The sequence below is a fragment of the Moraxella tarda genome (assembly GCF_035181405.1).
Classification (GTDB): domain Bacteria; phylum Pseudomonadota; class Gammaproteobacteria; order Pseudomonadales; family Moraxellaceae; genus Moraxella.
In genome coordinates this window covers 173015-288357 of the sequence record NZ_JAYGGV010000002.1, presented here as the reverse complement: position 1 = coordinate 288357, position 115343 = coordinate 173015, and the positions used below count along the sequence as shown (strand labels likewise).

At 40.6% G+C, this 115343-nt stretch carries 106 protein-coding genes and 2 pseudogenes (2 of these 108 running past the window's edge); 31 read left to right on the top strand and 77 right to left on the bottom strand.

From position 1 onward, the window contains the following. From secD to accC, 6 genes are all read left to right on the top strand, one after another. Positions 1–739 carry the 3' end of a protein translocase subunit SecD gene (gene secD / locus U9670_RS03870; protein WP_323841483.1) on the top strand. Its footprint begins 1136 nt before the window's first position, so the window shows 739 of its 1875 coding nt (coding positions 1137–1875); the start codon falls outside the window, past its left edge; the stop codon is at positions 737–739. Between the two features lie 9 nt (positions 740–748). Further along, positions 749–1885, top strand: a complete 1137-nt coding sequence (secF, locus tag U9670_RS03865; protein ID WP_323841482.1) for a protein translocase subunit SecF — start codon at positions 749–751, stop codon at positions 1883–1885. Between the two features lie 119 nt (positions 1886–2004). Continuing rightward, positions 2005–2925, top strand: a complete 921-nt coding sequence (locus U9670_RS03860; RefSeq protein WP_323841481.1) for a DMT family transporter — start codon at positions 2005–2007, stop codon at positions 2923–2925. Between the two features lie 51 nt (positions 2926–2976). Beyond that, positions 2977–3615 (top strand): LOG family protein, encoded by a 639-nt coding sequence (locus U9670_RS03855; RefSeq protein WP_323841480.1) that lies wholly within the window; start codon positions 2977–2979, stop codon positions 3613–3615. 252 nt (positions 3616–3867) lie between these two features. Then, positions 3868–4293: an acetyl-CoA carboxylase biotin carboxyl carrier protein gene (gene accB / locus U9670_RS03850; protein ID WP_323841479.1), complete on the top strand. Its 426-nt coding sequence runs from the start codon at positions 3868–3870 to the stop codon at positions 4291–4293. Positions 4294–4300: 7 nt separating this feature from the next. Continuing rightward, positions 4301–5641: an acetyl-CoA carboxylase biotin carboxylase subunit gene (accC, locus tag U9670_RS03845; RefSeq protein WP_323841478.1), complete on the top strand. Its 1341-nt coding sequence runs from the start codon at positions 4301–4303 to the stop codon at positions 5639–5641. A gap of 330 nt (positions 5642–5971) precedes the next feature. Here the strand turns inward: accC and U9670_RS03840 are convergent, their stop codons facing one another. From U9670_RS03840 to hrpA, 8 genes are all read right to left on the bottom strand, one after another. Continuing rightward, positions 5972–6844 carry a LysR family transcriptional regulator gene (locus tag U9670_RS03840; protein WP_323841477.1) on the bottom strand — a complete coding sequence of 291 codons (873 nt, stop codon included), beginning with the start codon at positions 6842–6844 and terminating at the stop codon, positions 5972–5974. Between the two features lie 89 nt (positions 6845–6933). Continuing rightward, positions 6934–8949, bottom strand: a complete 2016-nt coding sequence (dnaX, locus tag U9670_RS03835; protein WP_416381478.1) for a DNA polymerase III subunit gamma/tau — start codon at positions 8947–8949, stop codon at positions 6934–6936. A gap of 61 nt (positions 8950–9010) precedes the next feature. After that, a complete protein-coding gene (locus U9670_RS03830) occupies positions 9011–10498 on the bottom strand; it encodes a cation:proton antiporter (protein WP_416381474.1) in 1488 nt (495 codons plus the stop codon). Between the two features lie 257 nt (positions 10499–10755). Next, complete coding sequence (gene lysS / locus U9670_RS03825; RefSeq protein ID WP_323841475.1) at positions 10756–12270, bottom strand: lysine--tRNA ligase; 1515 nt, start codon at positions 12268–12270, stop codon at positions 10756–10758. 269 nt (positions 12271–12539) lie between these two features. Further along, positions 12540–13613, bottom strand: a complete 1074-nt coding sequence (gene prfA / locus U9670_RS03820) for a peptide chain release factor 1 (RefSeq protein WP_323841474.1) — start codon at positions 13611–13613, stop codon at positions 12540–12542. Between the two features lie 78 nt (positions 13614–13691). Then, positions 13692–14834, bottom strand: a complete 1143-nt coding sequence (trmA, locus tag U9670_RS03815) for a tRNA (uridine(54)-C5)-methyltransferase TrmA (protein WP_323841472.1) — start codon at positions 14832–14834, stop codon at positions 13692–13694. A 338-nt stretch (positions 14835–15172) separates the two neighbouring features. Next, positions 15173–16318, bottom strand: coding sequence for a beta-ketoacyl-ACP synthase III (locus U9670_RS03810; RefSeq protein ID WP_323841471.1), 1146 nt, complete (start codon positions 16316–16318; stop codon positions 15173–15175). A gap of 179 nt (positions 16319–16497) precedes the next feature. Beyond that, positions 16498–20691, bottom strand: coding sequence for an ATP-dependent RNA helicase HrpA (hrpA, locus tag U9670_RS03805; protein ID WP_323841470.1), 4194 nt, complete (start codon positions 20689–20691; stop codon positions 16498–16500). 202 nt (positions 20692–20893) lie between these two features. Between hrpA and U9670_RS03800 the strand changes: the two genes are divergently transcribed. Then, positions 20894–21706: a hypothetical protein gene (locus U9670_RS03800; protein ID WP_323841469.1), complete on the top strand. Its 813-nt coding sequence runs from the start codon at positions 20894–20896 to the stop codon at positions 21704–21706. A 73-nt stretch (positions 21707–21779) separates the two neighbouring features. Continuing rightward, a complete protein-coding gene (locus tag U9670_RS03795; protein WP_323841468.1) occupies positions 21780–22043 on the top strand; it encodes a hypothetical protein in 264 nt (87 codons plus the stop codon). 91 nt (positions 22044–22134) lie between these two features. Here U9670_RS03795 and U9670_RS03790 read toward each other — a convergent pair whose 3' ends face one another. Beyond that, positions 22135–22992 (bottom strand): purine nucleoside phosphorylase YfiH/LACC1 family protein, encoded by an 858-nt coding sequence (locus tag U9670_RS03790; protein WP_323841467.1) that lies wholly within the window; start codon positions 22990–22992, stop codon positions 22135–22137. An 18-nt stretch (positions 22993–23010) separates the two neighbouring features. Next, on the bottom strand, positions 23011–24075 hold the full coding sequence (locus U9670_RS03785; protein WP_323841466.1) for an RluA family pseudouridine synthase: 1065 nt from the start codon (positions 24073–24075) through the stop codon (positions 23011–23013). A gap of 203 nt (positions 24076–24278) precedes the next feature. Here U9670_RS03785 and U9670_RS03780 point away from each other — a divergent pair, with 203 nt between their 5' ends. Both U9670_RS03780 and U9670_RS03775 read left to right on the top strand, forming a co-directional pair. Next, entirely contained in the window at positions 24279–25253 is a 975-nt protein-coding gene (locus U9670_RS03780) for an outer membrane protein assembly factor BamD (RefSeq protein ID WP_323841465.1), read from the top strand. 163 nt (positions 25254–25416) lie between these two features. Then, positions 25417–27486 carry a DNA primase gene (locus U9670_RS03775; RefSeq protein ID WP_323841464.1) on the top strand — a complete coding sequence of 690 codons (2070 nt, stop codon included), beginning with the start codon at positions 25417–25419 and terminating at the stop codon, positions 27484–27486. A gap of 150 nt (positions 27487–27636) precedes the next feature. Here U9670_RS03775 and U9670_RS03770 read toward each other — a convergent pair whose 3' ends face one another. The 5 genes from U9670_RS03770 to U9670_RS03750 all read right to left on the bottom strand — a co-directional run bounded on the left by U9670_RS03770 (position 27637) and on the right by U9670_RS03750 (position 34208). Then, positions 27637–28131 carry a flavin reductase gene (locus tag U9670_RS03770; RefSeq protein WP_323841463.1) on the bottom strand — a complete coding sequence of 165 codons (495 nt, stop codon included), beginning with the start codon at positions 28129–28131 and terminating at the stop codon, positions 27637–27639. A 99-nt stretch (positions 28132–28230) separates the two neighbouring features. Further along, on the bottom strand, positions 28231–29262 hold the full coding sequence (locus U9670_RS03765; RefSeq protein WP_323841462.1) for a methionine synthase: 1032 nt from the start codon (positions 29260–29262) through the stop codon (positions 28231–28233). 93 nt (positions 29263–29355) lie between these two features. Then, complete coding sequence (locus tag U9670_RS03760; protein ID WP_323841460.1) at positions 29356–30333, bottom strand: DUF1852 domain-containing protein; 978 nt, start codon at positions 30331–30333, stop codon at positions 29356–29358. A gap of 304 nt (positions 30334–30637) precedes the next feature. After that, positions 30638–33343 carry a DNA gyrase subunit A gene (gyrA, locus tag U9670_RS03755; RefSeq protein ID WP_323841459.1) on the bottom strand — a complete coding sequence of 902 codons (2706 nt, stop codon included), beginning with the start codon at positions 33341–33343 and terminating at the stop codon, positions 30638–30640. 157 nt (positions 33344–33500) lie between these two features. Then, positions 33501–34208 (bottom strand): NAD(P)H-binding protein, encoded by a 708-nt coding sequence (locus U9670_RS03750; RefSeq protein ID WP_323841458.1) that lies wholly within the window; start codon positions 34206–34208, stop codon positions 33501–33503. Between the two features lie 354 nt (positions 34209–34562). Here U9670_RS03750 and rpsT point away from each other — a divergent pair, with 354 nt between their 5' ends. After that, positions 34563–34832, top strand: coding sequence for a 30S ribosomal protein S20 (rpsT, locus tag U9670_RS03745; RefSeq protein WP_323841457.1), 270 nt, complete (start codon positions 34563–34565; stop codon positions 34830–34832). Between the two features lie 82 nt (positions 34833–34914). Here the strand turns inward: rpsT and U9670_RS03740 are convergent, their stop codons facing one another. From U9670_RS03740 to U9670_RS03710, 7 genes are all read right to left on the bottom strand, one after another. Beyond that, positions 34915–35778: a symmetrical bis(5'-nucleosyl)-tetraphosphatase gene (locus tag U9670_RS03740; RefSeq protein ID WP_323841456.1), complete on the bottom strand. Its 864-nt coding sequence runs from the start codon at positions 35776–35778 to the stop codon at positions 34915–34917. 6 nt (positions 35779–35784) lie between these two features. Further along, entirely contained in the window at positions 35785–36648 is an 864-nt protein-coding gene (rsmA, locus tag U9670_RS03735) for a 16S rRNA (adenine(1518)-N(6)/adenine(1519)-N(6))-dimethyltransferase RsmA (RefSeq protein WP_323841455.1), read from the bottom strand. Between the two features lie 125 nt (positions 36649–36773). Continuing rightward, positions 36774–37352 carry a manganese efflux pump MntP gene (locus tag U9670_RS03730; RefSeq protein WP_323841454.1) on the bottom strand — a complete coding sequence of 193 codons (579 nt, stop codon included), beginning with the start codon at positions 37350–37352 and terminating at the stop codon, positions 36774–36776. A 49-nt stretch (positions 37353–37401) separates the two neighbouring features. After that, a complete protein-coding gene (gene gloB / locus U9670_RS03725) occupies positions 37402–38178 on the bottom strand; it encodes a hydroxyacylglutathione hydrolase (RefSeq protein ID WP_323841453.1) in 777 nt (258 codons plus the stop codon). Between the two features lie 68 nt (positions 38179–38246). Then, the gene (gene serC / locus U9670_RS03720; RefSeq protein ID WP_323841452.1) at positions 38247–39329 is read right to left on the bottom strand and encodes a 3-phosphoserine/phosphohydroxythreonine transaminase; all 1083 of its coding nucleotides are present in this window, start codon (positions 39327–39329) and stop codon (positions 38247–38249) included. 128 nt (positions 39330–39457) lie between these two features. Further along, positions 39458–40684 carry a TIGR03862 family flavoprotein gene (locus tag U9670_RS03715; RefSeq protein ID WP_323841451.1) on the bottom strand — a complete coding sequence of 409 codons (1227 nt, stop codon included), beginning with the start codon at positions 40682–40684 and terminating at the stop codon, positions 39458–39460. Continuing rightward, positions 40681–41364, bottom strand: a complete 684-nt coding sequence (locus U9670_RS03710; protein WP_323841450.1) for a class I SAM-dependent methyltransferase — start codon at positions 41362–41364, stop codon at positions 40681–40683. The genes U9670_RS03715 and U9670_RS03710 overlap by 4 nt, the downstream gene beginning before the upstream one ends. A gap of 200 nt (positions 41365–41564) precedes the next feature. Here U9670_RS03710 and dnaQ point away from each other — a divergent pair, with 200 nt between their 5' ends. Genes dnaQ through U9670_RS03695 form a run of 3 tightly spaced genes read left to right on the top strand, consistent with a single transcriptional unit; the run spans position 41565 to position 44609 of the window. Continuing rightward, positions 41565–42890: a DNA polymerase III subunit epsilon gene (dnaQ, locus tag U9670_RS03705; protein ID WP_323841449.1), complete on the top strand. Its 1326-nt coding sequence runs from the start codon at positions 41565–41567 to the stop codon at positions 42888–42890. Further along, positions 42887–43726 (top strand): NAD(+) diphosphatase, encoded by an 840-nt coding sequence (gene nudC / locus U9670_RS03700; protein WP_323841448.1) that lies wholly within the window; start codon positions 42887–42889, stop codon positions 43724–43726. The genes dnaQ and nudC overlap by 4 nt, the downstream gene beginning before the upstream one ends. Positions 43727–43775: 49 nt before the next feature. After that, positions 43776–44609, top strand: coding sequence for an RnfABCDGE type electron transport complex subunit B (locus U9670_RS03695; RefSeq protein ID WP_323841447.1), 834 nt, complete (start codon positions 43776–43778; stop codon positions 44607–44609). 48 nt (positions 44610–44657) lie between these two features. On the opposite strand, the gene U9670_RS03690 is transcribed toward U9670_RS03695, so the two are convergent. From U9670_RS03690 to leuC, 13 genes are all read right to left on the bottom strand, one after another. Continuing rightward, positions 44658–45059: an ExbD/TolR family protein gene (locus U9670_RS03690; protein WP_323841446.1), complete on the bottom strand. Its 402-nt coding sequence runs from the start codon at positions 45057–45059 to the stop codon at positions 44658–44660. 16 nt (positions 45060–45075) lie between these two features. Next, positions 45076–45630: a MotA/TolQ/ExbB proton channel family protein gene (locus U9670_RS03685; protein ID WP_323841445.1), complete on the bottom strand. Its 555-nt coding sequence runs from the start codon at positions 45628–45630 to the stop codon at positions 45076–45078. A 45-nt stretch (positions 45631–45675) separates the two neighbouring features. Then, on the bottom strand, positions 45676–46581 hold the full coding sequence (locus tag U9670_RS03680) for an energy transducer TonB (protein ID WP_323841444.1): 906 nt from the start codon (positions 46579–46581) through the stop codon (positions 45676–45678). A gap of 248 nt (positions 46582–46829) precedes the next feature. Next, entirely contained in the window at positions 46830–47897 is a 1068-nt protein-coding gene (gene leuB, locus U9670_RS03675; protein ID WP_323841443.1) for a 3-isopropylmalate dehydrogenase, read from the bottom strand. Positions 47898–47916: 19 nt separating this feature from the next. Then, positions 47917–48207, bottom strand: coding sequence for a hypothetical protein (locus U9670_RS03670; protein WP_323841442.1), 291 nt, complete (start codon positions 48205–48207; stop codon positions 47917–47919). Between the two features lies 1 nt (position 48208). Beyond that, entirely contained in the window at positions 48209–48859 is a 651-nt protein-coding gene (gene leuD / locus U9670_RS03665) for a 3-isopropylmalate dehydratase small subunit (RefSeq protein WP_323841441.1), read from the bottom strand. Positions 48860–48872: 13 nt separating this feature from the next. After that, the gene (locus U9670_RS03660; protein ID WP_323841440.1) at positions 48873–49289 is read right to left on the bottom strand and encodes a PIN domain-containing protein; all 417 of its coding nucleotides are present in this window, start codon (positions 49287–49289) and stop codon (positions 48873–48875) included. Positions 49290–49292: 3 nt separating this feature from the next. Further along, the gene (locus U9670_RS03655) at positions 49293–49676 is read right to left on the bottom strand and encodes a hypothetical protein (RefSeq protein WP_323841439.1); all 384 of its coding nucleotides are present in this window, start codon (positions 49674–49676) and stop codon (positions 49293–49295) included. Positions 49677–49689: 13 nt separating this feature from the next. Continuing rightward, the gene (locus tag U9670_RS03650; protein WP_323841438.1) at positions 49690–50223 is read right to left on the bottom strand and encodes a YbhB/YbcL family Raf kinase inhibitor-like protein; all 534 of its coding nucleotides are present in this window, start codon (positions 50221–50223) and stop codon (positions 49690–49692) included. 122 nt (positions 50224–50345) lie between these two features. Next, positions 50346–50651, bottom strand: a complete 306-nt coding sequence (locus tag U9670_RS03645) for a hypothetical protein (RefSeq protein ID WP_323841437.1) — start codon at positions 50649–50651, stop codon at positions 50346–50348. 38 nt (positions 50652–50689) lie between these two features. After that, a complete protein-coding gene (locus tag U9670_RS03640; RefSeq protein WP_323841436.1) occupies positions 50690–51211 on the bottom strand; it encodes a hypothetical protein in 522 nt (173 codons plus the stop codon). Between the two features lie 84 nt (positions 51212–51295). Next, a complete protein-coding gene (locus tag U9670_RS03635; protein ID WP_323841435.1) occupies positions 51296–51553 on the bottom strand; it encodes a hypothetical protein in 258 nt (85 codons plus the stop codon). Positions 51554–51555: 2 nt separating this feature from the next. Continuing rightward, entirely contained in the window at positions 51556–52977 is a 1422-nt protein-coding gene (gene leuC, locus U9670_RS03630; protein ID WP_323841434.1) for a 3-isopropylmalate dehydratase large subunit, read from the bottom strand. Positions 52978–53206: 229 nt separating this feature from the next. Here leuC and U9670_RS03625 point away from each other — a divergent pair, with 229 nt between their 5' ends. Then, entirely contained in the window at positions 53207–54079 is an 873-nt protein-coding gene (locus U9670_RS03625) for a LysR family transcriptional regulator (protein ID WP_323841433.1), read from the top strand. A gap of 99 nt (positions 54080–54178) precedes the next feature. Here U9670_RS03625 and ruvA read toward each other — a convergent pair whose 3' ends face one another. The 4 genes from ruvA to U9670_RS03605 all read right to left on the bottom strand — a co-directional run bounded on the left by ruvA (position 54179) and on the right by U9670_RS03605 (position 57937). Next, complete coding sequence (gene ruvA / locus U9670_RS03620) at positions 54179–54808, bottom strand: Holliday junction branch migration protein RuvA (RefSeq protein ID WP_323841432.1); 630 nt, start codon at positions 54806–54808, stop codon at positions 54179–54181. Between the two features lie 115 nt (positions 54809–54923). Next, complete coding sequence (fba, locus tag U9670_RS03615; RefSeq protein WP_323841431.1) at positions 54924–55961, bottom strand: class II fructose-bisphosphate aldolase; 1038 nt, start codon at positions 55959–55961, stop codon at positions 54924–54926. 221 nt (positions 55962–56182) lie between these two features. Beyond that, positions 56183–56488 (bottom strand): entericidin, encoded by a 306-nt coding sequence (locus tag U9670_RS03610; protein ID WP_323841430.1) that lies wholly within the window; start codon positions 56486–56488, stop codon positions 56183–56185. 243 nt (positions 56489–56731) lie between these two features. Continuing rightward, positions 56732–57937, bottom strand: coding sequence for a phosphoglycerate kinase (locus U9670_RS03605; RefSeq protein WP_323841429.1), 1206 nt, complete (start codon positions 57935–57937; stop codon positions 56732–56734). Positions 57938–58299: 362 nt separating this feature from the next. Between U9670_RS03605 and U9670_RS03600 the strand changes: the two genes are divergently transcribed. Further along, positions 58300–58683 (top strand): septal ring lytic transglycosylase RlpA family protein, encoded by a 384-nt coding sequence (locus U9670_RS03600; protein ID WP_323841428.1) that lies wholly within the window; start codon positions 58300–58302, stop codon positions 58681–58683. 523 nt (positions 58684–59206) lie between these two features. On the opposite strand, the gene U9670_RS03595 is transcribed toward U9670_RS03600, so the two are convergent. The 4 genes from U9670_RS03595 to U9670_RS03580 form a co-directional block, all read right to left on the bottom strand. Beyond that, a complete protein-coding gene (locus tag U9670_RS03595; RefSeq protein ID WP_323841427.1) occupies positions 59207–59644 on the bottom strand; it encodes an HIT domain-containing protein in 438 nt (145 codons plus the stop codon). Between the two features lie 96 nt (positions 59645–59740). Continuing rightward, complete coding sequence (mfd, locus tag U9670_RS03590; RefSeq protein ID WP_323841426.1) at positions 59741–63325, bottom strand: transcription-repair coupling factor; 3585 nt, start codon at positions 63323–63325, stop codon at positions 59741–59743. Positions 63326–63404: 79 nt separating this feature from the next. Then, positions 63405–64055, bottom strand: coding sequence for a thiamine phosphate synthase (locus tag U9670_RS03585; RefSeq protein WP_323841425.1), 651 nt, complete (start codon positions 64053–64055; stop codon positions 63405–63407). A gap of 130 nt (positions 64056–64185) precedes the next feature. After that, positions 64186–65205: a D-alanyl-D-alanine carboxypeptidase family protein gene (locus tag U9670_RS03580; RefSeq protein WP_323841594.1), complete on the bottom strand. Its 1020-nt coding sequence runs from the start codon at positions 65203–65205 to the stop codon at positions 64186–64188. Positions 65206–65643: 438 nt separating this feature from the next. Between U9670_RS03580 and U9670_RS03575 the strand changes: the two genes are divergently transcribed. Continuing rightward, positions 65644–66285 carry a response regulator gene (locus U9670_RS03575; protein ID WP_323841424.1) on the top strand — a complete coding sequence of 214 codons (642 nt, stop codon included), beginning with the start codon at positions 65644–65646 and terminating at the stop codon, positions 66283–66285. Between the two features lie 146 nt (positions 66286–66431). On the opposite strand, the gene U9670_RS03570 is transcribed toward U9670_RS03575, so the two are convergent. The 6 genes from U9670_RS03570 to U9670_RS03545 all read right to left on the bottom strand — a co-directional run bounded on the left by U9670_RS03570 (position 66432) and on the right by U9670_RS03545 (position 70586). After that, a complete protein-coding gene (locus U9670_RS03570; protein ID WP_323841423.1) occupies positions 66432–67121 on the bottom strand; it encodes a hypothetical protein in 690 nt (229 codons plus the stop codon). A gap of 69 nt (positions 67122–67190) precedes the next feature. Beyond that, positions 67191–67502, bottom strand: coding sequence for a hypothetical protein (locus tag U9670_RS03565; RefSeq protein WP_323841422.1), 312 nt, complete (start codon positions 67500–67502; stop codon positions 67191–67193). Further along, positions 67502–67837 carry a hypothetical protein gene (locus U9670_RS03560; RefSeq protein WP_323841421.1) on the bottom strand — a complete coding sequence of 112 codons (336 nt, stop codon included), beginning with the start codon at positions 67835–67837 and terminating at the stop codon, positions 67502–67504. The genes U9670_RS03565 and U9670_RS03560 overlap by 1 nt, the downstream gene beginning before the upstream one ends. Next, a complete protein-coding gene (gene rpe / locus U9670_RS03555) occupies positions 67838–68536 on the bottom strand; it encodes a ribulose-phosphate 3-epimerase (protein ID WP_323841420.1) in 699 nt (232 codons plus the stop codon). Between the two features lie 186 nt (positions 68537–68722). Beyond that, the gene (locus U9670_RS03550; protein WP_323841419.1) at positions 68723–70114 is read right to left on the bottom strand and encodes a hypothetical protein; all 1392 of its coding nucleotides are present in this window, start codon (positions 70112–70114) and stop codon (positions 68723–68725) included. Positions 70115–70367: 253 nt separating this feature from the next. Next, a complete protein-coding gene (locus U9670_RS03545) occupies positions 70368–70586 on the bottom strand; it encodes a SlyX family protein (RefSeq protein WP_323841418.1) in 219 nt (72 codons plus the stop codon). A gap of 74 nt (positions 70587–70660) precedes the next feature. On the opposite strand from U9670_RS03545, the gene U9670_RS03540 reads away from it, so the two are divergent. Next, positions 70661–72619 (top strand): ATP-binding cassette domain-containing protein, encoded by a 1959-nt coding sequence (locus U9670_RS03540; RefSeq protein WP_323841417.1) that lies wholly within the window; start codon positions 70661–70663, stop codon positions 72617–72619. Between the two features lie 182 nt (positions 72620–72801). On the opposite strand, the gene U9670_RS03535 is transcribed toward U9670_RS03540, so the two are convergent. The 14 genes and pseudogenes from U9670_RS03535 to U9670_RS03470 form a co-directional block, all read right to left on the bottom strand. Then, positions 72802–73239, bottom strand: a complete 438-nt coding sequence (locus U9670_RS03535; RefSeq protein WP_323841416.1) for a 2-amino-4-hydroxy-6-hydroxymethyldihydropteridine diphosphokinase — start codon at positions 73237–73239, stop codon at positions 72802–72804. Positions 73240–73258: 19 nt separating this feature from the next. Then, the gene (gene folB, locus U9670_RS03530) at positions 73259–73612 is read right to left on the bottom strand and encodes a dihydroneopterin aldolase (protein WP_323841415.1); all 354 of its coding nucleotides are present in this window, start codon (positions 73610–73612) and stop codon (positions 73259–73261) included. A gap of 21 nt (positions 73613–73633) precedes the next feature. After that, the gene (gene rarD / locus U9670_RS03525; protein WP_323841414.1) at positions 73634–74509 is read right to left on the bottom strand and encodes an EamA family transporter RarD; all 876 of its coding nucleotides are present in this window, start codon (positions 74507–74509) and stop codon (positions 73634–73636) included. A 53-nt stretch (positions 74510–74562) separates the two neighbouring features. Next, a pseudogene (aroA, locus tag U9670_RS03520) lies at positions 74563–75867 on the bottom strand (3-phosphoshikimate 1-carboxyvinyltransferase); the annotation flags it as partial. 67 nt (positions 75868–75934) lie between these two features. After that, on the bottom strand, positions 75935–76273 hold the full coding sequence (locus U9670_RS03515) for a hypothetical protein (protein WP_323841413.1): 339 nt from the start codon (positions 76271–76273) through the stop codon (positions 75935–75937). Between the two features lie 418 nt (positions 76274–76691). Beyond that, positions 76692–77612 (bottom strand): prephenate dehydrogenase/arogenate dehydrogenase family protein, encoded by a 921-nt coding sequence (locus U9670_RS03510; RefSeq protein WP_323843765.1) that lies wholly within the window; start codon positions 77610–77612, stop codon positions 76692–76694. Further along, positions 77609–78718 (bottom strand): prephenate dehydratase, encoded by a 1110-nt coding sequence (gene pheA, locus U9670_RS03505; RefSeq protein WP_323841411.1) that lies wholly within the window; start codon positions 78716–78718, stop codon positions 77609–77611. Before pheA ends, U9670_RS03510 begins: the two co-directional genes overlap by 4 nt. A gap of 260 nt (positions 78719–78978) precedes the next feature. Then, a complete protein-coding gene (locus tag U9670_RS03500; protein ID WP_323841410.1) occupies positions 78979–80334 on the bottom strand; it encodes a lytic murein transglycosylase in 1356 nt (451 codons plus the stop codon). A gap of 194 nt (positions 80335–80528) precedes the next feature. Next, the gene (gene purF / locus U9670_RS03495) at positions 80529–82049 is read right to left on the bottom strand and encodes an amidophosphoribosyltransferase (protein WP_323841409.1); all 1521 of its coding nucleotides are present in this window, start codon (positions 82047–82049) and stop codon (positions 80529–80531) included. 24 nt (positions 82050–82073) lie between these two features. Next, complete coding sequence (locus U9670_RS03490) at positions 82074–82592, bottom strand: CvpA family protein (RefSeq protein ID WP_323841408.1); 519 nt, start codon at positions 82590–82592, stop codon at positions 82074–82076. Positions 82593–82598: 6 nt separating this feature from the next. Further along, the gene (locus U9670_RS03485) at positions 82599–83627 is read right to left on the bottom strand and encodes a quinone-dependent dihydroorotate dehydrogenase (RefSeq protein WP_323841407.1); all 1029 of its coding nucleotides are present in this window, start codon (positions 83625–83627) and stop codon (positions 82599–82601) included. Between the two features lie 169 nt (positions 83628–83796). Next, positions 83797–84303, bottom strand: a complete 507-nt coding sequence (locus tag U9670_RS03480; RefSeq protein WP_323841406.1) for a methylated-DNA--[protein]-cysteine S-methyltransferase — start codon at positions 84301–84303, stop codon at positions 83797–83799. Between the two features lie 180 nt (positions 84304–84483). Further along, positions 84484–85419, bottom strand: a complete 936-nt coding sequence (gene ftsY / locus U9670_RS03475; RefSeq protein ID WP_323841405.1) for a signal recognition particle-docking protein FtsY — start codon at positions 85417–85419, stop codon at positions 84484–84486. A 103-nt stretch (positions 85420–85522) separates the two neighbouring features. Continuing rightward, positions 85523–85753: a hypothetical protein gene (locus tag U9670_RS03470; protein WP_323841404.1), complete on the bottom strand. Its 231-nt coding sequence runs from the start codon at positions 85751–85753 to the stop codon at positions 85523–85525. 501 nt (positions 85754–86254) lie between these two features. Here U9670_RS03470 and U9670_RS03465 point away from each other — a divergent pair. Continuing rightward, on the top strand, positions 86255–86458 hold the full coding sequence (locus tag U9670_RS03465) for a YgaP family membrane protein (RefSeq protein ID WP_323841403.1): 204 nt from the start codon (positions 86255–86257) through the stop codon (positions 86456–86458). Positions 86459–86713: 255 nt separating this feature from the next. Here the strand turns inward: U9670_RS03465 and U9670_RS03460 are convergent, their stop codons facing one another. Next, entirely contained in the window at positions 86714–87172 is a 459-nt protein-coding gene (locus tag U9670_RS03460) for an FKBP-type peptidyl-prolyl cis-trans isomerase (RefSeq protein ID WP_323841402.1), read from the bottom strand. A gap of 143 nt (positions 87173–87315) precedes the next feature. Beyond that, on the bottom strand, positions 87316–88839 hold the full coding sequence (locus U9670_RS03455; RefSeq protein WP_323841401.1) for a SulP family inorganic anion transporter: 1524 nt from the start codon (positions 88837–88839) through the stop codon (positions 87316–87318). Positions 88840–89359: 520 nt separating this feature from the next. On the opposite strand from U9670_RS03455, the gene U9670_RS03450 reads away from it, so the two are divergent. Next, positions 89360–90133, top strand: coding sequence for an isocitrate lyase/PEP mutase family protein (locus U9670_RS03450; RefSeq protein ID WP_323841400.1), 774 nt, complete (start codon positions 89360–89362; stop codon positions 90131–90133). Positions 90134–90164: 31 nt separating this feature from the next. Beyond that, positions 90165–90893, top strand: coding sequence for a methylated-DNA--[protein]-cysteine S-methyltransferase (locus U9670_RS03445; protein ID WP_323841399.1), 729 nt, complete (start codon positions 90165–90167; stop codon positions 90891–90893). 102 nt (positions 90894–90995) lie between these two features. Here U9670_RS03445 and U9670_RS03440 read toward each other — a convergent pair whose 3' ends face one another. Further along, entirely contained in the window at positions 90996–92126 is a 1131-nt protein-coding gene (locus U9670_RS03440; RefSeq protein WP_323841398.1) for an NAD(P)H-dependent flavin oxidoreductase, read from the bottom strand. An 11-nt stretch (positions 92127–92137) separates the two neighbouring features. Between U9670_RS03440 and U9670_RS03435 the strand changes: the two genes are divergently transcribed. The 9 genes and pseudogenes from U9670_RS03435 to U9670_RS03395 all read left to right on the top strand — a co-directional run bounded on the left by U9670_RS03435 (position 92138) and on the right by U9670_RS03395 (position 101309). Then, complete coding sequence (locus U9670_RS03435; protein ID WP_323841397.1) at positions 92138–92296, top strand: hypothetical protein; 159 nt, start codon at positions 92138–92140, stop codon at positions 92294–92296. Between the two features lie 27 nt (positions 92297–92323). After that, positions 92324–93967 (top strand): annotated as a pseudogene (locus U9670_RS03430) (class I SAM-dependent DNA methyltransferase); the annotation flags it as partial. Beyond that, positions 93965–94558: a restriction endonuclease subunit S gene (locus tag U9670_RS03425; protein ID WP_323841593.1), complete on the top strand. Its 594-nt coding sequence runs from the start codon at positions 93965–93967 to the stop codon at positions 94556–94558. The pseudogene U9670_RS03430 and the gene U9670_RS03425, both read left to right, overlap by 3 nt. Then, on the top strand, positions 94555–95487 hold the full coding sequence (locus U9670_RS03420) for an FRG domain-containing protein (RefSeq protein WP_323841396.1): 933 nt from the start codon (positions 94555–94557) through the stop codon (positions 95485–95487). The genes U9670_RS03425 and U9670_RS03420 overlap by 4 nt, the downstream gene beginning before the upstream one ends. A 151-nt stretch (positions 95488–95638) precedes the next feature. Further along, complete coding sequence (locus U9670_RS03415) at positions 95639–96577, top strand: Abi family protein (RefSeq protein WP_323841395.1); 939 nt, start codon at positions 95639–95641, stop codon at positions 96575–96577. Between the two features lie 103 nt (positions 96578–96680). Then, a complete protein-coding gene (locus U9670_RS03410) occupies positions 96681–99839 on the top strand; it encodes a type I restriction endonuclease subunit R (protein WP_416381477.1) in 3159 nt (1052 codons plus the stop codon). Between the two features lie 128 nt (positions 99840–99967). Then, entirely contained in the window at positions 99968–100837 is an 870-nt protein-coding gene (locus U9670_RS03405; RefSeq protein ID WP_323841393.1) for a LysR family transcriptional regulator, read from the top strand. Positions 100838–100880: 43 nt separating this feature from the next. Then, entirely contained in the window at positions 100881–101030 is a 150-nt protein-coding gene (locus tag U9670_RS03400; RefSeq protein WP_323841392.1) for a hypothetical protein, read from the top strand. 30 nt (positions 101031–101060) lie between these two features. Next, positions 101061–101309 carry a helix-turn-helix domain-containing protein gene (locus U9670_RS03395; protein ID WP_323841391.1) on the top strand — a complete coding sequence of 83 codons (249 nt, stop codon included), beginning with the start codon at positions 101061–101063 and terminating at the stop codon, positions 101307–101309. Between the two features lie 266 nt (positions 101310–101575). Here the strand turns inward: U9670_RS03395 and U9670_RS03390 are convergent, their stop codons facing one another. Further along, on the bottom strand, positions 101576–102898 hold the full coding sequence (locus tag U9670_RS03390; protein ID WP_323841390.1) for a Na+/H+ antiporter family protein: 1323 nt from the start codon (positions 102896–102898) through the stop codon (positions 101576–101578). A 102-nt stretch (positions 102899–103000) separates the two neighbouring features. Further along, positions 103001–103159: a hypothetical protein gene (locus tag U9670_RS03385; RefSeq protein WP_323841389.1), complete on the bottom strand. Its 159-nt coding sequence runs from the start codon at positions 103157–103159 to the stop codon at positions 103001–103003. Positions 103160–103229: 70 nt separating this feature from the next. Between U9670_RS03385 and lon the strand changes: the two genes are divergently transcribed. Then, positions 103230–105653, top strand: a complete 2424-nt coding sequence (lon, locus tag U9670_RS03380; protein WP_323841388.1) for an endopeptidase La — start codon at positions 103230–103232, stop codon at positions 105651–105653. Positions 105654–105723: 70 nt separating this feature from the next. Here the strand turns inward: lon and U9670_RS03375 are convergent, their stop codons facing one another. The 9 genes from U9670_RS03375 to U9670_RS03335 all read right to left on the bottom strand — a co-directional run. Further along, positions 105724–105849, bottom strand: a complete 126-nt coding sequence (locus U9670_RS03375) for a methionine/alanine import family NSS transporter small subunit (RefSeq protein ID WP_323841387.1) — start codon at positions 105847–105849, stop codon at positions 105724–105726. Next, on the bottom strand, positions 105842–107350 hold the full coding sequence (locus U9670_RS03370) for a sodium-dependent transporter (RefSeq protein ID WP_323841386.1): 1509 nt from the start codon (positions 107348–107350) through the stop codon (positions 105842–105844). Before U9670_RS03370 ends, U9670_RS03375 begins: the two co-directional genes overlap by 8 nt. A gap of 216 nt (positions 107351–107566) precedes the next feature. Then, complete coding sequence (lpxA, locus tag U9670_RS03365) at positions 107567–108340, bottom strand: acyl-ACP--UDP-N-acetylglucosamine O-acyltransferase (protein ID WP_323841385.1); 774 nt, start codon at positions 108338–108340, stop codon at positions 107567–107569. 92 nt (positions 108341–108432) lie between these two features. Next, positions 108433–108957: a 3-hydroxyacyl-ACP dehydratase FabZ gene (gene fabZ / locus U9670_RS03360; RefSeq protein ID WP_323841384.1), complete on the bottom strand. Its 525-nt coding sequence runs from the start codon at positions 108955–108957 to the stop codon at positions 108433–108435. A 41-nt stretch (positions 108958–108998) separates the two neighbouring features. Next, on the bottom strand, positions 108999–110015 hold the full coding sequence (gene lpxD / locus U9670_RS03355; RefSeq protein ID WP_323841383.1) for a UDP-3-O-(3-hydroxymyristoyl)glucosamine N-acyltransferase: 1017 nt from the start codon (positions 110013–110015) through the stop codon (positions 108999–109001). Beyond that, on the bottom strand, positions 110015–112435 hold the full coding sequence (bamA, locus tag U9670_RS03350) for an outer membrane protein assembly factor BamA (protein WP_323841382.1): 2421 nt from the start codon (positions 112433–112435) through the stop codon (positions 110015–110017). Before bamA ends, lpxD begins: the two co-directional genes overlap by 1 nt. 213 nt (positions 112436–112648) lie before the next feature. Then, a complete protein-coding gene (gene rseP / locus U9670_RS03345; RefSeq protein WP_323841381.1) occupies positions 112649–114013 on the bottom strand; it encodes an RIP metalloprotease RseP in 1365 nt (454 codons plus the stop codon). Beyond that, positions 114010–115290: a 1-deoxy-D-xylulose-5-phosphate reductoisomerase gene (gene dxr / locus U9670_RS03340; RefSeq protein ID WP_323841592.1), complete on the bottom strand. Its 1281-nt coding sequence runs from the start codon at positions 115288–115290 to the stop codon at positions 114010–114012. Before dxr ends, rseP begins: the two co-directional genes overlap by 4 nt. Positions 115291–115318: 28 nt before the next feature. Beyond that, positions 115319–115343, bottom strand: partial view of a phosphatidate cytidylyltransferase gene (locus U9670_RS03335; protein WP_323841380.1) — the 3' end only. Its footprint extends 830 nt past the window's final position; the window shows 25 of its 855 coding nt (coding positions 831–855); the start codon falls outside the window, past its right edge; its stop codon occupies positions 115319–115321.

The following is a 115343-nucleotide window of genomic DNA, read 5'->3' as shown; positions in this document are numbered from 1 at the left end:
TGAAGCAGATGTTGTTACAGGCGAAATTAAAGAAGTGCGAACGCCTTATACAGAAACACGGGTCATTAATCGTGCCACCATCAACGCTGTACTTGGTTCATCATTTGTAATCACGGGCTTAGATTCAACAGCAGAAGCTGATGAGCTTGCCTTGCTTTTGCGTTCTGGAGCACTGGCGGCACCCATGTATTTTGTTGAAGAGCGTACCATTGGTCCATCACTTGGTCAAGATAACATCAATAAAGGCCTACTTGCTTCACAAATTGGCTATTTGCTTGTATTTTTATGGATGATTGTTTTCTACCGTGCTTGTGGTGTGATTGCTAATATCGCCCTTGCTTTTAATATCATCATGCTGGCTGCCATCATGTCAATTTTAGGTTCATCTTTGACCCTGCCAGGGATTGCAGGTATTGTGCTGACTATGGGCATGGCGGTTGACGCTAATGTGCTTATCTTTGAGCGTATTCGAGAAGAGCTGGACGCTGGCGTACGGCCAAAATCTGCGATTACAGCAGGATTTGATCGTGCATTTAGTTCAATTTTTGATGGTCAGATCACCACCTTGATTGTGGCAGTTATTTTATTTATCATCGGTACAGGTCCGATTAAAGGCTTTGCGATCACGCTTGCTATTGGTATCGTTACCTCGTTGTTCACTGCGATTACTGTGACACGAGCACTCATGCAGCTTTGGTATGGCTATCGCAAAAACTTAGCAAAAATCAGCATCGGTTAGGAGACTATGATGACTTATGAAAATAATCCAATCGAGCAACCATCGCCAAACGCTAAAGAAATGCGTCGCCGAGGTCCACGCCGTGATGGCAGAGGTAGCAACGCACAAGCGAATGAAGAGGCACTTGCCAATCAAGACATTGTCACTGTTGATGAGGCTACCAAAAAGGCAGGTGGTGCAAAATTGATTGGCAATCGTCGTATCCTGCCTTTTATGAAAATAGAAGTCCCAATGATGGTTTTTTCAATCATTTTGGTGGTTGCTAGCATCATTGCTATTGTGGTTAAGGGTCTCAATTTTGGACTTGACTTTACAGGTGGTGTATCGGCAAATGTTCGCTATGACCAACCTGTTGAACAGACCGAAGTCGTCTCTGCATTAGCAATCAAAGGTTTTGATGATGTGGTGGTGCAATATCTTGGTAATCGTAGCGAACTACTTGTACGCCTACCACCCCAAGATGGCAAAAACTCAGAAGGACTTAGCCAAGAGCTAACCGACTCACTAAACCTACCATCTAATCCTGCTACTGTTGATAACATTAGCATTATTGGTAGCCAAGTTGGTAATGAAATTTATATTGATGCAGTACTTGCATTGAGCCTTGCCTTGGCACTCATGATGATCTATGTGTCCATACGCTTTCAATTCAAATTGGCGTTAGGTGCTGTACTTGCCTTATTTCATGATGTGATTGTGGTCTGTGGTCTGTTTGCTATTTTTGGCTGGCCGTTTGACTTAACCGTACTTGCCTCAGTACTTGCCCTAATTGGGTATTCAGTAAACGATACTATTGTTGTTTATGACCGAATTCGTGAAAATTTCCGTCGTGTGCGAGGTCTTACACCCTACCAAGTGGTCAACCTTTCTTTGACAGAGACTTTACGACGCACCATCATGACGGCAGGAACTGTATTTGTCGTTGTTGTGGCATTGCTGTTTTTGGGTGGCGAAAGTCTGTTTTGGTTTGCCTTGGCACAGTTTATTGGTACAATTGCAGGGACTTACTCGTCTGTCTATATCGCAAGCTCCATACCACTGCGTCTAGGTCTTTCCCGAGAAGATTTTGTGGTACAAATTAAGCCTGAATTTGAAGAAGAGGTGGTCGTCTTTGCCGACCCAGAACTTCAAAATGCCAAAGACTGACTCATGGTATCAGCAGTCCTCAAATGATAATTTGGGGACTTATTTTTGAGCAAATTTTGCTATCATGCCACTCTTGCTATGTGAGGCATTGAAATATTTAAATGGTTAAGGTGTTTTTTATGGTGGCAATTTGCCAATTTTTTCGGCACTTTTTTGAGCGACTGTCTCCAAAAACACAAGGTTATTTACTTGTGCTGTTTACCATGTTTGTATGGGGTAGTTTTAGTCTATTATCTCGTGTAACGGTGCGTTGGCAAGTGGCGGTTTGGGACATCATCGCCATGCGTTTTACATTGGCGGCAATCATTTTGATGCCAATTTTGCTAATCAAGCAAGAGTGGCGGTTTTTGTTTCGTTGGCACGCTGTGATACTGGCGATAATAGGCGGTGTGGGTTATAGCTGTTTGGTTTACACAGGCTTTTCGCTGGCACCTGTCGTGCATGGAGCGGTATTTTTAAATGGCATGATTCCTGTGGCGACAACCTTATTACTTTGGTTGATTTTTAAGGTTAGACCTGATACCGATACAAAACTTGCTCTAATCATCATTATCGCAACATTGATTGTAATGAGTGGCATGATTGCTATGGGTGCATATCATTTTAATGTCGGTGATGTCATTTTTTTGGCGTGTGCTTTTTGCTGGGCAGGGTTTAGTATCCTACTAAAAGAATGGCAATTTACGCCATGGCAGTCAATGTGCAGCACGGTGGTGTGGTCAGCGCTCATTTATTTGCCAATTTATGCGTTATTCATTGGTTTTTCATCACCAAATGCCAGTATTCACCACCTTGTTGTTCAGGGGGTTTTTCATAGCATATTGGTCATGATTGTCGCTACGGTAACCTATGCAATGGCAGTTTCTCGCCTTGGTGCGTTCATGGCAGGCGGATTGTCCTCACTTGCACCATTCATATCAGCCATCATAGCGGTGCCATTGCTTGGTGAGCCTTTGAATATGGTCATGGTTTTGGGCTTAATTGGCATGGGTTTGGGCACGGTACAACCTTGGCGTTGGATAAAATATGGCAAATATTGACATATTTTTGTTTTATTTTTAGGTATTGGTAAACAAAATAAGCGAGCAAATATGAAAACATTAAATAAGATTGCCGTGTACTGCGGATCAAATTTTGGTAGCACCCCAGATTATTATGAAGCCGCCAAGCTCATGGGGCAAACTTTGGCCAAACAAAATATTGAACTGGTCTATGGCGGTGGCAATGTTGGCCTGATGGGTACGATTGCTGACAGCATACTTAATAATGGCGGTGTGGTAACAGGCGTCATACCAACTTTTTTAAAGAGAAAAGAAGTCGCCCATAAGGGTCTTACTAAGCTCATCGAAACCCCAGACATGGCAACACGAAAATATAAAATGATTGAGCTTGCCGATGGATTCATTGCGATGGCAGGTGGTATTGGCACACTAGAAGAGCTGTATGAAGTGCTGTCATTGCTACAACTTCGCCAGCACGCCAAGCCCATAGGTATTTTAAATACCAATGGCTTTTTTGACCCATTTTTATCAACCCTAAAAAAATGCACTGATGAAGGCTTCATGCCAAAGGAAAATTTAAGTCTTGTCTGTATTGCAACCAACCCTGATGATTTGCTTGAACAGATGCGTCATTTTGAATTTATTGATGTGCAAAAATGGGTAAACCCTGCTTGGCTAGATGAAGCTAACACACTCAATAACAACAACCACTTACTTTACCAAAAATAATTGCTTTTAAGCCAATTTTTTATACAAGCCAGTACAATTTTAGAAAATTGTAAGAAAATAATACAAAAAAATGCTTGCAATAAAATAAAACGAATGTACACTATATCCATCTAAAATCGTGTTCATTGCCATATTTTTTTGGAATTTTTCACAAGGCGATACCTTACCCAAGTTTATTTGGGTATTTTTTGAAAAAATTTGTTACAATGAACAGGTGTTATTATTTGTTATTTGATTTAAGAGGTGGTGACTATGGACATCAAAAAAATTCGTGCACTGATTGACTTAATGGAAGAGAAAGACTTGGTTAATTTAGAATGTGGTCATGACAATGACTATATTAATCTGACGCGTAATGTTGCCGTGCAAAGCATTGCTGCTGCACCCGTTATCGCATCATCAGCTGTAGCTACCTCTACCCCCCCACCAAAAACCCCCAGCGGTAAGGTTGAAACTTCACCAATGGTGGGTGTTTTTTACTCAGCACCAAGCCCAAATGATCCACCGTTTGTCAAGGTTGGTCAAAAAGTACAAGCTGGCGATCAACTTGGCATCATTGAAGCGATGAAAATCATGAATCCACTTGAAGCCACTCAAAGCGGGATTATTGAAGAAATTTTGGTAAATAATGCCGATGTGGTGCAATTTGGTCAGCCAGTCATTCGCTACAAAGCGTAGGTGAGCCATGATTAAAAAGTTATTGATTGCAAACCGTGGTGAAATTGCCTTGCGTATCGTGCGAGCCTGTAAACAGCTTGGCATACAAACTGTTGGTGTCTATTCAACAGCCGATAAAGATTTAATGCACTTGCGTTTTGTAGATGAAGCGGTATGTATCGGTCAAGCACCATCATCACAAAGCTACCTAAATATGAATGCCTTACTATCGGCCGCTGAAATTACAGGTGCCGATGCCATTCATCCAGGTTATGGTTTTTTGTCTGAAAATGCTGAGTTTGCTGAAAAAGTTGAAGAAGCAGGGCTGACTTTTGTGGGGCCGCACGCTGATCACATTCGTCTGATGGGCAACAAAGTATCTGCCATTCACGCCATGAAAAAAGCTGGCGTACCCACGGTTCCCGGCTCTGTTGGTGCCATCACTTTGCATAATGCCGAAGAGCAGGCCAAGCAAATCGGTTTTCCACTCATCGTAAAAGCTGCCGCTGGCGGTGGTGGTCGTGGTATGCGTGTGGTGGAGCGTTTTGAAGAGCTGATAAACCAAGTACAAGCCGCTAAAGCTGAAGCTGAGAGTGCCTTTGGTGATGATACAGTGTACATGGAAAGATTCTTGAAAAACCCACGCCATGTTGAGGTGCAAGTCTTGGGTGATGGCGATGGCAATGCCATACACCTATTTGACCGTGATTGTTCATTACAGCGTCGCCATCAAAAAGTTTTGGAAGAAGCCCCTGCCCCAGGCATTCCCGATGACATCAGACAGCCAATTTTGGACGCCTGTGTGCGTGCGTGCAAGCAAATTCAATATCGTGGTGCGGGTACTTTTGAATTCTTGTACGAAGATGGACAATTCTTTTTTATTGAAATGAATACACGAGTACAAGTTGAGCACCCTGTTACTGAGATGATTACAGGCATTGATGTTATTGTGGAGCAATTAAAAATCGCTGCAGGCTATGGCTTATCTTACCATCAAGATGAAATCACCATTCGTGGACACGCCATCGAATGTCGTATCAACGCTGAAGACGCAAAGACTTTCATGCCTTGTCCTGGCAAGATTAACAACCTATTTACGCCAAGCGGTTCAGGTGTGCGTTTTGATTCACATCTATATCAAGGTTATGATATTCCAAGTTATTATGATTCAATGATTGGCAAGCTCATCTGTCATGCACAGACGCGTCGCCAAGCAGTCTCCAAAATGTTGCACGCTCTTGATGAACTGGTCATTGAAGGCATTAAGACAAATATCCCTTTGCACCGTGATGTTATTTTACAAGATGATAATTTTGTGAATGAGGCACAAAACATCCACTACTTAGAAAATCATCTATTAAAATCATAAAAACCAACATTGATGCTTTGTGATTGATCAATAAAATCAATCTAAAAAAACAATAAAAGGTATCCTAGATGCCTTTTATTGTTATTGCTTATCATTATTAGGTATTTGCTTCATTTTCTCAGATTGCCTTTGTTGTTTTAAGTAAACAAACGCCCATAAGCGTTTTTGCTTAGCAATGACATATTTTCGGTAAATGGTGCGTCTTACCAAGTGTCTGGCACCAATTTTAGTAGGGCGTCGTGTGTTTGGCTTCATCGGGCTGTTTGATACCTTATTTATCCATCATTAACTTGACCACCATAATAAAAAAGTACAAACACACCCATCAAATCATTGGTTGAAATGCTCAGTAAGTATTGTCAGGCATTTTTTGGCCTTGGTTGGCAATTGATCTTTAGCTACTGTAAGAGCGTTTAATGTCAATGCTGGCAAGGCATAATCGGCAAGCACAGGCACAAGCTTTTTGGATTCAATGAATGATTTAGCATTTAACTCACTTGCCTTGACAATGCCATAGCCCGATGCCGCAAGCTCTAATGCAATCAACTGACTGTTGGTAACAAGGCGTGATGACATACGAATACTAAATTTATCATTACTTCTTTGAAATTCCAAATTTTCACTTGAGCGTTCACCTTGTGTGATAAAAGCATGATTTGTTAAATCTTTTGGCACGCTAATAGCATCGTACTTGGCAAGATAGTTAGGCGATGCCAGTAGCAATTGCTTGACTTTGGTCAGACTGACACCTTGTGGGTTTTCCTCCAAAAGTAATGCCAAATCAATGCGATCCTCAATGACATCAAGGTCATCGCCACGAGAGATGATATTAAGCGACAAATTCTCATGTTCGCCCAGCCATTTGCTCAGTGCAGGAATAAGATAGCTACTAACAATCTCAGGCGATGTAGCAATTCTCAGACTACCTGCAATCTCGTCTTTTAATTGATTGACACTGTCTCGCCCTTGTTCGGCAGACTTTACCATCTGCACAGCAGCATGGTAAAGGCTTTCACCTGCCTCGCTTAGGCTCAGTTTGCGTGTTGAACGATGCAATAAAGCAACGCCCAAGTCTGCTTCAAGTGAGCGGATTTGCTGGCTAACTGCACTTGTTGTGATGCCCAATTCTTTAGCCGCTCCGCTAAAAGACCCAAGACGCACGACACTGGCAAATACTGCCATGCTTCGTAAGTTATCCAACATCAGACATCCTCTTACTATCCAAATAATTAAAATTTTCTTATTTTATACACATCATTTCATTTAAATGACCTTGGACTTAAATGGTCTTTTTATGAGCCTAAGGTTAATTTCGTTCCTGATAAAATGACTTCTTTATCAATAACAAACCCTTGTTGCCAAAGCATTTGTGCAACAGGACTTTGAATGATTTGATTTTGAGCAGAGATCAAAACCTCAGCATTGCGTTGCTGCTGCAATACATACGGAATGGCACGCTTATCATCATCGGTTAAAAGCATCAGTTCATCACCAAGCACCATCTGCGGTAGGCGTTCACAAATTTTGGCTTTGGCGGATATAAAGCTGGCACTGACTTGTGCATTATGATTTTCCACATACAATATGGCATCGCCATCAATCCTACCCATCATTTGGCTGTGGTTTAATAATGCCAATTCATCGTTATCAAAAACACCGTCGCAACGAGCCAAAGATAACCAATAATCCCACTTATACGCATTCCACTTACCAGTCAAATCAACAGGTGGTGCAAGCAGTTTTTCTTGTAAAGCGGTTTTTGTATCGCTTGGCACATCAGTACCAATCAAATCAGGCGGTTCGACAGATTTTGGCTGTGTTTTTGCCATTTGTACAGGTACGACCTCACTGTCTTTAAACTGCTTTGCTTGTACCGCTTTGGTATTTTGTGTATCATCCTGACTGACAGCAAGGCTTGGTTCAGCATTAAAGTCGTCTAAGGCTTGGGTGTTTTCTTCTAAGTTTTTGTTTGATTGACCAGATTGTATTGGGTCTTGGTCGTCATGCAGGTCGGCATATGCTTGATGGTCGGTATTTTGTTGATCGCTTTTAATGTCCTCATCATCAATATGGCGATTGTTATCACCAGCACCAGCTGATGACATGGCGGTCATGTCATTTGTATTATTTTTATCTATGTTGTTTTTATCTATGTTATGTTCATCTGTTTTTTTGGTATGTTGTTCTATGCTTGGTATGCCAACCATTTCATTATCCAATAAAGGACGAAAGGCAAGTAATCTTAAAATACCCATTTCCAACGCCTGCATTGGCGTACTGGCCAAACGCACGCCATCACGAGTCTTGATAGCAATTTCATAATACAACTGTATGACATCGGCAGAAATTTTCTTTGACAATTCAATGAAGGCTTGCTTTTGTTCATGATTTTTATCCATTGGCAACGGCAAATACTGTATCATAGCAAGCTCGTGCAAGGTATCAACAAGCCTATCTAACACCGCCACAGCATCTACCATCTGCTGTCTTAGGCGTGTGATATGGTCAGCAACTCCCCTTGCATTATTCATATAGATATCATCAATCAGATTAAGTACATCAAGGCCATTGACCAATCCAAGCATACCATTGACACTCTCATCGCTAATCATGCCACCACCAAAAGCAATGGCCTGATCAGTCAAAGACAACGCATCACGCACAGAGCCTTTGGCGGATTCGGCAAGCTGCCAAATGGCATTATCAGTAAAAGCAATGCCTTCTTGGGCAAGAACTTTGCTTAAATGCTCGTGTAGCTGCACCTGAGACATTGGCCGCAAAACAAACTGCAAACAGCGTGATATGATGGTGATTGGTAGCTTTTGTGGATCAGTAGTTGCTAAGATGAACTTGACATGCTCTGGCGGTTCTTCTAAGGTTTTTAATAACGCATTAAAAGAATGTGTAGAAAGCATATGCACTTCATCAATCAAATACACCTTGTAACGACCTTGTGTAGGCGAATAAGGTACATTTTCTAGTAAATCTCTGGTGTCCTCAACCTTTGTACGGCTGGCCGCATCAATTTCAATCAAGTCAATAAACCGCCCAGTATCAATACTCATACAAGTATCACATACACCGCATGGTGTGCTTGTAATGCCTGTTTCGCAGTTTAGGCATTTGGCTAAAATACGCGCAATGGTTGTTTTGCCCACGCCACGAGTGCCAGTGAACAAATAAGCGTGGTGCAATCTTTTTGTATCAATGGCATTGGCAAGGGCCTGCCAAACATGACTTTGCCCTAGTAGCTGGCTAAAATCTTTTGGGCGGTATTTTCTGGCTAGTACTTGATATTCACTCATGATGACTTCACTTGTTATGATGGGTTAATTTTACATGAAAATACGACACTTTAAAAGTCAGCCACTAAAAACGGTCTGGATTATTTAGACTCAAATGTGTTTCATGCTTGGTGTCATCAAAATCTGGCAACTCCTCCAATTCTTCAGGCGTTGGTTCATAAAGACTGATTGTCTGATTACCGTACTGGTCTTCTTTTAGTAAATACAGCCTGTCAGAACGGTTCATGATTTTATGCATGAGACGCTGATACCAACCATAAAAACCTGTGGTTGGCTCATTGGGATTGTAATAAAAGGCATTGATGACCGCAGGCAGACCAAGCCCACACACCACGCCAGACAGCAACACCACAATAAAAGTATAACCAATTAAAACATTGGTGTACTGAGCCAATTGAGGTACATTTGCCACCGCCAAAATAAGCGCCAATGAAATGCCACCACGCACCCCACCCCAAGATAAAATCTCAAGACTGCCTTTGTAGGCATTTTTACGCACACTAGGAAATAGTGCAAAGGAGGCAAAATTGGCAATAAAACGAGCCAAATGCAAGATGACAAACGCCACCACGCCACCAATGACAATTTCTGCATTCAAATCCAAAATAAATAGTTCAAGACCAATCAGTGTAAATAAGAACGAATTGATGATACCCTCAATGGTGTGCCAAAAATGATTGATTTCTTCAACATCTTTTTGAGCCAAAATCTCTTGCCAGCGATTACCAACGATTAAACCTGCCATCACACAGGCAATCGGTGCAGAAGCATGGGCATAAAGTGCGACCAAATAAGAGCCAGCCGCCAATACTGCTGTGGTCAAAATCAGCGACTCCATCTCATTTTTCCCCTTTAAAAGGTATAACGCCATTTTGCCAAATACCAAACCGATGATGACCGCCACAATAATCTCAAACGCCAAATGCTCAATGACATGCAAGACATTAAATGCACCTCCTTGAATCACCTTTAAAATCGTCATAAAAATGGCAATACACATGGCGTCATTAAATAAAGATTCGCCTTCAAGCTTAATCATCAGATGTTCGGGTGCTTTAATAGAACTTAGTACGCCCTTGATGCCAATTGGGTCGGTTGCCCCAAGTGCTGAACCCAAAAGCAACAAGATAATCAGTGGCACATGATGACCTGTAACAAATTGATAACCAAAAAGAAGCATACCAAAAACAAGTGCACACAACAACAGTGCCAGACTTGCCAAAATACCAATCGGTCTCCAATAAGTCTTTAAATCATTGACTTTAAATTTTAATGCCGATGCCGTCAAAATAAAACAAATCACACCATTGATTAAAAAATCATAAAAATTAATGTGGCGTACTGTCGCTTCAATGGCATGAATATTGATACTGACAAACTGGTTACTGGCCAACAGTGTCGCCGACCATTGTAGTAAGAATACCAATAATGCTGAGACGATAGGAACGCCTATCGCCTGTGGTAGACCCAAAATCCGTTTATTAAACAATGTTGTGGTAATGGATACTAAACACACCACAACAAAAATTTCAAGAAAGATAAAACTGCCCATATTCAAGTCCAAAATTGATTAAAAGTATTTGTCATTTTCTTAGGGATTATTATAGCAAAAAAAGTTAAAACCCCCTCTTAAATTTGTTCAAGGCAAGGTTTATTTGCCATTTTTCTTAAATTGCCACTAAAAATCATCATACCAAAAATCAATCTTGGCATACGATTGCCATTAAATAAACTTTGATGGCATAACAAAAAACAGCACACATGGGTGTGCTGTTTTTAGATTTTTTAAACAATAAAATTAAATACCAATCAGTCTGTCTTATGACGCATATGTGGAAATAAAAGCACATCACGAATGCTTGGTGCGTTGGCAAATAGCATGACCAGACGGTCAATGCCAATGCCTTGCCCTGCTGTTGGCGGTAACCCATATTCTAAGGCCTCAATAAAGTCTGCATCATAATGCATTGCCTCATCATCGCCTGCATCTTTTTCCGCCACCTGCTGACGGAAGCGTTCAGCTTGGTCGATCGGGTCGTTTAACTCGCTAAAACCATTTGCCAGCTCTCGTCCACCAATAAAAAATTCAAAACGATCGGTAATGTGTGGATTATCATCATTGCGTCTTGCCAATGGTGATGTTTCAGCAGGATATTCGGTAATAAAGGTCGGTTGGCGTAATTGCGTTTCCACCGTTTCTTCAAAGACGATGGTTTGTAATTTTCCCAGTCCAAAAGAAGGTTTAACCTCTTGTTTTAAGGTATTTTTAACAAAATCAGCTAAAAATTCTCGGTCATTGATGTTATCAAGCGTAAGATTTGGGTTGTATTTTAATATCGCTTCACTCATTGGAATTTTATCAAATGGTGCTTTAAAACTAAATACCTCATCACCATAAGGAATATTGGTTGTGCCCAATATGTCCATTGCCAGTTTTTCAAGCATATTTTCTGTAAGTGCCATCAAATCCTTATAATCAGCATAGGCTTGATAAAACTCAATCATCGTGAATTCAGGGTTGTGGCGAGTAGAAACGCCCTCATTTCTAAAATTACGGTTGATTTCAAATACTCGTTCAAAACCACCCACAACCAATCTTTTTAAATAAAGTTCAGGGGCTATTCTTAAAAATAACTCCATGTCCAAGGCATTGTGATGCGTGACAAATGGCTTAGCAGATGCACCGCCTGGAATCATGTGCATCATTGGCGTCTCCACCTCCATAAAGCGTTCATTGGTGAGGTATTCTCGAATGCCTGCAATCACCTTAGAGCGAATTTCAAAAGTCTTGCGTGTCTCTTCATTGACCATCAAATCCAAATAGCGTTTACGATACTTCACCTCGGTGTCAGTAAGACCGTGAAATTTATCAGGCAGTGGGCGTAAGGATTTGGTAAGCAGTTCAAATTGCTCCAAATGTACATACAAATCACCCTTACCAGAACGCCCAATATGACCACTGCCTGCTACGATATCACCCAAATCAAGGGATTTAATCAGTTCTAATGTCTGCTCATCTAGCCCTTTTCTATCGACATAAAGCTGGATACGCCCTGTCATGTCTTGGATAACGATGAACGAGCCACGGTTAAGCATAACCCGCCCTGCAACTTTGGCATAAACCTTGTCACCGCTTTCAATGGCCTGCTTGTCAACACCCTCAAATTGTGCTTGCAAATCAGCAGCATAATCTTCACGCTTAAAAGTATTTGGATAAGCGGTTTTACCATGGGTTTTTGCTTTTTGCTCTAAGTCTTGTAGTTTGGCATGGCGTTGGGCAATCAGCTCATTTTCTAAAAGTTGTGTTTGCTGTGTATTTGACATAAATAAAACCTTGGATTGGATATAGATTAAACATAAAATAGATCATGACGATCACTTTTTAATCGCCCGCTCTACTAATTTTAGGACGACTGATCGCAAAGTCATTGCACAAAATAAAAGGCACGAATAAAAACAATAAAAAAGTAATCATATATGCACGAAGTAGTCTTGATGAAAAGCCATCATCAAAATTTGCGTTCAAACATACTTAAGACATTTTAGGGTAATTAACCAGCATTTTATTACCCTAAACACTTAATAATTCATCATTATCCCACACTTGCCATCAAATCTGCCTGATGCTCACGCAATAAACTGTCTAGTAATTCACTCAAATCCCCCTCCATGATGGCATCTAGCTTATATAGGGTGAGATTGATTCGATGATCTGTAGTTCGCCCTTGTGGAAAATTATAGGTACGAATGCGTTCAGAGCGGTCGCCAGAACCGACCAAATTTCGTCTCATGTCGCTGGTAGCATCTAGCTGAGCTTGAACTTTGGCTTGTTGGATTTTGGCAACCAGCATTTTCATTGCCTTATCTTTGTTGGCGTGCTGAGAACGCTCTTGCTGACATTCTGCCACCATACCTGTGGGAATGTGTGTAATACGCACGGCTGAATCAGTGGTATTAACATGCTGACCGCCTGCACCGCTAGAGCGATAGGTGTCAATGCGTAAATCAGCAGGGTTAATCTCTACACTATCATCAATCTCAACTTCTGGCATGATGGCAACTGTGCAAGCAGATGTATGCACACGCCCTTGGCTTTCAGTGGCTGGTACACGCTGGACTCGATGTACTCCGCTTTCAAACTTCAATCGCCCATACACACCCACGCCTGAAACTCGAGTAATGATTTCCTTATAACCACCATGCTCTCCGTCATTAGCGGACAGCACCTCTACTTGCCAACCTTGTGATTGAGCGTATTTTTGGTACATACGAAACAAATCACCAGAAAAAATGGCTGCCTCATCACCGCCTGTGCCTGCTCTAATTTCAAGAAAAGCGGTCGCCTTATCGTTTGGATCTTTTGGCAACATCAATACATTGAGCACCTCGGTTAATCGCTCAATTTCACTCTTTGCGATATCAGCCTCTTCCTCCGCCATCTCTTTCATGTCAGGATCAGACAGCATTTCGGTGGCGGTCGCCAAATCTTCTTCGGCTTGACAAAATCTTGCCCAAGCATCTACCAATTCGCCAAGCTCGTTATGTTCCACTGACAATTCACGGAATTTTTTGCTGTCAGCAATGGTATCTGGGTCGGACAACAAAGCAGTAACTTCTTCAAATCTGTCCGCCATTTGATCAAGGCGGTGGCGTAAACTTTCTTTCATGATGGCTGTTGCACTTTTGTTATCTTGCTAAAATTAGCTTGCTATTTTGCCATAAATTGATCATTTTTACCAATCTTTTTACCATCGCTTACTTAGCCAAACACCACTTTCAATATGATGAGTATAAGGAAATTGGTCAAACATGGCAAAACGCTTTATTTCATGCGTACGATTTAAAAATTGCAAGTTATCAAACAAGGTGTCAGGGTTGCAAGAAATATAGATAATATGATCAAAGCTCATCAAAATTTTTAAAGTTTCATCATCGATGCCTGCACGAGGCGGATCTACAAAAACTGTATTAAAATCATAGCTTTGTATATCAATATCTGCCTCTATCAGGCGTCTAAACTGACGCTCTGCGTTATAGGCCTGACTAAACTCTTCTGCCGATAAGCGTGCGATGGCGATGTTTTGAATGTTGTTTTTGTCAATTGCCCATTTTGCAGAATTCACAGAGGATTTAGCAAGTTCTGTTGCCAGCACTTGTCTAAAATAACAAGACAAAGGCAGAGTAAAATTGCCATTACCGCAATACAATTCCAACAAATCTTGTTGTTGGTTTTGATTATTTTGATTGCTACTGATGGCATCTGCGACATCACAGGCAAAGTTTAACATGGATTGGCACACAATCGCATTAGGCTGGCTAAATCCACTTTCAACCTGCTGATACAAAAACTGCGTTTGCTCGCCTTTGATATTGACGACCATCTGCTCAGTAACAAAATCTTCAGACAAAACGATTTTTTGCCCACGACTGCGACCAATGATTATGATGCCTAATTTATCCGACAGATTTTTTGCCAGACCTTGCCAAATATTGTCTAGTTTTTTATGATAAATCAGACTGACAAGCATCTCACCTTTTAAGGTATTTAAAAAATGAATCTCAAAAATTCGTTCAGACAGTGCTTTGCTTGCTTTTAATTCAGCAAGCAAAATGGGCATCAACTCATTAATCTGCAAGCTGGCAGTAGCAAAATCATCAATGCGTATGACAGTTTTTTTACCACTTTCATTGCGTTCGAACATCGCATAAAACATATCATCATCAGTATGCCAAATGCGAAATTCAGCACGCATACGAAAATGACTTGTGGGTGAAGGATATACTTCCAATGCAGGTGGGTTAAATGGTGCAAATTGGGCAGTAATGCGATTGATTTTATGATTTAATTGGTCTTGATAGGTCTGCTCATTCATGAGTGGCGTGGTCATTTAACAAATTTTCCGCTGATGGACATAAATCCAAAGTAAAAGAAGCGTCATTATAGCAAATCACACGCCCTACGACAAATAAACTAGGTACATAAATTAAATATCTTAATTATATATTCTTTTAAAGTTTAAAAGGTCTTGACTATCTGCTTATTGTGTTGATTTTTTTAATGCTAAGATTTTTATTAAATATTTTTTCTCATGTTATTATATGGATTATGTTAAATAAATTTTATCTATTTAAAAAAAAGCACTTTTATTACTAAAAGTGCTTTTTAATTTTAATTTATTTAAATGACTTGGTTGTTTTGGTCATCATGAGCCATCTTGGTTTGGCATCAGACTTTCTTAACAATGACCGAGCCAATAGAATAGCCTGCACCAAACGAACAAATCACCCCCAAATCACCTGCCTGCACTCCATCTTGATATTCATGAAATGCAATCACTGGGCTGGCCGAGCTGGTATTACCATACTCAGTAATAGCAATTGGTGCGATGGCTTTATCTGCGTCTTTACCCATGACACTACGCAAAATTAAATCAATCATATTGATATTGGCTTGGTGCAACCACATTCTTTTGATTTTATCCGTACCAATGTCATTTTCTTTTAGGTGCGTACTGATGATTTCGGATACTTTTGGGCAAACCTCACGAAAAACCTTACGCCCTTCTTGCAAAAACAACTTATCTGCAACTGGCTCTTTAATATCACAGTGCATTTCTCGCCCAGCCGCCAAATACTCGCTTCTGTCCATAAAGCCATATTCGTTCTTGATATTGGTTGAAAACTGTGTAAATAATTTACAGTCTAGAATTTCATAGCCCTTTGGCGTGTCCAGCTCTTCAATAATGGTCGCTGCTGCAATATCACCAAAAATAAAATGGCTGTCTCGGTTACGCCAGTTTAGGTGTGCTGAGGTAATCTCCACATTAACCACCGCCACACGCTTGCCAAGCCCCGCCTTAATCATACCGATTGCCTGTGCGATACCAAAAGTCGCCGCACTACACGCCACATTGGTATCAAAGGCAAAACCGCCTACCATACCTACCGCATTTTGAATCTCAATGGCGATGGCAGGATATACACGCTGAAAATTTGAACAAGCACAGATGATACCGTCCAAATCTTCACCCTTTAAACCTGCATTATCAAGTGCTTGATTTAGTGCATCAACACCCATCTCCGCCATGATAGAAAGCTCTTCGCCCAACTTGCGAGCAGGAAATATCGGTGCCATAATATCTGGATCTAAAATGCCTTTTTTATCAATCACATGGCGAGATTTGATGCCAGATGCTTTTTCGATAAACTCAGCCGATGAGTGTTGCAAGGCGACCTTTTCGCCATTTGTGATGGCATCAGCATTTTGAGCGTTATAATTATCCACATAAGCGTTAAATGCCGATACCAGCTCTTCATTGGTGATCTTATCTTTTGGTTTATGCAGCCCTGTGGCAGTCAGATAAATTGACATATTTTTTCCTTATGCTTTGATGTCAGTCAAAAAGATGTAATTAGTTTATCATAAAAAAGTGTAAGCATTTGTAAAAAAATACAGCTGTTTACAAAAAAAATCCTCAAATTTTAAGCATTTGATGGCAAGTCATCACAACAAAGAACTTTTGCCAAGGCGTAATTGAGCATACGCCTTGCCTATCGGCTAGTCAGAGTTGCCCAAATTTTTTCCAGTCTTTTTTCGGAAATCGCAAATTTGGTTTTCATTGGTTGGGCAAACAAATTAATGCGATACTCTTCTACTGCCCAGCGATATTGAGCGATTTTTGGGTCATGCACCCGATTGGCAAGGCGTTCCATGTGTGTGTCTAACAGATATACGCCATCAAGATCGGCGTCCACATTATGTGTTAGTCGATCAAGGCGAACATTGAGTGCCTGTAAATAACGCGGATACTCTCGCCAGTGCATCACATCAGTGCGATAAATAAAATCAGATAAACTCAAATCGTCTAGCTGGTCTTCAATATCTTCAATGCTTTCACCAAAGATTTCATTATCCAGCATTAAAAGTTTGCCACGGGCAGTTTGCCAGCTTGTATATATGTCTTTGAGCGTCCGTAAAACAGCCTGTCCTGTTAAGAGAAATTCCGCCAAAACTTTATCGCTTGTCTGGGCAAATTCATGCTCATCAAATGGCAAATGTTCGCTAAGCCAAGCTGTTTCATCATCAATCAGACCACCAATATAAACTCGTGCATTTTCACTGGTGCTGTTAATCAAGCGTGGTGCATGGTCGTATAGACACGCCTGCAAGGTTGCATCAACCACAATGTTTTTTAGTTTTTCAAGGTCTCCAAGTGGGGCAAAGGCCAGCTTAAAGGCTTTATCAACTTGCGAAGTAAGCTGTTTTTGTCTTGCCCCCAGTTTGGCCTTAATCAGAGCAAGCACACCATTTTTGTGCGTATTTAGGGCAGACCTTAATTCGGTAAACTGAGCAATTGATACTGCCGCACCTGTTTTATCCGCCTTTAATGCCGAAAACTCCTGCATGACCACGCCTGCACTGTGCTTATTTCTCACAAAATTAAAATGGCTTGGAAAATTGTGATGAAGCCCCTCTTCTATCACAACTTCTTGGCGAATGGCGGTCGTATGCCGAGCTTTTAAGCGTGCCAAATCTCGGCTTTTTTCAATGACATGATTTTTCTCATCAACGACACAAATCAGTGGACGCAAATAATTATCCACCTTAGACGGCTCAAAATCATTAGGCGAGACACGCACGCCAAGCCTTAATAAATTTTGGCTGATTTGATCAAGCAAACCCGCCCCATTTAAGACATTAAGCTTATCAAAAATCTTATTTGTCGTATCAGGAATGGGGACAATTTGACGGCGTAATTCTTTTGGCAAGGTTTTTAATAATTGCAACACCAATTCATAACGCCACCCTGCAACCCCCCAAAGCAGTGCTACTGCATCAATCTGCGACAACGCTTTAACGGGTACACGAACAGTAACGCCATCATCATCAGAGCTGGGGTCAAACACATAAGACAGTGGTAATTTTAGACCGCCCATCTGCCAAACTTCTGGAAATTCATGATTGGCTTCAACATTTTCATTCAAGACATCATCATCATTGAAAAATAAAAAAGTAGGGTCTTGATTGAATTTTTCGTGATAAAATTCCTCAAAAGATTTACGGTTGGCTATGTGACTTGGTATTTTATCATGGTAAAATTGATACAATCTTTCTTCATCAACAAGCAAATCTTTGCGACGAAGCTTATCTTCAATACGCTCCACATTTTTAATCTTGGCGGTGTTATGTTCAAGGAATTTGGCAGCAAATCCATAGTTATTACCCACAAGTGCATCTCGGATAAAAATCTCTCTGGCGTGTTCTGTATTGATAGGCTCATAATTAGTCAGCTCTTTGGCAACCACTACCAATCCAAACAGACTGATCTGCACATAGGCACGCACTCGCCCAGTTTTCTTTGACCAATGCGGTTCAAAGTAGTGATATTTTAATAGATTGCCCGCCGCTGACACAATCCACTCAGGCTCAATCTTTGCATTACAACGCATATAGACCCGAGAAGTCTCCACCACCTCAAAAGCCATCAACCAATCCACGCCTTTTTTATGCAAAGTACTGGCAGGAAATATTCGTGCCTTTTGGCTACGAGCCATCATATATTCGCCCAAAACATCTGTCTTATGTGCCACAAATGACAAAAGTGCCGTGAGTATCGCCCTATGAATATTGACATATTGCACCGCCGTTTTATCCATCACACCATGACTGATGGATTTTAGGGCAGACAGACCAAGACTATTTTTGGTTTTTTTATTGGTCTTATCTTTATTTAATGATAAGCGTACGCCTTTTTTGGTATCAACTTTGGTATTTTTGATGACATCTTGACTCTGACCATCTTGAAAATCCACCCCCAACATCTCTTCAGTTTTCTTAATCACAAAACCCAATTCTGTCATCATGGCAGATAACTGTTCATGTGTTTTTTGCCACTCACGAATGCGAGTAAAGCTAAGATAGTGTTTTTTGGCAAAATTACGGCGAGCATTCACACTTAATATCTGATTGTTATTAAGCTCATGCTTACCAAACAAGGCTTGATACAGCTCTAAATAAAACAAAAAGTCCGAATCATCACGGCGGAATAAAGCGTGCTTTTGGTCGGCTTGTGCTTGCTTGTTCACTGGTCTTTCACGCACATCTTGCACCGCCAAAGCTGAAACAATGATGAGTATGTCTGACAAGCAGTCAAAATAATCACCTGCCACAAGCATACGAGCAAGGCGTGGATCAATGGGCATTTTTGCCATTATTTGGCCGATTTTGGTCAAGGCAATCGGCAGGGATTTGCGTTTTTTGATGGCGGTTTTGGTTGGTGCGTCTGTGATTGCCCCAAGCTCTAAAAGCAACTTTTTGCCATCGTTAATCAGACGAAAATCTGGCGGTGTAATGAAGTCAAATTCTGCCACATCACCAAGATTTAGCCGAGTCATCTGCAAAATGACACTCGCCAAATTTGTCCGTAAAATCTCAGGTTCGGTAAACTTAGGACGAGCATTAAAATCGTCCTCAGAATACAAACGAATACACACGCCATCACCAATACGCCCACAACGACCTTTACGCTGATTGGCAGCAGCTTGGCTGATGGCTTCAATCGGTAAACGCTGTATGCGTGAGCGATAATTATAACGACTGATACGAGCAAAACCCAAATCAATCACATAGCGAATGTTTGGTACGGTCAAAGCAGTTTCAGCAACATTGGTGGCAATGATGATGCGTCGCCCCCTGCCTGATGGCTGAAAAATACGCTGCTGCTCAGCAAATGACTGCCGAGCAAACAAAGGTAATATCTCGGTATGAGCTGGGGTGTGCGTGGTCAAAATCTCTTGTAATTCACGAATCTCTGCCTCTGTACTGGCAAAAATCAGAATGTCTGCTTGGTGCGGGTGTCCTTTTTTTGCAGCATCATCAAAGCACTCAGCAATGGCCGCTGTCAATGCTCGTGGCAGATTGTCCTCCGCTTCACCAAAGGCATCGTCATCATGGCTTGTGATGATCTGATCAGTCAAAGGACGATAACGCACCTCCACAGGATAGCTACGCCCTTCTACGCTAAAGACAGGTGCAGGTATCCCATCTTTGGCAAAATAACCAGCAAACCGCTCGGTATCTAGCGTGGCAGATGTAATGATGATTTTAAGATCTGTTCGTTTTGGTAGCAAGCCTTTTAAATAACCCAAAATAAAATCAATATTCAAACTGCGTTCATGTGCCTCATCAATAATGATGGTGTCATAGCGGGTTAAAAATTTATCCGTACCAAGCTCAGCAAGCAAAATACCATCTGTCATGAGCTTGACAATACTATCCCTCCCGCCTTCTTCGGTGAATCGCACCTTAAAGCTGACCGTCTTTCCTAGCGGTTCGCCAAGCTCTTGTGCGATACGGCTGGCCACAGAACGAGCGGCCAGACGGCGTGGTTGTGTATGTCCTATCTGCCCTGTTACCCCCCTGCCTGCAAGCATGGCAAGTTTTGGCAACTGAGTTGTTTTGCCCGAACCTGTCTCGCCTGCCACGATGATGACTTGATGATCTTCAATCGCCTTTATGAGCATCTGTGCCTCTTTGGTAACGGGCAAATCATGATTTAAAAGTTCTGGCAAATGAGATGGCATGGCATTTTGTCGTGCAATGACCGCCTGATTTGAAAGATTGATAACTTCATTAAATTTGGCTTGTTTTTTGGCTTTATCATCACCTTGTGCGTGTTTAATTTCTTGGCGTAGGCGATGCAGATAATGGCGATCTTTGGCTAAAATAGGTAATTTTTTCATCATTTATAATTCATTCATCATCAATTATTTAAAAGTCTTAATATACTTTTTTGGGCATAATTTGGTAAATTTTATCATACTTAGATTGATACGCTTAGATTGATGCGTATTGTAATGCACTTTGGCAAGGTGTGCAATCCATGCCAAATCCGTGCTAAAATAGCATAACAACCAAAATATCATCATTAAAATCCTAACACACCTCATGAAGCAAGCCACAATACATCAGATTGTTACTGACATCAAGCCCAGTCCAGTGGTGGTATTTATTATTTTTATGGTGATTTTAGCTCATGCTTTTGTCATCTATCTTGCCGTATCAGCAAAAGCCCAAGGTCAATCTGTCGCCAACACCTTGCCAATACAAATCACCTTGATCAACGCCACACAGCAGACACAAAGCCCTGTAAGCACAACAACACATAAAAAGACAATACGCCACACTCAGCATCATGTTCGTACCCACCACAAAGACAGCAATCATCATTTTAAAACCACGCAATCAAAGCAAACCGCACCCATCATGATTAAAAATGAAAATGAAGAAGAGATGGCAGATTTTCAACACACAACCAATCAAACGCTCGGCCAAAAAGAACATAAAACATCAGATTTTATCAGTCAGACACACTCAGACAAGCCACTTGCACCAACAGACAAGCCAGACATCATACCAGTACATAGACCCGCCCCCAGCATTGCACTAAAAAAGGCCGCTCAAATTGCCACCATTCGCATCATCGAAGCATGGGAAAATAAGATACAGGAAAATGATGGCAATCCCTATCAAAATTATGATACTATCTCTGGCTCTGGCTCTGGCTCTGGCTCTGGCAAAAAACTGATGGTAACCATACAGCTTGATGACACAGGTGGCGTGATGGGCATAGACATTGGCAAGGGCAATCAAGAACTTGCTGATGATATAAAAGCCGCCATTAATGACAGTGCTCCTTTTGGCGAAGTGGCAGGCATGGCCAGCAAACTCACCATTGAATTTAACAGCGCACCAAAATGATTTTTAAAACAACAAGTTAAAACTCCATAAGCACCACAAAAGACAGTAAAGGCATCATATTGGCATGAAAAAGATGGAAAAAACAACAAATATAGCACTGGCATTACTGGTCGCTTTGAGTTTAGTGGGTTGTCAGCACATTCAAACAGCAAGAAATCCCATGCCCATAACACTCACCCCGAGCAATCACCAAAAGTTGGCAATCAGTAACACGCAAAATACTCATATTCACCACCCAATCATCTTAACACCAACCAACCTACCCACCAAAAATAAGTCTGATGCCAAAAAAGCGTTGAGCAGGACAGAATTTTATTTGTTAGAAAGCTGGTTTTAATCGCTTTAGCTCACCACTAAACACAAACACCAAGAGATATGAAATATAAAGTAATACAAAACTGGTAGTCCAACCAATCATCTCATCACAATCACAATCTCACGACAACCAACGCCATGCGTCCTGTGGCAGGTTTTTTTGCATGAGTTTGTGCACGATAAGAGTAAAAACGCGTGTCATTATAGGTACAAGGAGTATCATCATTAAGCACACTCACCCCCAATTTTTCAAGCTCAAACCTGGCCAATTTATCCAAATCAATCAAACACTTATCGCAAGACTTACCATCTTTAATGATGGCATGATATAAATCCAGCTCATCAAAATGGGTCAATTGTTTTACACAGACTTGCCCCACAATATCATCAGCCAACTTGCGTGTGATTTCATAAGAGTCTTGGCTGATACAAGCACCAATGATGGCATGAAGTTTGGTTTTTGGGTGAGTTTGGCGTATGGTTGCAATGGTTTTGGCAATAACACCATTGCTTAGGCCCTGCCAGCCTGCATGAATACAAGCGATTGGTGCATCTTGATCGTCATCATCAGCAAAAACAGCCACAGGCACACAATCTGCCGTCATGATGGCAAGCCCATGCCCAACCTTGTGCGTCATCAGTGCGTCAGCCGTTAATGCTTTAATGCCAACACTTTCATCGATATTGACCACAATATCACTATGAATTTGATTAAGCCAATGTAGGCAATCAACCCGATATTGTTGATTAAGCTCATCAAGCAGTTCTGCTCGATGAACCAGCACATCACTTGGTATATCATCAACATGAAGCCCTAGGTTAAACTGCCCATAGACATCATTGTTGCCAAATTTATCAAACATACCTGCGGTTGTCTGCACCACCAAAATGGTTGGTGTACGATGCAAAACGATCAGAGAATTCGCCCAGTTTTTTGTTAAATCGCCCGACACGCCCATCAAATTACTCATCATACTTCCTAATGTTTTCTAGCCTTCTTGTAATGCGTTAATTAAATATGACATATCATTAGGCAACGGCACAAGAAATCGTTTGGATTCACCCGTTTTTGGGTGAATAAATCCCAGTTGATGGGCGTGTAAAGCCTGACGCAAAAAATTCTGTACAGCTTGATGGCACTCAGCAGACAGTCCAGATTTGATAGGCCTACCATATACAGGGTCGCCCACAAGCGAAAAACCCAAATGTGATAAATGCACACGAATTTGATGAGTTCGCCCTGTTTCCAAACGCACATCAAGCAGACTATATCGCTCATGCACGCTTGTCGCTTTTAAAATATGCGTGATTGCCACACGCCCACCGTCTCGCACCGCCATCTTGGTGCGTTGTGTAGGGTGGCGTGCGATTGGCATATCAATCCTAGCATGGCGTAAAATATCACTTGGCGTACCCTGACAAATACATTGATAATGGCGATAGACGCTCTTGTCTTTTAATTGCTCAATCAAATTCATCTGGGCTGATTTGGTGCGTGCCACCACCAGCAACCCAGTTGTATCCTTGTCAATGCGATGCACAAGCCCTGCTCTTGGCAGGTGGGCATTATCTGGATAATGATAAAGCAGTGCATTAACAAGTGTCCCTGTGCGATTACCTGCCCCTGGGTGCACTACCATGCCAGCGGCCTTATTGATCACAATCACCTCATCATCTTCATAAATAACATCAAGAGCAATATTTTGTGGCAAATCCTCTGAATGACTCTCTAATATGACTTCTAGGGATAAAATATCGCCCAATCTAACCCGATATTTTGGTTTTTGGCTGGTGTGATTGACAAGCAATTTGCCATCATCAATAAATCCTTGCAACTGCACACGAGAAAAATCACCAAAAACCATCGCCGACAGCTTATCTAGACGCACGCCCTCATGATCATGGCCAACAACATGGCTCAAAGATACACTGTTTGGGGCGTGATTTTCTTCAAAATCAAATTCGCCATCAACATTATTAGTATCGTTATTGGCATCGCTTGGCAAAATTTCAGGCGTTAAATTTGCTAAAATATCAATGTTATCAGTTCTCATTTTTCTTAAAAATCATATAAAAATAACTGAACACTTTAACACATTTGTGCTTTTTTTTCTTATAAATTTCTAATAAAAAATGCAAGAAATCTCACAAGAAAATCATATAAAAACACATATTTGTTGATATTTTTTGCCAAATTTATGTTAAACTAATCAGCATTAAAATTGATTTAAAACAAATTTGCATTCACGGAGACCTCATGAAGTCATCACTACAATTAAAACTCATCACAGCATTCATCGTAAGCAGCATGGCTTTAACAGGTTGCACCACTTTAAAAGGTGCATTTGGCAAAAAAAGCGAAGTTGTTGCCACCGCTGAAAAATCCGATGCCAACTACTATCAAGATGCACAAAACGCCCTTGAAAAGGGTCGAAATCATGAGGCGATTACTGCCTTAACAAACATCCGCACTTTTTACCCAACAGGTCAATACGCCGAACAAGCTTTGCTTGATTTGATTTATGCACAATATCAAGCAAAAAATTTTGAAGCAGTCATTCAAAGTACTGCCGAATTCATACAATCATACCCAAGCAGTCGCTACATTGACTATGTCATTTATGTACAAGGCATAACCAATATGGGCGGTTCACCAAAGGCTTCACGCCTATTTAAAATGGATCAGTCCCAACGTGATATTTCTTGGTTACAATTGGCATTCAATACTTTTCAAGTCTTGGTAAATAATTTTCCAAATAGTCAATACGCACCTGACGCTGCCCAGCGAATGATTGCGATTTATAATGACTTTGCTGAACACGAATTGGTTGCTGCTCGTTGGTATCTTAAGCGAGATGCCTATCTTGCCGCCGCCAATCGTGCCAAATGGGTATTTCAATACTATCCGCAATCTGAAGCCATACCTGAGTCAATCGCCATTTTGGCATACAGCTATGACAAACTGGGCATGACCGACACCGCCAAACAATACAAAACTTTATTACAAATCAACTATCCTCAATATTTAACCAATGATGGCGAGGTTCGCCTGCCAAATCAAGGTGCTTCATCATGGACCAAGCGTACACTGTCTATGATTAGTTTTGGTAAATTGGGTCGTAGCAAAGATAATTTTGAACCCACCGCCGACTCTTATGAAGGAGCAACAAATACACAGGTGATTCATCAGGCGATGAATTTAACCCTATCAAATAATAATGGCAACCGATAAGAGTTTGGTTTATTTGCCCAAAAAACCACAACAGGGCATACAATAAAGCTTCTCTTTTCATTTGTTTTTGCTACATTTTTTATCTTTGACATCACAATCCCTTAAAATAGCTTTATGGGATTGGTTGTCTTTTAAGCTTTATAAAAATCATTTTAGGTAAGGTATGCGAGTTTCTGAATCTGTCATTGAACAGCTCAACAGTCAAGCCGACCTTGTGGGCATGATTCGCCGCCACACCGTACTAAAACCCGCTGGACGAGAGTTTAAGGGGTGCTGTCCTTTTCATGGTGAAAAAACACCATCATTTTATGTCAATCCAGAGACCAATCTATACTATTGCTTTGGCTGCGGTGCAAAAGGCAATCCTGTTACTTTCTTAAAAGAATTTGAGCGCATGAGCTTTATGGAGGCACTCAACGCTTTATCTGAACAAACAGGCATTGATTTGCCCAAAGATGATGCCTTTGACAAATCCATTAAATACAAAAAAAGTAGCAAATCACAAGTTCCACCAAATCAGACAAACACACCAATTCAGAACCATCTCACGCAAGATGGCCCAGCTCATCAGCATTTAGACTTAGATGACACCCACCATCAACCTGATGAGTTTAATATTTATAGTAACAACCATCAACACACAAGCTTTGATTATAATGGCAATATTGCTGATGCAATCCAATATGATGAGCAAGGTGATTTATACAGTTTACTCAGCAATATTTGCCAGTATTATCAATATCAGTTGCACAATAATCAAGCAGCGATGGCATATTTTGCCTCTCGCGGCCTGACCAAACAGACAATAGATACTTTTAATCTAGGATATGCACCATCTGGTTGGCAACATTTAGAGGAGGCCTTTCCTCAAGACATTGAAGGCTTAAAACTATTGGGCTTGGTACGCACCTCTCAAAAGGGTCGAGATTTTGATCTATTGCGAGACCGTGTCATATTTCCCATCAAAGACCGACAAGGTCGTGTGGTTGGTTTTGCGGGTCGGTCATTGGGTGATGAAATGCCAAAATATATCAACTCATCAGAATCCCCCGTCTTTCAAAAACAGTTCATTTTATATGGGCTGTACGAGGCACGCCAAGCCAAGGCGAATAATTACATGATGGTTGAGGGCTACATGGATGTCATAGCCCTTCATCAAGCTGGGATTTATGGGGCGGTCGCACCGATGGGAACAGCAGCAAATGAAGGACAAATCGCCAATTTATTAAAATACAATGACAGTCTAACCCTGTGTTTTGATGGTGATGAGGCAGGACAGCGTGCAGCTTGGCGTACCCTAGAGATTGCTGCACCTATATTATCAGATGGCAAACAGCTAAAATTTCTTACCTTACCAGACAGCCACGATCCAGACACCTACATCAAGATGTATGGTGTAGATTCAATGCAAAGACAAATTGAGTCTGCTGTCAGTACATCAGATTATATTTTTGAAGTACTAAGCAGTCGTTATGATATTAGCCTTCCAGAGAATAAAGCAACTGCAATGGCAAGGCTTAAAGAGCTGACCGCCAAGTTCCCCAAAGGTTCTAGTTTTAAATATTGGCTCAATAACGATATTTATCAAAAATTAAGTACAAAAGATACACGCAAAGAACGCTATCATATTGACAAAGCCAATTATGAAGCAAGCATCAATCGCAATATTTTACTTTATCTTTGTTTGCTATACGCCCCCCACATTTTGGCCTGTGATCCGCTTAGCAACATCTTAACCCAATCTGGTGTGATTGATGTTCATGTTGATTTTATTGACCGCCTTGAAAAGCATGAATTACGCTTACCAGAATTACCCACTTGGCGAAGCATTGGTGATGACGCATTAATGGAGCTGACTTGTACCATCATGCAATTAAACGAACTTGCCAAACAAGGTCTGATTGATTCATTTTTACCAACCAATGATTTACAGATCATCGATGAGCAGGCACATTTTATCATGGCAAATTTACCCAATGAAGCACTAAAAGATGTACTGGCAGAATCTTGGCGTGAATTTTTTGGGCAAATGGTTGGGCAAAAATTTGAGAATATTGGTTTGTTTTTTAATGAGTTGTTAAGTCAAGTCCTGGCTGAAACTTTCAAAAAACAACACGAGCAAAGCAAGAACATCATTTTGTCTGAAATACACAAGCGACGCTTGCTTGCCTTACAACAATGGGATAAAGCACAAAAAAATAAGCTAGCAACAACCCTTGACACCGAATCTTAATACAAAAAAATCAATCAAACACTTAATATTTGATTGATTTTTTAACACTTAAAGCCATACACAGTTTGCCATAGTGCCTTTGCTTGACAACAAACTTTTGACGACCAATTATTTTATGAGCAAGACAACCAATGACGAGCAAACAAAGATTTAGAACAAAGCTGTCTGTGCATCAGTCTTGTGATAATTGCGATTAAAATAAGTTAAGGCCTCATCGCCATCGCCCTGCTTGATTGCCACAATCTCACAAATCAAAATGCCATGCGTACCAACCTGCTTTATCTCACTAATCTTACAATCAAAGCTAATTAAGGCCTCATTAAGCATGGGCGAACCTGTTAATAGCAGCTCCCATTCAGCACTAGCAAAACGGTCTTCAGAGCTTAACGGAGATGCAAAAATATTAGACAAATGCGATTGCTTGGCTGTCAGAGTATTGACCATCAGTACACGATTTTCAACAAAATACTCATAGGAGCGCGCATTGCCATTCATACATACAAGCAAAGTTGGGGGCGAGTCAGTAACACTGCATACCGCTGATGCAGTAAAGCCATGCCTACCTGCTGTACCGTCTGTTGTTACCACATGCACAGCTGTGGTTAGTTTTGCCATTGCGTCTTTAAAATCTGCTACATCTACCATTTTAATTTCTTAATTCTTCTTATCATTAAATATCAAGCAAAAAGTCAAAATGGAACACAAGTCATGCCCCATTTTGTCTTTCTTAATCAACCTATCAAATCAACCTGCCAATTCAGCACGAATGATTTTCGCACCTTCACTCAAAGCGTTAAGTTTACCACGGGCAATAGTACGAGACAAAGGTGCCATGCCGCAGTTGGTACTTGGAAATAGCTTATCAGCATCAACAAATTGCAATGCTTTACGCAAAGTATCTGCCACCTGCTCTGGAGTTTCAACAGTATTGCTTGCCACATCAATCGCACCAACCATCACCGTTTTACCACGAATCAGTTCAATCAAATCCATTGGCACACGAGAATTTTGGCATTCAAGAGAAATGATATCAATCTTAGACTGTTGTAGTTTTGGAAAACTTTCTTCGTATTGTCGCCATTCACCCCCAAGCGTTTGCTTCCAATCTGTATTGGCCTTAATGCCATAGCCATAACAGATATGCACAGCCGTTTGACATTTTAAACCTTCAACCGCTCTTTCTAATGCCGCCACGCCCCAGTCATTAAGCTCATCAAAAAATACATTAAAGGCAGGCTCATCAAACTGAATGATATCCACACCCGCCGCTTCCAACTCTTTGGCTTCTTCATTCAAGATTTTAGCAAACTCCCAAGCCAATTTCTCACGACTTTTATAGTGGCCGTCATACAGCGTATCAATCATTGTCATTGGACCAGGCAATGCCCATTTAATCAATTTATCGGTGTGTTGGCGTAAAAATTTGGCATCATCTACAAATACCGATTTTGGGCGAGAGACTGCCCCAACCACACTTGGCACACTGGCATCATAACGATTGCGAATTCTGACGGTTTCTCGCTTATTAAAATCCACACCATCTAAATGCTCAATAAAAGTCGTTACAAAATGCTGACGAGTCTGCTCGCCATCACTAACAATATCAATGCCTGCTGCTGTTTGCTCAGCAAGCGATACAAGCAGAGCATCTTTTTTGGCCTGCAATAACTCTTCACCTTCAAATTTCCAAGGCGACCAAAGTTTTTCAGGCTCAGCAAGCCAAGACGGTTTTGGCAAACTGCCAGCGGTAGAGGTGGGAAGAAGAATATTACTCATTATTTTTTCCTAAAATGGTTGAACCGTGCAATTATATCAAAAAAATTAAATCAGTCGACTAAAATTGCATCGACTGATTTAAATTAAACTCAATTATGACTCTTTTAGCCAAGCATCTAAAATTTCTTTATAAGGCTTGATGAACTGCTCTTCTGCAAGTTTACCCTGCCTAATTGCCAGATCAGTACGCTCTACACGGTCATAATCTACTTTTGGCACTGAATAATCTTGATAAGTTAAGCTACCTTTATATACCTGCCCTGCAACAGAATTGGCACTATAAATCTCTGGACGATAAATTCTTTGAAATGCTTCCATGGTCGCAATCGTGCTGATCAACTCTAAATTCGTATAATCATTAAGCAAGTCTGCATTTTCATCAAAATAAAACGCATACGGTGCAACCGATTTTGGTGGCATAAAATAACGAACTTTTAAGCCCATTTTGGCAAAATATTCATCAGTCAAAGAATACTCATTTTGCACATACTCTACGCCCAAAATTGGGTGAATATTTGTTGTTCTGTGGTAAGTTCTTGTTGTTGCAACACTCAAGCACAGTACGGGAGGTTTTTTGAATTGAGCTTTATATTCTGGTGAATTCAGCATGAACTTGAACAGCTTTCCATGCAAGTCGCCATAACCTTCTGGTACACTAAATTCTGGCTTATCTTGATTATAATCACGCAACAATACGCTAAAATCATAATCACGAACAAAAGATGAAAAACTATTGCCAACAATACCATCAATGGTTTTGCCTGTTTGATGATCAATCACCGAAGTTTTTAGCCATTCAAGCCCTGAAAAAAACTCACCCTTGCCCACCACATCAATGTCAATTGAAACAATATCCAATTTAACCGAATAACGGTCATTGGTAGGGTTGTCCCAATTTGCCAAATCATTAAAGCGGTTATCAATCATCGCAATGGCATTTTGTAAATTTTGCTTGCGGTTTTCGCCACGAGCCAAGTTAGCAAAGTTAGTTGTCAAACGAGTACTACTCGCTGGCTCATAGTTTTCATCAAATCGCTGGGTATGTACCTTGCATTGAAATTGTGTGGTCATTTTAACACCTTTTTGGGTTGCTTATGGAATGTGTGTATTAAACCATATTTTCTTGATGAAAAAAAGTGATATATTTTTAAAAAATATTGAAAATTTTTCAAGTTATTTGGTTGATGAAATTTAATTTTAAGTCATTTAAGCTTAGTTGATACAACAAAAATCAACATTTGATGACAATATGGCTAACAGTTTTGATGATTTTTGAGGTAAAAACATCACAATGATGAACAATAGAGCACTTGTTTACAAAATTTTGTCAAAAAAATAGGGGTAGATACCCCTATTTCATACTTTTTTTATACTTCTATATTTCGCTTTCATCAGGTGGGTTTGTCAAATTTTTGGCGTCAAAAACTTCTATTTCCTCAACCTCCTCATGTTCTACACATGCCACACCAACCAATGTTTCACCCTCACCGATGCGGATTAAGCGAACGCCCTGTGCATTTCGTCCTGCGGTAGCGATTTGGGCAACGGGTGTACGCACAAGCGTGCCCTTATCTGAAATAAGAATCACATCTTCATCGTCTGTTACCGCCACCGCCTTAACAAGCTGGCCATTACGCTCACTTGTCTTAATTGCAATCACACCTTGACCGCCACGCCCCTTAGTCGGGTATTCGGCGATTGGTGTACGCTTACCATAGCCCTGCTCGCAGGCACACAGTATCTCACCTTCGTTTGGTACAACAACAAGCGATACCACACGACTAAGCAATGCCATGCCATCGTCTGAGACAACATTATCGGCATCATCTAAATCGTCATCAGCAGGTTCATCATCGTCCAAGCCAAGATTTGCCAGTAGATTCACACGAATGCCTCGCACACCTTTGGCAGTACGACCCATCACACGAATGGCAGATTCTTTAAATCGAATTGCCTTACCCTCGCTTGAAAACAGCATAATTTCTTGTTCGCCGTCTGTTATTGCCACACCGACAAGGCTGTCGCCATCTACCAGATCAATGGCTCTTAATCCATTGGCTCGCAGATTGGCAAACTGTGATAAAGCCACTCGTTTTACCGTCCCGCTCGCAGTGGCAAAAAATACAAATTTATCATCTGCTTTTAAATCATCGACAGGCAAAATGGCGGTTACACTTTCATCTGCCTCCATATTGATCAGATTGACAAGTGGTCTTCCTTTTGAGCCACGAGAGGCAATTGGCACCTCAAAACCACGCAGACCAAAAACTTTTCCTGTATTGGTAAAGCATAAAATATGAGCATGCGTACTGGTAACAAGCAAGTGTTCTATCACATCATCTTCTTTCATAGTAGTGGCTGATTTGCCTCTGCCACCTCGTTTTTGAGCCTGATAATCACCAATTGGCTGTGTCTTGGCATAGCCTGTGCGTGATACAGTCATGACCACTGTTTGCTCAGGGATCAAATCTTCACGACTAAAATCAGCGCGTGAATCAACAATGTCCGTCTTACGCTCATCGCCAAAATCATCACGGATTTGCACCAATTCGGTCTTAATTAAATTCATCAAAATGTCAAAATCTGCCAAAATAAGCTGCAATCTGGCAATCTCACCCAAAATTTCTCGATACTCCGCCGATAGCTTATCTTGCTCCAACCCTGTCAAACGATGGAGTTGCATATCTAAAATAGCATTGATTTGGTCAGGTGATAAACGGTACTCTTTATCATCATTAATCAAGCCAAATGGGGCGTTTAAATCCTCACCCTCAATAATTTCAGGACGCACAGAACTGGCTCCTGCATTTTTGAGCATGGCAACCACATCACCAGATTGCCAAATACGAGATGCTAAGTTTTCACGAGCCTGTGCACGGTTGGCAGATCGCTTGATGGTCTCGATAACCTCATCAATATTAGCAAGAGCAATGGTTAAGCCTTCAAGTAAATGCCCACGAGCCTTAGCTTTGTTTAATTCAAAAATAGTACGGCGTGTAACCACTTCTTGACGGTGGCGGATAAATGCTGAAATCAAACCATGTAAGGTCATTAATTTTGGCTGGCCATTATCAAGGGCAACCATATTAATGCTAAAACTAGATTCCAAAGGTGTTTGTAAAAATAAATTATTGACCACCACCTCGCTATTTTCGCCTCGTTTCAAATCAATAGCGATTCGCATTCCTTCCTTGTCCGACTCATCACGAATGGCAGAGATACCATCAATTTTTTTGTCATTAACAAGTTGGGCAATTTGCTCAATGAGCTTGGCTTTATTAACTTGGTAGGGAATCTCAGTAAAAATAATACGCTCACGCTCACGATTCACCCCTTCCATATTTTCAATGGTGTAGCGACCACGAATATGTAAACGCCCTTTGCCTGTCATATAAGCATCACGAATACCACTACGACCATGGATAATACCCCCTGTCGGAAAATCAGGACCGCTGATATAATCAGCAAGCTCATCAGCGGTAATCTGTGGGTTATTGGCATAGGCAAGACAAGCATTCACCACTTCAACCAGATTATGGGGTGCCATATTAGTGGCCATGCCCACCGCAATTCCTGTCGCCCCATTAATTAAAAGATTTGGCACACGGGCAGGTAGCACGGACGGCATTTTTTCTGAACCATCGTAATTATCCTCCCAATCTACCGTGTCTTTATCAAGGTCTCCAAGCATCTGATGAGTCAGTTTTTGCATACGCACTTCGGTATAACGCATGGCGGCAGGTGGGTCGCCATCAACTGAGCCAAAGTTTCCTTGACCATCAATCATCATGTATCGCATAGAAAACGGCTGAGCAAGACGAACGATGGCGTCATAAACAGCAGTATCACCATGCGGATGGTATTTACCGATAACATCCCCTACAACACGAGCAGACTTTTTATAAGCCTTATTGTAGTCATTAGACAGCTCATGCATGGCATACATCACACGACGATGAACGGGTTTTAACCCATCTCTGACATCAGGCAAAGCACGAGAGACGATCACACTCATCGCATAGTCAAGATACGACTGCTTCAACTCATCAACAATCCCAACAGGAGTTACGCTATCGGTCATAAACCAACCTTTTTTATTTTAAAATCAAGCGTCTATTATAGCATAAACGCAAAAAAATTACACAAAAACAATCGCCCATGAACAGCGACAATCACCTTCAACCATGAATACCAACGACATAAAATAAGAAATAGTCCATGGAATAAATTAAGTATCATCAATGCCCATCTACTGCGGTCATGGCACACATTTCATCATGACTGATGACAAGGCAGTTTTTCCCATGCGTTTGATATTTATTACGCAGATTTAACTGATAGGCAGTCAGTGCCATGGCAGCAGCAACTCGTTTTGGTGTCAGTCGTTCTTTTTTATCAAAAGAAATCATTGTGTTTAGGGTTGTTTTGGCAAAATACATCCCAAATCTTGCCAGCGATTTGATAGAAAGCTTTTCTTTGGCAGGTGTCAGTTTATGCAAGCGAAAAAACACCACATCACCAAAATTTAGCGAACTCAAATAACGCTCAACATCAGATTTGGCAACCAGCTCAACATCTCCTTTGGCTTTATCCGCACCCATTTTTGATAAATAAAAAAATCGCTTGACACCTTTATCATGGCACGCTTTTGCAAAGGCCAAGTTAAACGACACATTAACTTGATGAAATTCATCACTGCTGGTAGCGTCCTTTTTGGCAATACTTAAACAGCTAAATACATCTGTATCCAAACCAATTGGCATACTGGCAATCGTATCAGATAGCACATCAAAATTTTGCACATGATAGATGTGTGTATTTTCGCTGATGGTACTTGGCTGTGTGCGTGTGATGATGATAAGCGTATCATAAAGTGCAGCAAGCTCTTGGGTAAGTGCCTTGCCCACTCGCCCAGACGCACCAATCAAGACAGCCTTTCTTTTCATAAATAAAATAAGTAACAACTATAAAATACCCCATTTTAACATAAAAGTGGCAAAAATTGATATTAATCACAGACAAAACCTTGCCAAAGCACCCAAAAATACCGTAGAATATGTCAGCCCCTAGATAAGTGCCGATTTTTATTGAAAATTTTAAAATTTTTTGATAAAATGGCGTTTTATTTTATAATGTTAGGCATCGTGTCTATTTTTAAGCATGGTCTTAGTTTAGAAATTTTGGTAAATTTTTTAATCATTACAGCCATTTCTTAAAAAAATGATGATCTGGTGGCTGCCCAAATCATCAAGCTTAACATTTTAACTTTAACATTAACAACTTTTATCCAAGGATAAACCATGGCAAACTCAGCACAAGCTCGTAAACGCGCTCGTCAAAATACTAAGCGTCGCCAACATCTAGCATCACAACGCTCAATGGTGCGTACTTTCATCAAGCGTGTCAACGCAGCCATCGAAGCAAAAGCATATGAATTAGCTACTGAAGCTTACAATAAAGCCGTACCAGTCATTGACCGTATGGCTGACAAAGGTGTGATTCATAAAAATAAAGCTGCTCGCCATAAGAGCCGTTTGAACGCCTCAATCAAAGCACTTAAAGACGCTTAATCTATCGTTGATGATATCTACAACATAGATAAAAAAAGACCTTATTTTAAGGTCTTTTTTTATTCTTTCATAATAAAAAGAGTCATAAAAGCTCATCAACAGAAATACGACCCTCTACCGTAAAAATCCGCTCATCACTTAATCTATACGCCACCAAACGACCACCCCATACACAACCACCATCTAGCGAGCGTACATCAGGGCTGGCAACTTTGGCTTGCAGAGCTGCCCAATGTCCAAATAAAATTCGGCGCTCCCTTGGGGTATCCCACAAAAACCAAGGGCGAAAGCCTATCGGCATTTTATCCAATAGACCCTCTTTAAAACTAAACTCCAGCTGACCTTCTTTATCACAAAGACGCATACGAGTCAAATAATTAGCAATCAAACGCAAGCGTTTGGCACCACCAATGTCATCATGCCATATGTTTGTTTTTTTAGCGTACAATTTTGGCAACAACCTATCAAGACTGGTCAAATCTGCACTCAAAGCAGCTTGCAACTCTTTGGCATATCTATTTGCCTCATCAATTGACCAATTTGGTGGAATGCCAGCATGAGTCAGCACCGTCTTATCATCAGGAAAAACAAGTAACGGCTGAGTACGCAACCAATTAAGTAACTCATCGCAGTCAGACGCACTAAAAATTGGTAAAGTTTTATCCTTGTGTTTGGGTGGCATGACACCACGCCACACAGCAATCAATGTAATGTCATGATTGCCAAGTACGGTGGTCAATGCTCCCTTATCAGACAATCGCTTAACCGTCCTTAGAGTCTGCAAAGAGTTCTCACCCCTTGCCACAATATCACCAGCAAGCCAAATTTTATCCTGATGCTCATCAAAATCAAGTACATCAAGCAGGCGTTCAAACGCCCCAAAACAACCTTGCAAATCACCGATCACATATTCATGACGATGGACTTTTTTTGTATTGTGAGTCATATTTACTTAATCATTTAAATGGTTTGCTTGCTGTTTTTGATTTACCAGATCTGATAAACGCACAAAATCTGCCACCGATAACGACTCTGGGCGAGCTTGCGAAGCAATGCCAATGCTGTCAAAATCACTCTCATTTAAAGTGGGTAGCAAGTTCACCATTTTAAAAATTGCTCGCAAAGTTTTGCGTCTATGATTGAAAGTCTCACGCACGATGGTGGCAAACAATGCCTCATTTTGAGCAGTGATTGGCTTATGCTGATAAGGCATCAGACGAAATACCGCCGAGGTTACTTTTGGTGGTGGGTTGAACGCACCTTTTGGCACAGTCAAAAGATACTCCGCCATACAATAATATTGCATAATGACAGACAAGCGACCATATTCCTTGCTGTTTGGCTCGGCAGTAATTCTATCAACCACTTCTTTTTGTAGCATGAAGTGCATATCGGTAATGACATCACCAAATTCAAGCAAACGAAACAAAATGGGCGTAGAAATATTATAAGGCAAATTGCCCACCACACGAAATGCACCCTTACCCACTGTTTCAGCAAGCTTGCGATAATCAATATGCATGGCATTATCATTAATGATGGTAAAATCAAGATGGCTATTGACACCAATATTGATTTTTAATTGACTTGCCAGATCACGGTCAAGCTCAATCACGGTCATGCCGTCTACTTCTGCCAAAAGTGGCTCGGTCAATGCACCAAGCCCTGGACCAATTTCTAGTAAATTATCCGTACGGGATAAACGAATAGAATCAACAATCTGCCGAATCACGCTCGTGTCGTGCAAAAAATTTTGACCAAAGCGTTTTTTGGGCGTATGACGGACTTCTTGGGGAGTTTTTGGAATATGTCGCATTAGATTTTAAATTTTAGTAAAATGATTTTAAGAAAAATCACTAATCATAGCATGATTTTGATGATTTTTCCATGTGTTTGACGCTTAGGATAATCAGCAAATCATTCATAAGTAAGATTGGTTAATCAATGGGTTAGATGGCTATATAAAATACTTGCACCAATCACAAATAGCACCAGACCACCGATAAACATGGCAATTTTGCCAAATCTAAGACCCAAACGATTGCCCAAATATAGCCCCAAAGTTGCCATGATGGTTGTAGCAACGCCAATTAATAGCGATGCCATATAAATATTAACTGCCAAAAATGCAAGAGATACACCCACCACCAAAGAATCAATACTTGTGGCAACAGCGGTGAGTATCATTAAAGCAAAATTATCTTTTGGATTCGTCTGATGCCCAACCTCATCATTTTGACTGTCTTGATTAACCATCGCCTCACGAATAAAGCGAATTGCCAAAAATAACAACAATACAAATGCAATCCAGTGGTCAATCTGCGATAACCAGCCTCGAGCTACCCCACCAAAAAACCAACCAATGATTGGTGCAATACCTTCAATAACCCCAAAGACAATGCCTGCCCTAAAAGCCTGAAAAAAACTTGTCTGTCTTTGTGTCGCCCCTTTGGCAATGGCACTGGCAAAGGCGTCCATGGACATACCAAAAGATAAGGCAAGTAAAGAAAATATAGTCATAATGTCATCAATTGAACATTTTTTGGTGGCGATTAAAAACAGATTGATATTAAAAATTATCTTTAAGCTGACGCAAAGTAGCAAATACCGATAATGGCGAGCTGTCTTTGATGGTACATTGTTTTTGAATGTTGTCAATCATACCTTGATGGTCAACCTGCAAAAAAACATTGATATTTCGTTCCTTATCAAGCGTAGTTGGTAAGGAAATCTGCCCCATGTCCAGTTTTTTTTGAGTTTGCTTAATGGCAAGCTGTATGCCATCTTTAACCGCATCAGCACAGATGGATAAACCAAATTTTAGATTATTCAGTGTGTATTCGTGTGCAGGATAAAACAGCGTATCGCTTGGCAACTGATTAAATCTTGATATACTCTCAAACAGCTCAGCAATTGTTCCTGTGAACACACGACCGCAACCGCCACTAAACAACGTATCACCACAAAATACATGACAAACCCCGCCGATATCGCACAAATAAGACAAATGCGTGTCGGTATGCCCTGGCGTGTGCCACACCTTAAAATCAAGCCCAAGCAAAGTAAACTCATCACCTTCTTTGACAAAAAAGCTAGTATCCACTCCATGCTCATGGTGAGCAAAAATTTGCATATTAGGATAAGCAGATTTTACAGCCGCCACACCGCCCACATGGTCATTGTGATGGTGCGTGATGAGCATGGCAATGGGCGTTAATTGATTGGTTTGTAGATAATCTAGCACAGGCCTGTCATCGCCTGCATCAACAATGATGGCCTGACCATCTTGGCTGATAATCCAAATATAGTTATCCTTAAAAACTTTAATCGCACAAATGGTTGGCATGGTTTGTCCCTTTGGTATCTTTATCATGGTGGACTGTTCATTAATGATGTATCCAATCTCAGTCAAAATTAGCCGTATCTTTGCTCGAATTCTTTCATAAAGACAACAAGTGATTGCACCTGTTCAAGTGTCACGGCATTATAGATACTGGCACGCATACCGCCTACTACACGATGGCCTTTAAGATTAAGCAGGCCTGCTTTTTTGCTTTCTTCTAAGAAAAGCTTGTCAAGATTTGTATCAGCAAGTTGAAATGGCACATTCATGATGGAGCGGTGCTTTGGATTCACTTTATTGCTATAAAAATCACTTTCATCAATCGCACGGTATAGCATATCCGCCTTGGCATGATTCAGCTTAGCAATGGCTTCTACACCACCATTTTCCAGTAGCCACTCAAACACAAGACCAGACAGATACCACGCATAAGTTGAGGGCGTGTTTAGCATACTGTCATTTTCAAACTGACTTTTATAGTTCATGATACTTGGACACCAAGCAGATGCTTGTTCTAGTAAGTCTTTACGCACGATAACCAAAGTCAGACCAGCAGGTCCGATATTTTTTTGAGCACCTGCATAAATCAAAGCAAAATCATCAACATTAATCGGCTCAGATAAAATACATGATGACAAATCTGCCACAATCGCAGAATCCACCTTTGGTGTGTCAAAAATTTGTACGCCATGAATGGTTTCATTTGGACAATAATGAAAATAAGACGCTTTATCTGACAACTGCCAAGTATCAACATTTGGCACATCGGTACCATCACCTTGGGCGACTAAGTTAATTTTACCCAAGCCCAATGTTTCATATCGCTTAGCCTCTTTGTAGGCTTTTTGCGACCATGTACCTGTGATTAGGTAGTCTGCCACACCGCCGTTTAGTAAGTTTAAAGGAATGGCAGAAAATTGCAATGCCGCCCCACCTTGCAAAAATAAAACCGCATAATCATCACTGATATTCATCAGCTTGCGTAAGTCCTGCTCGGCTTTGGTGGCAAGTTCAGTATAATCAGCACTACGATGGCTGATTTCCATCACAGATGCACCAGTACCACGCCAGTTTAATATTTCATCTTGTGCTTTTTGTAAAACAGCAGTCGGCATAGATGCAGGACCTGCACAAAAATTGGCTAAACGATTCATGATTACTTCCAGTTAATAGTTATGAGTCATCAAAATAAAAAGGCGGTGTCATTGTAGCAGATTTTTAATAAAATGGCGGAAAATCTGACAAAATTATCACAAATTTACAATTTGTACTCATGATATTTTTAGACTGTTTTGGTCATGTCATTTAAAAAATTCATCACGCTATTGCCCACAACATGCCCCATTGCAAGACACGCTGTCAAAAGATAACCGCCAGTCGGTGCTTCCCAATCAAGCATCTCGCCTGCAACAAAAACATGGGGATTGTTCTTAAATTGCAAACCATCACTCAAAGCAGATAGCTTGATCCCACCACCTGTGCTAATCGCTTCATCTATTGGTCGAAAACCATCAAATTTAATGGGCAATCTTTTAATAAAGCTCAGCATTTTATTTAAATCCGACCAGTCGGATTTTTGTGTACATTCTCTCATTAAAGCAATTTTTACAGGGTCCAGCCCTGCTTTTCTAAGAGCGTTATTTAAAGACTGCTTTTTGGTGCGATGACCAACCCTAGCAATCTCATTAAATGATTTATGAGGCAACAAGTCCAGCGTCAGGCTGATTTTACCGCACCGTATAATTTGATCTTGCATCGCACGATTAAGCTGATAAATCACTCCGCTTTCCATGCCATAATGACTGATGATAATATCGCCATATACAGACTCACCACCCACGCTCGCTTTTACTCTTTTTAATGGCTGTCCAAAGATGTGCTGTATGAAAGGCGACCAAGTGCGAATGATACCAACATTGCTGGCATAAAGCGGGGTCAATGCTTCGGCACAAAACCAATTTTGCCACAATCCATCTGAACCCAAACGAGCATACGAACCACCACCACACGCCAAGATGACGGCATCAAACTTTTGGGAAAATTCATCAATCACTTTGCCATACTTATCCAATCGCTCAAAACTCACCACATCATCGGCCACGCCCACACAGCGATGACGATAATAAAAGCTCACACCCTGCTTGGTCAAACGACTTAGCCACGCTCTTAAAAATTTAGAGGCTTTCATCTCTACAGGAAAAATTCGGCCACTAGAACCAACATAACTGTCAATACCAAGACAAGACAGCCACGCACAAATGTCCTTAGCATTGAAAGTGCGAACAAAATCACCTATGGCATGGGGTTGATAGCGAGTGATGAATAAGTCCAATGGTTCGCTATGAGAGATATTAAGACCAGTTTTTCCAGCCATGAGAATTTTTCGCCCTGCGGTAGGCATTTGCTCATAAACATAGACGGACACACCCTGCGTAGATAAAGTCTCTGCCGCCATCAATCCTGAGGCACCAGCCCCAATGATGGCAACACTTTTTTGGTGAGTTTTCATTGGTCAATACTTGATGCATCAAAACGAGTTTGGTAATAATTTGGTTTTAAAATAACCAACTCTTGACAAAGCTCGCCACGAGTCAAATACTTGATTTCAAAATGCGTGCGAGCCGATGCCTTATCAATCTCAAAACACTCATAAGGCAACAACCATACTTGATCAAGCAGCTGTTTTACTTCATCAATATACTCACCAATATTACTAGCAATTGTAATGGTCGCTCCCGCTTTCATGCGAGAAATGAGAAATTCAAAAAAAGGCATATTTAGCCAACGCTGATTTTTGTTGGCAGGCTCTGGATTTGGATAAAGAATAAAAACACCATCAAGTGAATTTGGGGCAATGTGATGAGCGGTGTAGGCAATTGCATCAGCATGAATGGCGGTTAGGTTGGTCAAGTTTTCGCTGGTGGCAAGTTTATGAAAAGCTTCAAATTTTTCACTTGTGCGTTCAATGGCAATCAAATGCTTATCAGCATTTGCCTTGGCAAACAATACGGCGTGCTTGCCTTTGCCTGCACCAATCTCCAAAAATAATGGAAGGTTGGTACTAACAGTTGGTACATTTTTTGGGGCAAATACCGCTTCTTTACGAAACTTACGCCCAAAATAATGCGACAACTCCTGCGATGGCAAATTCTCTTGTGCTTGTAAATGAACTTGGGATAAATCGGTCATGACGGCTCTTTTTGGTGAATGACATTTAGCGAATGATGGATGCCATTATAACAAATTCTTGACAAAATTTTTTAGTAAAATCACAACATTTGCTTTCTTAAAAATGACAAAAACCGCATGATGATTTATAATACTTTATCCATTTTAATATTTAGTTAATATTTAGCAATCATACAACAATCACTAAAAGACCAACAATCATGACTGACTTTATCATCGCTTACACCGATGGCGCCTGCAAAGGCAATGGCAAAGAAGGTGCTTGTGCTGGCGGATTTGGCACACACATCACCTACCCCAATGGCGATATTTTAAACATTTGGGGCGGAGAACCTGATACCACCAACAATCGCATGGAGCTGATGGGGGCAATCACCGCCCTAAAACGCACCCCCACCAATATGCCAATCCAAATTTGGACAGACTCAGGCTATGTCAAAGACGGCATCACCAAATGGATACACAGCTGGAAAAAAAACGGTTGGCGTAAAGCGGATAAAAAAGCTGTCTTAAATGTTGAATTGTGGCAACAGCTAGATACACTCACACAAAACCGATCGATTGATTGGCAATGGGTTAAAGGACACGCAGGACACGCAGGCAACGAAATGGCGGATAACCTTGCCAATCAAGGCGTATTAGGCTTTGGTGAGGAATTGATTAAAAACGAAAATAACAGCCCAGACAGTCGTGCAGATGACAATGATGATGCACCCAAATCAGCTTTGGCAGCATCTATGACAACAAATTTTACCATCAGCCCTGACAACAACCAAAATCCAAACTACGATGGCAACACTCGTCGTGCCAATCCTGATTTTTGGGCGATATTACCAGAGCCTGTTAATCGTGGCACAAAAAACCGCCAACTCATCATGGATACAGAAACTACAGGTTTTGATGACCAAGGTGGCGACCGCATCGTAGAGGTGGGTATCATTGAGATGGTGGGGCGACGCTTTACAGGCAATAAATTACATGTATATATCAATCCTGATAAAATCATGGATGATGAAGTTATCCGAGTGCATGGCATTTCAAATGAGTTTTTGACTGATAAGCCAAAATTTGCTGATGTTGCACAAGCAATCTATGATTTTATGATTGGTAGTGAAATTATCGCTCATAATGCGTCATTTGATATGCGTTTTTTGAATATGGAATTTAGCAAGGTGGGTTTGGGTGATTTTACCGAAAAGGTGCAGGTGACTGACTCACTTGCTATTGCCAAAGAACTCTACCCAGGTCAAAAAAACTCTTTGGACGCATTAGTTCGCCGTCTTAATGTTGGCAAACAAGATCGTACATTCCACGGAGCCTTGCTTGACTCTGAGATTTTGGCTGAAGTATATTTGGCCATGACAGGTGGTCAAATCGCCATGCACATGGAATATTCTGATGACCAGACTGGTGATACAGCCAGCGAAGCCAGCTTTGGCAATCTTTCAGATTTGGCAAATCTACTCAAAGCATCAGCAAGCGATGCAGATGCAGATCATGCTTGGCGTACACAGGTGCTATCATGAGCGTGTCATATTATGTGATTGATAAAGATGGCGTACTGTGCGATGAACATGGCACCCCTGCTGTCTTAACGGGCGAATTAAACGAGCATGGCATATCTCTTGAATTTAGTGAAATTCATGATGGTATTTTGGCAACATCTGCCTTTAGGCCAATTTTTGCCATTCATAAAGATTATGCCATTAGCATGGGGCTTATCCACTGCTATGGCGATAAATTTGACAGCACACAATTTACATCTTTGTCATTTTTAGCATATCGTCATGTGGTCAATTATTTAGACATAGACACAGCTCATGCCATCAGTCGTGCCATTTTACTCATACTTTGGCAAGCTGACCATCAGTTTTGTTCTCGTTGTGGCTCTCCCACCAAATCACATTATTCTGAACACGCCATGATGTGTGGTCGTTGCCATCATCGTGCCTACCCACGAATACAGCCCTGCGTGATCACTGCCATCACACGCATCAACCCTGACAATCAAAAACGCCAAATCCTACTCGCCTTACACCAACGCCATAAAGACATCGGCATGTATGGCTTGATAGCTGGCTTTGTTGAAGCGGGCGAATCCTTAGAACAATGCGTGCATCGTGAAGTTGCAGAGGAAGTCGGTTTAAAAATAGACAATATACGCTACATAAGCTCTCAACCTTGGCCTTACCCAAGTAATCTTATGATTGGCTTTATTGCTGATTATCAAAGCGGCGATGTGGTTTTGCAAGAAAGTGAATTGGCAGAGGCACGGTTTTTTGACACAGACAAACTGCCAATCATACCAAAAGTTGGCACCATTGCTCACGCACTCATTCAAAAAGTCGTCCAACTTGCATAATATTGCTTACATTTAATATAACAATAATAACCGCTAACATTTACCAGCCATGACCATCACCATCCGATTAGAAAACCTGCCTGTTTTATTCAGCCCTTTAAAGATAGATGCTCTGCCAGAGAATAAACGCATTGCCATCGCCAAAATTGATAAAATCCTACCACAAACTCAGTGCGGATTGTGCGGTCATCATGATGGTTGCCTGCCCTATGCGTATGGCGTTGTCATTAATGACGAAGCACCGAATTTGTGTGTACCAGGTGGTCAGGCTGTTACCGATCAAATCACAAGTATTTTAAATGCCACCCCAATGACTGCCACGCCTAGCAAATGGCATACCAATGATATCACCTCACGCCCTATTGAAGTCCGAGCGGTCATCAACGAAAGTGATTGTATTGGTTGCACCAAATGCATTCCTGCCTGCCCTGTTGATGCTATTATTGGTACTGCCAAACACATGCACAGCATCATCACCGAACTATGTACAGGTTGCGAACTGTGTCTAACCCCCTGCCCTGTGGACTGCATTGATTTGGTAGAATACCCAAGAATTTTAAGTGATGAGGAAAGAACCGATGAGCAAAACCACCTAAGAAAACGCTACCATCATCACCTAAATCGTGTTGAAACAAACATCAAACATGGCACCAAACCTGTTGTAAGCACAGTAGAATCTGCCATGGCAAATGTCATTACTACCAACGAGACCACTGTGATGAGCATTGATAAAAACACCGCCAAAAACACCATCGCCAATGCCAAACTTCGCACACAAATCAAAAAACTCAACAAACAATTATCCATTCGTGATAATGATGATTTACGCAAACAATTAGCACAATTGACCCAAAAGTTGCAAATTTTAGAATCAGACTCATAAAAAAACCTTACAATTTGTAAGGTTTTTTCACTAAAGCCGATGCAAAAATCATTCATTCACAAAAGCAATCTTTGACAACCCTGTGGTGCTGGCGACGGCAAGCACTTGTGCAACCATGTCATATTTACTTTCACGGTCAGCACGCAAATGCACTTGTGGATCAGCACCTTTGGCAACTTCATCAGCAAAGCGTTTTTCCAATTCCATCAAATCAATTTTTTCGCTGTCCCAATAGACATCACCTTTGTCATCGATACTAATTTGCAGTACTTCTGGTGGCTGCTCGTTGATGCTTGCGGTAGTTTTTGGCAAATCAAGTGGCACCGTTGGGTTTAGTACCGTTGCCGTTACCAAAAAAATAATCATCAATACCAACATGATATCAATAAGCGGAATGAGATTCATCTCATTCATACCACCATCTTCATTGTTACCCAATTCAAAAGCCATGATACCCCCTTCTTATTTATCGTGCGGTTTCAGCTAGGATTTGGTGGGCTGTATCATTAGCAACATGAATTGCACGCTTATTGGTACGAGTTGCGATATTATAAAACACCACCGCAGGAATCGCCACCGCCAAACCCAAGCCCGTCATGATCAGTGCTTCACCCACAGGGCCTGCGACCTGAGCAAGACCTGCTTGACCACTTTTGGCAATGCCATGTAAGGCATGAAAAATACCCCAGACCGTACCAAACAAGCCAATAAAAGGTGCGATAGAAGCTGTCGTACCCAAAACAGGCAGACCTTTCTCCATCTCATAGCGATAGCGTGCAATATTTTGCAATAATTTTTGCTCTACAACCATTTTCTTTTGACCAAAGTCCAAGCCATCAAGTTCTGTTGATGCACTCAATACAGACTGTCTTAGGTCATCGCCAATGCCACCTGCCAATTTGCACGACTGCACCACACGAATAATACCAACTACCCAAGAAACGACAGACAAAGCAAACAAAATAAAGAATAAGGTTTTGCTAACAGCGTCAGTATGACTCCAATAAAATGCAAAGTCCATAAAACTTCCTCACAAAAAATAAAAACTTTTAATAAGACAACTTAATTAATTAACTGTAAAACTCATTGGCAAACTTGCTCTACCACGGATAGGATTTCCTTGCTCATCTTTAAATGGATGAAATGATGCTCTTTTTAAAGCCAATTCAATTTGTCTATCCACAGCACGACCAAGTTTCGTAGATACACCCGTTGCACTGATGATACGCCCTTTTTCATCAATCACCAATTGCACCGTAAACTCAACAGTTTTTACTCGATCAGAGCCTGCATCAATATTTGAAAAATTCGGTTTTTTCTTCCAACTGGCATTCGCTTTGGTGGCACTGATGGTCATTTCGCCCACAGCATTAGTAGTGCTGCGATCCTCACTGCTTTTTTTGTTACTGTTGTTTGCAGCAGCTTGCGCCTCTGCTTGCGCCTTTGCAATGGCATCAGCCTGTGCTTTGGCTCGTGCTTCTGCCTCTGCCTTTAGACGCATCGCCTCAGCATGAGCCCTCTCACGCTCCTGTCTTTGTGCTTCAGCCTGTTGTTGCGCCTCCCATTTTGCTTGAGCCTCATCATGTTGCTTGGCAGCCAATATCTCATCTGGGCGATTGATATTTTTCTCAGGTACTTTTGGTGGTTCCTTTTTGGGCTCAACCTTAGGCTTGGGTTCAACTTTGGGTTCAATTTTAGGCACAACCTTGGGTTCTGCTTGTTTTTGCTTGATAGGCTCTGGAGGTGGTTCGGGTTTTTTTTCGACTTTTGGCTCTTCTTTAAGCTCGGTAGCTTCTGACGAAGCAACGCTCTCGATGATATCCACTTTGATGGGCGATGTGATTTTAAGCGGTTTTAACTTTGGCGTCTGCATATTTGCCAAACCAAAATACACCAACCCATGCAACACCATCGCCACACCAACGGCTATGGCTTTTACACCATTATTTGAAGTAAAATTCATATTATTCATGGTTATAATTGCCTGTACACATATACTACTGCGTGATAATCCATAATACAAACGATAATAATTATTAATGTCATATTATCTTAGATTTTACAGAAAATATCAAGCTAATTTTTCAATAATTTTACATATAGCAACGAACCATTATAACATAATGGTAATAGTTTATAAATTTAAGCTCATCATAAAAAAATAGGATTTAGCATGTACCAAATCCTATTTTTAATCACATCAATTTTACTTGCATCATCTTATAACGCACTCACCACCAACTCCCCCATTTGCTCACACCCCACAAGCGTTGTGCCGTCTTCATAAATATCTTTGGTGCGATAGCCGTCCGCCAATACCGCTTGCACGGCGTTTTCCACTTGCTTGGCACGCATTTCATCATTTAAGCTATACCGAAGCATCATCGCAAGCGATAAAATGGTCGCCAGTGGATTGGCTTTGTCTGCCCCTGCAATGTCAGGTGCAGAGCCGTGGCTTGGCTCATAAAGCCCTTTGCCATTTTCATCAAGGCTTGCCGATGGGAGCATACCAATAGAGCCTGTTAGTATAGACGCTTGGTCGGACAAAATATCACCAAAGATATTGCCTGTGGCGATAACATCAAACTGCTTGGGGTTTTTGATAAGTTGCATCGCACAATTATCCACATACATATGCGACAACGCCACATCTGGATACTCTTTGGCAACTTCATTAAAAATCTGTTTCCATAATTCGGTCGTTTCTAACACATTGGCTTTATCCACACTACACAGTTTTTTGTTTCGCTTTTGGGCAGATTCAAAGGCAACTTTGGCAATACGGCGAATTTCGTTCTCGCTATATCGCATCGTATTAAAGCCCTCTCGCTCGCCATTATCAAGGGTAACAATGCCTCGTGGCTCGCCAAAATAAATATCGCCTGTCAGCTCTCGCACAATCAACATATCAAGCCCTGCGACCACTTCGCTTTTTAAAGTAGAAGCGTTCGCCAATTCTTCGTATAAAATGGCAGGGCGTAAATTGGCAAATAAATTTAAGTCTTTACGAATTGCCAAAAGCCCCCGTTCTGGGCGTAATGCTCTCTCCAAATTATCATATTGTGGCGAACCGACTGCTCCCAACAGCACGGCATCGGCTTTTTGCACGATTTTTTGGGTCTCATTGGGATAAGGAGAGCCATAAGCGTCATAGGCTTCTCCGCCCAATTTGGCATATTCATAACTTGCCTGTAAACCATTTTGAATAAGTTTATCCAATACTTTAACGGCTTGGGCAACAATTTCAGGGCCGATACCGTCGCCTTTTAGGATTGCGATGTGTTTCATAAAGATTTCCTTAATCAATTCAACCAAAAGTTATTGCGTATTGCAAATTAGGATTTTCTCTTTTAAATTGCTCAAAGGCTGTCCGATACCATTTTGGGTCATTGGCAGGTAAATCGTAATCTTCATAAACTGCCACACCAAAAAATTCACCATCTAGCCAAGGCTCAATTCCCCAAATGTTAATATTTTTCTGTTCTGCACGATTGAGTACGATTTCAAAATCAGTTTGGCAGACATAAAAAATATCTGGGGCATCAAACCCTATATTTAAATTGGTTAAGCCATTAAATAAATAGTTTGCAATACTCATATCAAGCATTCAATTCTTTAAACACCCAAGGTCTATCCACTTTGGCTTTTTCTTCAAAGGCTTTAATGTCATCGCTATTTTGCAAAGTTAGTCCAATATCATCAAGTCCATTTAACAAACAATGCTTACGAAATGCATCCACTTCAAAGGCGTATTCTTTGCCAGTTGGGCTAATCACTTTTTGATTTGCCAAATCTACGGTTAATTGATAACCGACAGTATCAAAACATTCTTTAAAAAGTTCATCAACTTCACTTTCAGACAAAATCACAGGAAGCATACCGTTTTTAAAGCAGTTGTTATAAAAAATATCGGCAAAACTTGGGGCGATAATCGTGCGAAAGCCAAATTCATTCAATGCCCAAGGGGCGTGTTCACGGCTAGAACCACAGCCAAAATTGGTGCGTGCCAAAAGAATGCTTGCACCAATATAACGCGCTTGATTTAGCACAAAATCAGGATTTTTGGGGCGTGCATTGATGTCTTGCCCCAAATAGCCTTCGTCCAAATATCGCAGTTCATCAAACAAATTATCGCCAAAGCCTGTGCGTTTGATGGATTTTAAAAACTGCTTGGGAATAATCAAATCGGTGTCCACATTGGCACGGTCTAGTGGGGCAACAATGCCAATTTCGGTGGTGTATTTTTTCATAATTTTTGCCTTATTAGAGTTCAAAAGGGTTTAATATGCGAATGCCTTGAATGATTTGCCCGTGCGTTAAATCCTCAGAATACATTATTTTGCAATCGGCTCTATATCCAGCGACAATCATTAAAGCGTCCCACAATCTTAATTTATGATGAATGCTTACCTTAATACCTTGTTCAATGAGCGAAACATCGGTCAATACAATGGGCAATTTACTCAAATTAGCAACCGTATTTTGCATTTGGACTGGGTCTAATTTAAGTTTATAGGTGGTAACATTATAAAACTCTTGCAAAACTTGGGTAGAAATCACAAGATTTTGATTGATTTGCAAATTTGTGATTAAATCCAAAGCCATTTGGCGTTTTTCTGGAAACCGCCCATCAACCGTATAAACCAAAATGTTGGTATCAATAAAGGCTTTATCGCTCATACTTTATCGCTCATAGATATCATCTCGTGTCCAACCACGCTCATTTTGTGGTAAATGCGTGGCAATATTTTGCGATGCCTTTTCGGTCATTGCCAAAAAATTGGTAATCCAATTTTTATCGGTTTTATCTTCACTCACCGCCAAATAATCCAAAGACGAATATTCATCAATATCTTTTTGTAATATCACATCATTGGAAAAACTTTGAATGTCTTGGGAATTTTTTTTATCTTCCAAAGAACCCAATAAACCGTCTTGATTATTTGCATTTAATGGCTGTAATGGATTATTAACCGAATGAATGATTTTTTCAACCAATACCATTTTATCGGCATTGTTTAAATGCTGTATCATTTGATAATAATGCTCCACAATTTCAATAGGCATTTTATGCTCCCATTTACCAACTATAATAAGCCGTCAAACTTGCTGTTGCCAATACTTTGCCATTTAAATTAAATCCCAAAACCGCAGGGCTAATGTTATTGCCCAAATCCAATTTTTGATTTAGGGCATACAGCGTAAAAATATAGCGGTGCGGTTTATCGCCTTTTGGGGGAAATGCCCCAATAAAACCGTCCAGTCCTGCATCATTTTTTAGCTCAATAATACCATTGCCAAAATCATTGGATTTGTTTTTGGGCATTTCATTAAAATGACTAGGAATATTCAACACATTCCAATGCCAAAAGCCCGAGCCTGTTGGGGCGTCTGGGTCATACATCGTAATCACAAAACTTTGGGTGTCTTTTGGGGCGTTTTGCCATTTCAGATTGGGGCTGATATTACCCCCAGTATAACCCCAAATATTGGCGACATAGTCATTGGACAGCGTGCTACCTTCGTTAATATCATCACAAGTTAGCACCATATCGCCTTGTGGCTGGGTGGGATTGCGTACATCTAGGTAGGTGTTTTGGGTTAAGTCGGTCATCGTATTTTCCTTTAAACAATCAATAAAAAATCAACCAAATTTATCGCTCATACACTTTAACACATAATTTTGATAATCATCAAGCGTGTTAAATAAAATTTTGACAAGTTCACTATAAGTCATCATTTGTATTCGGTGCATTCAATGTCTTTGACTTCACAAAACATGGCATCGTTTTTGGCAAGGCATTGTTTTTGGGTATCCAAAATCGCTTTGCCACGGCTTGTGTTTTCGGCTTTAAAAGTATCTATAAACGGCTTAATTTGACACACATAAATCGGTGCATTCTCTTTAATACGACCGTCAATAATCACCGCTTGGGAGCTTGGTGTTTGTATGACAATCGGTACAGCCTTGCCAGTGGTATCTGTAACAACACAAGCACTCAAAAGACTTAACATCGGTAGTACTAATAATAATTTTTTCATAAAAGCTCCAAATGTTAAATTAGATTATTATTTAGTCATCATTCTACAATAACTGGAATATTAAACTTATCAAAAGCGTCAATCAAATTTTGAATTTTCTGTTCGTCATTATGAACCAATAAAAAATAAGCATTATCTTGCAAACCCAATTCCACAAAACGCAAATTGTGCGGTGCTAATTTCTTACTAAAGTAATTCAAGACATATTGACGATTTGAATCATAATTGTCATAAAAATCCATTTCATCAAATTCATCTTCATCGCCAACAGCTTCTTCATAATCATCAAACATATCGTCGGTATCAATGGTTAATTGATGTTTTTTAATAATAAAAAACTTATCAAAATCTATATAAGGCTCTGTCCATTCCATATATTCCATAAATTGACCATCAGCAAAACGTGCATAGCCATTATCCGCATCCCACCCCAAAAGTGGAAATAATACATCATAAAGCAATGAACTATCATTGCTATTATATTGAATTTTATCCAACAGGCTATCTGGTACTTCTGCACATTCTGCTAAAGTATTTTTTAAAATGTCTAAATTTTTCATAAAAGCTCCAAATTTAATTTAAGCATAAGTTTTTTGTTAAGATTTCATTTTCTATTTCCAAATAAGTTTTAACTTTGCCATTTTTTAAATAATTACTTGCAAAATATTCCCAGTCGTGTAAATAAACCACTCGTTTTTGTCGCTACCAATACCGATTGTTGAACCGTAAAACCATTGATTAAATTCGTCAGCACAGGGCAAATTTTGTGTGTCATCATACAATACGCCAATTAAATCATTTTCGTATTCTACAATATTTAAATCAAAATAAGTTTTTTTACCTGTTTTCATTATTTTATAAATAAGACAACCCATCTTACCACAGATTGCCTTATTTTTCACGCTTACACCACCGACCGCACATCCACAAAATGCCCCGCTATCGCTGCCGCTGCCGCCATTGCAGGGCTTACAAGGTGCGTGCGACCGCCATTGCCTTGACGACCTTCAAAATTGCGGTTTGATGTACTGGCACAATGCTCGCCTGCTTGCAGTTTGTCGGCGTTCATTGCAAGGCACATAGAACAGCCCGGCTGCCGCCACTCAAACCCTGCGTCCACAAAAATCTTGTCCAAGCCCTCTTTTTCGGCTTGTTTTTTGACAAGACCCGAACCTGCCACAATCATCGCTTGCTTGATGGTGGGTGCGACTTTTTTGCCCTTGACAATTTTGGCAACTTCTTGCAAATCTTCAATGCGTGAATTGGTACACGAGCCAATAAACACACGGTCAAGGCGAATGTCCGACAGCGACTGACCTGCCGTCAAGCCCATATATTGATACGCTCGCTCATAGGCATTTTTTTGCACTTCGTCTGTCGCATCATCAAGCGTTGGCACGGTTTTGGAGACTGGCACGACCATTTCAGGCGATGTTCCCCACGAGATTTGCGGTTCAATCTCATCGCCATTTAGCACCACAATTTCATCAAAATACGCATCATCATCTGAATGCAAAGTATTCCAATAATTGACCGCCTTGTCCCAAGTCTCGCCTGTTGGGGCGTAAGGGCGACCTTTGACATAGTCTATGGTCTTGTCGTCCACCGCCACAAGCCCCACCCTTGCCCCTGCTTCAATTGCCATATTGCACACGGTCATACGCCCCTCTACCGACATATCACGAAACACTTGTCCACCAAATTCAATAGCATAACCTGTTCCGCCTGCCGTGCCAATTTTGCCAATAATCGCCAAAATCACATCTTTTGGGGTAACGCCAGCCCCCAATTTACCGTCCACACGAATGAGCATATTTTTCATTTTTTTGGCAATCAAGCATTGGGTGGCAAGCACGTGTTCCACTTCACTGGTGCCAATGCCGTGTGCCAAACAGCCCAAAGCACCGTGGGTGGCGGTATGACTGTCGCCACACACCACCGTCATACCAGGCAAGGTCAGCCCCTGTTCTGGCCCGACCACGTGGACGATGCCTTGGCGTTCGTCATTGATGCCAAATTGCACAATATCAAAGGCATTGCAATTATCATCAAGCGTTTTGACTTGAATGCGTGAAGTGTCATCCACAATCCCTGCGATGCCCTGTTCACGCTCAAAGGTAGAAGTGGGCACATTGTGGTCAGGCGTTGCGATGTTGGCGGAGTGTCGCCAAGGCGTGCGATTTGCCAAAGCCAAGCCCTCAAAGGCTTGTGGACTGGTAACTTCGTGCAACAATTGGCGGTCAATATAAATGAGTGCCGAGCCGTCATCACGCTGTTTGACCAAATGGTCGTCCCAAAGTTTGTCGTATAAGGTTTTGCCTGCCATTATTGTCTCCAAAAATGTGTGGGTATTTGTAAGTTTAAATAATTATAGCACATTTCAAAAATAAATCTAATTTATGATTTTTATAATTTTGATAACTTTTTGGAAAGTTTAAAATATCTTGCACCATAATGACTTGAATAAAGCGAGTAAAAAAAATATAAAAATTTTTATTTATTTACAAACTTTTTTTTATTAAAATAGATGGCAATCTGACCCATGGAAAATCATCATGAATACCGTCAATTTAACTACTTTTGCCACTGTGATGCAAACAGGAAGTATTTCTAGTGCCGCTGAGAAACTATTCATCACACAGCCTGCGGTAAGCAAACGCATTAAAAACTTAGAGAGCGAATTTGGCGTAACCCTCTTTGATACAATAGGTCGTGGTATCATTGCCACGCCTGCGGCACACGAACTTTTACCTTATGCCAAAAAATGGCTTGATGATTATGAATTATGTCGCAGCAGCTTGCAACACTCCAAAGAAACCGCAAGTGGCAAACTTGTGATTGGCACAAGCCACCACATCGGCCTGCACCATCTTGCCCCTGTATTAAAACGCTTCATTCAGACCTATCCTGCTGTACAATTAGAAGTGCAATTTATGGACTCTGAAGAAGCTCACAAAGCAGTGCTTGATGGCGAGGTTAGTGTGGCATTTCTAACATTACCACCCAACTTTGATTTAAGATTGAATTATCATACATTATGGTCAGACCCCTTGTATTTTGTTACAGGCACGCTCAGCCCTCTTGCACAAAAAAGCGGGGTTACTTTATTTCAACTGGCTCATCACCCTGCTATTTTACCTGCAGCCAATACCTTTACCAGCCAGATTACCTTGGCGGAGTTCAATCGTCATAATCTACGCCCTTATGCCACCATGACCACCAATCCACTTGAATCCATTCGTATGCTCGTTTCTATCGGGCTTGGCTGGTCGGTGCTACCCGAAACACTCATCAATCAGGACTTGGTGAAAGTAGACATGGTAGAAAATTTTGAACTACAACGACATTTAGGCGTGGTCATCAATCCAAATTTAACTCGTTCAGCCAGCACACAAGCTCTAATGGAAATGCTTTCCATCGCCAAATAGCATCAATTTAAGATGATTTTTTAGGATTATTTTAGGTTTTTATTTTGCGAAATTTTTTCGTTAGCATTTGGCATAATGATAATTAAGCCATTTTTTATATTAAAATCCAGATAATTGTCTTAATGATGCCTTTAATAAACTTGAAGTATCCATATTATCCAAGTCAAGTTTTGCCTGCTTGATGGCATTTTGTGCTTCTTTTTCTTTATAACCCAGACCAATCAAGGCACTTTCCACCTCGGCGATGATGTGCATTTGATTGGTCTGATGCACATTTTCATCAAAAAATTCACCTTGACCAGTAAAATTATTTGTTACACCCTCAAAATCCAACAGTCTGCCTTTTAGCTCAATAATCAGTCTTTGGGCGGTTTTTTTACCAATCCCCGGAATACGCACAAGTGCTGAGTCATCTCCTTGCTCAACCGTATGTTTTAGCTCGGCCGCAGACAAAGATGATAATATGGCAAGTGCCATTTTAGCCCCCACACCATTGATTTTTATGAGCTTTCTAAATAAATCTCTTTCTTGTTTATCAATAAAACCATACAAAAGCTGTGCATCTTCTCGAACCAATAAATGTGTATAAACACCAACCTCGCCCCCAAGCGTCAACTGACAAAACGATGGAACTGGTAATTCAATCTCATAACCAATGCCATTTGGTGTCATGATGCACGCCAATGGTGCATTCAAATAGTGAACCAAACCTTTAATAAACCCTATCATAATTACCCCACACCATCAATTTGCAATATCTTTAGATATAACATCTGTCAAATTTTAACTTCTATAAAAAAAGGCGTAATCAATTTTACGCCTTCATGCCTCAATACACCATAAATTATTGGTAGTATTCTACCATTTTTTCTAGCGAAATTGGACGAATCTTGCTGGCGTTACCTGCCGCACCAAAAGCCTCATAACGAGCTTCGCAAATCTCTTGCATGGCTTGAATGCTTGCCTGCAAATATTTGCGAGGATCAAATTCGGCTGGATGGTCGTTTAAGAATTTACGAATAGCACCCGTACTTGCCAAACGCAGGTCGGTGTCAATATTGATTTTACGCACACCGTGTTTGATTGCATCAACAAGCTGTTCTACTGGCACGCCGTAAGTTTCGCCAATACTACCGCCATTATCATTGATGATTTGTAGCCATTCTTGTGGCACGCTTGATGAGCCGTGCATGACAAGGTGCGTATTTGGCAGAGCTTCGTGAATTTCTTTGATACGGTCAATTGCCAGAATGTCACCTGTCGGTGGACGGGTGAATTTGTACGCTCCGTGGCTTGTACCCACAGCGATTGCCAGTGCGTCCACGCCTGTGTCAGCGACAAATTGACGAGCTTCATCAACCGAAGTTAGAAGCTGTGAATGGTCAAGCACACCTGTTGCACCCACACCATCTTCTTCACCTGCCATACCAGTTTCTAAACTGCCCAAACAGCCAATTTCACCCTCCACAGACACGCCACAAGCGTGTGCCAACTTCACAACCTCACGAGTAACCGCCACATTATAATCATAATCGGCAGGGGTTTTGCCGTCTTGTTTTAAAGAGCCGTCCATCATCACTGAGCTAAATCCAAGTTGGATAGAACGCTGACATACCGCAGGGCTTGTACCGTGGTCTTGGTGCATCACCACAGGAATGTGCGGCCACTCTTCAATCGCCGATAAAATCAAATGACGCAAAAAAGGTGCACCCGCATACTTACGAGCACCTGCCGATGCTTGCACAATGACGGGAGAATCTGTCCTATCAGCCGCCATCATGATGGCACGCATTTGCTCTAAGTTATTGACATTAAACGCAGGTAAACCGTAAGCGTGCTCGCCTGCATGGTCTAGTAATTGGCGTAAGGATACAAGTGCCATTGTCGCTCCTAAAAATCAGTGGTGGAATGGTAGTATTTTTGCCATTATAGCAAAAATACTAAAATTTATCAGCAAGTTTCATAAAATTCTTACACAAAGTTCTGCAAAAAAAAAATCGTGGACATAAAATATCCATCAAAAAAAGCCCAACCATCGCAGTTGGACTTTTTTGTATTTTTATCATTGAAGTGAAGTTGGGTCAAGGGGCAAAAAAATAAAAATTAATACTTTTGCTCTTCTGGTACTTTATCTTCTGCACCATTTGGATTGACCACAGCATCTGCTCTTGCACCCACTTCTTTGACAACCTCAGAGGTCTTATCAGCTGCCAGCTGTACACCATTTTTAGTAGCCTCAGTAGCATTTTGGGCAGCAAGCTCGGCTTCTTTAGCAACCTCAGCAGTACCGACGGCAACATCTGTTTTAGCAGTTTCCACGGCCTCACTGGTTTTTTCTTTGGTTTGCTGACTACACGCTGTTAGAACAACAAGACCTAAAGCAACGGTAGCGATAAATAGCTTTTTCATAATTCATTTCTCAGCTGTCTTAATTTATATTTTACCTAATACACAATCAGCGTGGACAATCAGCACCAACAATAAGTGAATTATTTTGATGGATGACGCTAACCTACTTCAATCCGCCAAACAAACTGACCAACCGATTAAAGTGTACTCATGTTCATTTTGGCATTAGTTTAGCCTTGTCAATAAAAATTTACAAGTCCCACTTTAAAAAATACAACAAAATTTAACAAAAAATCCAACCCATCAACCATTTGATTCCTCAAGTGCTTTAATGGCTGGCAAAGCCTTGCCTTCAACAAATTCCAAAAATGCCCCACCACCTGTTGATAGATAGCTGACATTATCTGCCACACCATATTTATCAATGGCTGCCAAAGTATCTCCGCCACCTGCAATACTAAACCCCTCACTATCTTTGACTGCAAGTGATAAGATTTTTGTACCCTCACCAAACTTATCCACCTCAAACACGCCAACAGGACCGTTCCAAAGAATGGTTTTGGCACTCTTGATGGCATTGGCAATTTCATGAGCACTACTTGGGGCGATATCTAAAATCATTTCATCATCAGCAATGGTACCGACTGACTTGATAATAGGATCAGCAATTTCAAGCGAACCTAAAAAATCATCAAAATTAATTTGTGATTTCTTGGCAACAACAACCTCGCTAGGCAATAAAATTTTTGTTTTTTGCATGATTGTTTTGGCAGTGTCCACCAGATTGCTCTCATACAATGAAGCCCCTACATTCACGCCAGTTGCTGCAAGGAATGTATTGGCAATGCCACCACCAACAACGATGCTGTCGCAAATATCAGCAAGGCTTAACAATACATCAAGTTTTGTTGAGACCTTTGAACCACCCACGATAGCAATTACAGGTGCTTTTGGATTGTCAAGTGCACGAGATAAGGCAGACAGTTCATCAGCAAGTAAATTACCTGCACACACAGGTTTGCCCTCAATGGCAGCTGCACGAATCACACCTTCGGTTGATGCTTGGGCACGGTGAGCTGTGCCAAATGCGTCCATTACAAACACATCGCATAATTGAGCGTACAGCTTGGACAACTCTTCGCTATTCTTTTTTTCTCCAACATTAAACCGTACATTTTCAAGCAAAGTAATCTCGCTAATCTTGGCGTTCACCCCATTTTTAAGATAATCTTTTGAAAAATTAACAGGGCATTGCAATGCCTTTGCCAAATAATCTGCCACGGGTGCAAGTGAATATTTGTCTTCTGGCTCACCCTCAACTGGACGACCCAAATGCGAGCAGACAATCACTGCTGCACCTTGTCCTAGGGCATCTTTTAGTGTCGGCAAAGCGGCTTGCAAACGCGCATCACTAATCACCACCCCATCTTTAATAGGTACATTCAAATCTTCTCGAATTAAGACACGCTTACCCGATAAATCCACATCTTTCATTGTTAAAATTGTCATGTTTACCCCTGCTAGGTTTAATTGAAATCAGAAAAAATCAGAAATAAGGTTTAAAAGTGACATTTATTATAAACAAAATGGCATCGTTAGGCAATAACACGCATCAATTGTTCAAAATTAGCCAGAATTGCCCAGACGGCCTAGACCATCAAGCGTCAAAATTAAGTAAAAAGATTTTTGTTTATTAAACATAAACTTCATTTTAGTTAGGCTGGTTAGCCAAAATTATCTTAATTAATCCATCTCAGTCGTTATTTTTTGTAAACATACAGAGTAAATACATTGTCTTACCATACCCCATGATGGCAATTTTTTTATAAATATATTATACTAAGCGTCCATTTTTAATTAATAGGTGCTTAATGCGAAATTATATCGGTGCTTTTTTATTGACGATGATTGCACTACAAACCGCCCAAGCAAACACCACGACCGCATCCTTTTATGCAGATAAGTTTAATGGTCGTAAAACAGCAAGTGGCGAGGTTTTTAGCAATCAAGGCATGACTTGTGCATCTAATAACTACGCCCTAAACACTCATGTTGAAGTGACCAACATCAAGACAGGTGAATCCATTATCTGCAAGGTTAATGATAGAATTGGCAAAGCAGGTCGTATTGATTTGAGCAAAAAAGCATTTTCTCAACTCGCCCCTCTTTCACAAGGCTTGGCAAAAGTAAGCATTCAACCTGTTGGCAAAAACGCCATAGAAGAAAAAATCAGCCTAGCTTATAACGAGCAATAATCTATTTATTTTGCATTTTACTTAACATATAAAAAAAGCTCCAACTTAATATATTTTGGAGCTTTTTTGGTTTTTTGTTAGTCATTGTGGGTTTTGTATTTTATTTAAAAGTAAGGACTTTGGACATTAAAAGCACCAGAGATTAAACCATCATCACTCAATCTTTGATTGATGTTATCAGTGTATTCAACCATTAAGCCCATTTTTTTAGCTATATCATCAACATTTGCCCTATGTTTTGGGCTGTCGTAACCGTCAAATATAATCTCAAAACTACTACGGCAATTGAAATAATGTGATTTATTTTATGACATCAAAAAAGCACTTTTTCTCAAACCGATTAAAATTGACAGTCCCAGTAAATGAAAAATGTCTGAAATACAAAAGCGGAGAGAAGCTACCGTAGTTAAAAAAAGCAACCTCAAAAATTTTCAAGGTTGTCTTTTTTTGGTAGTACACTTAGTAATATATTTAATTTGATAGGTATCAGATAAATTATCTAATAAAATCAATAAATTAATCCTTACACACTCATCTTCCAGTCAAAGGGCATTTCATGATGACCACGCAATACCATCATCAAAGTTTGCTGCATATGTTGTAGCACCTCGGCGGTATAAGGAATGGCAGGCGTACCCCATACAGGATTGGGCCATTTTGAATCATTTTGGTAGCGGACAATATGATGAAAATGAAGCTGTGATACTTGGTTACCTAGTGCAGCAACATTCATTTTATCTGCACCAAAGATTTTTGCCATCTGGCTAGAAACCCAACTAGACTCTCTTAAAAATTGTACTTGATCAGCGGGGCTTAGTTCATAAATTTCCTTGATACCCGATACTCGTGGCACAAGAATAAGCCAAGGAAACTGACAATCATTCATCAAACGCACGGTAGATAATGGAAAATCACCCACTAAAAAAGTATCTTTTGCCAAAACTGGATGTAATTGAAACATTGCTATTCTCTTTTTGATATTATTAAAATGTGATTATTTGGTCTTAATAAAAATGCTTTTATTGTAGCATAAAATCCATGAGTTGTTGAACATTTCTCATGCTTTTGGCGATAAATCCACCGTTGAATTTTGAACAAGGCTCTGCTCAAAATATTTGAGCAACTCAAATACCGCATCCACTCGTTCTGCAACTTCTTTTTCACTCTTAAAAGTGTATTTTAGCTCAGTTGCTCCATTCATGCGATACCCCTCTTGGCTTTGCAATAGCTTGATAATCGCCAAACCATCAATGGGCGTATCGGCTTTAAAGTCTAGACTCAACGAACTGGCACTAACATCAATCCTGCCGATACCAAGTAGCATGCTTTGCACTCTCACTTTATGCACAAGAAAAAGATTGGCAAGTGCAACAGGCATACTACCAAAGCGGTCTATCATTTCACTTTTTAGGTCATTTAATTCATCCATACTCTCACAATTTGCAATGCGTTTATAAAATAACAACCGTTCATGAACATCTGCCAAATAATCACTTGGAATAAGAGCACTTGCATGAATGTTGATATCACTGACCAAATCAAGGGGCGTTTCCAAACTTGGTGTTTTTCCCTGTTTTATTGCCTTAGTTGCGCGTTCAAGCATATCCATATACAACCCAAAACCAATGGTTTGCATATTACCCGACTGCTCTTTACCCAAAATCTCACCTGCACCACGAATTTCTAAATCCTCACTTGCAAGCATGAATCCTGCACCCAAGGTGTTGGCTCTACTGATGGCATCAAGGCGTTTTTTGGCATCGGTTGTTAGCCCTTTGATGGATGGAACAAATAGGTAACAGTAAGCCTGATGGTGCGAACGCCCCACCCGACCACGCAACTGATGCAGTTGAGCCAGACCAAATTTATCGGCACGATCAATGATGATCGTATTGGCGTTTGGCACATCAATGCCTGTTTCAATGATGGTACTTGCTACCAAGACATTGGTTTTTTTGTGATAAAAGTCATTCATCACAGCATACAGCTCTTTTTCATTCATTTGCCCATGTGCTACACCCACACGCACCTCGGCAATAAGTTCCGATATTTTTTGAGCAACCGAATTGATGCTTGCGACATCATTATGCAGATAATACACCTGTCCACCACGCAAAATTTCTCTTAAAATCGCATCTTTGGTTGTTTGCTCACTCTTTTGAGCAACAAAAGTCTTGATGGCAAGGCGGCGAGCAGGTGGCGTAGCAATGACAGAAATGTCCTGCATTCCAGAAAGTGCCATGTTCAGTGTGCGTGGAATGGGCGTAGCCGTCATGGTGAGTGTGTCAACATCAGCTTGCATGGCTTTGATTTTTTCTTTATGACGCACCCCAAAACGATGCTCCTCATCAATAATCATTAGACCCAGCTTTTTAAATTTCACATCATTTTGTAGCAGTCTGTGCGTACCAATGATGATGTCCACTTTACCATCTGCCAAATCAGCCAATATCTCATCTTGTGCTTTTTTGCCAACAAATCTAGACAAGCTTTCAATGCTAATTGGCCAATCGGCAAATCTGTCCTTAAAGCTGTCTTCGTGCTGTCCTGCCAGCAATGTTGTTGGTACAAGTACCGCCACCTGATAGCCTGCCTGAACAGCAATGAAAGCAGCTCGCATGGCAACTTCGGTTTTACCAAAACCAACATCACCGCATATAAGCCTATCCATAGGCTTAGACTGCTTCATGTCAAACATCACCGCATCAATGGCGGCTTTTTGGTCGAGCGTCTCTTCATAGTCAAAACCACTGGCAAACAGTTCATATGCCGCCACATCAATATCAAAACCAATACCCTCTTTGGCATTGCGTCTTGCCTGCACATTCAGTAGTTCTGCCGCCACATCATAAATGTCAGTCAAAGTTTTTTGACGGGCTCTATCCCATTTTCCAGAGCCAATTTTTGATAATTGTACCGCTTCTGAGTCTGTACCGCTATATCGCCCAATCAAAGCAAGATTGGTAATTGGCACATAGACATTAGCATCATCAGCATATTTAATATGAATAAATTCTTGCTCACCATCACCCACATCTAACACCACCAACCCCACATAACGCCCTATGCCATAGGACAAATGCACCACAAGCGAGCCTTCGGTCATCTCGCTGACAGATTTGACCAAAAAGGCTTGGGATAAGGCATTTTGACGCTTTTTTCGGCTTTGAATGGGCTGTCTGCCAAAGATTTGTGCCTCGCTAATCACACAAAATCCACCCTCACCCATCAGCCATAATCCACGCTCAATCGGTGCTACCGTCAAGGCGATTTTGTCAGTTTTATCAGCAAAATCAGACAAGTTATCCACAAATTCAGCAAAATCTGCCACTTGCTGACAAACCAATTTGCCTTTTAACAACTCCAAGATAATCTCACGACGACCCGCACTTTCACAAGCAAGCAACACAGATTCATGACAATTTGCCACAAAATCCAAAAAATCGCTTAAAGGCTCGTGTTTTTGGTGGTGAATTGGCAAACTGGGTACAGGCTTTGGTGCAAATTGAGCAAAAATAGGCAAAGCATCAATAGATAAAGCGTTAGGTTCATCTTGCACAAATACCATTTTTGGATATGCTTTTAGTTTTCCAAAAAACTCGTTGCTTGGTAGATACAGTAGCTCTGGTGGCACGATGGGCACATCTTTATCAAAAGCACGAGAGTGATAACGAGCGGTTACCTGATTCCAAAATTCTTCATGGCAAGCTGCCAACTGCTTATCATGAATAATGAGCGTATCATTCGGCAAATATTCAAACAACGAGCCAGCGTTACGCCATTCATCTAGCTCAAAAAACAGCGGTGCATAATATTCCACACCCGATGGGCTAATGCCTGCCATCACATCATTATACAAACCAAACTTACGGGCCGATGCATCAGGAAAAAGACTGGCAAAATTTTGGCGAAAAGCCTCTTTATTATCCAAGTCAAATTCACAAGCAGGCAGTAGACGAAATTGACTCACCTTTGGCGATGTCGGTATCAGTTTGGCATCAAAACGACCCTCTTGTTGTAGATTGAGTAAGTCATTTTGACTGACGGTACGCTGTGTATCTGGATTAAAAAATTTGATGGTTTCTATTTCATCATCAAACAACTCCAACCTAAATGGCAGTGCCTGACCCACCACAAAAATATCAACAATGCTACCACGCACCGCAAATTCGCCCACTGCATAGACATTATCAACCATTTCATAACCTGCTCGGGTCAGGCGTTCTCGTTCTTGACTTAGATCAAAAGTATCGCCAACACTCAGGTCAAAAAATCTTCCCAAAAGATGACTTGGCGGTGCGATACGCTGCATGAGTGTTTGCACCGCTACAAGCAAAACGCCCGCCTTTGGGATATGTGTCAGTAGGTTAATACGCTCGGAGATGATGTCTTGTTGCACCGACAAGTTCTCATAGACCAGTGTTTCATAGTCGCTAAAACCATGCGTCTTAATGCCAAAAAAATCCAACTCACTTTCTAAATTATGCAATTGAGCTTGGTTATCACAAATCACCAAAATCAAATGTGAATGCGTTTTGGCATAAGTGGCCAGCCAAAGAGCAAAACCAGCATCATCAGTACCATGGAAATAGGTGGTAAAATCAGGCTTTAATTTTGGATAATTAATACTAATATTTGTCATAAAAATTGTTAATCTTAGAAAAATAAAATCAATGGCATGGCATAGTAAAATCAGGCTTTAATCAAGCAATCTTACCAACTTACCAGTTCTGCAATTTTAATTGCCATGCACGGCATTTGGCGGCGATGGTGCTACTGCTGTGTGCCATGATATCGGCAGTTACGGCAATGTACTGCAACGGCACATCGCCCAGTTCATCTCGCAATTGGTAAAGATTATCAGCTGTGATGCCACCAATCACACATAAAGGCAAATCAACTTTGGCGGTTTTTTGCAAGATTGGCATTGACACAAGACCAGCTTTTGGCTTGGTTAAGGATGAAAATATCGCCCCCATCGCACCATAGCTTGCACCTTCTTTTTTGGCTTGTTTAAACAAAGCAACATCTGCATGGCAGGTTCGCCCAATAATCACATCATCGCCCAAAATTTCTCTTGCTAATGCCAAATTACCATCTCTTTGCCCCAAATGCACGCCTGTGCAAAAGTGAGATGCCAGCTCCAAATCATCGTTCATCACAACATCAACATCATATTTATCCGCAAGGCTTACCAGCAGTTCTGCCTCTCGATAAACAGTCGCAAGGTCATATTGTTTTAGTGTGGCTTTACGACGAATTTGTAATAATGACACAACCCCTGTATCCAAGGCATGTTCTAATTTATCAATCAGCGTGGTGATTTCATCATCATTGGTCAGCAAATAAAGTTGTGGGCTGGTATTGGTCATAAGGTCAGCAAGGCAAAACAAAAAATAAACAAGTCATTATAACCCATCACCCCATTCAAAACAACGCACAAAAAAGCCCAGAGTATGTCTGAGCTTTTGATTGGCAAGATAAAGTTTATCAACTCACCAACTAACGGCGATATGCCAATTCTGTTAAGATATTTCTTGCATCATTCCAGCGAGTTTGTGATGCCCCAGCACCCAGTAGGACGATGACCACAGGCTTGTTATTAACATGAGTCTCCATGACGACACAATAACCTGCTTCACGAATAAAACCAGTCTTTGAGACACCAATTGGGTGCTCTCCAGAACGCACAAGCGTGCTGGTGTTGTTGGCCTTATAAGTGCGATCGCCCATGCTGGCATTAGCAATATAAAAATCATAATTAGGAGCCGTTGAAAAAGTGCGAATCAACTGATAGCGTGGATCACTGCTGACAGCTTTCATCATCTTAACCAAGTCATTGGCAGACGAGACATTACGAGGGTCAAGTCCTGATGAATCAGAAAAACGAGTCTGGTACATACCCAAACTGGCCGCTTTTGCGTTCATCGCTGCAATGAAAGCCTCATAGCCACCAGGGTAGGTGCGAGCCAAAGCTTTTGCTGCTGGATTTTCAGACTTCATGAGCATCATCAGCGTAAATTCAGAACGACTCAAACGATCGTCAGTGCGTAGTTTTGTCGTGGCTTGCTTTGCACCTACCAAATCTGATGGAATGATGGTAATCATTTCACGCATATCAAGACCTGCATCCACAATCACCATGGCGGTCATCACTTTACTGATTGATGCAATGGAGCGAGTGGTATCAATATTTTTTGAATAAATCAAATTACCCGATTGCAAATCCATTACCGCCACCGCTGATGAGTTGGTAGATACTGCCAACTCATCAAAAATGGGTTTGTGATATTGATTTGCTAAATTTGCATCATCAATACCATGATAATCAATATTTTGTACAGGTGCAGATGAGTACTCAGCTACAATCGGCTTAGTAATTATGACCTTGGCGGGTACTGATGGGACTGGCGTGATGGTTGTTGTTATCGCAGGAATTTTTTTGGTTGCAGTGATGGTGCTTTGGTTGCTATTATCAATGGTAAAAGCGTGTGCTGATACACTCAGCATGAATGCAGTCATGCTAAAGGCAAAAGTACCGACACGCTTGATTGGTTTGGCATAATTCATATAAAATCCTCAAAATATACGACCACGGCGACCACTCGCCCATTTTTTTCATGTATTCGCCATCCAACTTGCGATCAATTCACAAGCAAGTAAACACACATCAATCATTACAAAATGCAACGCAAAAAAACCTTAGGCAATAAATAAAAAAAGAAAATATCTTTACAAATTACCTTCTAACAACATACATCTTTTATCTTATGTTCTGATTCATATTTTAGCATACTAAAAGAAATTGTGCGTACAAAACGGTCATTTTTTGTCAAAAAACTTAGAATATTTTCCACCAGATGAGTTGTATTCAAAAAAAATTATGCTACACTTAATGGACAACACTCTATTATTGCAAGGTTATTGCAAGCAATCAAAATAAGCACAATAAGGAGATGCATGGCGATCAAGGTTTTGGTGGTTGATGACCACGATTTGGTGCGTATGGGCATTATGCATATGCTAAACAATACTGATGACATTGAAGTCATTGGTGAGGCAGACAATGGAGATATGGCGGTACGGCTAGCTCGTCAGTATCGCCCTGATGTCGTTCTGCTTGATGTAAATATGCCCAATATTGGTGGTGTTGAGGCAACGCGTCGAATCAAACAAATTGATAATGCAATCAAAGTGCTTGCCGTATCTAGCCTATCAACACAGCCGTATCCATCTATGCTATTAAAAGCTGGTGTTAATGGTTATATTACCAAAGGCACACCACTTGATGAAATGATTCGTGCCATCAAAAAACTACATGGTGGTGGCAAATATTTTAGCCATGATGTTGCAGATGCACTTGCCGAGTCGGTACTGGGCAATCAGGACAAATCGCCTTTTGATGCTCTGTCTGAGCGTGAAAAACAAGTCGCTATGATGGTGGTAAATTGCCAAAGCGTTCAAGAAATTGCCAACCAGCTGTTTGTCAGCGTTAAAACTGTGAATACCTATCGTTACCGTATTTTTGAGAAACTGGGAATAAATAGCGATGTTAAACTGACCCACCTTGCCATTCGTTATGGGCTTGTCAATGCAGATTAAACCACAAACTCTCAAAGTCAATTATCCCAAAGATAGCGAAGAAAAACACCCACACAACCAAAACATTTCATCATCAATAACCATCATCAACAAAAAAAATTTTCCGTCAAAATCAATTTGACGGAAAATTTTTATAGTGATATCAATCAACTATATCGCTTTGGAGTTTCGTCATAAACATGGGCGTGCCATGCATTCATTTGACGCTGCATGACAGTCGTGATGGCAGCATGAATCATATTTTGACCAACATTTTGAAGTTCGTCCGCACCAATCATCTCTTTGGCCTGCTGGGAAAAAGCAATCGTTACCATCGGCTCATTTTCCCTACCCACCTCTTGCAAGGTCAAAACACCGTCTTCTCGCTCAACAAATTCCAAAATAGCCTCTTTAATCACCGTACCATCTTCTGCTGATTCTTTGGTCAGGCTTTTGGCAAAAGGTTTTTTGTGTTTTACCTGAGTATCACTCATCGTATCATTCGTCAAAACACCATCATCACCCAATAAGTCTTGTGCCACTTTGCTTGATTTTGGCGGTCTTCCACGGCGTTTTTTAGGTGATACCGTTGTCGTGCTTTCTTGCATATCACTCTTGGTACAAGCTTGGTCATCAGCGTCCAAAGTATCCAAACGATCATTTTGATTGTGAATTTGGTTTTGAATTTGATTGTATAAGTCCAAGCCAACCAAATCTTCTAGGGCTTTTAAGCCTTCTAAATTTTCAAAATCAACACCCAGCTCATGAGCCAGTTTTTTTTGTAATTCTTCTTTAATAATGGTTTCAGCTTCCTTAATAAGACGCTCAATCAATTCATCATCTGCCTTATCAAACATGGACCACTCCAAAAAAAATAATAATGATAATAACTGGGGATATCAGCTCTGTTTTTCAAGTTTGCCAGCTCATCGCCAATAGCGCAGTTTTGCCATCATAAACAAAAAAGATACAAACATACCCAAATAATATGCCATTTTTACATCAAACTCTGGGTCACGGTATTTTATCGGCATTGCTACAAGTGCTGTCAATGCAGGAATGATGACAAGGCAAATCAGCCAATTTTCTAAGACATGCAACCAACCTTGTATTTTATCACCATCGCCAAGCCGAAAACCCGACAGACCAACCAGCATCACAGCGATGATCAGCATCGCAATCAATGCCTTAGGCACACCTTTTGGGACAATACCAGTAGGAATCATGCGATTGAACATCAGCTATACACCCCCATAATGCAAAGCATGGCAACAGTGGATAATAGCCAACCCAATGTCCAAGCATTACGAGGGTGAATATCCGCCTTGCCTGTTTTATTCAGCCAAAGACTACTAAGCCAAATGAGGGCGGGAACGACAAAGACAAAAAATGGCACAACTTTAGCAGCATGGCTAATGACTGCACCAGTATCATCACCCATCATCAAGCGAAATCCATAACCCATCAGGCTCAACACAAGCGACGACATGAATAGTGCGATTGTCAAACCAAGAGGAATCACACTTTTTGGCATTTCGCTTTCATTGTTTTGCTTCATGTTTATTTTGGTCATTTAGACCACCTTAGTACTTACCAAAGCAAGCTCATCACGCATTGTGTCAATCACTGCTTTATAATCATCTTTACCAAAAATTGCCGAGCCTGCCACAAACATATCCGCCCCCGCCTTAGCAATCTGTCCTATGTTGTCAGGATTAACACCACCGTCCACCTGCAAGCGAATATCAAGTCCACGCTCATCAATCATTTGGCGAACTTGACGCACTTTTGCAAGCGTATGATCAATAAACTTTTGACCACCAAACCCTGGATTGACACTCATGATCAAAATTTGGTCAAGTTTATCTATCGTATAATCCAAATACGACAAAGGCGTAGCAGGATTGAACACCAATCCGCATTTTGCTCCACCGTCTTTGATAAGCTGTAAACTTCTGTCTATATGTTCGCTGGCCTCTGGGTGAAAAGTGATGATATCCGCCCCTGCTTTTAAAAAGGCTTCTATCATCGTATCCACAGGTTTTACCATTAAATGCACATCAATGGGGGCGGTTATGCTATAGTCTTTGAGTGCTTGACAAATCATCGCCCCAAAGGTTAGATTTGGCACATAATGGTTGTCCATGACATCAAAATGCACGACATCTGCCCCTGCGTCCAAGACATTTTGCACATCTTGCCCTAGGCGAGCAAAATCCGCTGACAAGATAGACGGTGCGATTAGATATTGTTGATTTGGTAAAATTTTCATAAGATTTTTGTAAAAAAAATAAATTTTGGTTTGCTATGATAACAGATTTTTTATATGTTTTAAAATACTTTGAGTTTAAAAATCAAACTTTGAGTTTCAAACCATAAAAATAGTTAATAAAAAACCAATACAACTGTATTGGTTTTTGGGTTATTAAATATGTAAACTATATAAAAATTACTTAACTTATTTGGCGTGATAAGCCAGTTTTACACCAGCGATAAAACCATCATTATCCTTAAATTCGCCAACCTTAGCACCTGTTGGTAGCTGTGCGGTAGCATTGCCAAATTTAAGATACTTACCACCCAAAGATACTGATACTTGTGGTGTAACATTGTATTTAACACCGCCACCAACACTATAATAACCTTTGATTGGACCAAGCGATGTTGTAGGATTACCTGCACCACTGTCCCAACCAATATTACCTGCAATGGATAATTTATCATTTATTTGTTTACCTAAACCAAGCTCTACGCCCCATTGGTCCTTAGGATAGCTGACGATTGGCAGTGCTTTGCCTGCGACAGCTTCTGTTACCTTACCATAGGCTGGTGGGCGCACATCAAACTGAGACCAAGGCACATAACGCACTTTGGCAGTACCTAACAGACGATGTTTGGCGCTTAGTCCTGTTTGAAAATCAAAATTCCAAGACTTAGGCGTGGTTACCTTAAATTTTTGGACATTTTCAGTTGCCGAGCCACGGAAACCTAACACAGGAATCATTTCATTGATGTTGGTCTCATGCTTGATCGCAGAGCGATAAGTCAAAGCAGCTTTTAGGGCAATCTCTGGCTTAGAATAAGACGCACCAGCCAACCAGCCTACGGCATGATCAGGGCTGATTTTGGCATCATAGCCGTTTAGACCACTATATGCTGTACCACGCAGATGCACCTCACCTGCCAAACGCTGTGCCACAGGACCGCCATAGATTTGAAGTCCTGCAACTTTGGCACCAAACAGCAGACTGATGTTATTGGTGCGGATATCAACATTGGTGCCTTGACCATGCGTGCTTTCGCCGATATCAGCAGCGCGGTTTAGTACTTCGCCAATTTTATCAAACGGCGGTGTACCAAAATCCTTGGCTCGCTCTCGAATTTTTTCAATATTAGGTTTGGTAAATGCGATCCCTTTCAACATTGTGCCAGCAAGCTTTTCTTGATACTTTGCATCAGGACCTGTCATTCTTTCCACAACAGTATCCAGCATTGACTGTGCGGTTTTGTCTTGATCTGATACAAAATCATTTGTGCCAGTATATTTGACCGCCGCCCCAAAAGGCTCATCATATAGAACGCCGATGCTGACAACATCATTGACATCTGCTTTTGCGCCATAGCGAACAAAGTTATAAGGTGCTGAGATGTCTTTGACTTCATTACCAGATTGGTCTTTGCCAGAAATGTTGGCATCAATGTAAGTATATACTGCTTCGGCATAAGTACCGTCTTGCAAAAACGCACTAATATCTTGACCAGAACGGTCAAGCCCTGCAGCGTGTGCTGTACCAACAGCACCAACAGAAGCGATGGCAACCGCCAAAACTTTATGATTAAAAAAACGCATAGTTTATTCTCCAATTTTTTCCTTAAAAGCCCTTAGCATCCAAGCAAGAAAGCCAAAAGCCATCAATCCGCAAGGTACTATCCTACTGTATGTTATCTATAACAACTTGCGTGGTTATTATATTAAAACAAATTGAACAGCAACACAAGAAATAAATTTAAGTAATTTTCTTACACAGTCATTTTCATGACATCATATTTTCAACATTTTGCCAATCACTTGGCTCATAAATATTTTTTTAATCAATTTTTAATCAATAATGTGGCGGTCTATCTACCAACAAATCAAATGGGGCAATGCCGTCATCGTCATGATTATTTTGCAGATCCTTATAAATGATTTTAAGCTGGTCTTGTAAGTTTTTTAACTGACGGTCTTGGGTGGCAATCACATCATTTAAAGTATCTACTGTGTTTTCAAGATAGGTGATTTTGATTTGTAAATCAATCAGCTGAGTATGCATATCGGTCATTTATTTTTCCAAAATTTAAAATTATATAGAAAATTTGCTATAATGGCTCTTATTTTATCATTGAACCGACGATTATGGCACTCATTCATCTTAAAAATTTATCGCTCGCCTTTGGCACTGCTCCTATTTTAGACCATGTCAATTTTAGTGTTGATGCAGGCGAGAGAGTATGTCTGATTGGGCGAAACGGTGAGGGCAAATCTACCCTGTTCAAACTCATCAATGGCACACAATCCCCTGATGATGGCGAGGTGATCATTCAAGATGGCTTAAAAGTTGCCATGCTCGCTCAAGATGTGCCCAACGATGATGGCACACTCCTTGATGTGGTGATGGGTGGTGATGATAAAACTGCAACTCTTTTAAAAACCTACCAAGCATTGTCCGACAGATGCGGTATGGGCGACATGAATGCCTGCGAACAAATGACCGATGTACAGCACGAAATTGATGCACTGCATGGCTGGGATTTACAGCGTCATGCTCGCACTTTGCTAGATAATATGGGGCTAAACCCTGACGATCGCCTGATCAATCTTTCAGGTGGTCGCAAAAGACGGGTTCTACTTGCCCGTGCATTGGTCATCAAGCCTGATATTTTATTGCTTGATGAGCCAACCAACCACCTTGATGTTGAAAGCATTGCTTGGCTAGAAAACTATCTTTTGGGGCAAAATTTGACCGTACTTTTCATCACGCATGACCGTAAATTTGTGGATAATTTGGCCACTCGCATCGTGGAGTTGGATAGAGGGAAATTAAGAAGTTATGATGTAACGCAAGGGGTGGGTGGATATGCTCGATACCAAGAGCTAAAAGAATTGGAGCTAGAAAGCGAGCAAAAATCTTTTGAAGAATTTGATAAAAAACTTGCCCAAGAAGAAGTATGGATTCGTCAAGGCATTAAGGCACGCAGAACTCGTAACGAAGGACGAGTGCGAGCCTTAAAGGCCTTGCGAGAAGAGCGAAAGCAAAGACGAGATGTGGTTGGCAATGTTTCATTGACACAAAATAGCAGTGAAAAAAGCGGAAAAATCATCTGTGAAGTCAAAAATTTGACGCTAGAATATGATGATAAAATCCTTGCCAAAAATTTCTCTTGCGTCTTGATGCGTGGCGACAAAGTAGGCATCATCGGACAAAATGGTGTAGGCAAAACCACTTTGATTCGCACGATTTTAGGGCTTGATGAAAATGCAAAAACTGGCGGTACTATCAAGCTAGGGACCAATCTTCTTGTGTCATTTTTTGACCAGCTCAAAGGACAGCTTGATGGTGAAAAATCGGTCGCAGAAAATGTTGCACAAGGTAGCGATTATATTGAGATCAATGGTCGCAAAACACACATATTGGGTTATTTACAGGATTTTTTATTCACCCCCAACCGAGCCAGAACACCAGTAAAGGCTCTATCAGGAGGAGAAAAAGCCCGAGTTTTACTCGCCAAAAACTTATTAAAACCTGCCAATGTCTTAGTACTAGACGAGCCAACCAATGATTTGGATATGGCAACACTAGAACTTTTGGAAGAATATGTTGCAGGCTTTGAAGGGACAATCTTACTCATTAGTCATGACCGTACTTTTATGGACAATGTAGTTACACAAACTTGGGTATTTGACACAGACAAAGATGGCGATGGGGTTATTACAGAATATGTGGGTGGCTATCAAGATTATCTGATTCAAAAACAAAGGAGTGAAAAAGATAAACCAAAAGCCAACACCGAAAAGGTGGAAAAAACGGAAAAACCCAAAAATGAATTTAAGGCCAATGCACCACAATCAGATGCCACTACCATTCAAAAACGCAAACTGTCTTATAAAGAACAAAGAGAACTAGAAAGCCTACCAAATGAAATTGCCGAGCTTGAAGCCGAGCAGAGCAACTTAAATGACAAACTTTCAGATGGCTCGTTATTCGTCTCTGATTTGGCACTGGCTACTAAATATAGTGAAAGATTGGGGCAAATTGACGAGCTACTTTTAAAGAAGCTGGAACGATGGGATGAATTGGAGAGCTTGGGACGATAATTTTTTTAAGGTGATGGCCAAACCATTTTTATTATGGCAACCATTGCTATCACCCGCCCCAGCCTCAACAACAAAAACCTTAAAATCAGAAAAACCTTAAAATCAGAAAAACCTTAAAATCAGTATGGCACATCGATCTTAAAAAGCAAATCATGACAATCGTTGGTTGTGATTAGGCTTTATCAATCATCAAGCAAAAAATGTGCCACTTGCAACAGCCCTGATTTTTCGTGCGTTTTAAAAGGCAGTCTTGTTTTGCTGATTTGCCAAATGCAATCATCAAATACCGCCAAAATGTCCAAATCCATCGACACAGCTTGGCCAATTGACTCTCGCCCACACAGAACTTCAATACATTTTAATTGCTCAGATAAATAAGCAAAAGACATTGGCAAGTCTAACTGAACCATTGCACAGGCATTATGATAAACCAGCTTGGTTTTGCCTGTAAAATCAAGCCCAGTAGTCCAAGAGGACATCTGCAAATCACCCAATCGCAACAGCTCTCTTAAAGCAATATCAAATGCACGATGAGTATCAACATTGCTACCCATTGCCACCACAAATGCACTGACATTTAATTTACTTAGAACAGACAAATCACTGACGATGATTTTCATGGGTTGCTCTGCATATCGCTCATTTACTGCGTGTGATATTCACACCAACGCTTTGGGCTTGCCTGATGGCATTGGGTTTATGAATGGTAAGAGCAATTGCATCACACGGATAGTGATTTAAAATATATTGACAAATGTTTTCCGCCAAAGATTCCAATAATTTTGCCTTCATCTCATGGCAAATTTTCTCAATATCTTCGCAAACCGTTTTATAATTCACCGCATGAATCACATCGTCAGTTTTGGAGGCGTCTTGAATATTGCAATAAATTTTAGCATCAATAATCAAACTTTGCTTAATTGCTCGCTCCCAGTCATATACACCAATAACTGTGTCGATTTTTAATCCTTTTACAAAAACCATGTCGTTCATTTGCATTTTCATAAACACCTTTTAAGATTTTCTGTGCTTTATCATATCCACACTAAAAAGCATCAACGCAAGCCAAATCAAAGCAAATACCGCCAATCTATTCATGTCAATAAATTCATGATAATAAAAGACTGCAATGACAAATACCGAAGTGGGCGTGATATATTGCATGAAGCTTAGCGTGTTAAAACTCACCAATTTGGTGGATTGATTGTACAGCAATAGCGGTATCAAAGTTACAGGGCCTGCAAGCATCAGCAGCCAAATATCATCAGACAACCAAAAAGATGGTTGGCTACTTGCCACATCATGTGTCATAAACCAAAGTACACAAAATGGCACAAGCATGGCGGTTTCTAAAAATAATGCCGAAATGCTGTCTAATGGTGTGCGTTTTTGCATGATACCATAAAAAGCAAATGACAATGCCAACAATAACGATACCATCGGCAAAAAACCAAGTAGAACAACCTGAATCGCTACCGCCACACTTGCCAAAATAATGGCGATCATTTGCAAAAGCCTGAGCCGTTCTTTTAATAAAAAGAACGACAATGCCACACCCATCAGAGGACTGATGAAATAACCAAGACTGGCATCAATGATTTTGTCATGACTCACCGCCCATACATAAGTCAACCAATTGGTTGCAATAAGTAGGCCTGATACAAATGTCCAAATGATGAGCTTGGGGTTTTGTTTAATTAAATCAATCGCCTGCCAATGTTTTTTGATGATTAAAAATATCAACAAAATCACAAAAGTCCAAATCAACCTATGACCAATGACCTCTACCGCATCATAAGCACTTAATTGCTTAAAATAAAAAGGAAATAAGCTCCATATTACATAAGCGGTTAAGCCCAAGATAATGCCTTTGTTTTGGTTGGAGTGCATCTGTAGCCTACGAATAATCCATGCGTTGTATGATTTATAATACCTTGATAATATTAATCATCAACCACTTCCAATCCAAGCCCCGCCTGTTGCACAAGCTCGGCAAAATTAGGAAAACTGGTTGCCACCGTCTCCACGCCATTTATTACGATTTTATCAGACGCTCTAAGACTTGCCACCGCAAAACTCATCGCAATGCGATGGTCGTGGTGTGAGAAAATTTCACCGCCACCAAACACAAACTCATTTTCACCACGCCCAACAATCTCAATACCGTCATCAAGCACCGTGCAATCAATGCCAAGTGTGGCAAGACCGTCTGCCATTACCTGTATGCGGTCGGATTCTTTAACTCTTAGCTCTTCTGCACCACGCAAAATCGTCTTGCCAGTCGCACAAGCGGCCGCCACAAAAATCACAGGAAATTCATCAATAGCAAGGGGGACTAGGTGTAGCGGTATCTCAATGCCGTGCAATTTGCTTGATTTGACACAAATGTCCGCCACAGGCTCGCCACCGATAAGCGTTTGATTGGTCAGCGTAATATCCGCCCCCATTAGTCGCAAAATATCAATCACGCCTGTGCGAGTGGGGTTGATACCGACTTTGGGTAGTACCACATCGCCAGTTTTGGCAATCGCCGCCGCCACCATAAAAAACGCCGCCGCCGAAATGTCCGCAGGCACTTCAATGTCGCACGCTGTAAGCTGTCCACCGCCTGTCAAGCGGATTTCATTGCCATTGTCCAATTTTTTTACTTTGACATCATAGCCAAAGGCAGTCAGCATTAGCTCGGTGTGGTCTCGGGTCGTTTCAGGCTCAAAAATTACGGTTTCGCCTTTTGCCCAAAGCCCTGCCAGTAGCAGGCAGGATTTGACTTGGGCGGACGCCATTGGCATATCATAACGGATAGCGTGCAAATTTTGACCGCCTGTCATGTGAATGGGCGGTGTGCCACGCTCGCCTGTTGTAGCGATTACCGCCCCCATTTGCCGTAAAGGCTTTGCCACTCGCTCCATTGGGCGTTTTGATAGGCTTTCATCGCCAATCATCGTGCTATCAAAGTTTTGGGCGGACAAAATCCCTGCCAAAAGTCGCATACTCGTACCAGAATTACCCATATCAAGGGGTTTTTTTGGGGCAGCCAGCCCATTGATACCCACGCCATAAATGGTTACTTTATCACCGTCTCGCTCAATCTTAACGCCCATATCGGCAAAGGCTTGTAAGGTGGATAACGCATCTTCGCCTTGCAAAAAGTTGCTAACTTTTGTTACGCCATTTGCCAAGCTACCGAACATAATCGCACGGTGCGAAATGGATTTGTCAGGGGCGACAGCGTGTATGCCTGTAAATGTCGTGCTGGGGGTGAGTTTGTATTTCATAGGGTTTTCCTAATTTGGGTAAAATATGATTGATAAAATTTTAAAAAAATCCGAGTGTAACTGCAAGAAATGTGAAAAAAGTAATCGCCCTAATTTTGGAGACATATCGTCCAACTTTATTCGCTTTTTTTAATTGCTCGTGAGAAAATTGCTTTTTGATAAGGTAATTTTTCAACAAATCATCAGAAATAAAAGTCATCAAAAGAATGATTAACATCATTCCACAAAGTGAAATCCAAAATAAACTTTCATCAAAAGCGATAAATCCTTTTTTAAAGGCAATGCAAATCAAAAAAGTAATTAACGCAGGTAAATTATATGGCAAATTAAATAAATGCACATATTCTTTTTTAAAATCTGTATTTAGATGATTATTCATTGTGATTTCCTTTTAATCATCAAATCAAAAAAACCCAATTAAATGATAGCCATTTTTATTACCCCAAAAAAATGGGTATAAACCAATGCTATTTTGGTTGGTTTTTATTTCAATTTTTGTCAAACCAAATTGTTTTTGTTGCAAAACTTGAATGTCATTTTTGTCAAAATGTTGTTGTTTAAATCCCAAAAAATGATTTTCAAAACTGACAAAATCATCATTGATGACAATTTTCCTATTTTTAAACATTGCTATTACAAACCAAATTGCCAATAATACGCCAATCAATAAAACAATAATAGAACCATTTTGACCTAAAAACAATACTCGTATGATACTGATAAAACCAACAATCATTGATAAAATCAACAACCGTTGCCAATTTTTTAAAAAGTAAAATTCTTGGTAATTGTTCATTTTAATTACCATTCTTTAATTTCTCTTTCTCCATCAACAACCGCCCAAAATGTTCCCGAGCGTTTTTGGCAATTTCAAAAGTTTTTAATAATTCATCAGAGTTATCATTTTCAATATCAGTTTTTAATTGATTTAATATCGCCTGATAATTTTCTAGCCCCTGTAATACCGCCTGTTTATTTGCCAAAAAAATGTCGTGCCACATAATAGGAGAGCTTGCCGAAATACGGCTAAAATCCCGAAATCCGCCCGCCGCATAGCGAAAAATGTTCAAATTTTCATCGTCTTTGGCAAGCTGAAAAGTCAAGGCATACGACAATAAATGTGGTAAATGGCTGGTTAGGCTCAAAATTTCATCGTGCTTTTGGGCGGTCATTTGGCTGACAACCGCTCCGATATTTTGCCACAGTTTGGCGATTTTGTCGGTGTTTTCTGTCGTACTGTTTTGGCAAATAATCACTTCGTGGGCGACAAATAAATCGGGATTTTTTGCCAAAATGCCTGACTTTTCAGCCCCTGCAATCGGGTGGGCAGGCACAAAATTTAGGCACACGCCAAAGGCTTTTTCGGTCGCTTGGCACGCCTGTATCACGCTTGTTTTGGTGCTACACACATCGGTAATAATGGCGTTTTTGGGCAAAATACCGTGCTGTTTGGCATAGGCAAGGCTTTCAAACACGCCCAAAACCGACTGCACAGGCACGCAAATCACCACCAAATCGCAATCGCTCAAAATATCAATGAGTTTATCCGAGCTGTGGCTGATTAAACCTGTGTCGGTGGCGGTTTTTAGAGTGTCAAGGCGAGCGTCGCACGCCACGATTTGGCGTGTCAGTTGGTGCTTTTGCATTGCACTGGCAAGGCTTGCACCGATAAGCCCAAGTCCGACAAAGGCGGTTTTGTTAAACATACATTCGCTCACAAAACTGCCTTTGGGTATGACCCAAGCACTCGCACATCTTTGGCAATTTTTTTGATGTCATCAACAGCATTTTTAACATTTTCATCATCAATATGCCCAACCATATCAATAAAAAATACATACGCCCATTTGTTAGGACGCTCGGGGCGTGTCTCAATGCTGGTCATTGAGACGGCATACTTTTTAAGCGGTTCTAGAATTTCAATCAAAGCCCCTGCACGGTCAGGACTTGATACAACAATAGAAGTTTTGTCTTGACCGCTAGGGGCGACGGACTCATGACCAATGATAAGAAAACGCGTGGTATTGTTGGGGCTGTCCTCAATGTTTTCATACAACTTATGTAGACCATATTCAGCCACTGCCACATCGCCTGCTATCGCTGCTGAATGCCATTCATTTTGTAAGCGTTTTGCGGCTTCGCCATTAGATGATACCGCCACTCGCTCTACATTCGGAAAATTTACATCCAACCAATGGCGACATTGTGCCAATGATTGCTGATGGCTATAAATACGGCTCAGACTGTCTACTTTGGTATGTTTTGCCACCAAAAAATTATGATGAATGGGCAATTCCACCTCACCGATGATTTTTAGACTTGATCCCAAAAACGCATCTAGCGTATGATTGACCACACCCTCTGATGAGTTTTCCACAGGGACAACGCCATACATCGCAGAGCCAGCTTCCACTTCACGAAATACATCGGTAATGGTTGCAAGTGGGACGGTGGTCGCCGCCTTGCCAAAATGCTTCAAAGAGGCGGCATGAGTAAATGTGCCTGTCGGACCCAAAAAAGCAACTTTTTGTGGGGCTTCCAACTCCAAACACACCGACATGATTTCACGAAATAAGCGTGCCATTTTCTCACCAGATAATGGACCAGTATTACGAGCCATGACTGCTTTTAATACCTGTGCCTCTCTTTCTGGGCGGTAAAATATGGGGTGATTTTCATGGTTCTTCTTAGCAATAGCAACCTCTTGGGCAATGCTGGCACGCTCATTGATTAGGCGTTGGATTTGCTCATCAATATCATCAATTTTGTCACGCAAATTGGTAATTTTTGAAGTGTCAAGATGTGCCTTACTTTGATTAGTCATGCGTTACCCCTTTGGTTTTGTTGTTTTAAAATGACCACAATAATAGCATGATTTTTCATAATTATTAAGTGGATTGGTATAAATATTTTTGATGAATTTTACGCTCATCTTGTTGCACATCATCTTATCAGTACACATTATTAATACACAATTTAAGAGTGTTTTTGACCAAAAATTCAGCCCAAAAAGCCTTTAAAATCATAAAAAAAATAAACCATGTCATGAACATGGTTTATTTTTTATCGCTTAATAACAAAAGTTTACCAAATCAATCTACTGGCACTATTTTGACTGATGAAACCGTCAGGAATTTGTCCGTTTGTTGATTGCCAGCGAGCAAACGCACGACGAGTATTTACCCCTGCTATGCCATCTACGCCACCTGTATCAAAGCCTTGCTCGGTCAGCTTGCGTTGCAAAATTTGGACTTGGGTTCGAGACAATGGCTCTTCATGGGTTGGCCAGCTTGCTGTCAGTCCATCACCACCACTTAAATGCTTGGCAAGTAACGACACTGCAAGTGCATAGCTGGTTGAATTATTATAAACTCGAATGACATCAAAGTTTGGTGTGAGTAACAAAGCAGGTCCGCCAATGCCAGCAGGTAGCCAAAGCTCTGCCAATAAATCACCGCTAAAATATTCACCTGTGGTTGAGGTCAAACCCAACTGTTGCCAAGTGTCAAAAGATTGCTTGGTATTTAAGAGCTGATAATCAAAGTTGCTTGGCAGGCGTATTTCATAATAAGGCGAAAGACCCGTAATCCAACCTGCATTTTTTAGGTAGCTGGCCGTAGAATTAAGCGAATCGCCAATGCCCCAAGGACTGATTTGACCATCTTGGTTGCCATCTACACCCTCTTGTATCCAAGTGCTAGGAATGAACTGCGTATGCCCCATGCCACCTGCCCAAGAACCTTTAAATTGTGTCAGGCTGGCATCGCCACGATTAAGCATTTTTAGCATTGCAAAAAGCTGATTTTCCGCAAATTCACGACGGCGACCATCATAAGCCAAACTTGATAAGGCATCAACCAAATCTATGTTACCCATTGCCACGCCAAATGATGATTCCATACCCCAAATCGCTGCAACAATTTCTTTTGGCACACCATAGCTTGTCTGAATATTATTAAATGTTACTGGGTATTGGGCGATTTTGGCACGGCCTTGAGCCACTCGATTTGATGATACCGCTGAATTGACATATTCCCAAGGCATCTTTATAAACTCTGCCTGAGAACGGTCAAGTTCAATGATTCGCTGACTAAAAGCCGCTTTATTCATCAAAGAGTAAACAGTAGCACTGTCATGACCTTGAGCAATGGCACGATGAATAAAATCCCGCTTCCAGTCATCAAAGTCAGCATAATCCAAAGGCATCATCGGCTTGTTCGCAGGTTGAGCATGAATAAATGGTTGTGTTTGAACAACATGGGCTGGTTGCACAGGGGTCATGACCGTCTGAGCTGGTGCTTGGTTTAAAGTCGTTGCGTGCACGACTTTAATTGGCGGGTTTTGTGTAGAGGCATTGAAACTTGTACTACTACATGCCGTCAGTACAGACAGACATAAAGCTGATAAAATCAAAGGGGGTTTTTGGTCAAAAGCATTCATAAAGTACCACAAAATAAAAAAATACACCCATACTCTAACGCAAAATCAACAAAAAGTCGAACAATTTTGGGTTGCCACTCGGCCATTACCAGCCAACCAATCAACAGAAATACAAATAAAATAGATAAAATGAATCGCCAACAGACGACTCATTTTATTTCACCAGTTAATGCCCCAGCTTGTTATTGTTAAAATCAAACACCTGTTACGCCTGTCATATCCACAGGTGTATCAACCATGACGACAGTCTTTTTAGCCAAGTCGTTACGCTTTGCCTGCAATGCGTCCAGATACGCCTCATCAATACCGCCTGTTACATATCTACCATCAAACACCGAACAGTCAAATTCATCAACCTTACTGTATTTGGTATTATTCACCGCCTCAATCAAATCATCTAAATCCTGAAAAATTAAGCGATCAGCACCAATGATTTGGCAAACCTCTTCAACCGCACGACCTGATGAAATCAACTCACTGCGAGACGGCATATCAATGCCATAGACATTAGGGAACTTGACCTCTGGTGCAGCCGATGCAAAAAATACATTTTTAGCACCTGCATCTCGTGCCATTTGGACAATCTCACGGCAAGTTGTCCCACGCACAATAGAATCATCAACAAGTAGCACATTTTTATTTTTAAATTCCAACGGAATGGCATTTAACTTTTGGCGAACGCTCTTTTTGCGTTGCCCCTGACCTGGCATGATGAATGTGCGACCGATATAACGATTTTTGTTAAAGCCTTCACGGTACTTGATGTTTAAATGTGTAGCAAGCTCCAATGCCGAGTTGCGAGATGTATCTGGAATCGGAATCACCACATCAATGCCATGATCCTCACCCCACTCACGAATGATTTTTTGAGCAAGTTTTTCACCCATACGCATGCGAGCTTTATGCACCGATATGTTGTCAATGATGGAGTCTGGACGCGCAAAATAGACATACTCAAAAATACATGGAGTATGCCTTACGCCATCAACACATTGTTTGGTATGAACATTGTGCATCAAGTCAATAAAAACCGCCTCACCTGGTGCAATATCACGCACAATCTCAAAACCAAGTGCCTGAACCGCCACCGACTCAGATGCAACCACATATTCCATGCCATGTTCAGTCAATCGCTGACCATAGACAAGTGGGCGAATGCCATTTGGATCACGAAAAGCAAGTAGCCCATGCCCTGCAATAATAGCAACCACCCCATAAGCACCCTCACAGCGTTGATAAACCGCTTGCAGGGCATGGAAAATGTCATTGGGTTCTAGATTGGTCTTGGTAGATTTTTGTAGCTCATTAGCAAAGACATTGAGCAAAACTTCTGAATCTGAGTCAGTATTTAGATGGCGATGATCATTTTCAAAAAGCTCTTTGGCAATTTTATCAGCATTTGTCAAATTGCCATTATGTGCCAAAGCGATCCCATAAGGCGAGTTGACATATAATGGTTGAGCTTCTGCAGTGCTTGATGTGCCTGCAGTTGGATAACGCACATGACCAATACCAAAATTACCCACCAAACGCACCATATGCTTATTTAAAAAAACATCACGCACCATACCATTGTCTTTGCGTAGATACAGTCTGTCATCTTTTAAGGTAACAATCCCTGCTGCATCTTGCCCACGATGTTGCAGCATGGTTAAGCCATCATACAACATCTGATTTACTGGCTCATGCGCCACAATGCCAATTACACCACACATAATTTACTCCAAGGGTTAAGATTGCTAAGGATTGTTAATTTGTTGCCAAGTCTCGCCCAATACTTCTTGCAATAATTGCATAGCAACAGGAGCAAATGGCAATAGATTTTGTGCCAATATAGATGATTGCCAATTTGGCAGATAAGTTAATAAAGGAGACATGATACTAAGAATGATTAAGACTTTTAAAACACCAATCACCGCCCCCAAGATACCACCTAAAATGCGGTCTAAAAAACCCAATTTCAAGACCTTAAAAAGCCCCGATAAAGACAGCGTAATGAGCTGCATTGCCATCATCACAACAAATACTATCGCCAAAAAAGCTGTCGCCATTTGCAATACAGGGTCATCAATAATACCCACCAACATGGGTGCAACCAGCTTCGTCATGCGTGATGCCACAATAAATGCAAACAACCAAGAAACAAGCGATACCGCCGTCTTAATAAAGCCTGCACTAAAACCTCGCCACATACTAATGACTACCATCATCATGATGGATATGTCAATCCATGTCATCAGTTTTATTAAATCACTCATGATTGCTTACAGACGCTCTTGATGCTCTGCAATGGCCTGCACGCAGTCAGTGATGAGTGCAGGACCTTTGTAAACAAGCCCTGAGTAAAGTTGTACCGCTTTTGCACCCACTTTGTATTTTTTAACAGCAAGTTCACCCTCATCAATACCGCCCACACCAATTAAATCCACCTTGCCCATCAAACGGTCATTAAACATGGATAAAATTTGTGTGCTGGTATGACTGACGGGACGACCAGAAAGACCACCCGCCTCATCAGCATTAGGATAATCTTCCACACCCACACGAGACAAAGTCGTATTGGTAGCAACCAAGCCATCAATATCAAACTGAACCACAGCATTTGCAATATCATCAATTTGAGATTCTTCCAAATCTGGGGCAATTTTTAGAGCAATAGGCACATAAAATCCATAACTATTAGCAAGGCGAGTATGACAAGTCTTAATACCTTCAAGCAATGCTGACAATGCGTCAGCACTTTGCAAACTGCGTAAATTTTTGGTGTTTGGGCTTGATATGTTAATTGTAATATAGCTGGCGTATGGATACACTCGCTCCAAGCAATATACATAATCTTCAAGTGCATTTTCTACAGGGGTGATGGCATTTTTACCAATATTGATACCAAGCACACCTTGATACTTGGCTCGCTCAATATTGGCAATCATATTATCCACACCATCATTATTAAAGCCCATGCGATTGATGATCGCACCTGCTTGCGGAATGCGAAACAGCCTTGGTTTGTCATTGCCAAGTTGTGGGCGTGGCGTTACTGTGCCAATCTCCAAGAAGCCAAAGCCAAGTTCACTAAGTGCATCAATATGCGAGCCATTTTTATCAAGACCTGCCGCCAGACCCACGGGGTTAAATAAATGAATGCCCATGCAAGTTGTCGGTAAAGACTGTCTGGCATGACTAAAACCCAGCAGGTGAGCCTTATGTGCCTTTTCAAGCATATTTAGGGTAAATTCATGTGCACGCTCTGGCTCCATATTGAATAAGAACGGACGAAATAGTGCATATGACATGAAACCCCCACCAATAATCAAACAATAAAAAAATCGTTTCATTATAACACAGTTAAATAGCCCAAGACATCTTTTTAACCGCCAAATGATAAATTTTTTGTTATATTATTGACTTTAAAAAAAACACTTTTTTAAATTGTTTTTTGGGGTAACTTTTTGGGTTTGACTTTCAGCTTTGACTCTCTAAATCTAATAAAATTGTCTTAATGTGTGTACCACCTGTATAGCCACCCAGTCCACCACTGGACGCAATCACACGATGGCATGGCACAATGATACTAATGGGATTTTTTCCATTGGCATTTGCACAGGCACGAAAAGCCTTAGGTTTGCCGATATTTTTAGCAAGTTTAGCATAGCTAATAGTATGACCATAAGTAATATCAAGCAGGCCGTGCCATACCATCTGCTGAAACGGAGTACCATAAGACAAATCAAGTGGAATATCAAACTCCCTACGCTTACCAATAAAATACTCATCAAGCTGACTCATCACTTTAATAGCAATGGCTTGATTATTATTTTGACCATCGTCCCAGGTTAAACCATCTGGGCTTAATTCTTCTGGCCTGATAAATATTGCCTGTTGATTAAGCTTGACAAATAATCGTGCGGTTTTATCATGATGCCAATCAAGTGCAATCAATTTAGCATCTTTTATGGTTAAGCTGATCATGGGTAAATTAAAAGGTGGTGTATAGTGCGTACTGATCATTGTTATAAAGTTTTATTTAAATTATATTTAGGCCAAAGATAACCCATGCTTTACTTTCCACACTTTAAATAATTTTTAAAGCCAACAAAGTCTATCATAAAACATAAAAAATACCGCAACATCGTTGCAGTATTTTTTATGTTATTTTTCTTCATCAAATAGTGCCTCAACAAACTCATGTGGATCAAAGGCTTGCAAATCATCAACCCCCTCGCCCACACCAATGTAGCGAATTGGTATATTGGTATTTTGAGCAACATTAAACACCACGCCACCTTTGGCAGTACCATCAAGTTTGGTAATACTGATGCCAGACAGGGGTACAACCTCAGAAAATATTTGTACTTGATTGATGGCATTTTGCCCTGTGCCAGCATCTAGAACAATCATCGTTTCATGCGGTGCATTTTCATCAGCTTTTTTCATGACACGCACAACTTTTTCAAGCTCATTCATCAAGTGTGTTTTATTCTGCAGACGCCCTGCTGTATCTGCTATTAGCACATCAATGCCCCGTGCTTTGGCCGATTGCATGGCATCAAATATGACCGATGCACTATCCGAGCCATGCCCCTGTGCCACCACAGGAATGTCATTGCGTTCACCCCAAATTTGCAATTGCTCCGTCGCTGCTGCACGAAAAGTATCGCCCGCAGCAAGCATGACGGACTTACCTTCATTTCTTAGTCGTTTAGCAAGTTTGCCGATTGTCGTGGTTTTGCCAACACCGTTCACACCCACCATCAAAATGACAAACGGCTTTTTAGTGGTATCAATATTTAACGGCTGTACTTTTGGCGCCAAAATCTCTACCAGTTCCTTTTTTAAGGCCTTGTATAAAGAATGCGAATAAATCAAGTCGCCACGAGCCGTCTGCTCGGTCAGATTCTCAATGATACGATTGGTCGCATCTACACCAATATCCGCCACAAGCAACTGATCTTCAACCTCTTCAAGCAACTCATCATCAATCTCTTTACCACCGACAAGAACATTCATCAGTCCTTCGGTTAAATTTTTACTAGACTTAGAAAGTCCTTGTTTCATACGGCCGAACCAGCCCTGACTATCGCTCATGCTTTACTCACAGTTTATTGATGATTTTAACACACTTGCAATGTTATCATTTTGTTGATTAACACATTTTGCAAATCCATGCCCTGCACTTATTTTTAGTAAATCATACCAAAGGCATGACAGGTACCACTACCTCTAATTTTTTATTGCCCTGCTCGATGATTTGATGGCTGGCATCTTCTTTGTCATCAACAAGCATCGGCTCTACCGACAAAGAAACAAAGCTTTCATTGCCTTGTTTGCCTGACAATTGGCTGGCATTCATACTGCCCTTGTTTGACTCATCTGACTTGTTCAACTTGATGATTTTTTTAGCATCATTGACAACATTCATACGCACCGCCTTTTAGGGATTTAATTATAACACAACTTCACATCTAGACCAAAAACACACCAAAACAAATAAAGACAATTTTTTACCGTAAAAGATTATAACACCTTGCTATTTAAGACACAAATTAAAATAGAACACATCCTTGCCAAATTTAAAGTATAAAGTATTTAACCTACCGAAAGTTATTAACAAGGTTTCTTCTTGGGGTTAAATTGGTTTTTGGTGGGTTAGGTAATTTTGCAAGATGTCCAATGTTTATTGACCCATTATTTATGAGTGTTTAATTGTATAAACTATCTTGATATAGGACGATATGGACTTGATTTTTAATCGCCCAACTGTCTTATGTTGTTGTATTCCATACCATATGCCCAATCGTCTTGTTATGTTGCTTTTATTTAATCACTGCCACCAAATCATCAAATAACACTTGACAAGGCATAAGATATGGGCTAAATTGACCTAAATCCATTTTAATTTACTTTAATCTAGGGGGATATGATGAAAGCCAATACCAATCAAATTGACCGTGCGGTGCGTATCGTACTGGGACTTGTGCTTATTGGGCTTGCAATCACTGGCGTGATTGGCTGGTGGGGGTATTTGGGCGTGATTGCCTTGGTTACAGGGCTGATTAAATTTTGTCCACTCTATCGGCTATTGGGGATTAGCACTTGCAAAAGTTGCGAAATTAAAACAGACTAGTTAATTATTTGCCCTAGCGATTAACTTAGACCCATTATTGACCGATATGTTGTTCATAAATTTTATCGGTCAATAACTGCTAAATTGACACCAATAATTAAATCCTTAAATAAGCATCTTAATTTAAGGATTTTTTGTTTCAGGCTTTTTAAAATTTTTTTAAAAAATATTTTAAAAATAACCCCAAAAAAGCAATGATGACACAGTTCTTACAACCAATGGCTAATGTTAATTTAATATTAATTTAAGCCTTTATTAAGGATTTACCCTTAAAATCTCAATCTCATAATTCACCGCTTGTTTGTGGGCTTTGCCTTCTTCGCTAAATCCTACATTGGCAGGGATATGCACGCTGTATTTGCCCCCTGCTTGCATTTGCGTGAGTGCTTGCTGTAATCCGCCAAACATTTGCGACACAGGGAGAATAACAGGCACATTGTTCATCGTGCCGTCAAGCGGTGTGCCGTCTAGCAAGTATGAGCGAAACCGCATTTCAATCTCATCGTTTGGCGTGATATATGACCCACTGCCTTGGGCGATTGTGCGTACTTGCACCGCCGATTTTGTCGTTGGGCTAAATGTTGGGCTAGGTTGGGTGTTGGCAACTGGCGAATAAGCTTGGGAGTGAACCCCAGTATTGGTGCAAGCTGTCATCAAAAGCGTACCAAACGCCAAGGTGTTAAGAGCAATGGTTTTAAAAGTGGGTTTTAACATAATAAATCCTAATTTAAAAAGGGCTAGAATAACACAAAAAGTTAACGCTTTTGTAGGGATTTTGTATGAAAAATCAACGACTTTTGCTTAAACAATAGGGCAAAAAAATGAAGCTAATAAACAGTAGCACAAAAACCAAAAGACTAAAAAACCGCTGGGTCTTTGTTGCCAAAGTTATCTATCAGCGTTTGACTGGCTTTGTTTAAGCCCACCACTTGCACAACAACCCCCAAGCGTTGGTAGTTTGCCACCACTTTATCCAAAGCATTCATCGCCGAAATGTCCCAAAAATGGGCGTTTGACACATCAATTTTGACCGTTTTGAGTGTTTGGTCAAAACTAAAACTTGCCACAAAGCTATTGGCACTGGCAAAAAACACTTGCCCTGTCACATCATATACCATAAGCTCGCCCGCAGGCGATGACTGCACACGCAAATACCGCCCGATTTTGTCAGCAAAAAACAGTGCCGACAACAGCACGCCAACCCCCACGCCCAGTGCCAAATTGTGGCTATACACCACAATGGCAACGGTGGCAATCATCACCGCATTAAAACCGACAGGGTGCGTTTTGAGCCGTTTGATAGATTGCCAATCAAAAGTGCCAATCGCCACCATTATCATAATGGCAACCAATGCAGGCATTGGGATAATTTTTATCCAATCGCCCAAAAACACCACCAAAATCAGCAAAAACACCCCTGCCACCAGTGTAGAAAGCCGTGTGCGACCGCCTGATTTGACATTAATCATAGACTGACCAATCATTGCACAGCCTGCCATACCGCCAAACAAACCACTGACCACATTGGCAATGCCTTGCCCTTGACATTCTTGGTTTTTGTCGCTATCGCTATGGGTAATGTCGTCTATCAAATTGGCGGTCAATAACGATTCAAGCAGCCCCACCGCCGCAAGGCTTAACGAGTAGGGCAAAATAATTTGCAAAGTTTGTGCATTCAATGGCACATCAGGCAACAAAAACACAGGCAAACTGTCAGGCAACTGCCCCATATCGCCCACCGTGCGAACATCAAAGCCAAAAAATACCGCCACCAAGGTAATCAACACCACCGTTGCCAAAGGCGATGGCACAAGGTTGCCGATTTTGGGAATACGTCCAAAGCCATACACCACCACCAAGCCAAGTGCCGTCAAGGCATAAGTTTGCCACGATACCCCTGCCAAATTGGGATTGAGTTCAGGCAATTGTGCCAAAAAAATCAAAATCGCCAACGCATTGACAAAGCCAATCATCACCGCTTGCGACACGAACCGCATCAAACCACCAAGTCTAAACACCCCAGCAAGGATTTGTAATAGCCCTGTCAAAAGCGTGGCAGCAAGCATATATTCTATGCCGTGATGTTTGACCAAACTTGCCAAAACCAACGCCATTGCCCCTGTGGCAGCACTAATCATCGCAGGGCGACCGCCAAAAAATGCACTCACCACCGCAATGCAAAAAGACGCATACAAGCCAACTTGTGGGGCGACTCCTGCAATGATAGAAAAGGTAATCGCTTCTGGAATTAGTGCCAACGCCACCGCAAGCCCTGACAAAATATCGGCTCTGGGGTGGGCAAGCCAATTTTGATGAAAATAGGTGGGCGAAAAAGCGGACAATAAAGTTTTGCTAAATAAATTTTTGTTCAATAAAGTCATTGGGATATGGTTGAGATTTGTGGTCAAAATGGGCTATTTTAGCATAAATGGCAGTGGCAGGCGTGCTTTTGTGAGTGGATTTTATAGGTATTTTACAAAATGGGCGTTGCAGATGATGAAGTCTATTGATTTTCTATTTTGTTTATGTTATATATATTTTCAATGTTGTATATTTGGTAGGGATATTAGACTTCCTGCGAAACCTTGAAATAAGGAAAACCGTTCGTGGTGAACTTATCGAACCATAACGGTTTTCCGCCACCCTTCGACAAGCTCAGGGCGAACGGAAAACCTAGTATCGCAGGAAATCTATTTATGGAAAGTATTAATTTTACACTTTGCACGCCTTATGAGAGAAACAGGGTTTACAATTTATGGTATAAAATATATTTTGAAGAAATGGGTAGAAATAAAAATTATGCCAAAACATTCACAGATTCCATGGAATATTAAATTTAGTAAAAATTTGATTTTTTATTAAATTTAACTACAATTATCTTTATTTCAATAAGGTGTATTGATGAAAAATTTAATCAAAGAAAATGAATGCCTAATTATTGGCAATGTTTGGGATAGCCTATCCGCTATCATTCATGAACAAGCAGGATTTAAGGCATTAGGTACTACTAGTTGGGGTATATCAAATACTTTGGGGTACAAAGATGGTCAAAATATATCATTTGATGACCTAAAAAATGTTGTGTCTCAAATACTAAAAGTAATTAATATACCTTTGTCTGTTGATATAGAAGCTGGCTACTCTGAAGACAATAAAGAAATAGTAGAAAACATCTTAACTTTAGCTAAAATGGGTTGCTCGGGTGTAAATTTGGAAGATTCTATACCAAATAATGGATTAAAAGATAAAGATAAATTTGCTATTTTGGTTAGAGAAATTAAAGATGCATTAATTTCTAATGGTTTTGATAATTTTTATTTAAATATCAGAACAGATACTTATTTGAATCTTGAAAACCCATTAGAAGAAACTAAAGATAGAGCATTATTATATCAGAATAGTGGTGCTGATGGTATTTTTATTCCGTGCATATCAACAGAAGAAGATATCAAAGAAGTTTTATCAGTTATTGATATTCCACTAAACATTATGTCTATTCCTAATGTTACAGATATTGAAAAATTCAAAAATATTGGCGTAAAAAGATTCAGTTATGGAAACGCTATGTCGGATTGTATTATTTCAGAAATTGAAAAACTTACCAAAGCAATAATTTCCAACAATAATACATCGTGCTTATATGAACACGCCAATTTAACAACAAAATTTAAGTAGAATGAAAAACAATCAATACAATGTGCTATCTGTGGATAGCACATTATTTATTCTAAATGAATCAAAAGACCATTATTTAAAATGGTTATCAGATAATGATTTTCCACCAAAATCATATCTAGAACACCCTTTAAATTCAGAAATTGAACTAAATGAATACAAGAAATTATTTCTTAATAATTTCAAAATTTCATTAGGTGCTTTTATTAGAATAAAAAGAGTATTTTTTATTCTAAATAATACAAAAAATTACAAAAATAATTTATTATATTATTCTTTTATAGAAACACCTATTGGATTAATGGTTTCTATATGCTCAGAAAAAGGTCTTTGTTTGCTTGAATTTATAGATAGAAAAATGCTTGAAACAGAAATCAATGAACTAATTTGCCACTATAATTCAAATTTAGTTTTTAAAGAAAGTGAGTTTTCTTTAAAAACTAAAAAAGAAATACAAATGTATTTTGATAAAAAATTGAAAAAATTTAATATAAAACTTGATATAATTGGAACTGATTTTCAAAAAAATGTTTGGAAAGAGTTAATCAATATAGATTATGGAGAAACACTATCATACTCAGAACAAGCATTATTATTAGGTATGCCAAATTCAACAAGAGCTGTAGCAAGTGCCAACGGCAAAAATAAAATTTCTATTATTATACCTTGCCATAGAGTTTTAAAAAAAGATAAAAAACTTGGTGGATATGGTGGTGGAATTTATCGCAAAAAATATTTATTGGATTTGGAAAAAGATTAAAAAATATTTACAACTGAACATTTGTAAATATACTGAACACTTAACAATTCTTAACCATTAAAATCAAACGGATATAATGGCTAATGTTTAGCGTTTATTTGGTTAGCCCATCAATTCATCAATCAATTCTTTTACGCTTTTGATTTTGTCAATTTGTGATATGCCTGTACCCACCGACACATAGCCATTATCAAAATCGCCTTCTAGCATACCCAAACGCATTCCTGTGCCTGCGTTCATAACGACTGCAATCTCGCTACGACTTGCCCCATTTTCACTAAGTTCAAAGCATTTTTTGGCAAGTGTGGTTGGCAATGAGCGGTAATAATACGGCTCGGTGCGGAATAGTAGCAGGTCATTAGCGGTTGCATTCACTATCCATTCTTTGACTTTTTGGTGGCTTCGGCACTCGGTTGTGGCGATAAACGCTGTGCCAACCCACACGCCTTCTGCTCCTAGTAGCATGCTTGCTTGCACCGCTTTTTTGTCGCCAATGCCCCCTGCAAGCATTATAGGCAAATCCACCTTGCCGACAAACTCTGCCAAAACGCTAAAACTGCCCACTTCTTTCATCGGCAAAGTTCCGCCTTCGTCAAAGCCTGTCAAAACCAAAATATCCGCCCCAAGTTTTTGGGCTTTTAGGGCATCGGTCAAATTGGGATTGGGCAGACGGCAGATGATTTTAATGCCCGCAGTTTTGAGTTTGGCGTAAATGGCAGGGTCAAGCCAGCCGTTGTCCAACACCACAGGCACGCTCTCGTCAATCAGCAAATCCACCATTAAGGGAATGAGCGACAAATCATAAGACAGCATAAACGGCACGCCAAAGGGCTTGTCGGTCAAGGCTTTGACCTTACGGATTTCGTTACGCATACGCTCCAAAACTTCTTGATTGGAGCTTGGGTTGGTCGTCTGCCCTGCGTGTGGGGCCAAAAAGCCAAGTCCACCTGCGTTCGCCACGCTTGCCACCAAATGTGCGTCTGTCAGCCACGACATTGGGGCTTGGACAATGGGGTGTTTGATGTTTAAAATTTGGGTGATGCGGTTCATAATATTGCTCTGTTTGATTGGAATGGGGATATTATAAAATTTAAAAATTGGTAAGGGAATGGCGGTTTTTGAAAAGGTGGTTTTCGTTTTTGGAAAATAAAAACACCGCCCATTTGGGGTGTGATATTCTTCTAATAATGTCGCACTATTATAGTCTTGCCAATGGCTTTGATTGTCGCCCAAATACGCACCAAATGCCTTTTGTCCTTATGGCATTTGCAGCCAATAAATTTGAATTTTCCTACAAAACCGTTCGCCTTAAACTATGCTTGCAGGTAGGTCTGCATTGTGGTTCGGCAGGCACGCCACGAACAGAAAACGGTAGCCCTTTTTTATTTTGTGCAGTATACTAATCCCATCATTAAAATAGGATATTTATTATGCCAAACGCTCAAGCCATCAACCAAGACTTTTTAAACAAACTTGACCAAGACCTTTGGAGAGCCGCCGATACCCTGCGTAAAAACCTAGACGCCGCCAACTACAAACACATCGTGCTTGGTTTTATTTTTTTAAAATACATCTCCGACAGTTTCAACGACTTTCGCCAAAAACACGCCCTCAATCTTACCAATCCTGACAGCGAAACCTATCTTGACCCAACCTTGTTTGATAAAACTGAATATCAGCAAATTTTAAACGATGAACTTGAAGAGCGGGATTATTACACCGCCGAAAATATCTTTTATGTACCACAACAAGCACGCTGGGAAAACATCAAAGACAACAGCAAACTAAACGCAGGCGATGAATTGCCTTGGGGTGGCAAATTCAAAAATGTCAGTATTTTGCTTGATGATGCCTTTGAAGCCATCGAACAAGAAAACCCCAAACTAAAAGGCGTGCTCCAACGCATTGCAGGCTTTGGCGTGCCTGATGAAATGCTTCGTGGCTTGATTGACCTTTTCTCTCGCACCGACTTTACCCGCCCAATGCACAACGGCGAACCTGTGCATTTGCAAGCCAAAGATATTTTGGGTCATGTTTATGAATATTTCTTGGGGCAATTTGCCCTAGCCGAAGGCAAAAAAGGCGGTCAATATTTCACGCCAAAATCCATCGTTACGCTGATTGTGGAAATGCTCGAACCCTATTCAGGGCGAGTGTATGACCCTGCGATGGGCAGTGGCGGATTTTTTGTGCAAACCGACCGCTTTATCCAAGCTCACCAAGGCAACCGCAACGCCATTTCGGTGTATGGGCAAGAATCCAACCCCACCACCAGAAAACTTGCCGTGATGAATATGGCGATTCGGGGCATTCCCTTTGATTTTGGCGACAAACCCGAAGACACACTCATCAATCCTTTGCACATTGACAAAAAAATGGATTTTGTGATGGCAAATCCCCCTTTTAATATGAAGGAATGGTGGAGCGAAAGTTTGGCAGGTGACCCACGCTGGGCATACGGCACGCCCCCACAAGGCAACGCCAACTTTGCGTGGTTGCAGCATATGATTTACCACCTTTCGCCAAAAGGCAAAATGGCACTCCTACTTGCCAACGGCTCAATGAGTAGCCAAACCTCAGGCGAAGGCGAAATCCGCAAAAACATCATAACAGCCGACCTAGTCGAAGCGATGATTGCCCTACCCAATCAGCTATTTACCAACACGCAAATCCCTGCTTGTATTTGGATTATCAATAAAGCCAAAGCTCGTAAAGGCGAAGTTCTGTTTATCAACGCCACCCAAATCGGCTATATGAAAGACCGAGTACTGCGTGATTTTACTCCTGATGACATCGCCAAAATCGCCACCACCTACCACAACTGGCAAAAGGGGCAACAAGGACAAGAAAAAGGCTACGAAAATATCCCTGCGTTTTGTTACTCGGCAACGCTAGACGAAATCGCCAAAAATGACTTTGTGCTGACGGCTGGGCGATATGTGGGAGCGGTAACCGAAGAAGATGACGGCGTACCTTTTGCCGAAAAAATGGCGCATCTCACCGCTTTATTAAATGAGCAATTTAGAGTAGCTAACGATTTGCAATTGACCATAAATGAAAATATAGAAAATTTGAACATCAATCAAGATTTGGATATTGAGTTTGTAGAATATAATTTGGTTGATTTGGTTAACTTTTCTCAAGGTGTCCAAGTGCCATTTAAAGACCAATTCTTAGAAAAAACGGAAGAAACAGAGAGATTTATTCGTATTGTTGATTATATCTATGGTGAGCCACCCCGATATATTACTAAACGCAAGGATAAATATTGGGTAAATGAAGATGATGTCGTTATGATAAGATATGGGCACATAGGCAAGGTTGTTAATGGTATTAGCGGTTATATTGCTAATAATTTATTCAGAATAATCCCAAAAGACAGTTTGGTTTTAAATAAAGAATATTTGTATTATTTTTTATCACAAAAAGAAATATATGAATACCTAGTATCTTGCAACTCATCATCTGCTATGCCATCAATAAAATTTAGTGATTTTGATAAAATAAAAATTCCTTTACCTAATTTGGAAAATCAGATAAAAATTGTTGAAAAACTCAAATGTTTTGATGAAAAAATTAGAGCAAACCAAAGAAGTAATCAAACTTTATCAGATATCAGAAATAAAATTTTACCTAAATTACTGAGTGGAGATATTGAATTATGAATTTCATACCTGAAATTGAAATAAATACTTTGGAAGAGCTTAAAGAGTTTATTGGCTTTATCGATGCCATTAATTTTACAGAAAATCCAATTTCAGAAATTAGTGTTAAAGATAATCAGTTAAACGAAAATGGCTATATTTTTCGTGGACAATATAATCCCATATGGGAGCTTACTTCTACATTAGAAAGAGATTTTTTGAAAAATAAAATAAACATCACATCAGGTAATTATTATGACTTATGTTCAAAATTATTAAATAATTACAAACCATTATTTCGTGGGAGAATTTCTGAACAGTATCTACTACTAGATGAAAAATATAATGATGAGTTATGGGCTTTTGGTCAGCATTATGATTTAAAAACTCCTTTATTGGATTGGTCTTATTCTTTTTTTGTCGCATTATATTTTGCATTTGCCAAAAAAGAAGGTAAGGACGAAAAAATCAACCGTAGGGCGGTTTTTATCATCAATCGCCATGCTCATGCACTCCCATTTAATCATGGTATTCAGTATATTGAACCAAAATTAGATATTGGTGGTCGTCTAAATGCCCAAAAAGGCTTATTTACCAAAAATCTAAGTAGTGATTTTATCAATCTTAATAAAGAATACAAAAACACAATGGAAGACATAAGCAAACAAATAAACCAATATCAAAATTTATTGGATAATTTTGATTTTGAAAAATATTCATTTTTAGGTAATATGCCAAGCCAAAAAAATATAAGTAGGTTTTCTGAAATTGATAAATTTCCACTAAATAAAATATTAATCGCTAGTCATTTAAGAAATGATGTTTTAAATTTTTTACATAGTATTAATATTGATAGTTTTACTCTATTTCCAGATAAAAAAGGCTTAATCGAACAATGTCATTTTGAGCTGGAAAATATGATTTTTGAGTTAAAAATGAGTGGATACTAATTCTATTATAAACGGACAAGCCCTTTATGCTCACCATCAACGAAAACACCATCGAACAATCCGCCATTGCCACATTAAACCCAAAAGAGATTGAGTTATAAATAAAAGACATGCAAATTTAGCAATACCCAAAACAAGGATTTAATTTTTTATGCTTACACCGATAAAATCGTGGAAAACTTTTGAAGAACAAGCCGATATTTTAAAACAAAGAGGTTTATTATTTGCCAATCGAGCACGCCTAGAAAACTATTTAAGCCGTATTGGCTATTATCGATTCAGTGGCTACCTGCACCCATTTCGTCAATGGGACAGCCACAACAATTTATTGCTTGATACATTTATGCCAAACAGCCATTTTGAAGATGTTTTATCCTTGTATCTGTTTGATAAAAAGTTACGCTTATTGGCTCTTGATGTCCTAGAACGCATTGAAACCGCCATAAAAATGGATATTGCTTATTTGTTGGGCGAAAAAGACCCGCTTGCTCATCGAGATTCACAATATTTTGATGGTCAATTCATCAAAAATAACAATCATCAAAAATGGCTAGAATATACCGATGAATTGGTTCAAAGAGCCAAAAATAAAAGCACGCCCTTTGTTTTGCACAATCAAAACAAATATGGCGATTTACCAATTTGGGTGGTGTGTAATTTGTGGGATTTTGGGGCAATGTCAAAAGTTTATTCAGGCTTGACACGCAAAGATAGAGATAAAATATCCCAAAAATACGGTTTAAATAATGGCAAAGAATTTGCAAAATGGCTAAAAAGTTTAAATGAAATACGCAATATTTGTGCCCACCACGACCGCCTATGGAACAGTCGTATCACCATAAAATCATCAAAAATAAAAGAATATTTTTGGGATAAATTGGATAACAGCCGACCATTTTTCTATTTTTGTGTAATGCAAAAAATATTAAAAGTATTATGCCCTAAATCCCAATGGGGACAAAGATTTTTATCATTAATAGACGAATTTCCAAAACATCACAGCTCAAAAATTAATTTAAAGGTTTTTGGTCTGATTGATGATTATAAAAATTGGAATTTGTGGCAACCAAGCCAAGATTTGGACAAATAAAAACCGCACTGTGTCAAATGACAGGGAGTGCGGTTGTATCAAGTGCTATTATAACAATGCAAACTTGCATAGTCAAGACTATCGGAGCAAAAAAATGCTAGGCATCAACGAAAACACCATCGAACAATCCGCCATTGCCACAATGCAATCTTTGGGCTGGGATTATACCTACGGCAAAACCATTCTTTTGGGCTGCCAAAATGAATGGCGAGAACGGACAGGCGAGGTGATTTTAAAGCCCTTGTTGGCAGCTGCCATTGCAAAATTAAACCCAAATCTGCCTGCTGCCGAGGTGGAAAATGTGGTGGCGATGGTCTGCCGTAGTGAGAGTGGCGACCTTGCCGAGCGTAACCGCCAATCCTATGAATGGCTAAGAAATGGCGTGCCGTATCGTTATCAAGCACAGGGCGAGCAAAAGTTTGAAGTGGTGCGTTTGGTGGATTTTGGGGTGCCTGCCCACAATGATTTTCGCATTGTCAATCAGCTTGACATTCAAGGCAAAAAGGGCAAGCGTATTCCTGATGTGATTGGCTTTGTCAATGGTTTGCCCCTTGTGGTGTTTGAGCTAAAAAATCCACTTAAAGAAAATGCCGACATTGGCAAAGCGTACGCACAGCTACAAACCTATAAAGAAGAACTGGCTGAATTGTTTGTGTTTAATCAGGCGCTTGTGATTTCAGATGGCATTGTGGCTCGCATTGGTTCGCTGACGGCTGATTTTGAGCGTTTCACCCCTTGGCGTGTGGTTGATGAGAAAAACAAAAGCCAACGGATTGTGTTTGAAAATGAGCTAGAAGGCTTGTTACAAGGGTTGATGACGCCCAAAAATCTTTTGGATTATGTGCAAAATTTTGTGGTGTTTGAACGAGACAACAAAAACCGCACCATCAAGAAAATTGCCCAATATCATCAGTTTTATGGCGTCAATGAAGCGGTGGAATGTACCCTACTTGCCAGCAGTCACACAGGCAGCCGCAAAGTGGGCGTGTTTTGGCATACGCAAGGCTCGGGCAAATCGCTTTCAATGCTGTTTTATGCAGGCAAAGTGTTGAGCCAAGCTGCCTTAAAAAATCCGACTTTGGTTTTGGTTACCGACCGTAACGATTTGGACGGTCAGCTTTACGCCACTTTTTGTGGTGGGCAAGATTTACTAAAACAAATGCCCATTCAGGCCAACGGACGAGATGAACTTCGCTCTGCTCTTGCCAGTCGTTCGGCTGGGGGCGTGATTTTTACCACCATTCAAAAATTTGGCTTAATGGAAGATGAGCTTGCCCACCCCATTTTGAACGAGCGGCAAAACATCATTGTGATTACCGATGAAGCCCACCGTTCGCAATACGGTTTTAGCCAAAAAATCAACGACAAAGGACAATACCGAGAGGGTTACGCCAAGCATTTACGCAGTGCCCTGCCCAATGCGTCCTTTATTGGTTTTACAGGCACGCCAATCGCCCTTGATGACAAAGACACCCAAGAAGTGTTTGGTAAATATGTGTCTATTTACGATTTTGAAGATGCGGTGAAAGATGGAGCGACCGTGCCTATTATCTACGAGCCACGCCAAATCAGCTTGGGCGAAAGTAGCGAATTTGATAAGGTGGTCAAAGAAGCTGGGGCCCTGCTTGATGACGATGAACAAAATCCGACTTTCCGTTTGCGTGAAAAATTGCACGGTGTTGAAAGCCGTTTGCAAAAAATGGCGGAAGACATCATTGCCCATTATGATGAGCGTACCAAACAGCAAGACGGCAAGGCGATGGTCGTGGTGATGAGCCGTGCCATTTGTGTGAAATTGTACGAAAAAATCATTGCACTTCGCCCCGATTGGCATTCTGACGATGTGTTGCAAGGAGTGATAAAAATCGTGATGACAAGCGTAGCCTGCGACCCTGCCGAATGGCAAAAACACAATCAGGATAAAAAAACGCTAGAAAAACGCTTTAAAGACCCAGACGACCCGTTAAAAATCGTCATCGTGCGGGATATGTGGCTGACGGGTTTTGATGCCCCTTGCTGTAACACGATGTACATTGACAAGCCGATGAGTGGACATAACCTGATGCAGGCGATTGCTCGGGTAAATCGGGTGTTCCGTAACAAAAGCACGGACAATGGCGGCTTGATTGTGGATTATGTGGGCTTGACCGATGAGCTTGAAAAAGCGATGAAGCAATATACCAACGCTTGTGGCAAAGAAAAACCTGTACGCAATATTGAGACGGTTTTGGAAAAAATGCTTGAATATGTCAGCATTATTCGGGGGCAATTTGCCACACCTGTGGATGGACAAACGGTTGATATTTCAAAAATTTTGCAAATTAGCGAACCTGCCAAATTGCTGAATGCGATTTTGACCTCTGCCAACCATATTTTAGCCCTAGACCGTGCCAATCCTGATGACAGTAAAAACAAAAAGGACAAAACCCCACGCAAAAATGCTTTTTTGCAAGCGGTACGGTTTGCCAAAAAAGGCTATGCCCTTTGCGGGGCATTAAAAGCGGTTGAACCTTACAAACAGGAACTGGCTTTTTATGATGCGGTGCGTGCCACCATCATCAAAAACAGTGATACGCCACGCAATGCGTCAGGCGAAAATGACCGCTTGTTGCAACTGGCAACCTTAATGAATCAAGCAGTAAAATCTGACGGCGTGGTTGATTTGTTTACACTGCTTCATAAAGAACGCCCAAACATCAATCTACTTTCTGATGAATTTTTGGAAACGGTAAAAAACAGCCCAACCAAAGATTTATGGATTGGTGCGATGGAGCGTTATCTGGCGTCCGAATTACGCACACAAAGTGGGGCAAATCTTGCCACTAAAAAAGAGTTTGAGCAACGACTCAAAGAAGCAATGAACCAATACCACAACCACAATTTATCCGTGTTGGAAATTTTGGAAGAACTCATCATGCTTGCCAAAGAGTTTGACGCTCGCCAAAAACGAGGGGAAGAGCTGGGATTAAGTCCTGCTGAAATGGCGTTTTATGATGCATTGGCTCGCAACGAAAGTGCGGTGCGAGAAATGGGTGATGCAACTCTTTTGAAATTGGCACGAGAAATCACCGAAAAACTGCGTAAATCGGTAACGATTGATTGGCAATACAAAGACTCGGTGCGTGCCAAAATGCGAACGCTGATTCGCATTACCCTACGCACCTATAAATATCCGCCTGATTTACAGAATGAAGCGATTGAATTTGTACTCAAGCAGGCACAGGAGATTGCAGAGGATTTAGTAGCAAAAGAAACGATTTGATGCTTGATTTGTAGTAAGTGAGCCATTTTAAATAGTGATTGGTGATGCAAATATGGGGGTGGTTGGTGTTATTTTCAGGATAAATTAAAATCTGCTAAAATAACCCAAATGTTTAAACAGTCAAACCAATGAATCTCAACACCCTGCGTCTATTTGTCGCCATTGTCCAAACAGGCTCGCTTTCCAAAGCGTCCGAACGCACAGGCGTACCGATTGCCACTATCAGCCGTCAAATCAGTGAGCTTGAAAAATCCTTGCAAATTCAACTGTTTGACCGCCAAAAATCAGGCGTTAAGCCCACAATGGCAGGGCAAAAACTCTATGACGAAGTGCATTTGTCCATTGATAATTTGTTAAATGCCAAACAAGTGCTTCTTGATAATGAGCAGAATTTAAAAGGCGTGTTACGCATTTCAGCACCGCCTGCTTTTGAGCCTGTGCTTTGGTGGATTGGCAAATTTCAACAGCAATTTGCCCACATTCACATTCATTGTACGCTGACCGAACGCTATTTGGACTTGGTAAATGACGGTATTGATGTGGCGTTTCGCATTGGCGACTTGTACGGCGATGATTTTATTGCCAAAAAAGTATTGACGCTTGGCACCAAATGGGTGGCAAGTCCTGATTTATTGGCACGGCTTGGCACACCAAAAACCGTATCCGATTTGGCAAATTATCCCATTGCCAGTTGGGCAAAAAATGGCGAAAGCGAAATGGTCATTCAAATGAACAAAACAAAAATTGCCTTGCCGATAGCATTTGCTAGCAATGACAGCTATGCGGTGGAATATATGATTGTGCAGGGGCTATACATCGGGCAAATGTCTGCTGTTACCGCTGATGAATGGATAGCCAAAAAGCATTTGGTGGAGATTTTACCCCAATTTGATGCCCCTACTTTTGAAGTGTTTATGTTGTACGCCGCCCATCGTTATCGCTCTGCCATTGTCAAAGCCTTTGTGGAATTTGTATTGAAAAATCCTTATCAAAAATAGTCAATATGCAATTCATCAATAGACCTCTTGCGAAACCAAATCTATGCTAAAATACCCCAGTGAACTACGGATCTCCACACACTTATCTGATGAAAAGTTTAACGCTTGGTTTAAACGCTTGATTGATGTTGAACAGACTGTCTTTCATGAAATGCCTGCCTGTTTAGAGCAGGCACAAGCTACTGTACACTAAAAGATGGTAGAAAACTTAAATAAAATTGGTATGCCCAATCTGTTAATAGCAACCTTGCAGTATTTTAAGGAATATCGCACTTATGAGCGAATTGCTACTGATTTTGGCATACTGATAAGTATACCCATCAAAGCCACCAACAAACATTCACTTGTGCAAGAATCCAAAGATTATAACACCTTGCTATTTAAGACACAAATTAAAATAGAACACATCCTTGCCAAATTTAAAGTATTTAACCTACTGAAAGTTATTAACAAGGTTTCTTCTTGGGGTTAAATTGGTTTTTGGTGGGTTAGGTAATTTTGCAAGATGTCCATTTAAAGCTAACTTTTTTGATTTCTTGTTTTTGGTTTCAATTAAGACCCTCATCACTATTGCTATCACCACCAGCTACAACCAAATCATGATTAAATTAAAGGCTGGCAGTAGCTTTAGTAATAATTTTTGGTAATAATAAGGTTGGGCATCTTGTTTTTCAACTCATCTTATCATACCCAAATCATACAACCAATCCAAGTTTTTTGCCATGTAAGCATTCAAGCTTACAGCACCATCGCCGCAATCCAACCAAAAATAACCAACGGAATATTATAATGAATAAAAGTTGGAATGACAGAGTCTTTGATATGATCATGCTGACCGTCAATATCCAAACCCATTGTCGGACCCAAAGTTGAGTCCGATGCAGGTGAGCCAGCATCGCCCAACACGCCAGAGGTGGCAACAAGTGCAATGGTGGCAGGCACGCTAAAATCAAGTGCCACACACATTGGCACATAAATCGCTGCCAAAATTGGTACCGTTGAAAAAGATGAACCAATACCAAGTGTTACAATAAGTCCAATCATGAGCATGACAAATGCTGCCACACCTTTACTTCCACCAAATATTTCCATCGTCATAGAGACAAGCATATCAATTTGCCCTGTCGCCTTCATCACTTCAGCAAAACCCTGAGCACTGATCATGATAAAACCAATCATGGCCATCATTTTAATGCCATCATTAAACACACCATCTGCCTCATGCCAACTGACCACACCCGATACAATAAATATCAAAAACCCTACCATTGAACCCATCAGCAAAGAATCTGTATAAAAATGCACGATGAATGCCGCCACAATTGCCGATAAAACCACAACCAAACGATAAGCAGGTGATTTATCGGTATGATTATCCTGTGCATGATTGGTTTGGATTGATAGATTTTGATATACTCTAGGCTTACGGTAGCTGACAAAAACCGCCATCAAAACCCCAAACAACATTCCTGCCGCAGGAATTGCCATAACCTGCATGATGGATACACCCGATGTATTCATACCTGCATCATTGATATTTTTTAAAATAATTTGATTTAAAAAAATATCACCAAAACCATAAGGAATGAACATATAAGTATTGACCAAGCCAAAAGTGATGATACACGCCACCAATCGTCTATCAACTTGCAAGCGATTAAATAACAGCAATAAAGATGGGATAATCAGGGGAATAAATCCGATATGAATAGGGATCAAATTTTGGCTTAACATTGCCATCACCAAAATCAAAGCAAACAGTGTCCACTTTATCGCACCGCTTGCTTGTGCTTGGTTTAGGCGTGCCGTCATTGCATCTACCAGTAGCTTAGGCACACCAGAATGAGCAATCGCCATCGCAAATGCACCCAAAATCGCATAAGATAAAGCAATCTGTGCTCCATTACTCAGACCATGATGAAAAGCCGTCAGTGTATCAGCAATGGACAGACCTGCCATCAAACCACCGATAACAGCACCAATAATAAGGCTTAACACCACATGAACACGGGCCAGCGATAGCCCAACCATAATGACAACCGCAATTAATACTGCATTCATAAATCTCTCAAAAGTTATAAAAAAATTTGCGTCATTATAAATGATTTTTTAATCAAAATTTAACTTAAAAAAACATTTAAAATCAATAAACTGTAAAATAAATCAATTTAAACCAATGCCATAAATCAACAATAGCAGCAAAATATCATCAAGCAAATAAAAAAGAAATAAAAATTTTTTAATTATTTTTAATAAAAGAGTAAAGACAGGCAATCTGGCATCACTCTTATTTGCTAATGATTTTGCATAAAAATCACCCATAAGACTTGCATTTTTTTAAAGTACCACCATAAACCATTCACACAAAAAATAACTTAAAAAGGAGTACTTCATGACCACTGAAGCCCTAGATGATTTTGACAATTTTACCACCCTACCACTACTTGCCGTGCGTGATGTCGTAGTATATCCACATATGCAAATTGCACTATTTGTGGGGCGTGAGCAGTCAATCGCCGCCATTAAAAATGCTCAAGATAATTTTAATGAAAAAATTTTAGTTGTCTCACAAAAAGATTCACTGTCAGAAGATATTGAAATTAGCAACCTGTACGATTATGGCACGGTTTGTCGCATCATCAGCACCATGCCACATGACAACGATGATAACTGCCTCAAAGTTTTGATTGAAGGTCTGTATCGTGCCAAAATTGACACAATTGATGATGCACTGATTGCCACTTCTCAAAAATCACCAATCGCCAATCCTCTATCAGCCGATGAAAGCAAAGCTCACCAGACAGTACTGCTAGAATTCTTCGCTGATTATGCCGAAACTTCTCTTAGAAATGCTCGTGAAATCATTCGTGTTGCCAATCGTATCGACGATTTACTTGAACTGATTTATTTTATTGCAACACGAGTATCAATAAAATTAGAAGACAAACAAAATATTCTAGAAAATGATGACATCATGGCATATTATACAGCCCTGACAGAATTTTTTACTCACAATAAAGCAGAACGCAGTATTGAAAATGAACTACAAGACGCTGTACGCAAACAAATGGAGAGCAATCAAAGAGAATACTTTTTAAACGAAAAAATGAAAGCAATCAAATCAGAACTTTCTGATTTGAACGACGGTGCAGACGAAGAAGATGGCGAACTTGAAAAACGCCTAAAAGAGGCAAACCTACCTAAAGAGGTGCGTAAAAAAGCTGAAAATGAGTTTAAAAAACTCAAACAAATGCCATCAAATTCATCAGAAGCATCGGTTGTGCGTGGCTATGTTGAATGGATTTTGGACACACCTTGGAATAAGGCAAGCAAAGTATCAATTGATCTAAATAAGGCAAAAAGCACACTAGACAAAGACCATTACGGTTTAGATGATGTTAAAGACCGTATCCTAGAATACTTGGCGGTACAGTCTCGAGTTAAAAAAATGCGTGGCCCCGTTCTTTGTTTGGTAGGACCCCCAGGTGTCGGCAAAACTTCATTGGGTGAATCAATTGCCAAAGCCACAGGGCGTAAGTTTGTGCGTATGGCATTAGGTGGTGTGCGTGATGAAGCAGAGATTCGTGGACATCGTCGCACTTATATTGGTGCCATGCCTGGTAAAATTGTACAAAGCCTCGCCAAAGTAGAAGTAAAAAATCCGCTGTTTTTGCTTGATGAAATTGATAAGATGGCACAAGATTTTCGTGGTGATCCAGCCAGTGCATTACTTGAGGTGCTTGACCCATCACAAAACAATGGGTTTAATGACCATTATCTTGATCTAGACTTAGATTTATCGGAAGTCATGTTTATCTGTACCGCAAACAGCATGAACATTCCGCCTGCACTCTTAGATCGTATGGAAGTCATCAGATTACCTGGCTACACCGAAGATGAAAAGTTATCAATTGCTCAAAATTATCTTGTGCCAAAAGCACTTGAACAAAATGGCTTAAACAAAGATGAGCTAAACATCACCGATGAAGCAATCACAAGTATTATCCGACACTATACGCGTGAAGCAGGTGTGCGTAACTTAGAGCGTGAGATTAATAAAATCAGCCGTAAAGCAGTACGCTCACAAGTTGAAACTTATGGCATCAAGCCTAAAAAAAGCACGGTCATTAAACCCATTAATATAGCCGATAAAAATATTGCAGACTTTTTGGGGGTGAAGCCATTTGACTACGGTCTTGCTGAAAAAGAACCAGAAATTGGTCGTATCACAGGTTTGGCATGGACTTCGGTTGGTGGCGAACTACTCACCATCGAGACCGCCACCATGTCTGGCAAAGGAGAGCTTATCTTTACAGGCTCTCTTGGTGATGTCATGAAGGAATCTATTCGTGCAGCAATGAGTGTGGTGCGAGCTGGTGGTGAGCGTTTTGGCATATCCTACGATAAAATCAAAGAAACAGACATTCATGTACATATGCCAGAAGGTGCAACACCAAAAGATGGCCCATCTGCTGGTATTGCCTTAACCACCGCCTTGGTCTCAGCATTCACAGGTATTGCCATTCGCTCTGACATTGCTATGACAGGTGAGGTAACCTTGCGTGGTAAGGTATTACGCATTGGTGGGCTAAAAGAAAAACTACTCGCTGCACATCGTGGAGGCATTCGGCATGTCTTAATACCAAAGTCCAATGAACGAGACTTAACCGAAATTCCTGATAATGTTAAAGAAGGGCTAAAAATCCAGTCTGTTGAAACCATTGAGGAAGTCTTGCAGGTCGCTTTAACCGCACCACTGATGCCATTACAGCCTGCACCAAAAATATTAGCAGATGAACAAGGACTTAGAAACTAAAACCAAAACCAAAACCCAACCAACAAAAAAACAAGACCCAATCTTAGGTCTTGTTTTTTTGTATTGTTAATCAGTCGTTAGACACTTGATCTATATCAATGTCAGGATTTTTAATCAAATGAATGGAAGATAAAATCAATCCACCCCAAATGGCAATCAATGCCACCACCATAATAATCAATGCAGTACTATTCATGATAATCTCTCTTTTGTTCATTATGCAGGACATGACCTTGAACTTTGGTTAAAATCATCGCTCCAATGGCAAATACAGCCACTACACCCCAGCCAAATACCAATTGTGTGATGAAATCATAGCCACCATAACCCTCGCTCAGTAGCGATTTTAGACTAAGTACCAATGCTACGATCAGCGAAATTGGTGTAACTACTGTCAAAACAAATGACCAACCTGCACCAACTTTAAAACTCGAAATGCCATTAATATGAGCAATCAGTTTGTCAAGCAAACCACGATGTAGCCAAGTTACCCAAATAATTGATAAAATTGCACCAAACACAACACCAATATTATTGGCAAAGTGGTCAATGATATCCACAAAAGTAATTGCAGTTTTGGTTGAAAATAAAGCAACAGAAATCAATGCCGAGAAACCGCCAATGATAGAAACTGCTTTTTTATGCGACCAACCAAATTTATCTTCAAAGGCAGATATTGGCACTTGAATAATACTTGCCATTGAGGTCAATCCTGCTATAAACAATGATGCAAAAAATAATACCCCAATAATCGTGCCAGCATCACCCATACTTGATATAATTTTAGGAAATGCCACAAATGCAAGGCCGATACCGCCAGAGACTACTTCTGACACTGGCTTACCAGAGGCGACCGCCATAAAGCCTAATACCGAAAAAATACCAATGCCCGCTAAAATCTCAAATGATGAATTAGCAAAGCCCACCACCAAGCCTGAACCTGTCAAATTGGCATTTTTCTTTAAGTATGAAGAGTAAGTTACCATGATGCCAAAGCCGATTGACATTGAGAAGAAGACATGACCATAAGCAGCCAGCCATACTTTTGGATTAAGCATTGCTTCCCAATTTGGCGTAAAAAAGGTGTCTAAGCCTTCTGCCGCTCCAGGTAGGCGTACCGCTTGGATAACCATCACAACAAACATTACCACAAGTAGTGGAATGAATATCCTGTTGGCAAGCTCAATACCTTTGCGAATGCCGCCATACATGATGAACAGCACAATCGCCCAAACCAAAATAATGCCCCAAAATAAGCTTGGTACAAAAGTAAAATCTAATCCTGTGCCATTTTGTAGATAATGGTTAAAGAAGAAGGCTTCTGTATCCTCACCCCATGCCTGACTGAATGCGTACAGCGTGTACTGCCCCGACCAGCTAAGCACTGAGGCGTAGTAGACACCAATCACCGTACAAACAAGTACTTGCCACCAGCCCACGCCCTCGGCTGATTTAATCATACGACGATAGGCCGTTGGTGGTGCACCACGGTATTTTTGACCTACAGCATAATCCAAAAACAACAGCGGAAAACCTGCTGTTATCAAAGCGATTAAATACGGAATGAAAAAAGCCCCTCCGCCATTTTCATAGGATACATAAGGGAAACGCCAGATATTCCCCAAACCGACTGCCGAACCAATTGCGGCCAAAATAAAGCCAGAGCGTGCTGACCAACTTTCTCGTTGTGCAGACATAAACTCTCCTCAACTGTTTTATTATTCATCATTGACAACCATTGATGCCAAACGATACCACTTTTATGAAAAAACAAAATTGCACACGGTTAAAACCTTGCAATAATGTTACTAGCATAGTTTGATTTATTACACAAAGAATGTCAAGAAAATAAAAATAAACAAACACATAACACGGAGTTATGGGTTTGTTTGATAAGGTATATAAGTAGTTAATTAACGAACCAAGCCACGCTGGCTGTTTTTTACAGAATCAATCAATAGTTGAATTTTTGGTTCGTTAGGTAGTAATTTTTCAAGCTCTATCAATGCTTCATTACGAAGTAGCCCCAAGCGAAATATCACACGATAAGCTTCATCAAGCATTTTAATGGTCTGTGGCGACCAGCCTTTGCGACGCATTCCTTCCTTATTGACACCATGCGTTTTGGCAGGATTGCCCGAAACCATCGTAAAAGCTGCCACATCTTTAACAATCAGACTTGCCCCACCAATCATGCTGTAATCATCAATGCGACAAAACTGATGAATGCCTGACTGACCGCCAATGATGACATGATTGCCAATATGGCCATGCCCTGCCACACCAACATTATTTGCAAGAACATTATAATCACCCAACACACAATCATGTGCAATGTGCGTATTGACCATCAATAGGTTGTGATTACCAATCTTTGTCAAACCATTATCTTGTACTGTACCACGATGAATTGTACACGATTCACGAATGCGGTTATGATCACCAATTTGCAAATAAGTGGGTTCATTTGCATATTTTAAGTCCTGTGGATTTTCACCAACACTGGCAAATTGATAAATCTCATTATACTGGCCAATTGTGGTATTTTCGCCAACAATCACATGGCTTTTTAGTACAGTATACGCACCGATTTTGCTATTTTTACCAATAATGCAATAGGGGCCGATAATCGCGGATTCATCAATGATGGCGGATTCATCAATGATGGCGGTTGGGTGAATCTTCATATTTATCCCAGACTTAGGCAGCCTTCGCCGCCTCAAACAACTACTAAAAACAAAATTCTACTGTTTAAATGCTTATTGCAATCTCAATTAACTCATAAGTCCGTCATTTTTTGACGAGCAATCATAATCTCGGCACTACAAGCCAGCTCACCATCAACATGGGCTGTACACTCAAATTTATAAATATCACGCACACTGCGAGTAGCCTTTGAGCGAATCACAAGCGTATCTCCTGTACTCACCAGCTTTTTAAAGCGTACTTTATCCACTCCAGCAAACAGATATAAATAGCCACTTTCAGAAGTCTGACCTGCACTAATAAACCCTAAAATGCCAGACAATTGTGCCATTGCTTCAACCATCAAGACACCTGGCATGACAGGATTATCAGGAAAATGCCCATTAAATAATTCTTCATTAATCGTGATATTTTTATAGCCTGTGATCCATTGATTTGGCGAACAGGCAGTCACACGGTCAATCAGCATGAATGGGTAGCGGTGCGGTAGATAATGTTTAATTTGATCGTATTTTAGTGGCAATCTTACGCCACGCTTGGCCAAAATGTCCAAATCCTCTTGGGTAAGTAGCTCGGTATCAATGGTGGTATTGGTCATGAACTGTCCTTAAAAATGATGGTCTGATACATTTAAACTATTTATTTTTCACCAGATTGGCGAAATTTTACTGCTGCTCTTCGCCAGTCTGCTGATGGCATGGCAGTTGTCCCTGATGAATAACTACCCGATTTTTTAATATGGTTTGTTACCATTGTCATGGCGGTAATGGTTACATGATCGGCAATGACAAGATGCCCTGCAATACCCGCCATGCCACCAATGACACAATTTTTTCCAATATGAGTGCTCCCTGCAATACCAACCTTAGCCGCTATCGCTGTGCCAGCACCAACATGAACATTATGGGCAATCTGCACCAAATTATCAATAATAACATGACTACCAACGATTGTATCCCCTACCGCTCCACGGTCAATACAAACATTGCTGCCAATTCGCACATCATCACCAATGACAACTCGCCCAAGCTGAGCAATACGCTGCCATGTTAAGCCATCTTTGGTTGAGTTGGGAGCAAAACCAAAGCCCTCTGAACCGATGGTACTATTAGCATGAATGCGTACTTTATCACCAAGTTTGCTATGATGAGCAATGGTTACATGATGGTCTATATAACAATCATCACCAATCATCACACCATCTTCAATCACAACACCTTGCCCAATGATACAGCCTGAACCAATGTGTGCATTTTTGCCAATGCTGGTGTATGCACCGACAGATACGCCAGCACCAATCGTAGCAGATGGGTGAATGATGGCAGATGGGTGAATGTCATGCTTTATTGATGAATGAGCAAACAACACACTGACAGACGCATAGGCCAAATAAGCATCTTTGACAATGATGGCAAGCATACCTATTGGGACACGCTCAGCAAATCGCTCGCTCACAATCACCACACTTGCCGATGTCTTAGTCAAGTCATCGGCATATTTTGGCGATACTAAAAATGCCAAAGCGTCACCACTGGCATCTGACAAATCCGCCACATGATTGACGGATTTGTGTAAAACAGACTTATCAAATACCGCCTTGTTTAGTACAGGCTGTATCTTTTCAATCTCATCTATTAAATGAGCAATCTTTATCATCAAAACACACTGCCAATTTGGAATTGGAATTTTTCGGTTTGATCCGTAGGTTTGCTATTGATTGGCTTGGCATAGCTAAGAGACAACGGACCGATTGGCGTATACCATGTCGCACCAACACCCATAGAATAACGAAGCTCTTTATCTTGCTCTAATAATGGGTATTTGGTAGGTGCACCCTGAGTACCAGTCAATGCGTTTAGGTCAACCGATTCTTTATCAGCACCAGTGGTGTCGAAAACCTGACCACCTTCAAAGAAAACAACAGGACGAATCTGATCACTCCAATCACCTTTAAATGGCATTGGTAAAATCAACTCTGCCCCAAAAGTGGTCAGTACATTACCGCCAACATTCTCACCAAGGCCAGAGCGTTTATTATCTTTGGCCAATGCATAGCTTTGTGAACGAGGACCCAGAGTTGATGGATTATAACCACGCACCGAACCATAACCACCTGCGTAGAAATTCTCATAAAATGGTAGATTATTGCCATAGCCTAGTCGTGTATAGCCACGAATGATGCTCTTTTTCCAAAATGGCACATAGATATTGCCCGTATAAACTGCCTTTTGGTAGCCTCTCTTACCAAAGCCCAAGGTCAAGTCCACATCATGACTCATGCCTTTGGTTGGGAACACAGGCTTATCTATACTAGAATAGCTCCAACCAAGTGTCGCGCCATAAGTGACATAGTTATGACTAAACACCGTATTATTTTTATAAAAATTCACTTTGCCGCCATCTTTAAGCAACTGCCTAACATTGCTGACTGCCATACCCGCCCCTCCTTGCACTTCTGTGTTATCCACATTAATGCCAGCACTTAATCGCTGATTTTCATCAATAGGATAACCATAGCGTAAAGCGGCTCCGTACGCATTTAGTATGTAACCGTTGATATTTTTGGCATCATATTTGGTCTTACGATAATACGCATTTAAACTTTGAGATACGCCATTTTGAGTAAAGTAAGGATCAACTAAGCCCAAACTATACACATCTCGGGTTTCTGAACGAGAAAACGAAGCATTCACACGGTTGCCTGTGCCCATAAAGTTTGACTGAGACAACTCGAACTGAAAGGTCAAGCCACCTGATCTGCTGTAACCTGCAGCAATGGTTGATGAGCCTGATGGCTGTTCTTCAACAGTATAGTTCACATCAACTTGGTCTGGTGAGTTTGGCACAGGAACGACTTGCACTCGGACATCTTTAAAGAATCCTGTACGCATCAAGCGAATACGAGACAGGTAAATTTTCTTATTAGACGCCAATGCTCCTTCTAGCTGACGCATCTCACGGCGTAGCACCTCATCTTTGGTTTTAACATTACCGCCAAAATTAATACGACGCACATACACAGGACGCACAGGGTCAATATAATAATCAATATTCACCTTGCGTGTTTCATCATCAATGCGTGTTACTGGGCGAATTTGTGCATAATAATAGCCATCATCGCCAAATTTTTCGCTGATGCTGGCAGTAACAGCTTCTAGTTTGCTTTGTGAATAGCCATCGCCCTCTTTAAAGGTAACCAACTCATTTAATTCATCAATCCCATAAGTGATATCACCCATGAATTGAATTTTGCCAAAACTGTATCTTTGACCTTCAGTCAGAGCAATTTCCACAAAGACTTTATTTTTTTCTTCATCAATAGACAGGTTTGAACTATCCACCGCAAAGCGTACAAAGCCCTCATTGAGATACAAAGCACGCAAAGATTCTAAACTTGCATTTAATTTTTCTTGGCTATAACGATTGGCTTTAGATAGCGGATTAAGCACTCTGTCTTTAATCGCCAGCTTATCTTTAATGTCATCATCACTAAAATATTGATTACCAATAATATTGATATCAACAACACGAGCCGCTTTACCTTCAATAAACTCAATGTCTAATTTAACACGGTTGCCATCAAGTTTGGTCTGCTTAACTTGAATGTCAATATTATAATAACCTTGCAAGATGTATTGGTTTTTAAGCTCATTCTCAATGATGGTAACGGTTGATTGTTTTAAAACATTACCCACCGAAAGGCCTGTATTTTTTAGACCCTCTTCAAGTCCTGCTTTTGGAATGAGTTTATTGCCCACAAAATTAAGTTCAGCAATTACTGGGCGTTCGGTTACATGAAATACCACACGGTCACCATTGACATCAGCCTGTACATCAGCAAAGTGCTCTGTTGCATACAAAGCACGAATGCTGTCAGCAAGTGTCTCATCAGTTACCGTTTGACCGACACGGATTGGTATGCTTTGTTGTAAACTGTCTATGGTTACACGCTCAATGCCATCAAAAATAATGTCATTGGCAATAAAGGTTTTGGCATACGCAGGCACTGTCATCGCCATGATGATTGCTGTCGTCATTGAAGTGGTTACAAAACCTGAAAGTTTAGGCATACGCATAAAATCATTCCACGATTAAAAAAATAAAATACAACATTGATACTCAGATTTTACATTTTTAAATGCGTTCAAATCATTTAAAATAACAAAAGTCCAAATCAATGTTAGGATAATGGTGCTAAATTAAGCCAAAAATGTCATTTTGGCAAGCCCTAAAAGAGATTTATTCACACTTTTTTAGCATTTTTATCAAATACATACCGCTAGGCACCTTCAACCAAACAAGCGTATGATATCATTACTGATAGCAAGCACCATGAAACATAAAAGCAAGATAAATCCCAAATGAAATCCAACCACTTGCACTTTTTGGCTCATAGGCTTGCCACGAATCAATTCATAAGTATAAAACACCAAATGACCGCCATCAAGCACAGGAATCGGTAAAAGGTTCATGGCCGCCAATGACAAGCTGATGATCGCTGCGGTTGATAGTACCTGTTGCCAACCAATCTCAAAACTCGCCTTAGATACCTCAGCAATCGTAATCGGACCTGAAATATTTTCAATACCAATCAATCCTGTTACCATCTTGCCGATGCCATCAATCGTCATTTTGGTAAAGTCGCAAGTCTTAATAAAAGATTTTTCCAATGCTTGGGCTGGTGTGTGCTCAATCACCATACGATAGTCACTAGGCATAGTATCATATCCATCATAATCAACCTTGACGCCAATTTGCCCTATCGTTTCTCCATGCAGCTTTACGCCTTTTGGCATCAGTCCAATCTTCATCGGCTTGCCATCTCGGATAATGTCAAAAGACAGCATTTTCTCAGGACTGCCACGAATGATGGGTATGGCAGTTGTCCAGCTATCAATTTTTTTGCCATCAATAGCAACCACCTTATCTCCGACCTGCAATCCCATCAAGGCCGCCGCACCATCTGGCACAATTTCTACCAGCACAGGTTCAATCATGGGCTGATATGGCAAAGCCCCAAAACTTAAAATCGCATCTTGGCTTTTTTGCTCGCCTTGCATGAATGTCGTGATGGATACGGTTTTTTGGAAAATTTTACCGCCTTGCTCGGTCGTGATGCTAAGGTCGGCTGTTTCGCCCATACGACCTGCAAGTGCATAATTAATATCCTCCCAAGTATCGACAGTTTTGTCATCAATGGCAGTGATTTTTTCACCAATCACCAAAGATTGTGCCGCTGGTGTGCCATCAACAATTTGGCCAATTCGTGTATTTAATCGCTCAGATGGCTGCATGAATAGCACAAAAAACAAAACAATGGCGATGATGAAATTCATTAAAGGTCCTGCTGCGACAATGGCAATTTTCTTTAATGGGTGCTGATTGTTAAATGCCAACTGACGCTCAGCATCAGCTACCGCACCTTCTGTTTCATCAAGCATCTTGACATAACCGCCCAAAGGAATGGCAGAAATACGATATTCAATGCCTGATTTTTTGCTGATCCAACCAAACAGCTTAGGCCCAAAGCCAATTGAATAGGTCAAAACCTTAACGCCACACAAGCGTGCAACAATATAGTGCCCCCATTCATGCAAGGCAATCAGTGGTCCAAGCACACACACCGCTGCCAAAAACATCCATATTGCTGTCATTTACTCACGCTCATTTTCATGCCATTAGCCATTTCATTGACCATCTTGATGGCCAAGGTTCGCACCTTTTTATCCATCGCTAAAATCTCTACCAAAGTCGCAAATTCATCATCAAAATATACGCTCAATTCATCATCATTAAGACAAAATTTGACAACTTTTGCAATATCTGTCAAGCAAATTTGCTCATTTAAAAAAGCTGCAACCGCCACTTCATTAGCTGCATTGAGTGTAATGCAAGCACCTACGCCACGCTTAGCGGCAAATCGTGCCAGTTCTAGCGGTTCAAATTTATCCAAATCTGGCCTGATGAAATGAAGGTTGGATAGCTCATACAAATCAAGCGGCTTGGCATTTGTGTTAATACGCTCAGGATAGGCAAGTGCGTGTGCAATTGGTATTTTCATATCAGGGCTACCAAGTTGTGCCAAAAATGAACCGTCCACATATTCAACCAAAGAATGCACCACGCTATTAGGATGTATGACAATCTTGATACGATTTTCTGGCAGATTGAATAAATGGCACGCCTCAATAAGTTCAAGTCCTTTATTCATCATTGTAGCACTATCAATTGATATCTTTTGCCCCATTGACCAATTTGGGTGCTTAATTGCGTCCGACACACTGGCATTGGTCATCTCATCAAAAGTTTTGTGCAAAAATCCACCACCAGAGGCTGTTAACCATAAATGCCTAATGCCATGCTCAGTATCATGAATGCTACAATTATCCATTTGCACCGACTTTGGCAAGCATTGAAAAATGGCATTATGCTCACTGTCTATCGGCAAAATCACTGCACCATATTGACGAGCTGCCGCCATGACCAAATGCCCTGCCATGACCAAAGATTCTTTATTGGCCAGCAAAATACGCTTGCCTGCTTGTGCTGCCGCTAAGGTTGATGATAATCCAGCCGCCCCAACAATTGCCGCTATAACGACATCAACTTCAGGCAAGGTGGCAATTTTCTTCAAGCCATCATCGCCTGACAACACAGTCGTTTTTAGGCCCAGTTCGGTTAATTTTTGGCAAAACTGTGTTGCATTGTGTTCTGCAACACACACAAAACTAGGCTGAAATTCTTGGCACAGCATCAATAACTTGTCAATGCGAGAAAAGCCAGATAATGCAACAATACGGTATCTATCACGATGCAGACGCACCAGTTCAAGTGTGCTATCACCAATTGATCCTGTCGCTCCAAGCACAGAAAGATTTTGCAATTTATCTGGTGAATTGGTCTTCAAATCAGACTGCGACAAAGCATTCATACCGTCATTCATATTCATCATCAAAAAATTACGACCACAAAATCCAAGCCAAG

Bases quoted from the DNA above. Each gene is read 5' to 3' on its own strand.
- U9670_RS03770 (WP_323841463.1), bottom strand. From the start codon at position 28,131: ATGGTAGATGTAGCAGATTTTAAAGACGCAATGGCAAAACTAACCACA.
- U9670_RS03625 (WP_323841433.1), top strand. From the start codon at position 53,207: ATGAATACCGTCAATTTAACTACTTTTGCCACTGTGATGCAAACAGGA.
- U9670_RS03765 (WP_323841462.1), bottom strand. From the start codon at position 29,262: ATGAGTAATATTCTTCTTCCCACCTCTACCGCTGGCAGTTTGCCAAAA.
- U9670_RS03610 (WP_323841430.1), bottom strand. From the start codon at position 56,488: ATGAAAAAGCTATTTATCGCTACCGTTGCTTTAGGTCTTGTTGTTCTA.
- ftsY (WP_323841405.1), bottom strand. From the start codon at position 85,419: ATGAGCGATAGTCAGGGCTGGTTCGGCCGTATGAAACAAGGACTTTCT.
- fabZ (WP_323841384.1), bottom strand. From the start codon at position 108,957: ATGACCAATACCACCATTGATACCGAGCTACTTACCCAAGAGGATTTG.
- U9670_RS03595 (WP_323841427.1), bottom strand. From the start codon at position 59,644: ATGTTTCAATTACATCCAGTTTTGGCAAAAGATACTTTTTTAGTGGGT.
- prfA (WP_323841474.1), bottom strand. From the start codon at position 13,613: ATGAAAGAAAGTTTACGCCACCGCCTTGATCAAATGGCGGACAGATTT.
- U9670_RS03375 (WP_323841387.1), bottom strand. From the start codon at position 105,849: ATGAATAGTACTGCATTGATTATTATGGTGGTGGCATTGATTGCCATT.
- U9670_RS03670 (WP_323841442.1), bottom strand. From the start codon at position 48,207: ATGAGTATTGCAAACTATTTATTTAATGGCTTAACCAATTTAAATATA.
- U9670_RS03855 (WP_323841480.1), top strand. From the start codon at position 2,977: ATGAAAACATTAAATAAGATTGCCGTGTACTGCGGATCAAATTTTGGT.
- U9670_RS03640 (WP_323841436.1), bottom strand. From the start codon at position 51,211: ATGAAAAATTTAGACATTTTAAAAAATACTTTAGCAGAATGTGCAGAA.
- U9670_RS03470 (WP_323841404.1), bottom strand. From the start codon at position 85,753: ATGAATGTTGTCAATGATGCTAAAAAAATCATCAAGTTGAACAAGTCA.
- trmA (WP_323841472.1), bottom strand. From the start codon at position 14,834: ATGACCACGCCACTCATGAATGAGCAGACCTATCAAGACCAATTAAAT.
- U9670_RS03830 (WP_416381474.1), bottom strand. From the start codon at position 10,498: ATGGGCAGTTTTATCTTTCTTGAAATTTTTGTTGTGGTGTGTTTAGTA.
- dnaQ (WP_323841449.1), top strand. From the start codon at position 41,565: ATGACTGACTTTATCATCGCTTACACCGATGGCGCCTGCAAAGGCAAT.
- U9670_RS03465 (WP_323841403.1), top strand. From the start codon at position 86,255: ATGAAAGCCAATACCAATCAAATTGACCGTGCGGTGCGTATCGTACTG.
- U9670_RS03860 (WP_323841481.1), top strand. From the start codon at position 2,005: ATGGTGGCAATTTGCCAATTTTTTCGGCACTTTTTTGAGCGACTGTCT.
- U9670_RS03685 (WP_323841445.1), bottom strand. From the start codon at position 45,630: ATGGACTTTGCATTTTATTGGAGTCATACTGACGCTGTTAGCAAAACC.
- U9670_RS03600 (WP_323841428.1), top strand. From the start codon at position 58,300: ATGCGAAATTATATCGGTGCTTTTTTATTGACGATGATTGCACTACAA.
- U9670_RS03400 (WP_323841392.1), top strand. From the start codon at position 100,881: ATGCTAAAATACCCCAGTGAACTACGGATCTCCACACACTTATCTGAT.
- folB (WP_323841415.1), bottom strand. From the start codon at position 73,612: ATGAACGACATGGTTTTTGTAAAAGGATTAAAAATCGACACAGTTATT.
- U9670_RS03695 (WP_323841447.1), top strand. From the start codon at position 43,776: ATGACCATCACCATCCGATTAGAAAACCTGCCTGTTTTATTCAGCCCT.
- gloB (WP_323841453.1), bottom strand. From the start codon at position 38,178: ATGCCAACCATTTGTGCGATTAAAGTTTTTAAGGATAACTATATTTGG.
- lon (WP_323841388.1), top strand. From the start codon at position 103,230: ATGACCACTGAAGCCCTAGATGATTTTGACAATTTTACCACCCTACCA.
- U9670_RS03545 (WP_323841418.1), bottom strand. From the start codon at position 70,586: ATGACCGATATGCATACTCAGCTGATTGATTTACAAATCAAAATCACC.
- U9670_RS03450 (WP_323841400.1), top strand. From the start codon at position 89,360: ATGAAAAATTTAATCAAAGAAAATGAATGCCTAATTATTGGCAATGTT.
- leuB (WP_323841443.1), bottom strand. From the start codon at position 47,897: ATGAAACACATCGCAATCCTAAAAGGCGACGGTATCGGCCCTGAAATT.
- U9670_RS03540 (WP_323841417.1), top strand. From the start codon at position 70,661: ATGGCACTCATTCATCTTAAAAATTTATCGCTCGCCTTTGGCACTGCT.
- leuC (WP_323841434.1), bottom strand. From the start codon at position 52,977: ATGGCAGGCAAAACCTTATACGACAAACTTTGGGACGACCATTTGGTC.
- U9670_RS03390 (WP_323841390.1), bottom strand. From the start codon at position 102,898: ATGAATGCAGTATTAATTGCGGTTGTCATTATGGTTGGGCTATCGCTG.
- U9670_RS03605 (WP_323841429.1), bottom strand. From the start codon at position 57,937: ATGACAATTTTAACAATGAAAGATGTGGATTTATCGGGTAAGCGTGTC.
- U9670_RS03580 (WP_323841594.1), bottom strand. From the start codon at position 65,205: ATGACTGCATTCATGCTGAGTGTATCAGCACACGCTTTTACCATTGAT.
- purF (WP_323841409.1), bottom strand. From the start codon at position 82,049: ATGTGTGGTGTAATTGGCATTGTGGCGCATGAGCCAGTAAATCAGATG.
- U9670_RS03485 (WP_323841407.1), bottom strand. From the start codon at position 83,627: ATGTCATATGCACTATTTCGTCCGTTCTTATTCAATATGGAGCCAGAG.
- rsmA (WP_323841455.1), bottom strand. From the start codon at position 36,648: ATGCGACATATTCCAAAAACTCCCCAAGAAGTCCGTCATACGCCCAAA.
- U9670_RS03660 (WP_323841440.1), bottom strand. From the start codon at position 49,289: ATGAGCGATAAAGCCTTTATTGATACCAACATTTTGGTTTATACGGTT.
- serC (WP_323841452.1), bottom strand. From the start codon at position 39,329: ATGAATCGTTTAGCCAATTTTTGTGCAGGTCCTGCATCTATGCCGACT.
- nudC (WP_323841448.1), top strand. From the start codon at position 42,887: ATGAGCGTGTCATATTATGTGATTGATAAAGATGGCGTACTGTGCGAT.
- U9670_RS03535 (WP_323841416.1), bottom strand. From the start codon at position 73,239: ATGAAAATCATCGTCAGTGATTTGTCTGTTCTAAGTAAATTAAATGTC.
- rpsT (WP_323841457.1), top strand. From the start codon at position 34,563: ATGGCAAACTCAGCACAAGCTCGTAAACGCGCTCGTCAAAATACTAAG.
- U9670_RS03800 (WP_323841469.1), top strand. From the start codon at position 20,894: ATGAAGCAAGCCACAATACATCAGATTGTTACTGACATCAAGCCCAGT.
- U9670_RS03690 (WP_323841446.1), bottom strand. From the start codon at position 45,059: ATGGCTTTTGAATTGGGTAACAATGAAGATGGTGGTATGAATGAGATG.
- U9670_RS03570 (WP_323841423.1), bottom strand. From the start codon at position 67,121: ATGTTTGATAAGGCAGATGATGAATTGATTGAGCGTCTTATTAAGGAA.
- U9670_RS03740 (WP_323841456.1), bottom strand. From the start codon at position 35,778: ATGACTCACAATACAAAAAAAGTCCATCGTCATGAATATGTGATCGGT.
- U9670_RS03395 (WP_323841391.1), top strand. From the start codon at position 101,061: ATGCCCAATCTGTTAATAGCAACCTTGCAGTATTTTAAGGAATATCGC.
- mfd (WP_323841426.1), bottom strand. From the start codon at position 63,325: ATGACAAATATTAGTATTAATTATCCAAAATTAAAGCCTGATTTTACC.
- hrpA (WP_323841470.1), bottom strand. From the start codon at position 20,691: ATGATGAAAAAATTACCTATTTTAGCCAAAGATCGCCATTATCTGCAT.
- U9670_RS03840 (WP_323841477.1), bottom strand. From the start codon at position 6,844: ATGTTGGATAACTTACGAAGCATGGCAGTATTTGCCAGTGTCGTGCGT.
- rpe (WP_323841420.1), bottom strand. From the start codon at position 68,536: ATGAAAATTTTACCAAATCAACAATATCTAATCGCACCGTCTATCTTG.
- U9670_RS03370 (WP_323841386.1), bottom strand. From the start codon at position 107,350: ATGTCTGCACAACGAGAAAGTTGGTCAGCACGCTCTGGCTTTATTTTG.
- U9670_RS03490 (WP_323841408.1), bottom strand. From the start codon at position 82,592: ATGAGTGATTTAATAAAACTGATGACATGGATTGACATATCCATCATG.
- U9670_RS03760 (WP_323841460.1), bottom strand. From the start codon at position 30,333: ATGACCACACAATTTCAATGCAAGGTACATACCCAGCGATTTGATGAA.
- U9670_RS03750 (WP_323841458.1), bottom strand. From the start codon at position 34,208: ATGAAAAGAAAGGCTGTCTTGATTGGTGCGTCTGGGCGAGTGGGCAAG.
- U9670_RS03575 (WP_323841424.1), top strand. From the start codon at position 65,644: ATGGCGATCAAGGTTTTGGTGGTTGATGACCACGATTTGGTGCGTATG.
- dxr (WP_323841592.1), bottom strand. From the start codon at position 115,290: ATGAATGCTTTGTCGCAGTCTGATTTGAAGACCAATTCACCAGATAAA.
- U9670_RS03560 (WP_323841421.1), bottom strand. From the start codon at position 67,837: ATGACCAAAATAAACATGAAGCAAAACAATGAAAGCGAAATGCCAAAA.
- U9670_RS03420 (WP_323841396.1), top strand. From the start codon at position 94,555: ATGAATTTCATACCTGAAATTGAAATAAATACTTTGGAAGAGCTTAAA.
- U9670_RS03680 (WP_323841444.1), bottom strand. From the start codon at position 46,581: ATGAATAATATGAATTTTACTTCAAATAATGGTGTAAAAGCCATAGCC.
- U9670_RS03715 (WP_323841451.1), bottom strand. From the start codon at position 40,684: ATGAAAACTCACCAAAAAAGTGTTGCCATCATTGGGGCTGGTGCCTCA.
- pheA (WP_323841411.1), bottom strand. From the start codon at position 78,718: ATGACTAATCAAAGTAAGGCACATCTTGACACTTCAAAAATTACCAAT.
- U9670_RS03775 (WP_323841464.1), top strand. From the start codon at position 25,417: ATGCGAGTTTCTGAATCTGTCATTGAACAGCTCAACAGTCAAGCCGAC.
- U9670_RS03645 (WP_323841437.1), bottom strand. From the start codon at position 50,651: ATGAAAAAATTATTATTAGTACTACCGATGTTAAGTCTTTTGAGTGCT.
- secF (WP_323841482.1), top strand. From the start codon at position 749: ATGACTTATGAAAATAATCCAATCGAGCAACCATCGCCAAACGCTAAA.
- U9670_RS03460 (WP_323841402.1), bottom strand. From the start codon at position 87,172: ATGTTAAAACCCACTTTTAAAACCATTGCTCTTAACACCTTGGCGTTT.
- lpxD (WP_323841383.1), bottom strand. From the start codon at position 110,015: ATGATAAAGATTGCTCATTTAATAGATGAGATTGAAAAGATACAGCCT.
- U9670_RS03650 (WP_323841438.1), bottom strand. From the start codon at position 50,223: ATGACCGACTTAACCCAAAACACCTACCTAGATGTACGCAATCCCACC.
- rarD (WP_323841414.1), bottom strand. From the start codon at position 74,509: ATGCACTCCAACCAAAACAAAGGCATTATCTTGGGCTTAACCGCTTAT.
- U9670_RS03730 (WP_323841454.1), bottom strand. From the start codon at position 37,352: ATGACTATATTTTCTTTACTTGCCTTATCTTTTGGTATGTCCATGGAC.
- leuD (WP_323841441.1), bottom strand. From the start codon at position 48,859: ATGAAAAAATACACCACCGAAATTGGCATTGTTGCCCCACTAGACCGT.
- U9670_RS03810 (WP_323841471.1), bottom strand. From the start codon at position 16,318: ATGTCAATTTATCTGACTGCCACAGGGCTGCATAAACCAAAAGATAAG.
- U9670_RS03415 (WP_323841395.1), top strand. From the start codon at position 95,639: ATGCTTACACCGATAAAATCGTGGAAAACTTTTGAAGAACAAGCCGAT.
- U9670_RS03455 (WP_323841401.1), bottom strand. From the start codon at position 88,839: ATGACTTTATTGAACAAAAATTTATTTAGCAAAACTTTATTGTCCGCT.
- ruvA (WP_323841432.1), bottom strand. From the start codon at position 54,808: ATGATAGGGTTTATTAAAGGTTTGGTTCACTATTTGAATGCACCATTG.
- U9670_RS03550 (WP_323841419.1), bottom strand. From the start codon at position 70,114: ATGCGTTTTTTTAATCATAAAGTTTTGGCGGTTGCCATCGCTTCTGTT.
- U9670_RS03480 (WP_323841406.1), bottom strand. From the start codon at position 84,303: ATGATCAGCTTAACCATAAAAGATGCTAAATTGATTGCACTTGATTGG.
- fba (WP_323841431.1), bottom strand. From the start codon at position 55,961: ATGGCACTTGTATCCTTACGCCAATTACTAGACCATGCAGGCGAGCAC.
- U9670_RS03585 (WP_323841425.1), bottom strand. From the start codon at position 64,055: ATGACCAATACCAGCCCACAACTTTATTTGCTGACCAATGATGATGAA.
- U9670_RS03565 (WP_323841422.1), bottom strand. From the start codon at position 67,502: ATGTTCAATCGCATGATTCCTACTGGTATTGTCCCAAAAGGTGTGCCT.
- gyrA (WP_323841459.1), bottom strand. From the start codon at position 33,343: ATGACCGATAGCGTAACTCCTGTTGGGATTGTTGATGAGTTGAAGCAG.
- U9670_RS03785 (WP_323841466.1), bottom strand. From the start codon at position 24,075: ATGAGAACTGATAACATTGATATTTTAGCAAATTTAACGCCTGAAATT.
- U9670_RS03385 (WP_323841389.1), bottom strand. From the start codon at position 103,159: ATGGGTGATTTTTATGCAAAATCATTAGCAAATAAGAGTGATGCCAGA.
- accB (WP_323841479.1), top strand. From the start codon at position 3,868: ATGGACATCAAAAAAATTCGTGCACTGATTGACTTAATGGAAGAGAAA.
- rseP (WP_323841381.1), bottom strand. From the start codon at position 114,013: ATGACAGCAATATGGATGTTTTTGGCAGCGGTGTGTGTGCTTGGACCA.
- U9670_RS03655 (WP_323841439.1), bottom strand. From the start codon at position 49,676: ATGCCTATTGAAATTGTGGAGCATTATTATCAAATGATACAGCATTTA.
- U9670_RS03795 (WP_323841468.1), top strand. From the start codon at position 21,780: ATGGAAAAAACAACAAATATAGCACTGGCATTACTGGTCGCTTTGAGT.
- accC (WP_323841478.1), top strand. From the start codon at position 4,301: ATGATTAAAAAGTTATTGATTGCAAACCGTGGTGAAATTGCCTTGCGT.
- U9670_RS03435 (WP_323841397.1), top strand. From the start codon at position 92,138: ATGCCTTTTGTCCTTATGGCATTTGCAGCCAATAAATTTGAATTTTCC.
- U9670_RS03710 (WP_323841450.1), bottom strand. From the start codon at position 41,364: ATGACCGATTTATCCCAAGTTCATTTACAAGCACAAGAGAATTTGCCA.
- lysS (WP_323841475.1), bottom strand. From the start codon at position 12,270: ATGTCAAATACACAGCAAACACAACTTTTAGAAAATGAGCTGATTGCC.
- U9670_RS03780 (WP_323841465.1), top strand. From the start codon at position 24,279: ATGAAGTCATCACTACAATTAAAACTCATCACAGCATTCATCGTAAGC.
- lpxA (WP_323841385.1), bottom strand. From the start codon at position 108,340: ATGAAGATTCACCCAACCGCCATCATTGATGAATCCGCCATCATTGAT.
- bamA (WP_323841382.1), bottom strand. From the start codon at position 112,435: ATGCGTATGCCTAAACTTTCAGGTTTTGTAACCACTTCAATGACGACA.
- U9670_RS03500 (WP_323841410.1), bottom strand. From the start codon at position 80,334: ATGAATGCTTTTGACCAAAAACCCCCTTTGATTTTATCAGCTTTATGT.
- U9670_RS03515 (WP_323841413.1), bottom strand. From the start codon at position 76,273: ATGAATAATCATCTAAATACAGATTTTAAAAAAGAATATGTGCATTTA.
- U9670_RS03405 (WP_323841393.1), top strand. From the start codon at position 99,968: ATGAATCTCAACACCCTGCGTCTATTTGTCGCCATTGTCCAAACAGGC.
- U9670_RS03790 (WP_323841467.1), bottom strand. From the start codon at position 22,992: ATGAGTAATTTGATGGGCGTGTCGGGCGATTTAACAAAAAACTGGGCG.